105 protein-coding genes, 1 tRNA gene and 2 pseudogenes (2 of these 108 running past the window's edge) are annotated in these 115,343 nt (G+C 69.8%); 59 read left to right on the plus strand and 49 right to left on the minus strand.

From position 1 onward, the window contains the following. Positions 1-308 carry the 5' end (the start) of an HpcH/HpaI aldolase/citrate lyase family protein gene (locus AC3EN4_RS00825; protein ID WP_435204047.1) on the minus strand. Its footprint begins 649 nt before the window's first position, so 308 of the gene's 957 nt are visible here — the first part of the coding sequence; the start codon lies at positions 306-308; the stop codon falls past the left edge of the window. A gap of 125 nt (positions 309-433) precedes the next feature. On the opposite strand from AC3EN4_RS00825, the gene AC3EN4_RS00830 reads away from it, so the two are divergent. Next, positions 434-1,258, plus strand: coding sequence for an SDR family NAD(P)-dependent oxidoreductase (locus AC3EN4_RS00830; RefSeq protein WP_435204379.1), 825 nt, complete (start codon positions 434-436; stop codon positions 1,256-1,258). A 10-nt stretch (positions 1,259-1,268) separates the two neighbouring features. Beyond that, on the plus strand, positions 1,269-1,544 hold the full coding sequence (locus tag AC3EN4_RS00835) for a hypothetical protein (protein WP_435204048.1): 276 nt from the start codon (positions 1,269-1,271) through the stop codon (positions 1,542-1,544). A 17-nt stretch (positions 1,545-1,561) separates the two neighbouring features. Here the strand turns inward: AC3EN4_RS00835 and AC3EN4_RS00840 are convergent, their stop codons facing one another. After that, a complete protein-coding gene (locus AC3EN4_RS00840) occupies positions 1,562-2,518 on the minus strand; it encodes a DMT family transporter (protein WP_435204049.1) in 957 nt (318 codons plus the stop codon). A 103-nt stretch (positions 2,519-2,621) separates the two neighbouring features. On the opposite strand from AC3EN4_RS00840, the gene AC3EN4_RS00845 reads away from it, so the two are divergent. Continuing rightward, positions 2,622-3,332: an HAD family hydrolase gene (locus tag AC3EN4_RS00845; RefSeq protein ID WP_435204380.1), complete on the plus strand. Its 711-nt coding sequence runs from the start codon at positions 2,622-2,624 to the stop codon at positions 3,330-3,332. Between the two features lie 5 nt (positions 3,333-3,337). Here the strand turns inward: AC3EN4_RS00845 and AC3EN4_RS00850 are convergent, their stop codons facing one another. Both AC3EN4_RS00850 and AC3EN4_RS00855 read right to left on the minus strand, forming a co-directional pair. Then, complete coding sequence (locus tag AC3EN4_RS00850; RefSeq protein WP_435204050.1) at positions 3,338-3,868, minus strand: hypothetical protein; 531 nt, start codon at positions 3,866-3,868, stop codon at positions 3,338-3,340. A gap of 12 nt (positions 3,869-3,880) precedes the next feature. After that, positions 3,881-4,756, minus strand: coding sequence for a PhzF family phenazine biosynthesis protein (locus AC3EN4_RS00855; protein ID WP_435204051.1), 876 nt, complete (start codon positions 4,754-4,756; stop codon positions 3,881-3,883). Between the two features lie 33 nt (positions 4,757-4,789). Between AC3EN4_RS00855 and AC3EN4_RS00860 the strand changes: the two genes are divergently transcribed. The 3 genes from AC3EN4_RS00860 to AC3EN4_RS00870 all read left to right on the plus strand — a co-directional run bounded on the left by AC3EN4_RS00860 (position 4,790) and on the right by AC3EN4_RS00870 (position 7,902). Then, entirely contained in the window at positions 4,790-6,076 is a 1,287-nt protein-coding gene (locus AC3EN4_RS00860) for a magnesium transporter MgtE N-terminal domain-containing protein (protein ID WP_433117510.1), read from the plus strand. Then, positions 6,069-6,677 carry a DUF1003 domain-containing protein gene (locus tag AC3EN4_RS00865; protein WP_435204052.1) on the plus strand — a complete coding sequence of 203 codons (609 nt, stop codon included), beginning with the start codon at positions 6,069-6,071 and terminating at the stop codon, positions 6,675-6,677. Before AC3EN4_RS00860 ends, AC3EN4_RS00865 begins: the two co-directional genes overlap by 8 nt. A 76-nt stretch (positions 6,678-6,753) precedes the next feature. Further along, positions 6,754-7,902, plus strand: coding sequence for an Mrp/NBP35 family ATP-binding protein (locus tag AC3EN4_RS00870; RefSeq protein ID WP_435204053.1), 1,149 nt, complete (start codon positions 6,754-6,756; stop codon positions 7,900-7,902). Positions 7,903-7,978: 76 nt separating this feature from the next. Here the strand turns inward: AC3EN4_RS00870 and AC3EN4_RS00875 are convergent, their stop codons facing one another. Further along, complete coding sequence (locus tag AC3EN4_RS00875; RefSeq protein WP_435204054.1) at positions 7,979-8,401, minus strand: twin-arginine translocase TatA/TatE family subunit; 423 nt, start codon at positions 8,399-8,401, stop codon at positions 7,979-7,981. A gap of 76 nt (positions 8,402-8,477) precedes the next feature. Beyond that, a complete protein-coding gene (locus AC3EN4_RS00880; protein WP_435204381.1) occupies positions 8,478-9,887 on the minus strand; it encodes a S1C family serine protease in 1,410 nt (469 codons plus the stop codon). 283 nt (positions 9,888-10,170) lie between these two features. On the opposite strand from AC3EN4_RS00880, the gene AC3EN4_RS00885 reads away from it, so the two are divergent. Further along, entirely contained in the window at positions 10,171-10,758 is a 588-nt protein-coding gene (locus AC3EN4_RS00885) for an O-methyltransferase (RefSeq protein ID WP_435204055.1), read from the plus strand. 57 nt (positions 10,759-10,815) lie between these two features. Here the strand turns inward: AC3EN4_RS00885 and AC3EN4_RS00890 are convergent, their stop codons facing one another. After that, positions 10,816-12,291, minus strand: a complete 1,476-nt coding sequence (locus tag AC3EN4_RS00890) for a leucyl aminopeptidase family protein (protein ID WP_435204056.1) — start codon at positions 12,289-12,291, stop codon at positions 10,816-10,818. 149 nt (positions 12,292-12,440) lie between these two features. Then, the gene (locus tag AC3EN4_RS00895) at positions 12,441-12,608 is read right to left on the minus strand and encodes a DUF3117 domain-containing protein (protein ID WP_007455245.1); all 168 of its coding nucleotides are present in this window, start codon (positions 12,606-12,608) and stop codon (positions 12,441-12,443) included. Positions 12,609-12,798: 190 nt separating this feature from the next. On the opposite strand from AC3EN4_RS00895, the gene AC3EN4_RS00900 reads away from it, so the two are divergent. The 4 genes from AC3EN4_RS00900 to AC3EN4_RS00915 are packed head-to-tail and all read left to right on the plus strand — an operon-like array spanning position 12,799 to position 17,031. Continuing rightward, on the plus strand, positions 12,799-13,617 hold the full coding sequence (locus AC3EN4_RS00900; protein WP_422738157.1) for a PaaX family transcriptional regulator: 819 nt from the start codon (positions 12,799-12,801) through the stop codon (positions 13,615-13,617). Positions 13,618-13,622: 5 nt separating this feature from the next. Then, complete coding sequence (locus AC3EN4_RS00905; RefSeq protein WP_422738156.1) at positions 13,623-14,414, plus strand: enoyl-CoA hydratase-related protein; 792 nt, start codon at positions 13,623-13,625, stop codon at positions 14,412-14,414. Between the two features lie 59 nt (positions 14,415-14,473). Continuing rightward, on the plus strand, positions 14,474-15,772 hold the full coding sequence (locus AC3EN4_RS00910; protein WP_435204057.1) for a DUF1800 domain-containing protein: 1,299 nt from the start codon (positions 14,474-14,476) through the stop codon (positions 15,770-15,772). Between the two features lie 17 nt (positions 15,773-15,789). Next, entirely contained in the window at positions 15,790-17,031 is a 1,242-nt protein-coding gene (locus AC3EN4_RS00915; protein ID WP_435204058.1) for a DUF1501 domain-containing protein, read from the plus strand. A 3-nt stretch (positions 17,032-17,034) separates the two neighbouring features. Here the strand turns inward: AC3EN4_RS00915 and AC3EN4_RS00920 are convergent, their stop codons facing one another. From AC3EN4_RS00920 to AC3EN4_RS00935, 4 genes are read right to left on the minus strand one after another with little or no spacing between them, the layout of a single operon-like run. Beyond that, a complete protein-coding gene (locus tag AC3EN4_RS00920) occupies positions 17,035-17,658 on the minus strand; it encodes a hypothetical protein (RefSeq protein WP_435204059.1) in 624 nt (207 codons plus the stop codon). 13 nt (positions 17,659-17,671) lie between these two features. After that, positions 17,672-18,253, minus strand: a complete 582-nt coding sequence (locus tag AC3EN4_RS00925; protein ID WP_435204060.1) for a DNA-3-methyladenine glycosylase I — start codon at positions 18,251-18,253, stop codon at positions 17,672-17,674. Between the two features lie 56 nt (positions 18,254-18,309). Continuing rightward, positions 18,310-18,807: an SRPBCC family protein gene (locus AC3EN4_RS00930; protein ID WP_422738151.1), complete on the minus strand. Its 498-nt coding sequence runs from the start codon at positions 18,805-18,807 to the stop codon at positions 18,310-18,312. Beyond that, on the minus strand, positions 18,804-19,493 hold the full coding sequence (locus AC3EN4_RS00935) for a DivIVA domain-containing protein (RefSeq protein ID WP_435204061.1): 690 nt from the start codon (positions 19,491-19,493) through the stop codon (positions 18,804-18,806). The genes AC3EN4_RS00930 and AC3EN4_RS00935 overlap by 4 nt, the downstream gene beginning before the upstream one ends. A gap of 153 nt (positions 19,494-19,646) precedes the next feature. Between AC3EN4_RS00935 and folP the strand changes: the two genes are divergently transcribed. Beyond that, the gene (folP, locus tag AC3EN4_RS00940) at positions 19,647-20,516 is read left to right on the plus strand and encodes a dihydropteroate synthase (protein ID WP_435204062.1); all 870 of its coding nucleotides are present in this window, start codon (positions 19,647-19,649) and stop codon (positions 20,514-20,516) included. A 141-nt stretch (positions 20,517-20,657) separates the two neighbouring features. Here folP and ndhC read toward each other — a convergent pair whose 3' ends face one another. Beyond that, the gene (gene ndhC, locus AC3EN4_RS00945; RefSeq protein WP_421474373.1) at positions 20,658-21,035 is read right to left on the minus strand and encodes an NADH-quinone oxidoreductase subunit A; all 378 of its coding nucleotides are present in this window, start codon (positions 21,033-21,035) and stop codon (positions 20,658-20,660) included. 128 nt (positions 21,036-21,163) lie between these two features. On the opposite strand from ndhC, the gene AC3EN4_RS00950 reads away from it, so the two are divergent. From AC3EN4_RS00950 to AC3EN4_RS00960, 3 genes are all read left to right on the plus strand, one after another. Further along, on the plus strand, positions 21,164-22,603 hold the full coding sequence (locus AC3EN4_RS00950; protein WP_435204063.1) for a hypothetical protein: 1,440 nt from the start codon (positions 21,164-21,166) through the stop codon (positions 22,601-22,603). A gap of 224 nt (positions 22,604-22,827) precedes the next feature. After that, positions 22,828-24,675 carry a 2-oxoacid:acceptor oxidoreductase subunit alpha gene (locus AC3EN4_RS00955; RefSeq protein ID WP_435204064.1) on the plus strand — a complete coding sequence of 616 codons (1,848 nt, stop codon included), beginning with the start codon at positions 22,828-22,830 and terminating at the stop codon, positions 24,673-24,675. Continuing rightward, positions 24,668-25,702 (plus strand): 2-oxoacid:ferredoxin oxidoreductase subunit beta, encoded by a 1,035-nt coding sequence (locus tag AC3EN4_RS00960; protein WP_435204065.1) that lies wholly within the window; start codon positions 24,668-24,670, stop codon positions 25,700-25,702. The genes AC3EN4_RS00955 and AC3EN4_RS00960 overlap by 8 nt, the downstream gene beginning before the upstream one ends. A 70-nt stretch (positions 25,703-25,772) precedes the next feature. On the opposite strand, the gene AC3EN4_RS00965 is transcribed toward AC3EN4_RS00960, so the two are convergent. Next, the gene (locus AC3EN4_RS00965) at positions 25,773-26,417 is read right to left on the minus strand and encodes an FMN-dependent NADH-azoreductase (protein WP_435204066.1); all 645 of its coding nucleotides are present in this window, start codon (positions 26,415-26,417) and stop codon (positions 25,773-25,775) included. Between the two features lie 82 nt (positions 26,418-26,499). Between AC3EN4_RS00965 and AC3EN4_RS00970 the strand changes: the two genes are divergently transcribed. Then, entirely contained in the window at positions 26,500-26,982 is a 483-nt protein-coding gene (locus AC3EN4_RS00970) for a MarR family winged helix-turn-helix transcriptional regulator (protein WP_435204067.1), read from the plus strand. A gap of 10 nt (positions 26,983-26,992) precedes the next feature. Here the strand turns inward: AC3EN4_RS00970 and AC3EN4_RS00975 are convergent, their stop codons facing one another. Beyond that, entirely contained in the window at positions 26,993-28,006 is a 1,014-nt protein-coding gene (locus tag AC3EN4_RS00975) for a potassium channel family protein (RefSeq protein ID WP_435204068.1), read from the minus strand. A 177-nt stretch (positions 28,007-28,183) separates the two neighbouring features. On the opposite strand from AC3EN4_RS00975, the gene AC3EN4_RS00980 reads away from it, so the two are divergent. From AC3EN4_RS00980 to AC3EN4_RS01005, 6 genes are all read left to right on the plus strand, one after another. Beyond that, positions 28,184-28,771 (plus strand): helix-turn-helix domain-containing protein, encoded by a 588-nt coding sequence (locus AC3EN4_RS00980; RefSeq protein ID WP_435204069.1) that lies wholly within the window; start codon positions 28,184-28,186, stop codon positions 28,769-28,771. Between the two features lie 135 nt (positions 28,772-28,906). Further along, positions 28,907-29,509 (plus strand): ClpP family protease, encoded by a 603-nt coding sequence (locus AC3EN4_RS00985; protein ID WP_435204070.1) that lies wholly within the window; start codon positions 28,907-28,909, stop codon positions 29,507-29,509. 55 nt (positions 29,510-29,564) lie between these two features. Then, positions 29,565-30,335, plus strand: a complete 771-nt coding sequence (locus AC3EN4_RS00990) for a hypothetical protein (RefSeq protein WP_422738140.1) — start codon at positions 29,565-29,567, stop codon at positions 30,333-30,335. A gap of 92 nt (positions 30,336-30,427) precedes the next feature. Continuing rightward, on the plus strand, positions 30,428-30,778 hold the full coding sequence (locus AC3EN4_RS00995) for a DoxX family protein (RefSeq protein WP_435204071.1): 351 nt from the start codon (positions 30,428-30,430) through the stop codon (positions 30,776-30,778). 101 nt (positions 30,779-30,879) lie between these two features. Further along, positions 30,880-31,260: a VOC family protein gene (locus tag AC3EN4_RS01000; protein ID WP_435204072.1), complete on the plus strand. Its 381-nt coding sequence runs from the start codon at positions 30,880-30,882 to the stop codon at positions 31,258-31,260. A 72-nt stretch (positions 31,261-31,332) separates the two neighbouring features. Next, positions 31,333-32,097: an alpha/beta fold hydrolase gene (locus AC3EN4_RS01005; protein ID WP_435204073.1), complete on the plus strand. Its 765-nt coding sequence runs from the start codon at positions 31,333-31,335 to the stop codon at positions 32,095-32,097. A 67-nt stretch (positions 32,098-32,164) separates the two neighbouring features. Here the strand turns inward: AC3EN4_RS01005 and AC3EN4_RS01010 are convergent, their stop codons facing one another. The 3 genes from AC3EN4_RS01010 to AC3EN4_RS01020 all read right to left on the minus strand — a co-directional run bounded on the left by AC3EN4_RS01010 (position 32,165) and on the right by AC3EN4_RS01020 (position 35,265). Next, positions 32,165-34,267 (minus strand): tetratricopeptide repeat protein, encoded by a 2,103-nt coding sequence (locus tag AC3EN4_RS01010; RefSeq protein ID WP_435204074.1) that lies wholly within the window; start codon positions 34,265-34,267, stop codon positions 32,165-32,167. Between the two features lie 95 nt (positions 34,268-34,362). Beyond that, entirely contained in the window at positions 34,363-34,812 is a 450-nt protein-coding gene (locus AC3EN4_RS01015) for a hypothetical protein (RefSeq protein ID WP_435204075.1), read from the minus strand. Between the two features lie 380 nt (positions 34,813-35,192). Beyond that, a tRNA-Arg gene (locus tag AC3EN4_RS01020) sits at positions 35,193-35,265 on the minus strand. 698 nt (positions 35,266-35,963) lie between these two features. Between AC3EN4_RS01020 and AC3EN4_RS01025 the strand changes: the two genes are divergently transcribed. Next, positions 35,964-36,683, plus strand: a complete 720-nt coding sequence (locus tag AC3EN4_RS01025) for a hypothetical protein (RefSeq protein ID WP_435204076.1) — start codon at positions 35,964-35,966, stop codon at positions 36,681-36,683. Between the two features lie 1,288 nt (positions 36,684-37,971). Here AC3EN4_RS01025 and AC3EN4_RS01030 read toward each other — a convergent pair. From AC3EN4_RS01030 to AC3EN4_RS01065, 8 genes and pseudogenes are all read right to left on the minus strand, one after another. After that, on the minus strand, positions 37,972-38,529 hold the full coding sequence (locus AC3EN4_RS01030; protein WP_435204077.1) for a hypothetical protein: 558 nt from the start codon (positions 38,527-38,529) through the stop codon (positions 37,972-37,974). A 288-nt stretch (positions 38,530-38,817) separates the two neighbouring features. Then, the gene (locus AC3EN4_RS01035) at positions 38,818-39,267 is read right to left on the minus strand and encodes a SitI3 family protein (RefSeq protein ID WP_435204078.1); all 450 of its coding nucleotides are present in this window, start codon (positions 39,265-39,267) and stop codon (positions 38,818-38,820) included. A 13-nt stretch (positions 39,268-39,280) separates the two neighbouring features. Continuing rightward, positions 39,281-39,569: pseudogene (locus AC3EN4_RS01040) on the minus strand (CdiA C-terminal domain-containing protein); the annotation flags it as partial. A gap of 399 nt (positions 39,570-39,968) precedes the next feature. Next, positions 39,969-40,409 (minus strand): SitI3 family protein, encoded by a 441-nt coding sequence (locus AC3EN4_RS01045; RefSeq protein ID WP_435204079.1) that lies wholly within the window; start codon positions 40,407-40,409, stop codon positions 39,969-39,971. 15 nt (positions 40,410-40,424) lie between these two features. Further along, entirely contained in the window at positions 40,425-40,847 is a 423-nt protein-coding gene (locus tag AC3EN4_RS01050) for a CdiA C-terminal domain-containing protein (RefSeq protein ID WP_435204382.1), read from the minus strand. A gap of 170 nt (positions 40,848-41,017) precedes the next feature. Beyond that, positions 41,018-41,545, minus strand: a complete 528-nt coding sequence (locus tag AC3EN4_RS01055; protein ID WP_435204080.1) for a DUF6244 family protein — start codon at positions 41,543-41,545, stop codon at positions 41,018-41,020. A 286-nt stretch (positions 41,546-41,831) separates the two neighbouring features. Then, entirely contained in the window at positions 41,832-42,743 is a 912-nt protein-coding gene (locus tag AC3EN4_RS01060) for a phosphotransferase (protein ID WP_435204081.1), read from the minus strand. Between the two features lie 88 nt (positions 42,744-42,831). Continuing rightward, a complete protein-coding gene (locus tag AC3EN4_RS01065) occupies positions 42,832-43,143 on the minus strand; it encodes a hypothetical protein (RefSeq protein ID WP_435204082.1) in 312 nt (103 codons plus the stop codon). Between the two features lie 61 nt (positions 43,144-43,204). On the opposite strand from AC3EN4_RS01065, the gene AC3EN4_RS01070 reads away from it, so the two are divergent. Continuing rightward, complete coding sequence (locus AC3EN4_RS01070) at positions 43,205-43,348, plus strand: hypothetical protein (protein WP_435204083.1); 144 nt, start codon at positions 43,205-43,207, stop codon at positions 43,346-43,348. 170 nt (positions 43,349-43,518) lie between these two features. Here AC3EN4_RS01070 and AC3EN4_RS01075 read toward each other — a convergent pair whose 3' ends face one another. Both AC3EN4_RS01075 and AC3EN4_RS01080 read right to left on the minus strand, forming a co-directional pair. Further along, the gene (locus AC3EN4_RS01075) at positions 43,519-44,151 is read right to left on the minus strand and encodes a 2'-5' RNA ligase family protein (protein WP_435204084.1); all 633 of its coding nucleotides are present in this window, start codon (positions 44,149-44,151) and stop codon (positions 43,519-43,521) included. Between the two features lie 13 nt (positions 44,152-44,164). Beyond that, positions 44,165-45,634, minus strand: a complete 1,470-nt coding sequence (locus AC3EN4_RS01080; RefSeq protein WP_435204085.1) for a helix-turn-helix domain-containing protein — start codon at positions 45,632-45,634, stop codon at positions 44,165-44,167. 375 nt (positions 45,635-46,009) lie between these two features. Here AC3EN4_RS01080 and AC3EN4_RS01085 point away from each other — a divergent pair, with 375 nt between their 5' ends. The 12 genes from AC3EN4_RS01085 to AC3EN4_RS01140 all read left to right on the plus strand — a co-directional run bounded on the left by AC3EN4_RS01085 (position 46,010) and on the right by AC3EN4_RS01140 (position 57,409). Further along, the gene (locus AC3EN4_RS01085) at positions 46,010-47,416 is read left to right on the plus strand and encodes an APC family permease (protein WP_435204086.1); all 1,407 of its coding nucleotides are present in this window, start codon (positions 46,010-46,012) and stop codon (positions 47,414-47,416) included. A 5-nt stretch (positions 47,417-47,421) separates the two neighbouring features. Continuing rightward, the gene (locus AC3EN4_RS01090; protein WP_435204087.1) at positions 47,422-48,426 is read left to right on the plus strand and encodes an acetamidase/formamidase family protein; all 1,005 of its coding nucleotides are present in this window, start codon (positions 47,422-47,424) and stop codon (positions 48,424-48,426) included. Between the two features lie 9 nt (positions 48,427-48,435). Continuing rightward, the gene (locus tag AC3EN4_RS01095; RefSeq protein ID WP_435204088.1) at positions 48,436-49,116 is read left to right on the plus strand and encodes a GOLPH3/VPS74 family protein; all 681 of its coding nucleotides are present in this window, start codon (positions 48,436-48,438) and stop codon (positions 49,114-49,116) included. Between the two features lie 24 nt (positions 49,117-49,140). Continuing rightward, on the plus strand, positions 49,141-49,794 hold the full coding sequence (locus AC3EN4_RS01100; protein WP_435204089.1) for an N-acetyltransferase: 654 nt from the start codon (positions 49,141-49,143) through the stop codon (positions 49,792-49,794). Between the two features lie 129 nt (positions 49,795-49,923). Continuing rightward, complete coding sequence (locus AC3EN4_RS01105; RefSeq protein WP_435204090.1) at positions 49,924-50,877, plus strand: hypothetical protein; 954 nt, start codon at positions 49,924-49,926, stop codon at positions 50,875-50,877. Between the two features lie 106 nt (positions 50,878-50,983). Then, positions 50,984-51,424, plus strand: a complete 441-nt coding sequence (locus tag AC3EN4_RS01110) for a DUF4254 domain-containing protein (protein ID WP_435204091.1) — start codon at positions 50,984-50,986, stop codon at positions 51,422-51,424. Beyond that, the gene (locus AC3EN4_RS01115) at positions 51,421-53,328 is read left to right on the plus strand and encodes a hypothetical protein (protein ID WP_435204092.1); all 1,908 of its coding nucleotides are present in this window, start codon (positions 51,421-51,423) and stop codon (positions 53,326-53,328) included. Before AC3EN4_RS01110 ends, AC3EN4_RS01115 begins: the two co-directional genes overlap by 4 nt. Continuing rightward, positions 53,325-53,879: a phosphoribosyltransferase gene (locus AC3EN4_RS01120; RefSeq protein ID WP_435204093.1), complete on the plus strand. Its 555-nt coding sequence runs from the start codon at positions 53,325-53,327 to the stop codon at positions 53,877-53,879. Before AC3EN4_RS01115 ends, AC3EN4_RS01120 begins: the two co-directional genes overlap by 4 nt. Next, positions 53,876-54,952: a glycosyltransferase family 9 protein gene (locus AC3EN4_RS01125; protein WP_435204094.1), complete on the plus strand. Its 1,077-nt coding sequence runs from the start codon at positions 53,876-53,878 to the stop codon at positions 54,950-54,952. The genes AC3EN4_RS01120 and AC3EN4_RS01125 overlap by 4 nt, the downstream gene beginning before the upstream one ends. Beyond that, positions 54,949-56,082 carry a hypothetical protein gene (locus AC3EN4_RS01130; protein WP_435204095.1) on the plus strand — a complete coding sequence of 378 codons (1,134 nt, stop codon included), beginning with the start codon at positions 54,949-54,951 and terminating at the stop codon, positions 56,080-56,082. Before AC3EN4_RS01125 ends, AC3EN4_RS01130 begins: the two co-directional genes overlap by 4 nt. Beyond that, positions 56,079-56,825, plus strand: a complete 747-nt coding sequence (locus tag AC3EN4_RS01135; protein ID WP_435204096.1) for an SDR family NAD(P)-dependent oxidoreductase — start codon at positions 56,079-56,081, stop codon at positions 56,823-56,825. Before AC3EN4_RS01130 ends, AC3EN4_RS01135 begins: the two co-directional genes overlap by 4 nt. After that, on the plus strand, positions 56,822-57,409 hold the full coding sequence (locus AC3EN4_RS01140) for a histidine phosphatase family protein (RefSeq protein ID WP_435204097.1): 588 nt from the start codon (positions 56,822-56,824) through the stop codon (positions 57,407-57,409). Before AC3EN4_RS01135 ends, AC3EN4_RS01140 begins: the two co-directional genes overlap by 4 nt. Here the strand turns inward: AC3EN4_RS01140 and AC3EN4_RS01145 are convergent. The 3 genes from AC3EN4_RS01145 to AC3EN4_RS01155 all read right to left on the minus strand — a co-directional run bounded on the left by AC3EN4_RS01145 (position 57,392) and on the right by AC3EN4_RS01155 (position 60,894). Continuing rightward, on the minus strand, positions 57,392-57,838 hold the full coding sequence (locus AC3EN4_RS01145) for an NUDIX hydrolase (protein ID WP_435204098.1): 447 nt from the start codon (positions 57,836-57,838) through the stop codon (positions 57,392-57,394). The two genes, AC3EN4_RS01140 and AC3EN4_RS01145, sit on opposite strands and share 18 nt — an antisense overlap. A 1,064-nt stretch (positions 57,839-58,902) precedes the next feature. Further along, on the minus strand, positions 58,903-60,372 hold the full coding sequence (locus tag AC3EN4_RS01150; protein WP_435204100.1) for a tyrosine-type recombinase/integrase: 1,470 nt from the start codon (positions 60,370-60,372) through the stop codon (positions 58,903-58,905). A gap of 198 nt (positions 60,373-60,570) precedes the next feature. Beyond that, positions 60,571-60,894, minus strand: coding sequence for a helix-turn-helix domain-containing protein (locus AC3EN4_RS01155; protein WP_435204101.1), 324 nt, complete (start codon positions 60,892-60,894; stop codon positions 60,571-60,573). A gap of 1,394 nt (positions 60,895-62,288) precedes the next feature. Between AC3EN4_RS01155 and AC3EN4_RS01160 the strand changes: the two genes are divergently transcribed. From AC3EN4_RS01160 to AC3EN4_RS01170, 3 genes are all read left to right on the plus strand, one after another. Further along, positions 62,289-63,155, plus strand: a complete 867-nt coding sequence (locus tag AC3EN4_RS01160; protein WP_435204102.1) for an RNA polymerase sigma factor — start codon at positions 62,289-62,291, stop codon at positions 63,153-63,155. A gap of 472 nt (positions 63,156-63,627) precedes the next feature. Then, entirely contained in the window at positions 63,628-64,512 is an 885-nt protein-coding gene (locus tag AC3EN4_RS01165) for a replication-relaxation family protein (RefSeq protein WP_435204103.1), read from the plus strand. Between the two features lie 621 nt (positions 64,513-65,133). Beyond that, entirely contained in the window at positions 65,134-66,069 is a 936-nt protein-coding gene (locus AC3EN4_RS01170) for a replication-relaxation family protein (RefSeq protein WP_435204104.1), read from the plus strand. A gap of 302 nt (positions 66,070-66,371) precedes the next feature. Here the strand turns inward: AC3EN4_RS01170 and AC3EN4_RS01175 are convergent, their stop codons facing one another. The 6 genes from AC3EN4_RS01175 to AC3EN4_RS01200 form a co-directional block, all read right to left on the minus strand. After that, positions 66,372-66,668: a hypothetical protein gene (locus AC3EN4_RS01175; RefSeq protein ID WP_435204105.1), complete on the minus strand. Its 297-nt coding sequence runs from the start codon at positions 66,666-66,668 to the stop codon at positions 66,372-66,374. A 300-nt stretch (positions 66,669-66,968) separates the two neighbouring features. Then, positions 66,969-67,379 carry a very short patch repair endonuclease gene (locus AC3EN4_RS01180; protein WP_435204106.1) on the minus strand — a complete coding sequence of 137 codons (411 nt, stop codon included), beginning with the start codon at positions 67,377-67,379 and terminating at the stop codon, positions 66,969-66,971. 83 nt (positions 67,380-67,462) lie between these two features. Next, positions 67,463-72,340: an ATP-binding protein gene (locus AC3EN4_RS01185; RefSeq protein WP_435204107.1), complete on the minus strand. Its 4,878-nt coding sequence runs from the start codon at positions 72,338-72,340 to the stop codon at positions 67,463-67,465. Continuing rightward, positions 72,337-73,887, minus strand: a complete 1,551-nt coding sequence (locus AC3EN4_RS01190; protein ID WP_435204108.1) for a hypothetical protein — start codon at positions 73,885-73,887, stop codon at positions 72,337-72,339. The genes AC3EN4_RS01185 and AC3EN4_RS01190 overlap by 4 nt, the downstream gene beginning before the upstream one ends. Next, positions 73,887-75,743, minus strand: a complete 1,857-nt coding sequence (locus AC3EN4_RS01195; RefSeq protein ID WP_435204109.1) for a P-loop NTPase family protein — start codon at positions 75,741-75,743, stop codon at positions 73,887-73,889. The genes AC3EN4_RS01190 and AC3EN4_RS01195 overlap by 1 nt, the downstream gene beginning before the upstream one ends. A 17-nt stretch (positions 75,744-75,760) precedes the next feature. Further along, entirely contained in the window at positions 75,761-76,912 is a 1,152-nt protein-coding gene (locus tag AC3EN4_RS01200) for a DNA cytosine methyltransferase (protein ID WP_435204110.1), read from the minus strand. A 317-nt stretch (positions 76,913-77,229) separates the two neighbouring features. Between AC3EN4_RS01200 and AC3EN4_RS01205 the strand changes: the two genes are divergently transcribed. The 3 genes from AC3EN4_RS01205 (at position 77,230) to AC3EN4_RS01215 (ending at position 82,484) form a co-directional block, all read left to right on the plus strand. Then, on the plus strand, positions 77,230-77,928 hold the full coding sequence (locus AC3EN4_RS01205) for a hypothetical protein (RefSeq protein WP_435204111.1): 699 nt from the start codon (positions 77,230-77,232) through the stop codon (positions 77,926-77,928). Next, positions 77,925-79,034, plus strand: a complete 1,110-nt coding sequence (locus AC3EN4_RS01210) for an XRE family transcriptional regulator (RefSeq protein ID WP_435204112.1) — start codon at positions 77,925-77,927, stop codon at positions 79,032-79,034. Before AC3EN4_RS01205 ends, AC3EN4_RS01210 begins: the two co-directional genes overlap by 4 nt. 1,002 nt (positions 79,035-80,036) lie before the next feature. After that, positions 80,037-82,484 (plus strand): tetratricopeptide repeat protein, encoded by a 2,448-nt coding sequence (locus tag AC3EN4_RS01215; protein WP_435204113.1) that lies wholly within the window; start codon positions 80,037-80,039, stop codon positions 82,482-82,484. 115 nt (positions 82,485-82,599) lie between these two features. Here AC3EN4_RS01215 and AC3EN4_RS01220 read toward each other — a convergent pair whose 3' ends face one another. After that, the gene (locus tag AC3EN4_RS01220; protein ID WP_435204114.1) at positions 82,600-83,646 is read right to left on the minus strand and encodes a competence protein CoiA family protein; all 1,047 of its coding nucleotides are present in this window, start codon (positions 83,644-83,646) and stop codon (positions 82,600-82,602) included. A 1,207-nt stretch (positions 83,647-84,853) separates the two neighbouring features. Further along, a complete protein-coding gene (locus AC3EN4_RS01225; RefSeq protein WP_435204115.1) occupies positions 84,854-86,668 on the minus strand; it encodes a hypothetical protein in 1,815 nt (604 codons plus the stop codon). A 374-nt stretch (positions 86,669-87,042) separates the two neighbouring features. On the opposite strand from AC3EN4_RS01225, the gene AC3EN4_RS01230 reads away from it, so the two are divergent. After that, positions 87,043-88,758 (plus strand): OLD family protein, encoded by a 1,716-nt coding sequence (locus AC3EN4_RS01230; protein WP_435204116.1) that lies wholly within the window; start codon positions 87,043-87,045, stop codon positions 88,756-88,758. Further along, on the plus strand, positions 88,755-90,404 hold the full coding sequence (locus AC3EN4_RS01235) for a UvrD-helicase domain-containing protein (RefSeq protein WP_435204117.1): 1,650 nt from the start codon (positions 88,755-88,757) through the stop codon (positions 90,402-90,404). The genes AC3EN4_RS01230 and AC3EN4_RS01235 overlap by 4 nt, the downstream gene beginning before the upstream one ends. A 132-nt stretch (positions 90,405-90,536) precedes the next feature. Here AC3EN4_RS01235 and AC3EN4_RS01240 read toward each other — a convergent pair. Together AC3EN4_RS01240 and AC3EN4_RS01245 are read right to left on the minus strand one after the other, a co-directional pair. Further along, positions 90,537-91,116 (minus strand): annotated as a pseudogene (locus AC3EN4_RS01240) (transposase family protein); the annotation flags it as partial. A 268-nt stretch (positions 91,117-91,384) separates the two neighbouring features. After that, positions 91,385-91,708, minus strand: a complete 324-nt coding sequence (locus AC3EN4_RS01245) for a hypothetical protein (RefSeq protein ID WP_435204118.1) — start codon at positions 91,706-91,708, stop codon at positions 91,385-91,387. A gap of 281 nt (positions 91,709-91,989) precedes the next feature. On the opposite strand from AC3EN4_RS01245, the gene AC3EN4_RS01250 reads away from it, so the two are divergent. Continuing rightward, a complete protein-coding gene (locus AC3EN4_RS01250; protein WP_435204119.1) occupies positions 91,990-92,145 on the plus strand; it encodes a hypothetical protein in 156 nt (51 codons plus the stop codon). 191 nt (positions 92,146-92,336) lie between these two features. Here AC3EN4_RS01250 and AC3EN4_RS01255 read toward each other — a convergent pair whose 3' ends face one another. After that, positions 92,337-93,893 (minus strand): hypothetical protein, encoded by a 1,557-nt coding sequence (locus tag AC3EN4_RS01255; RefSeq protein ID WP_435204120.1) that lies wholly within the window; start codon positions 93,891-93,893, stop codon positions 92,337-92,339. Positions 93,894-94,851: 958 nt separating this feature from the next. Between AC3EN4_RS01255 and AC3EN4_RS01260 the strand changes: the two genes are divergently transcribed. Then, positions 94,852-95,682 carry a M23 family metallopeptidase gene (locus AC3EN4_RS01260; protein ID WP_435204121.1) on the plus strand — a complete coding sequence of 277 codons (831 nt, stop codon included), beginning with the start codon at positions 94,852-94,854 and terminating at the stop codon, positions 95,680-95,682. 30 nt (positions 95,683-95,712) lie between these two features. Here the strand turns inward: AC3EN4_RS01260 and AC3EN4_RS01265 are convergent, their stop codons facing one another. Then, entirely contained in the window at positions 95,713-96,366 is a 654-nt protein-coding gene (locus AC3EN4_RS01265; protein ID WP_435204122.1) for a CGNR zinc finger domain-containing protein, read from the minus strand. A 223-nt stretch (positions 96,367-96,589) separates the two neighbouring features. On the opposite strand from AC3EN4_RS01265, the gene AC3EN4_RS01270 reads away from it, so the two are divergent. Next, complete coding sequence (locus tag AC3EN4_RS01270; protein ID WP_435204123.1) at positions 96,590-97,825, plus strand: MFS transporter; 1,236 nt, start codon at positions 96,590-96,592, stop codon at positions 97,823-97,825. Between the two features lie 12 nt (positions 97,826-97,837). On the opposite strand, the gene AC3EN4_RS01275 is transcribed toward AC3EN4_RS01270, so the two are convergent. Both AC3EN4_RS01275 and AC3EN4_RS01280 read right to left on the minus strand, forming a co-directional pair. Next, positions 97,838-99,202 carry a glycoside hydrolase family 6 protein gene (locus AC3EN4_RS01275; RefSeq protein WP_435204124.1) on the minus strand — a complete coding sequence of 455 codons (1,365 nt, stop codon included), beginning with the start codon at positions 99,200-99,202 and terminating at the stop codon, positions 97,838-97,840. 193 nt (positions 99,203-99,395) lie between these two features. Next, entirely contained in the window at positions 99,396-99,788 is a 393-nt protein-coding gene (locus AC3EN4_RS01280; protein WP_435204125.1) for a DUF2568 domain-containing protein, read from the minus strand. A 116-nt stretch (positions 99,789-99,904) separates the two neighbouring features. On the opposite strand from AC3EN4_RS01280, the gene AC3EN4_RS01285 reads away from it, so the two are divergent. Further along, positions 99,905-100,570: an alpha/beta fold hydrolase gene (locus AC3EN4_RS01285; protein WP_435204126.1), complete on the plus strand. Its 666-nt coding sequence runs from the start codon at positions 99,905-99,907 to the stop codon at positions 100,568-100,570. 13 nt (positions 100,571-100,583) lie between these two features. On the opposite strand, the gene AC3EN4_RS01290 is transcribed toward AC3EN4_RS01285, so the two are convergent. Then, positions 100,584-101,177: a TetR/AcrR family transcriptional regulator gene (locus AC3EN4_RS01290; RefSeq protein WP_422738077.1), complete on the minus strand. Its 594-nt coding sequence runs from the start codon at positions 101,175-101,177 to the stop codon at positions 100,584-100,586. Between the two features lie 77 nt (positions 101,178-101,254). On the opposite strand from AC3EN4_RS01290, the gene AC3EN4_RS01295 reads away from it, so the two are divergent. From AC3EN4_RS01295 to AC3EN4_RS01310, 4 genes are all read left to right on the plus strand, one after another. Beyond that, on the plus strand, positions 101,255-102,163 hold the full coding sequence (locus tag AC3EN4_RS01295) for an alpha/beta hydrolase family protein (protein WP_435204127.1): 909 nt from the start codon (positions 101,255-101,257) through the stop codon (positions 102,161-102,163). A gap of 61 nt (positions 102,164-102,224) precedes the next feature. Beyond that, positions 102,225-102,728 (plus strand): MarR family winged helix-turn-helix transcriptional regulator, encoded by a 504-nt coding sequence (locus AC3EN4_RS01300; RefSeq protein ID WP_435204128.1) that lies wholly within the window; start codon positions 102,225-102,227, stop codon positions 102,726-102,728. Between the two features lie 115 nt (positions 102,729-102,843). Next, the gene (locus AC3EN4_RS01305; protein ID WP_435204129.1) at positions 102,844-103,791 is read left to right on the plus strand and encodes an NADP-dependent oxidoreductase; all 948 of its coding nucleotides are present in this window, start codon (positions 102,844-102,846) and stop codon (positions 103,789-103,791) included. 31 nt (positions 103,792-103,822) lie between these two features. Then, positions 103,823-104,323, plus strand: coding sequence for a cupin domain-containing protein (locus tag AC3EN4_RS01310; protein ID WP_422738073.1), 501 nt, complete (start codon positions 103,823-103,825; stop codon positions 104,321-104,323). A 60-nt stretch (positions 104,324-104,383) separates the two neighbouring features. On the opposite strand, the gene AC3EN4_RS01315 is transcribed toward AC3EN4_RS01310, so the two are convergent. Then, on the minus strand, positions 104,384-105,619 hold the full coding sequence (locus AC3EN4_RS01315) for a hypothetical protein (protein WP_435204130.1): 1,236 nt from the start codon (positions 105,617-105,619) through the stop codon (positions 104,384-104,386). Next, positions 105,606-106,139, minus strand: a complete 534-nt coding sequence (locus AC3EN4_RS01320) for a SigE family RNA polymerase sigma factor (RefSeq protein ID WP_435204131.1) — start codon at positions 106,137-106,139, stop codon at positions 105,606-105,608. The genes AC3EN4_RS01315 and AC3EN4_RS01320 overlap by 14 nt, the downstream gene beginning before the upstream one ends. A gap of 140 nt (positions 106,140-106,279) precedes the next feature. Here AC3EN4_RS01320 and AC3EN4_RS01325 point away from each other — a divergent pair, with 140 nt between their 5' ends. Then, positions 106,280-107,521: a PP2C family protein-serine/threonine phosphatase gene (locus tag AC3EN4_RS01325; protein ID WP_435204132.1), complete on the plus strand. Its 1,242-nt coding sequence runs from the start codon at positions 106,280-106,282 to the stop codon at positions 107,519-107,521. 7 nt (positions 107,522-107,528) lie between these two features. Here AC3EN4_RS01325 and AC3EN4_RS01330 read toward each other — a convergent pair whose 3' ends face one another. Further along, positions 107,529-107,879: an STAS domain-containing protein gene (locus AC3EN4_RS01330; protein WP_435204133.1), complete on the minus strand. Its 351-nt coding sequence runs from the start codon at positions 107,877-107,879 to the stop codon at positions 107,529-107,531. 194 nt (positions 107,880-108,073) lie between these two features. Between AC3EN4_RS01330 and AC3EN4_RS01335 the strand changes: the two genes are divergently transcribed. The 6 genes from AC3EN4_RS01335 to AC3EN4_RS01360 form a co-directional block, all read left to right on the plus strand. After that, complete coding sequence (locus tag AC3EN4_RS01335; RefSeq protein WP_435204134.1) at positions 108,074-108,478, plus strand: ATP-binding protein; 405 nt, start codon at positions 108,074-108,076, stop codon at positions 108,476-108,478. A 344-nt stretch (positions 108,479-108,822) separates the two neighbouring features. Beyond that, positions 108,823-110,190: a ricin-type beta-trefoil lectin domain protein gene (locus AC3EN4_RS01340; protein ID WP_435204135.1), complete on the plus strand. Its 1,368-nt coding sequence runs from the start codon at positions 108,823-108,825 to the stop codon at positions 110,188-110,190. A 305-nt stretch (positions 110,191-110,495) separates the two neighbouring features. Then, positions 110,496-112,937 carry a ricin-type beta-trefoil lectin domain protein gene (locus tag AC3EN4_RS01345; RefSeq protein WP_435204136.1) on the plus strand — a complete coding sequence of 814 codons (2,442 nt, stop codon included), beginning with the start codon at positions 110,496-110,498 and terminating at the stop codon, positions 112,935-112,937. A 171-nt stretch (positions 112,938-113,108) separates the two neighbouring features. Then, a complete protein-coding gene (locus AC3EN4_RS01350; RefSeq protein ID WP_435204137.1) occupies positions 113,109-113,537 on the plus strand; it encodes a YbaB/EbfC family nucleoid-associated protein in 429 nt (142 codons plus the stop codon). Continuing rightward, entirely contained in the window at positions 113,527-113,850 is a 324-nt protein-coding gene (locus AC3EN4_RS01355) for a hypothetical protein (RefSeq protein ID WP_422738064.1), read from the plus strand. Before AC3EN4_RS01350 ends, AC3EN4_RS01355 begins: the two co-directional genes overlap by 11 nt. After that, a protein-coding gene (locus AC3EN4_RS01360) for a WXG100-like domain-containing protein (RefSeq protein ID WP_435204138.1) crosses the window boundary here: on the plus strand, positions 113,847-115,343 show its 5' portion. Its footprint extends 366 nt past the window's final position; 1,497 of the gene's 1,863 nt are visible here — the first part of the coding sequence; its start codon is at positions 113,847-113,849; the stop codon falls past the right edge of the window. The genes AC3EN4_RS01355 and AC3EN4_RS01360 overlap by 4 nt, the downstream gene beginning before the upstream one ends.

Below are 115,343 nucleotides of genomic sequence, written 5' to 3' on the forward strand. Positions count from 1 at the left end.
TGCACCTTCGGCAGCATGATGCAGTCGAGGTTCGCGCCGGCGCCCTCGACCACCTCGATGACGTCCCGGTACGTCCACGGGGTGGTCAGGTCGTTGACGCGTACCACCCGGGTCTTGCCGGCCCAGTCCCCGTCGTTGAGGGCGGCCACGATGTTCTTGCGCGCCTCCGGCTTGGCCAGCGGGGCCACCGCGTCCTCCAGGTCGAGGAACACCTGGTCGGCGGGGAGGCCCTGCGCCTTGCCGAGCATCTTGACGCTGGAACCCGGTACGGCCAGGCACGACCGGCGGGGACGACCGACTGCGGCCATGGATGCGCTCCTTCCAGCGACCGGCGGGCACGCCGACGCCACCTGAATGCGAGGAAAACTTAACGATCCCAAAGGGCGTGGTGACGCCACGGTAACCTCGCGCCATGACCGCGGTGAATGGACCTGTGGAAGATCTCACTGAGCGTCGCCTGGTGGTCGTGACGGGTGCCAGCTCCGGCATCGGGCTGGCCGCCGCGGTGGCCTTCGCCTGCCGCGGTGACCAGGTGGTGCTGGTCGGGCGGGACCCGGCCCGACTACAGGCCGCGGCGGAGCGCGTACGGGAGACGGCCGGCGAGCGCCCGGAACTGTTCCGGGCCGACTTCGCGGTGCTCGACGACGTACGCGGCCTGGCACAGCGGCTGCGCGACGCGTACGACCGGATCGACGTGCTGGCCAACAACGCCGGTGCCATCGCGCTGCAACCGCTGACCACCGTCGACGGCTTCGAGATGTCGATCCAGGCCAACCACCTGGCCCCGTTCCTGCTCACCAACCTGCTGGCCGACCGGGTGGCCCGGACGGTGGTGACCGCCTCGGGGGCGCACCGCTTCGGCGCGCTCGATCCGGACGACCTCAACAGGCCGCTGCGCGACTACCGGCCGATGGGCGCGTACGGCACCAGTAAGCAGGCGAACATCCTGTTCGCCGCCGAGGCGGCCCGGCGCTGGCCGGGCATCTCGGCGTACAGCTTCCACCCGGGAGTGGTCCGGACCCGGTTCGCCAACGACAGTCGACTCGTCGCCTTCGGCATGCGGTTCATGCCGTTCCGCAGCCCGGAGAAGGGCGCCGAGACGCTCGTCTGGCTGGCGAACCAGGACCCGGCGCGGCTCGTCGACGGCGGCTACTACTACAACCGCCGGCCACGTCGGCCGTACCGCAAGGCCGCCGACCCGCAGCTCGCGGCCCGACTCTGGGCGGCCAGCGCCACGGCCGTCGGCATCGATGGGTAGCGTGGCGGCCATGCTGACGCTTGTCGCGATCGTCGAGTACGCGGACGGGGCCGAGACCGCCGGGCAACGCTACGAGGACACCGTGCTGGCCCTGCTCGACCGGCACGGCGGCCGGCTGGAACGGCGGCTGCGCGGCACCGACGGGCGCAGCGAGGTACACGTGATCATCTTCGCGGCTCGTACCGGCTACGAGTCGTTCCTCGTCGACCCGGAGCGTGCCGCGCTGCGCGCCGACCTCGGCGACGCCGCCCCGACCACCAGGGTCATCGAGGTGACCGAGGTCTGACGGTCCGTCCCGTCCGCTCAACTGTCCAGTGGGGCGGCGGCGGGCAGCGGGGTCGGGGGCGTGGCGCGGCGGCCCGCGCGGGCACCGCCCAGCACCACCACCGCGACCCCGACCAGCAGCAGTGCCATGCCCAGCAGCGCGTACGGGCGGGGGACCTGGTGCAACCAGGCCCAGCCGAGCAGCGCCGCCCCGGGGGCCTCCAGCAGGACGAGCACGCTCACCGTCGTCGCCGAGATCTTGTGCAGGGCGTAGTTGAACATCGAGTGCCCGAGCAGTTGGGCACCCGCCACCAGGGCCAGGATCGCCAGCCAGGTGCGCTCGTCGAAGCCGACCGTGCGGACCCCGCCCAGTAGGCAGATCACCAGCAGGATCGCCGCACAGATGCCGTAGCAGATGGTCGTGTAGGTGGTGGTGCTGATGCTGGCGCGGGCCCGTTCGCCGAAGGCGGTGTAGACCGCGGCGAACATGCCGCCGGTCACCGCCAGCAGGTCACCGACGACGGCTCGACCGGAGATGCCCACGTCGGCCCCGGTGGCGATCACCGCGCCGCCGACGGCCACCGCGACGCCGACCCAGACCACCGTGGGCAGCCGCCGCCCCTGGGCACGCGCGATCAGCCCCTGCCAGACCGGCTGGGTGGCACCCAGCGCGGTGGCCGCCGCGACCGAGGTGAGCTGGGCGCTCGGGACCCAGGTTGCGAAATGCCCGGCAAGCGCGACTCCGGAAAGTACGCAGAACAACCCCTCGCGCCGGCCGGCGGGCGCCAGGAGCGCACGGAACTCGGCGCGTCGTCGGACCAGCGCGAACGGACTCAGCACCGCCACCGCGAGCAGGTTGCGCCAGAAGGCGATGGCCAGCGCGGGAGCAGCGGCGTACGCGATCAACGGCGCGGACGACGAGATGGCGACGACGGCCAGACCTACCGCGCCGGTGGTCAGCGGGTCCAGGGATGGACGGTCGGAGGATGGAGACACGAGCAGTAATCCTCACACGTATGACGGACAACACGGAGGGTCAGCGCCCCGTTACCATCACGCGGTCATGCCGGCGACCACGACCGCCCGGAGGCGTTCGCCCATGCCCAACTACCAGGCGGTGCTGTTCGACTTCTTCGGCACGCTGACCCGTTCGGTGCAGCGCGGCGCCGCGCACCTCGGCACCGCCGAACTGCTCGGCTGTCCCAGCGAGACGTTGAGCGAGGTGCTGAACCGCACCTACTACGAGCGCGCCACCGGGCGGCTCGGCGACGCGGAGACGACCATGCGATGGGTGTGCGCCCAGGCGGGCGTACACCCGAGTGACGGCGCCCTACGGGCGGCGGTGGCGTCCCGGCACCGCGCGATCCGCGCGGACACCCGGCTGCGCGCCGACGCGGTGCTGGTGCTGGCGGCGCTGCGCGGGCGCGGCGTCCGCACCGGAGTGATCAGCGACTGTACGCACGAACTGCCGGCCTTCCTGCCGCAACTCCCCGTCGCTCCCCTGCTCGACGTGCGGGTCTTCTCGGTGCAGGTCGGACGCTGCAAACCGGACGCCGCGCTCTACCTGACCGCCTGCCGTCGACTCGGGCTCGCGCCGGCCGACTGCCTGTACGTGGGTGACGGCGGCAGCCAGGAGTTGACCGGCGCCGAGCAGGCCGGCATGACCGCGGTCCGGCTGGCCGCGCCCGATCTGACCGAGCACATGGTCTTCAACGCCGACCGTCAGTGGCGCGGCCCGACGCTCGGCACGCTGCGTGAGGTGCTCGACCTCGTGGACGCCGGGGTCACCGCGGCCGTCGGGGCGGGCTGACCCGCTCAGCGTCGACGGACCCGGTGCAGGCGGAACGGCTTGCGGGTGGCACGGACCGCCGAGGTCTCCCGGGGCGGCTCGGCCTGCGCGTCGGAGGGCAGTTCCGTGCCGGCCAGGGGCGTGCCGGCCGGGGCGAGGCGGTTCAGGGCGCAACCGTCGGCGGCCCAGCGGGCCACCAGGTCGGCGGTCGGGCCGGGCGCGTTCAGGCGTTTGCCCGCCACCAGCGGCGCGGCGGTGTCCCACGCCTCGGTGCCCGGCACCAGTCGGGTCACCCGGGCCGGCCAGGTGACGATCCGCCCACCGTGGTCGCCGCGCAGGGTGACCTGCGCCTCGGTCGCGTCGGCGAGGCCCGGCGCCTGCTGCTCGCCCGGCCCGCTCACCACCAGAAGCGCGCCCTCCAGCGGGGCGCACCAGAGCGCGCGCGCCGGCCCACCGGACACGCTGACCCAGGCCACCGCGGCCTTCTTCATCGCCTCGTCGACCAGCGGCGTGCCGCCGGCGGTGTCCTCGTCCGTCACACCCGCATCCTCCCGCATCGACGCCGCCGCTCAGCCCACGAACGGCGGTACGGCGATCTCACCCCGGGCCACCGGCATCACCTGGCCGGCGACGGTCGCGCCGACCGCCACGCCGTTCGCCGCGGTCACCGTGCAGGCCAGCGCGGACGGGCGGCCCATCTCCACACCCTGGCTCACCGAATAGTGCGACAACCCCTGCGCCGGCAGCAGCCCGCTGGCCACCAGCCAGACGCCCAGCCCGAGGGCCGCCGAACCGGTCGCCGGGTCCTCCGGAACGCCGATCCCCGGCACGAAGACCCGGGTGTGCGCGGTTTGCGTGGCGGCGTCCCAGGAGAAGACGCTGACGTGCGCCACCCCCAACCGTTCCGCCGCCGCCGGGTTCACCCGTGCCCGGGCCACCGCGTCCGGGTGGACCGGCAGGTAGGGGAACTCCAACCCGCAGCCGGCCACCCGGGGGGCGGGCCCGCTCCGGTCGTGGTCGTCCGGGCCCAGCCCGGCGATCTCCAGCAGCGGCTCCGGATCCAACTCGGGGCCGAGGGTGGGACTGCCCCCGGTGAGCGTCGCCCCGGACGCCGTCACCTCGATCGGCAGCACACCCGCCCGACACTCCTGGGTGACCTGCCCCACACCGAACATCCCGCGCCGGCTCGCGGTGACCGCCGCGCCGACGCTTGGGTGCCCGGCGAACGGCAGCTCCTCGACCGGTGTGAAGATGCGGGCCCGGTAGGTGGCGCCGACCTGCGTCGGTGGCAGCACGAACACCGTCTCGGAGAGGTTGAACTCCAACGCCAGCGCCTGCATCTGCTCCGTGGCCAGCGCCTCGGCGCCGAATACCACGGCCAGCGGGTTGCCGGCGAACGGGCGGTCGGTGAAGACGTCCACGATCTCGTAGGCCAAGGTCGACATGTTGATAAACACTAGGCGCTTAGGCTGGTGCCCGTGAGCACGCCGACCCGGGTCTACATCGCCCGCCTCGCCGGAGTCGCCGTCTTCGATCCGAACGGTGACCAGGTGGGCCGGGTCCGTGACGCCGTGGCCCGGCTGCGCGCGACCACCCGCCCGCCCGAGGTGGTGGGTCTGGTCGCCGAGATGCCGATGCGTCGGCGGATCTTCCTGTCCATCAACCGCATCACGTCGATCGACGCGGACGCGGTGGTGCTCGGCTCCGGCACGCTCAACCTGCGGCGCTTCGAGAAGCGCCCGAACGAGCTGTTGGTGCTTCAGGAACTGCTGGACCGGCGGGTACAGCTCGACCCGGGCGGCCAGCCCGGCGCGGTGGTGGACGTCGCCATGGAGTGCACCAGGGGTGGCGAGTGGTCGCTGACCCGGGTCGCGGTCCGCGAGCAGACCGGCCGGCTCAGCCGCCGCGGCCACCTGCACCAGGTCGAGTGGGACCGGGTGCGCGGCCTCAGCGGCATCGCCGACAACCGGGGTACGGCGAACCTGCTCGCCGTCCTGGAGGACATGCGCCCCGCCGACCTGGCCAACGCCCTGCAGGACCTGCCCGACGCCCGGCGCAACGAGGTGGCCGCCGCGTTGAACGACGAGCGGCTGGCCGACGTGCTCAGCGAGCTGCCGGAGCACGACCAGGTGGAGATTCTCGCCGCGCTGGACCGGGAACGCGCCGCCGACGTGCTGGAGGAGATGGACCCGGACGACGCCGCCGACCTGCTCAACGAGCTACCCCCACCGGAGCAGGACGTGCTGCTGGACCTGATGGAGCCCGACGAGGCGGACCCGGTCCGCCAGCTGCTGAAGTACACCCCGGGTACGGCGGGCAGCGTGATGACCTCGGAACCGGTCATCCTGCCGCCGGACGCCACCGTGGCCGAGGCGCTGGCCCGGATCAGGGAGCCGCAGCTCTCCCCCGCCGTCGCCGCGCAGGTCTTCGTGACCCGGGCGCCGCAGAACACCCCGACCGGCCGCTACCTGGGCATGGTGCACTTCCAGGCGTTGCTGCGCGAGCCACCGGCCGACCTGCTGGGCAAGGTGGTGGTCAACGACATCGACCCGCTGCGTCCCACCACCCCACTGCCGGAGATCACCCGCCGGATGGCCACCTACGACCTGGTCGCCATGCCGGTGATCGACCGGAACAGCCGGTTGGTCGGCGCGGTCACGGTCGACGACGTCCTGGACCACTCGTTGCCCCGGGACTGGCGTGACCGGGACGCCGTGAACGCCCCGGGCACCCCGGACGCGGTACTGGACGGCGACGGTGGCTGAGCAGCGGCGGACGGAGCGGCTCGACCAGCCCCGCGAGCCTCGGGGCATCACCCTTCCCCGGTTCGACGCCGAGGCGTTCGGCCGCTGGTCGGAGGGGATCGCCCGGGGCATGGGGACCGCGAACTTCATCGTCGTCATGACGGTGGTGATCGCGATCTGGTTCGGCTGGAACACCCTCGCCCCGGCCGAGTTGCGCTTCGACCCGTACACCTTCACGTTCCTGACGCTGGTGCTGTCGTTGCAGGCCAGCTACGCCGCGCCGCTGATCCTGCTGGCCCAGAACCGGCAGGCCGACCGGGACCGGCTGGCGCTGGAGGAGGACCGGCGGCGGGCCACCGCCCAGAAGGCGGACACCGAGTACCTGGCCCGGGAGATCGCCGCGCTGCGGATCGCGCTCGGCGAGGTGGCCACCCGCGACTTCCTCCGCTCCGAACTGGCCCGGCTGGCCGAGGAGCTGGACGAGGCGGGCCAGCGCCGGCAACGCCTGGAGCGCCGGCAGCAGGAGAAGGGCGGTCAACGGTCGAGCGGCGACCCGGGGCTGGACGAGCCACGCGACGAGCTGGACGACGACTACGCCCGCGACGCCCGGCCCGAGCGTTGACGAAGGCCCATCGTTTGGCTCACACCACCCTCGGCCAGCGGCCGGTCGGGATGCCCCGCGACGTAGCATTGCGGGCATGTCAGCACCCGTGAGCACCGTCGAGGACGCGATCCAGGCCGCCCTGGCCACCGTCAACGACCCGGAGATCCGCCGGCCCATCACCGAGCTGGGCATGGTCCGGTCCGCGACCATCGGCACGGACGGCGTCGTCCGGGTCGAGCTGTTGCTCACCGTCGCCGGCTGCCCGCTCAAGGACAAGCTGCGTACCGACATCACCGCCGCGGTGGCGGCGGTGCCCGGGGTGACCGGCGTGGAGATCGACTTCGGCGTGATGAGCCCCGAGCAGCGGCAGTCGCTACAGGCGCAGTTGCGCGGCGGCGGTGCCAGCGAGGAGCCGGTCATCCCGTTCGCCCAGCCCGGCTCGCGCACCCGCGTGTACGCGGTGGCCAGCGGCAAGGGTGGCGTCGGCAAGTCCAGCGTGACGGTCAACCTGGCGGCGGCGCTCGCCGCCCGTGGGCTCTCCGTGGGCGTCGTGGACGCCGACATCTACGGCCACTCGGTGCCCCGCATGCTCGGCGCGGACGGCCGGCCGACCCGGGTCGAAGACATGATCATGCCGCCGCAGTCGCACGGCGTGAAGGTGATCTCGATCGGCATGTTCACCTCGGGCAACGCGGCCGTGGTGTGGCGCGGCCCGATGCTGCACCGGGCGCTCCAGCAGTTCCTCGCCGACGTCTACTGGGGCGACCTGGACGTGCTCCTGCTCGACCTGCCGCCGGGCACCGGCGACGTGGCGATCTCGCTGGCCCAGCTCCTGCCCAACTCGGAGATCCTGATCGTCACCACCCCGCAGACCGCCGCCGCCGAGGTGGCGGAGCGGGCCGGGGCGATCGCCCTGCAGACCCACCAGCGGGTGGTCGGCGTCATCGAGAACATGTCGTGGCTGGAGCTGCCGGACGGTTCCCGGATGGAGGTCTTCGGCGCCGGAGGCGGCACGGCCGTCGCCGAGTCGCTGAGCCGGACGATCGGCGCGCAGGTGCCGCTGCTGGGACAGATCCCGCTGGACACCCGGGTCCGCGAGGCCGGCGACGCCGGTAACCCCATCGTGCTGGCCGAGCCGGAGTCGCCGGCCGCGCAGGCGCTCGGCGGCGTCGCCGACCGGCTCGCGCTGCGCCGTGAGTCGCTGCTCGGCAAGCCGCTCGGCCTCAAGCCCGCCGGGCGCTGAACCGCACCCCACCACGACGACGCCCCGCCGGCCGACCAGGGCCTGCGGGGCGCGCTCGTTCAGGTGCCGGGTCGCCTCAGGTGGCGTCGTCGTAGCTGACCCGGGGCGCCGGCGTGGCGGGCGTACCGGTGGCGGTGCCCGATCGCGTCCCGTTCGACCGCAGGTCCGCGGCGTTGGCCACGTCCTTCAGGTCGTTGTGCACGCCGTTGACGTCCGCGCGCAGGTTGTCGTAGACGCCCTGGAGCGGCTTACGGATCGCCGCCTCGTCCTCCTCGCTGAGGAGGTGCTTGCGGATGAAGGCCTTCGGGTGCAGATCTTCGAGCTGGATGTCGGTGCCCAGCTCACGACTGAGGTCGCCGGTGGCGTTACGGGCCATGTTCCGCAGGTTGCGGACCAGCCGCAGGCCGTCGTTGATCACGGCGGGCAGCCGGTCACCGAAGATCAGCAGCGCCAGGAGCAGCAGCGCACCGATCTCCCACCAGTTCAGGTTGTCGAGCATCCCGCGGGCCTCCTCTCGGCGTCAGCAGCAAGACTACGCACGTCGGGCCGCTTTCCGGCAGGGGGTGACCCGCTGTTCACTTCGCATCCGCGGCGAGGGTCACCGACGTGTTCCGTCGTGCCGTCCCCCGCCGGAACTCGACGGTCACCACCGACCCCGGGGCGAACTTGCGGACCAGGGCGATGAGGTCGATCGGGTCGGTCATCGGCCGGCCGTCGAGCTTCAGGATCACGTCACCCACCTTGAGCCCGGCCCCGGCCGCCGGACCGGACGGCTCCACGGCGGCCAGTCGTACGCCGCCGCCGGCACCCGCGCCCGGGCCACCGACCTGGGCGCCGATGACCGTACGCCGGGCCTTGCCGGTACCGATGATCTCCTGGGTGACCCGCTTGGCCTGGTTGATCGGGATGGCGAAGGCGAGACCGATGTTGCCGGCCTCCTGCCCCTCGGCCACCAGCGACTTGATGGTGGAGTTGACGCCGACCACCCGTCCGGCGCCGTCGACGAGCGGGCCGCCCGAGTTGCCGTGGTTGACGGCGGCGTCGGTCTGGATCGCCGCGTAGTAGCGCACCGGGCCGCCCGGCTCACCGGCCTGCATCGTCCGGTCCAGGGCGCTCACGATGCCGGCGGTGACCGTGTTGGCCAGCGACAGGGGCGAGCCCATGGCGAGGACCGGATCACCGACGGCCAGCGCGTCGGAGTCGCCGAACTCCACCGGCCGCAGGCCCGTCCGGTTGACCTTGATCACCGCGATGTCGGACTCCGGGTCCTGACCGACGACGGTCGCCGCCGCGGAACTGCCGTCGTTGAAGACCACCGAGGCCTTGCCGTTGCTGCCGGCCACCACGTGGTCGTTGGTGATGACGTGCCCGTCGGCGCTGGCGATGAACCCCGAGCCCTCGCTGGTCCCGCCGAGGCTGCTGACGCGGATGGTGACCACGCTGGGCAGGACGCGTTCGGCGACCCCGGCCAGCGACTCCGGTTTGCGCTGGGCCAGCGCCGGTGGGTCCGCGGCCTGGGCACCGAGCACCGTGCCGGCCGCGCCGCCACGCACCGCGAACGCGTAGCCCAGGGCACCGCCGAGGGTGCCCGCCAGCAGCGCGGTGATCACCGGGATGAGCAGCAGGTGCCGCAACGTCGGTCGGCCCGGCGCGTCCGGGTCGGTGACCGGCTCCGGCTCGGTGCCGGCGGGCACCACCGACGGCACCACGACCGCGGCGGGGGCCGCCGGGTCACGCCACGGGTCGTCGAGCGCGTCGGACCACCACGGCGACGGGCCGGGCGCGGTGGCGGGCGGCGGGCCGGCGTACACCGGAGGTCCGGCCACGGACGCGCTGTCGCCCGCCGAGGGCTCGGGCGCGGTGCCGCTCCCCGGCGCGGCCGGCGGCCCCACCGGCGGGACTCCTGCCCCCGCCGCGCGCGCCGGAGCCGGAGTCTCACCGTCCCGGCGCCATTCCCAGCCGTCGGTCACGTCGGTGCCTCCCAGTCCGTCCCCCGGATCCCGTACGGCGTCACCCGGCCACGCTTCAGCGCGGTCGAGGCTGACGGAATACCGCTTCCAGGATTGCACGGATGCGCGCGGTGGAGTCAGCGGTTGCCCCCGGTGATCGTGGAGGGACGGAGGCGCGGCTGCGCCTCGCGCCGGTCGCCTCTACGCTCACAGTGCCCACCCGCCCCTCGCACCACGCACCGCCCGGAGGTGCCCCATCGCCACGGTCGCCGGTCCCGGCAGTTCGACGACCCAGGCTCAGCAGTTCGCCGAGTCGTACGTGACCGAGGATCTCGTGCTGCGTACCGCCCGCAGCCTGGCCCACGAGGTGGGCCTCGAGGCGGTCACGCCCGGAGCGGGGGCGGCGTTGCGGCTGCTGGCCGCCGCCGGGAACGCCCGCGCGGTCGTGGAGATCGGCACCGGTACGGGCGTGAGCGGCGTCTGGCTGCTGCGCGGCATGCGCGCCGACGGTGTGCTCACCACCATCGACGTGGAGGTGGAGCACCAGCGGATCGCCCGACGGATCTTCACCGAGGCGGGCTTTCCCGCCGGCCGTACCCGCATCATCACCGGCCGCGCGTCGGACGTGCTGCCCCGGCTGGCCGACGGGGCGTACGACCTCGTCTTCGTCGATGCCGAGGCGACCGGCTTCCACGCCTTCGTGGAGGCGGCGCTGCGGCTGCTCCGCCCGGGTGGCGTGCTCGCGCTCAACGGGATGCTGGCCGGCGGCCGGATCGGTGACCCGGCCGCCCGGGACGCGGAGACGGTGACCGTACGCGAAACGATCAAGGCGTTGCGGGAGTCGGAGCACTGGATACCCGCGCTGCTCCCGGTCGGGCACGGGGTTCTCGCCGCCGTGAAGTGCTGACGGCTGCTCGCCGCCGTACGCCGCTGACGGGTCCTGGCCGCCGTACGCCGCTGACGGTCAGTCGACGGCCGCCAGCCAGCGCAGCAGCGAGCGGACGCCCCAACCCGTCGCGCCGCGACTCAGTTCCGCGTAGTCGCCGTCCGCCCACGACGGGGCGGACATGTCCAGGTGCAGCCAGCGGTCCCGCAGGTCGCCGGTGAACTCGCGCAGGTAGAGCGCGGCCGTCACCGATCCGGCGCCCTGGACGGGCGCGCTGTACAGGTCGGCGATCTCGCTGCCCAGGTACTCGACGTAGTCGCCGTGCAGCGGCATCCGCCAGGCCGCCTCGCCGGCCGCCTCGATCGCGTTCAGCACGTCGGCGGCCAGGTCGTCGTTCTCGCTGTAGAGGGCGGCGGTCCGCTTGCCCAGCGCCACGGCGTTCGCGCCGGTGAGGGTCGCGAGGTCGACGAGCAGGTCGGGCTTGAGCTGCTGGACGGCGTAGGCGAGTGCGTCGGCGAGGACCAGGCGGCCCTCGGCGTCGGAGTTGGTCGTCTCGCTGGTCGTCCCGCCGTAGTGCCGGATGACGTCGCCCGGACGGAACGCCGAGCCGCTGACCATGTTCTCGGCGAGCGGGGCCAGGGTGGTGACGCGGACCGGCAGGCGCAGCGCCGCCGCGCCGACGGTGGCGGCGACGACCGCCGCCGCGCCGGCCATGTCCTTGCGCATCAGCTTCATCGCGGGCACCGGCTTGATCGAGATGCCGCCGGTGTCGAACGTGATGCCCTTGCCGATCAGCACCACGTGGGTACGCGCGTTCGCGGGATGCCAGTCCATCTCCAGCAGCCGTGGCCCACTGGCCGAGCCGCCGCCCACGGCGAGGATTCCGCCGAAGCCCTCGGCGGCCAGCTCGGCCGGACCCCGGACCGTCAGACGCAGGTCCGGCAGGTCGGCGGCGGCGACGGCCGCCTGGTCGGCGAACCACTGCGGGGTCTTCACCGACGAGGGCATGTTGGTCAGGTCGCGGGCGAGGCGGGTCATCGCCGCGGTGGTGCGCGCGGTGGCGAGGGCGTCCTCGTGGGCTTCCGGGTCGGTGAGCAGCAGGTCGATGCCGTCGAGCGCGGGCGGCTCGTCCGCGTCGGTGAGCCGGAACCGGTACGAGGCGAGCAACAGTCCCTCGACCAGCCCACGCACCATGGCCGGGGTCACCCCGGCGGGCAGCGCGATAGTGATGTGTGTCTCATCTGACGCCGCGCGGACCAGGGCCGCGCCGGCCGTCCGCCACGCGGATTCCTCGCCGTCGCCGATACCGAGGAGCACCAGCCGGCCGGGGTCACGCCCGGGACGAAGCTGGGTGTTGATCTCGCCGGCCCGTCCGCTCAGCCGGGCGGCCGGCACCAGCGCGGCCGCCTCCTCGGCGGTACCGTCCGGTGGCGTCACCGCGGTCGGCGCCAGCTCCGCCGAGACGTCACCTCCCGCCGCCGGATCGGTGGGGCGCACGGGCAGGACGAGGACGTCGAGCCGCTCGGGCTCGGCGAGCGGACGGATGGCGAGCACGCGGAACCGCACCTCCAGGAAGTTTTCCCCCACATGGATCGGGCCACTGCCCGCCCACAGCGATGAAGACCCTGAGCCACCGGCGATCCCGGTGGCTCAGGGTCCAAGAAACGCTCCGACCGGCGTACGCCGTCCGGGTCGTCCCTCACTCAGCCGGCGGCTGCCTTCAACGCGTCACCGAGCGCGTTGGCCTCGTCGGGAGTCATCTCGACGACGAGCCGGCCACCGCCCTCCAGCGGGACCCGCATGACGATGCCCCGACCCTCCTTGGTGACTTCCAGCGGACCGTCGCCCGTCCGCGGCTTCATCGCCGCCATGTTGTCTCCCCTCAGACCTACACCAGGGTCGGTGGGTTGCCCCACAGCCACTTCGTCACGACCACCCGCAACGCTCACGGGGGTGTCGACAGACGATTTTCCCTGATGAACACCGCCGGACCCAAACCGGAGCAGCATTGATGTAACAGCATCTAGCTTATCTTGAGAAGGCCTGTCACAATGTGCGGTCATGCAGGCACGGTCGGCACTCTTCGACCTGTACGGCGACCACCTCCGGCCGAGGGGTGGCCGCGCACCGGTCGCCGCCCTGGTCAAGCTACTGGCGCCGTTGGGAATCGCGCCGCCCGCCGTTCGCACCGCCGTGTCCCGGATGGTGCGTCAAGGCTGGCTCGACCCGCTCCGGATGGCCTCCGGACCGGGATATTCGATCACACCAAAAGCCGCCCGACGACTCGACGAGGCGGCGGCCCGGATCTACCGGACCGGCCGGGTCACCTGGGACGGCCGGTTCGATCTGCTCGTCCTCGACGCGCCGGGCTCCCGGCGGGACCGGCAACGACTCGCCGCCACCCTCAGCTTCCTCGGCTACGGCACCCTCGACGAGCAGACCTGGGTCGCCACCCGCCCCGCGGAGGACGTCGACCTGCTGCTGGCCGAGGCCGGCATCCGGTTCGAGCGGTTCACCGCGTCGCACTTCTCCGGTACCCCCGGCGCGATGGGCGTCGTCCGTCGCGCCTGGGACCTGGCCGAGATCGGCCGCGCGTACGAGCGGTTCGTCGCCGACCAGCGCCCACTGCTGAGCGCGGTCACCGTGCGCAGCAGCGACGAGGAGGCGTACGCGGCCCGGTTCCGGCTCGTGCACGCGTGGCGTACCTTCCTGTTCCGGGACCCGCAGCTGCCCCCGGCGCTGCTGCCCGAGCGCTGGCCCGGCACCGCCGCGGCCAGTTTCTTCGACCGGCACGCGGCCCGCCTGCGTCCGGCCGCCGACCGGTACGTCGAGCAGTGCCTCGACGCCGGCAACCGCATCGTTCGACAGAAGGGTCGTTAGACACAGTGACCGAGCCGTTGCTCGTCGACCGGACCGACGCCGTCGTCACCCTCACGCTCAACCGGCCGCAGGCGATGAACGCGCTCGACGTCGCGTTGAAGGAGGCGCTGCGGGACACCCTGGCGGAGCTGGAGACCGACCGGTCCTGCCGGGCGGTCGTGCTCGCCGGGGCGGGCGGGTCGTTCAGCGCCGGGCAGGACCTGCGCGAGCACGTGTCGACCCTGGAGAACGGCTCGACGGACCCGCTGGGCACCGTCCGGGTGCACTACAACCCGATCGCCGCCCGGCTGGCCAACCTGCCCAAGCCGGTGGTGGCCGCGGTGCGCGGGATGGCCGCCGGGGCGGGCGCGTCGCTGGCCTTCCTGGCCGACATCCGGATCGGCGGGCCGAGCACCAGCTTCCTGATGGCCTTCGCCAAGGTCGGGCTGGCTGCCGACACCGGCGCGTCCTGGACGCTGCCCCGGCTGGTCGGCCACGCCAAGGCGGTGGAGCTGCTGATGCTGGCCGAGCCGGTCCGCGCCGAGGAGGCCTGCCGGCTCGGGCTGCTCACCCGGCTGACCGACGACGACGAGCAGGTGCTGCCGGCCGCGCAGGAACTGGCCGCCCGCCTCGCGGCCGGCCCCACCGTCGCGTACGGGGCGATCAAGCGGCAGCTCTCCATCGCCGATGCCGGCACGCTCGCCGACGCGCTCTCGGCCGAGGCCCAGGCCCAGGCGATCTGCGGCGCCACCGTCGACCACAAGGCGGCCACCCTCGCGTTCGTCGCGAAGCAGAAACCGGTCTTCGAGGGACACTGAACGCGATTCGCACCGCGTCTTTACCGTCCTCGTACGCGGGCCGCCTAGCGTCGGCCCCCATGAGCGATCGTGAAGCCGTGGCGCACCTGCTGCGCCGGGCCACCTTCGGGCCGACCGCCGACGAGGTGGACGCGGCCGAGCGGGCCGGCGCGGCGGCGACCCTGGACAAGCTGCTCACCCCGGGACGGGCCGACAAGGGTGCGGCGGCCACCCCACCGCCGGCCCTGCCCGCCGACCCGTACGCCGCACTGACCAAGGACTCCACCCGCGAGCAACGGCAGCAGGCCAACGCCCAGCGCAAGGAGCAGCTTTCGCAGGTCACCCACTGGTGGCTGGACCGGATGGTCGCCGCCGAGGACGGGCTGACCGAGAAGCTGCTCTTCTTCTGGCACGGGCACTGGGCGACGAGCGCTCAGAAGGTCAAGTCGGCGCGGATGATGCTCGGCCAGTTGGAGACGCTGCGCCGGCACGGGCGCGGACCGCTGGCCCCGCTGGTCGCCTCCATGGTGCGCGACCCGGCACTGATCCTCTGGCTGGACGGGCAGAAGAACACCCGTAAGGCGCCGAACGAGAACCTGGCGCGCGAGCTGATGGAGCTGTTCACCCTCGGCATCGGCGGCTACACCGAGGCCGACGTGAAGGCCGGCGCGCGGGCGCTCACCGGCTGGACGGTCGACCGGCGGACCGGGACCGCCCGCTTCGAGCCCAGACGGCACGACCCCGGGGAGAAGACCATCCTCGGGCAGACCGGCCGCTTCGACGCCGAGGCGTACGCCGGACTGCTGACCGCCCAGCCGGCGGCGGCGACGTTCGTGGCCCGCCGGCTCTGGTTCCGCTACGCCGGCGCCGACGTCCCCGCGCCGGACGGCCTGGCGGGCGCGGACACCGTCGCCACCCTGCGGGCGCTGTTCTCGTCGCCGGCCTTCGCCCAGACCCGCGGCACCCTGGTCAAGCAGCCGGTGGAGTGGCTGGTTGGCGCGCTGCGACAGCTCGGCATCCGCCCCCGGACGATGCCCGAGCAGCAGCGCAAGCAACTGCTGAGCGGGCTCAACGCGCTGGACCAGGTGCCGCTGCGACCGCCCAGCGTGGGTGGTTGGCCGGCCGGCGCGGCGTGGCTCACCACGTCGTCGTTGCAGGCCCGCATCCGGCTGGCCGCGACGCTCGCCACCGCGACCAGCCCGACGGTGCTGGCCCGGCTGACCGCCGCGCCCGTCGCCGGCCGGGCCGACGCCCTGGCCCGGCTGCTGGTCGTCGACGGCTGGGGCGCCCGTACCCGGGCCGCCCTCACCCCGCTGGCCGGCGAACCCCGCAAGCTGCTGGCAGCCGGCCTGGTCAGTCCCGAGTACACCGTCAGCTGAGCGGAGGAGTCGAGAAGATGGACACCCTGACCCGACGCAGGTTCCTGCTCACCAGCGGGGTGGTCGGCGCGGGTGCGCTCGCCGCCGGCGCCGGCGCGTACGGCCTGCGCGACCTGCTGGACACCGCCGGGGACCGGGACCCGCAGTCGCAGACGCTGGTGCTGGTCACCCTCTACGGCGGTAACGACGGCCTGAACACCGTCATCCCGTACGGCGACCCGGCCTACCGGGCGGCCCGCCCCGAGCTGGCGTACCCCGACGGCGAGGTGCGCCGCCTCGACGACGACTTCGCCCTCAACCCGGCGATGGCGGGCCTGCACCAGCGCTGGTCCACCGGCGGGCTGGCGATCGTGCGCGGGGTCGGCTACCCGAAGCCGGACCGCAGCCACTTCCGGTCGATGGACATCTGGCACACGGCGCAACCGGACCGGCCGGGTACCACCGGCTGGCTCGGTCGCTGGCTGGACCGGGCGGGTGGCGACCCCCGGCTGGCGGTCTCTTTCGAGCCGGCGCTGCCGCCGCTGCTGGCCGGCGAGCGGAGCGCGGGCGCGGCCGTACCGGTGACCGACCGCAGGGCCACCAAGGGTCTGCCCGCCCAGGCGTTGGAGGCGTTCGCCGCCGCCGAGGCGGGCGAGTCGCCGGCCCGCGCCCGCGCCGCCGCCTGCTTCGCCGACATGCGCTCGGTGGACGAGATGATCCGCGAGGTCCGCGACTCCGCCGACCCGGACACGGCCGACCCGGACGGCGACCAGACGCCGGCGACCGCCACCGGCGGGGCGCGTACGCCGTTGGACGCGCAACTGGACCTGGTCGCGCAGTGCGTGGAGGCCGGGGTGTCCACCCGGGTCTTCTCGGTCTCGCTGGGCGGCTTCGACACGCACGCCGACGAGAAGCAGTTGCAGGCCGTCCTGCTCAGCCAGCTCGACCGGGCGTTGACCGGGTTCGCCGACCGGATGAGCCGCACCGAGGCGGGCCGCAAGGTGGTGGTGGCCGTCTACTCCGAGTTCGGCCGTCGGGTCCGGGCGAACGCCTCCGACGGCACCGACCATGGCACCGCCTCGGACATGCTGCTGCTCGGCGCGGGGGTGCGTGGCGGCTGGCACGGGGACGCGCCCAGCCTCACCGACCTGGACGACGGGGACCTGAAGTACACCACCGACTTCCGGGACGTCTACGCCACGCTGCTGGAACGGGTGCTGGACACCGACCCGGGCCCGGTGCTCGCCGACTGGCGGGGACGCCTCGACAAACTCTTCTAGACCCTAGTCGTCCTCTTCCGGGTCCTGGTTGGCCTCCGCGCCGAGCACGAACGCCTGCATGGCCAGTTCGTCACCGGACGGCGAGACGAACGCGGGCAGCTCACGCGGCCCCAGCTCCTGCACGTACGACCAGAAGAGGCGTACCGCCTCGGCCGGCGTGCCGGCCTCGATCGGCAGGTCCAGGCTGACCAGCCAGGTGCGCCGCGCCGGGGGCGGACCGAGCTGGTCGGCCAACGCCCGGAAGGTCGCCGGGTCCAACGCGCTGACCGGCCCGTCGAGGGTGAGCAGGTCGGCCGGCACCGGCTCGTCGAAGGCCCGCCGGGTGTACGTCACGACGAGCGTCTCCGGCTCGACCGGGGACTGCGGGTCGTCCGGGTCCTCCCGGTGCCGCTGCGCCGGGGCGCTGACCCGGCCCAGGGCCACCAGGCGCGGCGGGGCGTCGGCCAGCACCGCCACCCGGTCACCGGGCGCCGGCCGGCCGACGTCGGTCAGGCCGGTCAGCCGCAGCGCGTCGTGGTGCACGAGCCGCTCGGCCTCGTAACGCTCGGCGGGCAGCAGCACCGCCCAGGTGCCCGGCCCGTCTGCCTGGCCGGCCCCGTCGGCCCGGTACGCGGTCTCGGTCGTCATGCCTGCCATCCCATCACGCCGGCAGTGCGCTGGTGACGTGACAGCCGACGATGTGATCGTCGACCATCCCGGTGGCCTGCATGAGGGCGTACGCGGTGGTGGGGCCGACGAACCGGAAGCCGCGCTTCTTGAGCGCCTTGGCCATCGCCGTCGACTCGGCGGTGATCGGCGCCAGCTCGGAGAACGAGGCGGGACGGGCCGGCCGCCGCTCCGGCGCGAACGACCAGAGCAGCGCGGACAGCCCGTCGGGCAGTTCGAGGGCGGCGCGGGCGTTGGCGATCGCCGCCTCGATCTTGGCCCGGTTGCGGACGATGCCGGCGTCGGCGAGCAGCCGGGTCACGTCGCTGTCGCCGTAGCCGGCGACGGTGGGGATGTGGAACTCGTCGAAGGCCAGCCGGAACGCCGGCCGCTTGCGCAGGATGGTCAGCCACGACAGACCGGACTGGAACGCCTCCAGGGTCATCCGCTCGTAGAGCGCGTCGTCGCCGTGCAGCGGCCGCCCCCACTCGGTGTCGTGGTAGACGGCGTAGTCGGGGGTGCTCGCCCCCCAGGCGCAACGGGCCAGCCCGTCCGCGCCGATCACCAGGTCACTCACGTCGCACACGCTAGGCCATCGCACCGACAGCCGGGCTCAGCCGGGCGACAGCGCCGTCAGGGCAGTCGGCCCTGCTCGACCAGGCGCGCGAACCTCTTCAATGCCTGGGTGAGGCCCAGCTTGGAACCGGGCCAGAGCACCGGCCACGCCAGCCGTCCGGCCCGGCCGCCGGGCAGGTGGAACCATTCGTGCCAGACGACCTGGGTGCGGGCCTGGCCGAGTTCGGTGCAGCGCAGCACGCCCGGGCCGCGCAGCACCTGGCCGTGGTGCACCACGCCGATCTCGTACGGCTCGTCCACCCGGACCACCAGCATCTCGTCGCGTAGCGTCGCCCGGCCGAGCGCGGTCACCGCCTCGATCCGGCTGCCCTCGCGCCCGTCGCCCTCGACGACCCGGACCTGGGTGAACGGGATCCAGTCCGACTGTCGCTCCCAGGCGAGCAGCGCGGCGAAGACCCGGGCCGCCGGCGCGTTGACGATGACCGTGGCGGTCACCTCACCGGCGCCCGGTTGGGCCGCCTCCCGGAGGGCGTCGGCACCCTCCGGGCCGGTCACGCCGACTCCGACCGGACCACCGCGCCCTGCTGTCCGACACCCCGGGTCGCCTCGGTCGCGGCGTCGTCGGCGGGCGTACCGACGCCCGCGTCGTCGGTGGCCGGCGCGACGCCGTCGGCGTCCGCCGACGAGGAGGTGGCGGCCGGAAGCGAGCCGGCACCGACCGGAGCCGTCTCGTCGTCGGCCGGCGCTCCGTCGTCGGTGGCCGGAGCCACGCCGTCGGCGTCCGCCGACGAGGAGGTGGCGGCCGGGAGCGAGCCGCCGCCGACCGAAGCCGCCTCGTCGTCGGACGGGGTGGTCGCGTCGACGTCGGCGGTGGTCTTCGAGGCGGCAGCCTGCTCCCGCGCCCGGCGCAGCGCCTCCGCGTCGTCGGTCCGGCCCTCGCGCAGTGCGATGACCTCCGCCTCCAACACGCCGATCAGTTCGGACTTGTAGCCGATGTCGTAGGCGGCGCGGCGCATCGCCTGGTCGACCTGGGCCATCCGGTAGCCCCGCAGACCGGTGTCGAAGCGGACCGCGCCCACGTCGGATTCGCGCAGCGGCCGGGTGCCCGGCAGCGGCACGGCCTGCGAATCCGGCTCGGTCGGAGCGAGACCGGGATCGCGCCCGCCGACCAGCACCGTCACGCCGAAAACCACCGCCGCGACGGTCAACGCCACGACCAGGAGGAGCAGAAGCTGACCCATGCACTGATCGTGGCACGACAGCCGGCCGGTAGCGACCCCACCACCCCGATCAGCCATCGACGCCCACGCCCGCCCGGCGGGCACCGCCGCGGACCGGCTAGCGTCGGGAACGGCCGGAGCAGCGGCGACGGCGCGCGAGAGGCGGGAGGCGGCATGGCCGGTGCACTTCGGCTCGGTGCGCGGACGTTCGCGCCGGGTGAGCTGGTGGTGATGGCCATCGTCAACCGCACACCGGACTCGTTCTTCGACCGGGGCGCCACCTTCGCCGCGGACAGCGCGCTGCGGGCGGTCGAGCGGGCGGTCGACGAGGGCGCCGACATCATCGACATCGGCGGGGTCAAGGCCGGCCCGGGCACCGAGGTGGACGTGACCGAGGAGATCCGCCGCACGGTGGACACGATCGCCGCCGTCCGGGCCGCGTTCCCGGAGGTGGTGATCTCCATCGACACCTGGCGCGCCGAGGTGGCGGCCGAGGCCGTGGCGGCCGGCGCGGACCTGCTGAACGACACCTGGTCGGGCGTCGACCCGGCGCTCGCCCGGGTCGCGGCGAGCACGGGCGCCGGGCTGGTCTGCTCGCACGCCGGCGGCCTGGCCCCCCGGACCAGGCCGCACCGCGCCGCCTTCGACGACGTGGTCGCCGACGTGGTCGGGACGGTGACCGGGCTCGCCGAGCGCGCGGTGGCGGCGGGGGTACGCCCCGACGGGATCCTCATCGACCCGGCGCACGACTTCGGCAAGAACACCCGACACTCGTTGGAGATCACCCGTCGGCTGGGTGAGCTGACCGCCACCGGTTGGCCGGTGCTGGTGGCGCTCTCCAACAAGGACTTCGTCGGCGAGACGCTCGACCTACCGGTGGGCGAACGCCTGGAGGGCACGCTCGCCGCGACGGCGGTCTCCGCGTGGCTGGGCGCCCGGGTGTTCCGGGCCCACCAGGTCGGGCCCACCCGTCGGGTGCTGGACATGGTGGCCTCGATCCGCGGCGACCGGCCGCCCACGGCGACGCGGCGCGGCCTGGCCTAACCCGCCCGGCCCCGGCCCCGGCCCCGGCCCCGGCCCCGGCGATCATGAAGTTATTGCCGTGCCGCACGGCGTGTTCGGACAATAACTTCATGATCAACACAGATGGGGGCGCCTGGGGTGGGGCGCCGGGTGGCGGGGCGGTCAGGTCCAGCGGAGGATGTTTCTACGCCAGGCGTAGAGGATGCCGAGGGCCAGCACCGCCACGAAGATCGCCATCTCCACCACCGTGACCAGGCCGAAGCCGGGCCGGTCGAACACCACCGCCCAGGGGAAGAGGAACACCGCCTCGACCGCGAACAGCACGTAGAGGTACGCGTAGACGTAGTAGCGGATCTGCATCTGCGCCCAGTCCGCGCCCACCGGATCGAGCCCGCACTCGTAGCTGGCCCGCTTGCCGAACGGGTCCGCCGGACGGGCGGGACGTAACACCCGGTTGGCCGAGAACGCCGTCACAAAGAACAGGACGCTCACGAGCAGCAAGAGCCCGAGCGTCGCGTACGAGCCCAGGTAACCGGTCACGTCCGGAGCCTACCGCCCGCCCCGGAAGGACCGTCCCCAACACGTTACGGATTTGTTTCCAGGTGGGACTAGTGCACCGAGGCAACTATTAACAATATTGGACTCCCAACCCTGCCACCGGAGGACAGATGGCCCGCGTGAAGGTTTCGCCCGATCGCTGGGCCGCAGGGCGGCATCCCACCCGCCTGCTGGCAACCGCGCTCGCGCTCGGGCTGCTCGCGACGTTCGCCGTAGCACCGGCCCTCGCCGGCGCGACGGCACCGCGCACCCACCCGGTAGCCGCCGTGACGGAGTCGGCACCCGAACCCGATCCGGACCCGGAGACCACGCCGGCGCAGGAGCCCACCCCGACCGCGGAGCCGGGCGGTGACCCCGCGCCGACCGACCCGCCCCCGCCGACCACCGCGCCGCCGCCGGAGACCACGCCGCCGGCCCCACCGCCGACGACCGCGCCGCCGCCACCGGCCAGTACCGCTCCCGCCCCGGGCGGCTCCAGCCGACCGCCGACGCTCGGGCCGCCCGCCCCTGGGATCCCACCGGTCAACCCGCCCGCGCCGGGCGGCACGCAGGCTCCCCCACCGAGTCCTCTCGGCGTCCAGGTGACCACCGAGGACGTCACCCTGTCGGAGTCGTACTGGAACGCGCCCAGCACGACCACCACGCTGCGGGTCACCGTGGCGAACACCGGTACCGCCACGCAGCGGGTCCGGCTGTCGTACACCCTGCCGGCCGGTCTGACCGACGCCGGCACGAACGGCTGCGTCGCCGAGGGCGTCGGCGCGTACCGCTGCGGGGCGTGGACCACCGAGGCGGGCACCCGGTTCAGCAGCCTGATCCGGCTGCGGGTCGCCGGCGCGGCCTGGGAGCGGATGCCGCTCAGCGGGACCGTCCGGGTCGTCGCGGACGTGCCCGGGATGCCCGGCGAGGTGGCCGACGACCAGGGCTTCGCCGTGCTGTTCCCGCCCGGCCCGCCGGTGCCCGGGATCTCGCTGGCCGCCGACGAGGTCGCGTTCGACATCAGTGGCGCGCAGAGCACCCTGGCGGTACGGCTGGGCAACACCGGCACGGTGGACGCCGCCGGCCTGGTGGAGGTGGTCCTGCCGGCCGGGGTGAGCGTGCCCGCGCCACCGGTGGGCTGCGTGGTCCTCGACGCGTCCCGTACCCGGTGTGACGCGGGTCCCTTGTCCGCCGGTGAGACCCGGGAGCTGCGGCTACCGGTGGAGGCGACGCCACAGGCCCAGCGGGAGGCGCCGCTGTCCGGGGCGGTGGTCGGCCAACTCGACCCCCGCAACGGCGCGACCCGGCGGTTGCAGATGAGTTTCCGGATCACCGCGGCGGCGGCGCTGGCCACGCCGGTCGTCTCGCCGCCCGCGCCGACCGGCTCGCAGGGCGTCCTCCCGGCGGGCGCCACCACGGACGACGGCATGACCTCGGTCCAGCGCACCGCGGTCATTCTGATCGCGGTCTCCGCGCTGCTGGTGATCCTGGCTCTCACGCTGGCCACCACCTCGTTGCGTCGCCGGTTCGGCAGCTCGACGGCCGAACCCACGGCCCCGCCCGCGGACTGACCGATCGACGACCCTGACCGCCACCGGCCCGGGTCGTCGCCGGTCGCCGTACGGTGATCTGAATTACGGCGGCCGGTGCGAAACCCCGCAATCCAGAGCAATTTCGGCGTTGAACCAGTCTCAGTCGGCGGACCTCCGGGCAGGGTCGGGGGTCCGTTCGACGTAGGCTCTGGGTGGGGAACGACAGCGCTTGCGAGCCCGCAGTCGCGAACGAAGGTGGCACAGTGACCAAGCAGATCCGTCAACTCGACCGGGTGGTCATCCGGTTCGCCGGTGACTCCGGCGACGGCATGCAGTTGACCGGCGACCGGTTCACCTCCGAGACGGCGCAGCTCGGCAACGACATCTCCACGCTGCCGAACTTCCCCGCCGAGATCCGCGCCCCCGCCGGCACGCTGCCGGGCGTGTCGAGCTTCCAGGTGCACTTCGCCGACTACGACATCCTCACCCCGGGTGACGCGCCAAACGTGCTGGTGGCGATGAACCCGGCGGCGCTCAAGGCCAACCTGGCCGACCTGCCGCGCGGCGCGGACATCATCGTCAACACCGACGAGTTCACCAAGCGCAACCTGGCCAAGGTGGGCTACCAGAGCAGCCCGCTGGACGACGACTCGCTGGCCGGCTACGTCGTGCACCCGGTGGCGCTGACCTCGATGACGGTCGGCGCGCTGGCCGAGCACCAGGTGTCCAAGAAGGACGCCGAGCGGTCCAAGAACATGTTCGCCCTCGGCCTGCTCTCCTGGATGTATTCCCGGCCGTACGAGTCGACCCTGCGCTTCCTGGAGCGTAAGTTCGCGGCCCGCCCGGAGTTGGTCGCCGCGAACGTCGCCGCCTTCAAGGCCGGCTGGAACTTCGGCGAGACCACCGAGGACTTCGCGGTCCGCTACGAGGTCAAGCCGGCGAAGATGCAGCCCGGCACCTACCGCAACATCACCGGCAACGCGGCGCTGTCGCTGGGGCTGGTCGCTGCCGGCGTCCGCTCGGGGCTGCCGGTCTTCCTCGGCGCGTACCCGATCACGCCGGCCTCGGACATCCTGCACGAGCTGAGCAAGCACAAGCGCTTCGGCGTACTGACCATGCAGGCCGAGGACGAGATCGCGGCGGTCGGCGCGGCGCTGGGCGCGTCGTACGGCGGTTCGCTCGGCGTGACCACCACCAGCGGCCCGGGTGTCGCGCTCAAGAGCGAGACGATCTCGCTCGCGGTGGCGCTGGAGCTGCCGCTGGTGATCGTCGACGTGCAGCGGGCCGGCCCGTCGACCGGCATGCCGACCAAGACCGAGCAGGCCGACCTGAACATGGCGCTGTACGGCCGGCACGGCGAGGCACCGGTCGCGGTGATCGCGCCCCGGTCGCCGTCGGACTGCTTCTTCGCCGCGCTGGAGGCGGCCCGGATCGCGCTGACCTACCGCACGCCGGTGATCCTGTTGTCGGACAACTACGTGGCGAACGGCTCCGAGCCGTGGCTGTTGCCCGACGTGGATTCGCTGCCCGACCTGCGCGTCGATTTCGCCACCGCGCCGAACGGCGAGGACGGCACCACCTTCCTGCCCTACCTGCGCGATCCGGAGACCCTGGCCCGCCCGTGGGCCATCCCCGGCACCCCCGGGTTGGAGCACCGGATCGGCGGTCTGGAGAAGGCCGACAAGACCGGTGACATCTCGTACGACCCGGCGAACCACGACTTCATGGTCCGCACCCGGGCGGCCCGGATCGAGACGATCCCGGTGCCGGACATCGAGGTGGAGGACCCGGACGGCGACGCCCGGGTGCTGGTGCTCGGCTGGGGCTCGACGTACGGGCCGATCGGTGCCGCCTGCCGCGGCGTCCGCCAGCGCGGCCTGTCCATCGCCCAGGCGCACCTGCGGCACCTGGCCCCGATGCCGGCGAACCTCGGCGAGGTGCTCCGCTCCTACGACAGGGTGGTCATCCCGGAGATGAACCTGGGCCAGCTCGCCCATGTCATCCGGGCCCGCTACCTGGTCGACGCGATCAGCTACAACCAGGTCCGCGGCCTGCCGTTCACGGCCGCCGAGCTGGAGACGACGCTGGAAGAGGTCCTGAAGAATGTCTGAGCCCGTCGCCCTCAAGCTCACCGCCAAGGACTTCAAGTCCGACCAGGAGGTGCGCTGGTGCCCCGGCTGCGGTGACTACGCCATCCTGGCGGCCATCCAGCAGTTCATGCCGGAGCTGAACATCCCCCGCGAGCGGACCGTGTTCGTCTCCGGGATCGGCTGCTCGTCGCGCTTCCCGTACTACATGAACACGTACGGAATGCACTCGATCCACGGTCGGGCCCCGGCGATCGCGACCGGCCTGTCGGTGTCCCGGCCGGACCTGTCGGTCTGGGTGGTCACCGGCGACGGCGACGCGCTCTCCATCGGTGGCAACCACCTGATCCACGCGCTGCGCCGCAACGTCAACCTCAAGATCCTGCTGTTCAACAACCGGATCTACGGGTTGACCAAGGGGCAGTACTCGCCCACGTCCGAGGTCGGCAAGATCACCAAGTCGACGCCGGCCGGTTCGGCGGACGCGCCGTTCAACCCGCTCTCGCTCGCCCTGGGCGCGGAGGCCAGCTTCGTGGGCCGCACCATCGACTCGGACCGCAAGCACCTCCAGTCGGTGCTGCGGGCCGCCGCCGAGCACCAGGGCTCGGCGTTCGTGGAGATCTACCAGAACTGCAACATCTTCAACGACGGGGCGTTCGAGCAGCTCAAGGACCCGTCCACCCGGGACGACTACCTGATCCGCCTGGAGCACGGCCAGCCGATCACCTTCGGGGCGGACGGTCGGTTCTGCGTGGTGCACCCGCCGGGCGCGTTCGGCCTGGAGGTCCGAGAGACCAGCTCCGTACGCCCCGAGGAGATCGTCGTGCACGACGCGACGGTGACCGACCCGGCGTACGCGTTCGCGCTGTCCCGGCTGCCCGGTCTGGACCTGCGCAACACGCCGATCGGGGTGTTCCGTTCCGTCGAGCGGCCGTCCTACGACAGCGTGGTGCAGGAGCAGTTGACCACGGCGAAGGCGAAGGTCACCGAGACGCCCGAGCAGCAGCTCGCCGGCCTGCTGGGCAGTGGCGACACCTGGACGATCATCTGACCCGTACGACCTGAAACGAGAGCGGCCGTCCCGATCCGGGGCGGCCGCTCTCGTTGTGTCAGGTGCCCTCTCAGCGCTGCGCCGAGGCCGGCGTCCACAGGTTGTCGATCTCCTTCTCGGCCGCCGTGCGGCTGGCCTCGTGCAGCGGGATCAGCTCGGCCATCGCCGGCACCGTGGGCGCCAGGGTCAGTTCCGTGCTGATGAAGCGCGGCTCCAGGCCGGTCATCGACAGACCGTGCGGGAGCCACTGCTCCGCATGGTCCCAGCCGTGCCGTGGGGTGCCCTCGCCGTAGCCACCGCCCCGGGTGGCCACCACCACGAACTCACGACCGTTGAGCAGGCCCTCCTGCGTGTCCGGGTCGTACGTGAGGCCGGCGACGATCAGGTGGTCGACCCAGGACTTGACGCTGCTCGGCACGCCGTAGTTGTAGAGCGGCAGCCCGAGCAGGACCACGTCGGCCTGCTTCACCTCGTCGACGACGCGCAGGCTGAGCTCCCACGACGCGCGCTGGGCGGGGGTGTGCTGGTCCGGCGGTGTCATCCGCGCGAGCCCGCCGGCGGAGTCCAGGTGCGGCAGCGGTTCGGCGCCCAGATCGCGGTAGGTCACGGTGCCGTCGGGGTGCGCGGCACGCCAGGCCGCGGCGGCCCGGGCGGTGAGTTGCCGGCTGACCGACCAGTCACCCCGGATGCTCGAATCGATATGCAGCAGGTTCATGATTCCTCCTCCAAGGATCGTCTGTGTAGCGCCAACTATTTATAGCAGGCAGATGTTCCGCTGCGCCGGTAGACTGGGTCACATGTCCGCCCTGCCGCTGGATCCCTCGGAGCACCGCTCGGGCGCCCTGCTGGACCACCTGGCGCGGCGGATGCGCCTGCGGGCGGAGTCGGTGCTCGCGCCACTGGGGCTACGACCGCGACACCTGGTCGCGCTCACCGTGCTGCGCGCGGGTGGCGGCATCAGCCAGCAGGCGCTCGCGAGCACCCTCGAGATGGACAGCACCAACGTGGTGGGGCTGCTCAACGACCTTGAGGCGAAGGAACTCGTCGAGCGGCGGCGCTCACCCCAGGACCGTCGACGGCACGTCGTCGAACTCACCGAAGACGGGGCAAAACGCCTCAAAGAGGCCGAATGCGCCCTCGCGGGCGCCGAGGACGAGGTGTTGGGAGCGCTCGAGCCGGCCGAGCGGGAGATGCTCTACAACCTGCTGCGGCGGGCGGCCACCACGACACCGATCGCCTGCACCGGAGCCCTCAGCGAGATGGACGCGGACGCCTGCTGACGTGCGGGGGTCAGACCGTGGCCGTGGACTGCGGGCGGTCGTCGCGGACGTGTACCAGCATGTCACCGGTCTCGATCACCGCGCCGGCCTTGTCGGACAGGGTGACCACCTTGCCCCGCCGGACCAGGGCGATCACCAGTGAGTCCAGCTCGCGCGGTGAACGACCCACCTCGTCCCGCTCCGCCGAGCGCATCGCCAATGCCATCCCCTGCCCCGGAGTGAGCAGGTCCTCCACCACGTCGATCAGCGGCGGCGCCGAGGTCGAGAGACCGAGCAGCCGGCCGGCGGTAGCCGAGGAGACGATCACGTGGTGCGCGCCGCTCTGCTTGAGCAGCGGGGCGTTCTCCGCCTCGCGGGCCGCCGCGATGATCCGGACCTGCCCGGCGGTGAGCTGCCGAACGGTCAACGCCACCAGCACCGAGGCATCGTCGCTGTCGGTCGCGATGATCACCGCCTTGGCGTGCTTGACGTGGGCCTCGTTCAACACCGACGAACGGGTCGCGGACCCCTCGATCGCCACCAACCCCGCCGAGGTGGCCTGCCGCAGGGCGGCGCTGCTGCGCTCCACCACCACGATCCTCGACCGGTCGAGGCCGTTCTCCATCAGCGCGTTTACCGCGCTGCGCCCCTTGGTGCCGTACCCGCAGATGATGACGTGGTCCTTCACGGTTCTCCTCCACCGCGACAGGCGACGGCCGGTCCGGTACTGCTCGGTCAGGACTTCCAGGGTGGTGCCGACCAGGATGATCAGGAAGAGCACCCGGGCCGGGGTGACGAACAGGACGTTGACCAGCCGGGCTGACGGTGCGGCCGGGGTGATGTCCCCGTAGCCGGTGGTGGAGAGCGAGACCACCGCGTAGTAGAAGCAGTCGAGCAGGGTGAGGCCGTCCTCGTTGACGTCGCGGTAGCCGTCCCGGTCCAGATAGACCGCCGCCACCACGGCGAAGACCAACCCCAGGGCCGCCGCGAGCCGCAGACTCAGCGCACTCAGCGGGCCCCGACGCTGCGCGGGAAAATGGATCACCGTCGAACCTGCTCCCCCGCCGTCGCCTGCACGCCCACAACATAGCGGGTACCCCGCGGTTCGCACGTCCGGGTCGCTCGGGGACAACCGGTCGCGGTCGCGCACGGGTCGGCCCCGCCGGCCGGGGACAGGCATGATGAGGGTGTTCCCGACGACGACCGCGAAAGTGAGGCCGGCATGTCGTTGCTGCGACGAGTCATCGGCGGAGTGTTGCGCCGACTACGCCAGAGCCAGGGCCGCACGCTACGCGACGTCGCCGCCGCCGCCGGGGTCTCCGTGCCCTACCTGTCCGAGGTTGAGCGCGGGCGCAAGGAGGCCTCGTCGGAGGTCCTGGCGGCCATCTGCCGGGCGCTCGGCATCCAACTCTCCGACCTGCTCGAAGCGGCCCGCGACGATCTGCGCCGGGTCGAGCGGCGCATCCCCGCCGCGCCCCGCGCCGCCCTGGCCCGACTGGAACGGGCACCATCGACCCACACCGGGACCGGCCCCGCGCTCCGGATCGGCTTCCACCCCGACGGGGCTACCCCGCCCGCGGCGGCCACCCCGGCTCCCGTCTGGCAGACGGCCGGGCCGGTGCTGCGGCTGGGCGGGCCGATCCTGCACGTCGGCGGTCCAGCCACGCCCCTCGGGTCGACCGTTCCAGGATCGGGGCTGCGGGTTCGGCTGATCGCCTCCGCGCCGGCCGGGCGCCCCGGTCCGCGTACCTCCAAGATGCTGGCCTGCCGCCGGGCCCGGGCGGGCCGGCGGCGGCTGACCCGGGTGTAGGCCGGCCCGGTTCTGCCCTGGGCCGATCTGCCGCCGGCAGAATCCCTGGGCCGCGACCGGCGCCGCGCGCACGCTGGAAGGGCCGGTCCCCCGGGCGGTCCCGCCGCCCGCCGGCACGGCGGAAGGTGGCGACCGATGATCGGGTACGACGGCGTGCGGATGCTGGACGGCGGCCAGCCGACCTTCGGCGACCAGGTATTCGAACGGCTGCTGCGGGAGCGGATCGTCTTCCTCGGCACCGAGGTGACCGACGAGTCGGCCAACCAGATCTGCGCGCAGATCCTGCTGCTCGCGGCCGAGGACGCCGACCGGGACATCTACCTCTACATCAACTCGCCGGGCGGCTCGGTGAGCGCGGGAATGGCGGTCTACGACACGATGCGCTACGTCCGCAACGACGTCGCCACGTTGGCGCTCGGCTTCGCCGGCTCGATGGGACAGTTCCTGCTCTGCGCCGGCGCCGCCGGCAAGCGGTACGCGCTGCCGCACTCGCGGATCATGATGCACCAGCCGTCCGGCGGGATGGGCGGCACCGCCGCTGACATCACCATCCAGGCGGAGAACATGCTGCACGTCAAGCGGACGATGCAGGAGTTGATCGCCCAGCACAGTGGACGCACGCTCGACGAGATCCAGCGCGACTGGGACCGGGACCGTTGGTTCACCGCCGAGCAGGCCCGGGAGTACGGCCTCGTCGACCGCGTGCTCACCAACGCCGAGCAACTGCCGGCGGACTGACCCAGCGTCACGGCCGGGCCCCCGGGAGTGGACCTTGTTGGTTAGGGTCGCGTCTATGCGTCGACTGATTCCTGTCCTTTCGATTGCCCTCGCCGCCGCCCTGGTGGGCGGCTGCGGCACCACGTCCGGCGACAGCGGAGGGTCGTCCGGCCCGGCCGCAGCCCCCACCACGCCCAAACTCGAACCGGCCGCCGCCGTACGGCAGGCCATGGACCGCAGCCTCGCCGGCACGGTCACCATGGACGCCTCGGTCAAGGCCGGCGGCCAGTCGATCAGCCTCAGCGGCAAGGTCGACCCCGCCGCCAAGGCGATCCACGTCACCGGCACCGCCCCGGAGCCGATCGAGGCCCGGCTGATCGGCGACGCCGCCTACATCAAGTCGGACTCGCTCGACGGCGACAAGCCCTGGATGAAGATCGACCTCAAGAAGCTGCGGCCGACCAGCTCGCTGCGCCAGTCGTTCGACCTGAAGTCACAGACCGGCCTCATCGGCGGCATCGTGACCGCCCAGGAGGTCAGCCCCGGCCGCTACAGCGGCACCGCCGACCTGAACAAGGCCGCCGAGGCCGCCAGCAGCGACGGCGGCATGCGCGAGGGCCTCGAGTCGACCGCCAAGCTGGCGAAGGACCCCAAGGCCATCCCCTTCGAGGCGACCGTCGACGCCGACGGCCGACTCACCGCCCTGTCCTACACGGTCGCCACGAAGAGCCTCGGTGACCTCGTCACCGACATGAAGATGAGTGGCTTCGGCGAGAAGGTCACCGTGACCGCCCCGCCGGCCGCCGACACCGAGGCCGCCTCCGCCGAGATGTACAAGTTCCTCTGACCCTGCGATGACGCGGTGCCCTCCGGGACGACCCGGAGGGCACCCACCCCGCTCGACGCCTCGCGGCGCTGTTCCGTTCGCAGGGAGGATCCATGTTCGCCGCTTACGTGACAGTCACCATCATCGCCTCGGTGTTCACGGCCATCGCCGCGGTCACCTACCTGATCGGCCACGACTATCCCAAGGCCCAGGCGGACATGAAGCGGGTGCCACACTCCTGGCTGCCCGTGCTGGGCACGCTGCTGGCCGCCGGTTCGGTGGGGCTGCTGGCCGGCTTCGCCGTACCGCTGCTGGGCACGCTCGCGGCCGCGGGACTGGTGCTGTACTTCGTCGGGGCGCTGATCGCGCACCTGCGCGTGGGGTCACGCAAACTCGTCGGATGGGCGGTCTTCTTCGTCACCGTGCTGGCCGCGCTGGTGGTCAACCTGGCCTACCACGGGTGACCGCCCAGCCGCTCTCCCGGTACGATCGCGAGCCTGTTCGCACTGCTGGGAGCCCATGGGGGTCGCCCCGGCGGGTCTCCTGCTGGAAGTAGGTTCCGTCAATGGCATGCCGTATCGGTGAGCTCGTGCTCAAGTGCCGCGATCTCGAGGTGCTGGCGCGGTTCTGGTGCGAGGTCCTCGACTTCGTGGAGCTCGACCGCGAAGAGGGGGTCTACATCGAGGTAGGCCCACGCGAAGGGTTCGGCGGCCCACAGCCGACGATCTTCCTCATCCGCGACGACGCGCCGAAGAACGGCCCTGCCCGGCTGCACATCGACGTCAACCCGACCGACCGCGACCAGGCCGCCGAACTCGAGCGCCTGCTGGCCGCCGGGGCGCGGCAGATCGACATCGGCCAGCCTGCGGACGCGTCCTGGCACGTCCTCGCCGATCCGGAAGGCAACGAGTTCTGCCTGCTCCGGCGTCGCCTCGACCCCCTCTGACGGCCGCCCGCCCAGCGCCGTCCGCTCAGCGCTGCCCGACCGGCGACAACGACCGGGCTAGGATCGCCGATCATGCGCGGGTTCTTCGAGGTCAAGGGCCGAAGGCTTTCCTATCTGGACTTCGGTGGATCGGGCGCCCCGCTCCTGGCCCTGCACGGGCACTACAACGAGGCGTCGGCATTCGCACCACTGGCCGAGGCGTTGGCGCCGGCGTGGCGGGTGATCGCGCTCGATCAGCGCGGCCACGGAGCATCGGACCGTACCGGAAGCTATGAGCGTGACGACTACGTTGCCGATGTCGCCGCGTTCCACCAGCATGTGGAGGTCGGCCCGGTGGCGGTGCTGGGCCACTCGCTCGGCGGCGTGAACGCCTACCAGTACGCCGGGCGGTACGCGGACCAGGTCGCCGCGCTGATCGTCGAGGACATCGGCGCGGTCGTGGACGTTGACTGGTCGTTCACGACCAGCCTTCCCCGCCACGCGCCGTCGCGGGACGCGTTGGCCGCGGCCCTGGGTGCGGCGGCGCCCTACCTGGAGTGTTCCTTCCGCCAGTCCGAGGACGGCTGGGGCTTCTCGTTCGACATCGACGACACGGTGGCGTCCCAGAAGGCACTCTGCGGTGACCACTGGACGGACTGGGTTTCGGTGAGCTGCCCGACTCTCCTGATCCGTGGAACGCGCAGCGATGAATTGGCGGCCGGCCACGCTCGCGAGATGATCGCCCGTCGCGCCGGCCAGGCTCGCCTGGTCGAGCTGCCCGCCGGTCACGTGGTGCATCACGACGCTCAAGCACAGTTCGCCGCCACCGTTCGTGCGTTCCTGTCCGGATCCGACTGAGTCAGGGACCTTCTCGTACGGCCTGGTCCTGGCGCGATCCCAATACGAGCGGTGCCTTTCCCTGCCTCTATCGGTCCGCCTGGTTTCGCCAGTAGTCGAAATTGGCGCGGGTGGACAGTGTGTCCGGATGCTTTGCCCCCGACACCCGCTCCCGCACGGGCAGCAGCTCCCCGAACAGGTCCCGCGCCGCCACCGCATCCCCCGCCATCCCCGTCCAGTAGGCGAGGTTGGCCCGGGTCGCCAATGTGTTCGGGTGCTCCGCCCCCAAAACCCGCTCCCGCACCGGCAGCAGCTGCCCGAACAGGTCGCGCGCCGTCACCGCATCCCCCGCCTTCCCCGTCCAGTAGGCAAGGTTGTCCCCGATGGACAGTGTGTCTGGGTGCTCAACCCCCGACACCCGATCCTGCACCGGCAGCAGCTGCGCGAACAAGTCGCGCGCCGCTACCACATCCCCCGCCTTCCCCGTCCAATAGGCGAGGTTCGCTCGGGCGGACAACGTGTCCGGGTGATCTGCCCCCGACACCCGCTGGCGCACCGGCAGCAGCTGCGCGTACAGGTCCCGCGCCGCCACCGCGTCCCCCGCCTTCCCCGTCCAATAGGCGAGGTTGGCTCGGGCGGTCAACGTGTCCGGGTGCTCCACACCCGACACTCGATCCTGCACCGGCAGCAGCTGCGCGTACAGGTCCCGCGCCGCCACCGCATCCCCCGCCTCTCCCGTCCAATAGGCGAGGTTGGCTCGGGCGGACAGGGTATCCGGATGTTCCACACCCGACACCCGCTGGCGCACCGGCAGCAGCTGCGCGTACAGATCCCGCGCCGCCACCGCATCCCCCGCATCCCCCGTCCAGGACGCGAGCTCGTGTCGCGCAGACAGCGTGTCCGGGTGTTCTGGTCCGAGTTGGGTGGTGTGCGCTTCAGCGAGGATGCTCCATACCGCCACCGAGGTGGGGTAGTCACCGGCATGACCGAACGACCTCGCGAGCCGCCAGATCGGGACACCGATCGGGTCAAGCAGTGCCAAGGCGTGCGGCAGCAGCTGAGCGCAGATAGGCCATGCTTCCCGCCTGCTGGTGTCGGCGGGTATTGCTGCTTCGACCAGCGCGGTAGCTGCCGTCTGCCATCCCTGACGCTGGTCGGGGTCGATCTGTTCGAGGGTGATGTGCTGCACGAGGCGGTGCACGGTGACCACCTCGGCGGGCGGCCCGATGAGGCTGTGTCGCCGAAGCCCAGCGACAGCGTCATCGAGGGCGAACTGATCGCTTCGCAACCGATCTGTCGCGTGCGCAACCTCCGGGTGCACGTCAGGAGGTAGCGGTGTTCCGGTGGCCAGTAGTAGTCGATGGGGGATGTCTTCTGGAGCCAGATGCGACAACAACCGCAACAGAGTGATCGAGTCGGGGCTGGTGTCGGCCAACTCGGTCAGGGCGACGGACCACGTTGCGGTCACCGGGGCCTGGTGACTGCTCGGAGCGCCCCGGCGCAGGAGCTGCATTCGATTGGTGTGCAGCAGCGTCAGGTACTCGGCCAGGCTGCGTCCGGTGGTCTGCACGTAGGCGCCGGCTTGCGCCAACGCCAGCGGCAACGACCCCAACTCTGTGGCGATCTTCCGGGCGGACTCCTCGTCGTATTCACCAGCACAGCTGAGGAGGAACCCGGCGGCGGCCTCGACGGACAGCGGTCCGATCGGCACGGTCTGCTCGGCAGGCCAGTGTCCGTCCTGCGTGGTCACCAGGACATGCCCGTTGCCGCGCGGCGGAAGCCACCTCCGGGCCATGGCGTAGTCGCGGATATTGTCCAGCACCAGTAGCCACGGCCGGTCCCGGCCCGCCAACGCCGCGTGCAACCGCGTCACGGGATCAGATTGGTCCAACAGGTCCGCGGGGTCCAGCAGCTGGGTCAGGTCGTGGAACTGCTGCACCAGGGCTGTCGGGTCCTCGGCGTGGAACATCCACACCACCTCGTAACGGTCGAGATGACGATGCGCGAACTCCACGGCCGCTGTCGTCTTTCCCACCCCACCCAGGGCGGACAACGCCACCACCACCGGCTGCGATCCGACTGTCAGCCGGTCGGCGATCTGGTTCAGCAGCTCCTCGCGGCCGGCTATCCGCGCCGGGCGGGGATCCAGCCGTACCGGATGTCCCGCGACCCGCCGCTGCTGGTAGAACACTCCGCCGACCGCAATCCCACCCTCGGTGGCTACCACCGCAGAATGAGCGCCCACCGACACCGGCTGTCGGGGCCCGGGGAGAAGCCCGGGGACAGTCAGGCCCGATCCGTCCCCGGCAGCGAAGGGCCCGGCGGATTCACCGAACCATGAATCGTGCCGGCCGCAACACCACCATGGCTGGCCTCGATCGTCATGTCCCGTCCAGCCGCTACCCCATGTCCGGACGCCGACGCGGAACCTGTCGATGCGTCAACCTCGGCGACCAGCTCCCGAAGCCCGGCTGCCAGGCTCGGATCAGCGCGCAACAGGTCCCGAAGCCGTACCGTCCACGCCGCCGTCACCTCCCGCCGCGTCTCAACCGCCCCTGCCGCCAACAGCACCGCGTCTTCATCCAACGTCTCCAACGCCACCCGCTCGGAACGCGTGTCACCACGTCCCAACAGCTGCGCGATCCGCCCCCGGATGGACTGCCACGCGTCCGTCGCCATCGCGTTGGCAACCGACGTCGCCGCGCTCGCGGCCAGCGCCACCAACTCCGCTTCCAACCGGTCCTCCTCGTGGATCGTCGGCCACCGGACCATAAGCACAGTTCCCACCCGCCCCGGTCCGATGTCGGCAACCCGACGCCCCGGCCGTGCAGCAGTAGCGAACCACTCAGACCAGCATCACACTGTGCGCTGAGTCGCTGACGCTCCGCAGCCTCGCTCCTCTTGAGCGGGCACTGTCAGCTTGGAATCCTTGATCCATGCCGTGGCAGCCGCCCTGCCCGCACGCCTCAGCTGGAGGCTGCGGCGGGTGCAGCTGAACGGTGCCGTTGACCGCCGTGCCGGGCACGGCGGTCAGCGACAACGGCGACTTCCGGTGGCGTACCGCTGACCGGCATGGGTATTGCCAGTTCAGGTGGCGTTTCGGCTGCGTATTGAGGTGCCCCCGGCAGGATTCGAACCTGCGACACACGGTTTAGGAAACCGATGCTCTATCCCCTGAGCTACGAGGGCGCGAGGGGACAGTCTAGCGACCTTGGGGTTCACCTGGGGTGGCAGGGAGTGGCCCACGTTCGCCCGCGTCACCCGGACCGTCGTTCGCCCAGCCCAGGACCACAGCTCGAGCACACGAACCCCGGTTTGCGACCGGGGGTCGGCGGCGGTGACCGCGTTGGCACCGGTTCACCCGGGTTGACATCCGCTGGAGAGCACACACCGCGCACATCAACGAAAATCATGTGCGGCTACCCAGGTCACCCTCGACGGTGCGGGCCCGCCCGCTGTCGGCGCACAGGTCGTACCGTTACGTACACAGATCCACATGACGACAGAGCCCAGGGTGGCCGGGCCGAGTGCCCCCTCGTCACTCAGACGGAGTACTCCGTCCAGCTACGCTCGGTTACCTATCGCAGACGTAAACGCGCGCTAACGTGGCAGATTAGTGCGCCGACCGGGCTGGCCGCCGGCTAGCCGGAGCCTGGATGCCTTGTGGCCATCACGCTAGCTTGCGAGCGGTTGCTCATATACGTTTGCGATAGAGTCGGCGCAACCCAATAGCACTAAGGAGTGATATGGTTCTGCCTCTAGTGTTGACACCTCAGGAGGCGAGCGAGCTAGAGTTCGAAGTCATATCCGACGCTTTAAAAGTGAAGCTTTCGCGTCTACTGCGCAGAGGTCGACTTATCGGCGGCGATGATGAACCAACTCTCTGGATGAACGACATCATCAATCGAGCACGTGCCCTGGCGGGCCTTTACCCATATGTGCTGGAGAGCTTTGACGTAGAGGACGGGATTGCGCTCGCATCCGCATGGCACCATGGCGAGTGGAATGCATGCTTCCGGCGCCTGGGGACCGTTGAGTTCGTTGAACTCCTAGGTGAGTTGATCGAAGATGGTTGGATCAAGCTGGAAGACGCAAACGCACTCCTAATGGAAGGCAACGCGTCTTTCTCGTACGCACATAAAGGCTCCACGGTGGCCGTGCGCATCATACCTTTAACCGACCTGGAAGCGCGGGCAGACTCGGTTAGCCACCCGAACATTCGCGTCTTGCTTGGGCGTATGAACTCGGCGGCAGAGAAGAGGGACTGGTCAGGCGTGCTTCATGCGAGCTCCAATATCTTCGAGACGCTCGCCAAAGAAGTAGTGGGAACGCCGGGCGTTCGTGATAAAACTCTTGGTGCATTCATCGACGGCTACCGAAAGTCTTCCACTCTGCCACCTCCAGTGCTTGACTACATACACGAGATATATAAGCGCCGGAATAAGGAGCCACTGGCTGGGCATGGTCAGTTGGATACCCCTACAGTCACAGAGGCCGAGGCCAAAATGTTGGTAGTTATGACCAAGGCCTTCATTACCTTCGAGAAAGAGATGCTTACTTCGGGTGCAGCGACAAGCGCGAGTCGGTCGAGCGGCACGTCTCAGTAAGGGCGCAGTATTTTCAGCAGGTCAGTGCTCCTAATCATGTGACCTGATGCGATCATGCGGCTTTGTGATGGTGCCTGGAACCCCGGCTGGCGGCATGCGGGTCGGGGCGCGCCGCTCGCAATAAACGGCTACTCGGGCATCGCAGATACCTGAATTTCTCCGGCAGATTCCTCGCACTAGAGAAGATTATGCATCTAGTCCAGTCAGGTGACCGCGAAGGGTTAGCACCTACTCATTGTCTCTCTCCTCAGCGAATAGGCTCTGCCGCTCAATCCCGAGCATGGATACATACAGTCATGGCAAAGCAGCACGCTGTCGGGTGACGGAACAAAGCCGAAACGCCTACTCATCCGTCCATCGTCGCAGCTGATGCTCTCGATTCGTGCAAGGGGATCACGTGGGCGCCGCACGAGGGAGACCTCATGGAGGTCGGCCTCCACAACCGATCGCCCAGCGCGTACGTGGTACACCTGCCCGGCAACGTGCTCGCAGCTACCACTATCCACGAAGCGGCAGATACTACACTCCCCATTCGAAGGGACAGCAACAGCATCATAAGACTGACCAAGTTCGTGGTTGCATTCCGCAGGGTCCTGTCCGCAAACCCAGCAGGAGTACCGGACTGTCATTCCCGGGCTGTTGCCAAGTCGGATATGCATCAACGAAAGGGGGCATCGCTTGATCCATCCCTCGCCGTCATGGACGAGGCGACAGCCAAAAATGCCTCCGACAAGTTCACCAGCAAGGTGTGCTAGCTCGTGAGCCTGATCTAGCAGCGTGCCGCTTGATACCAGGCCCCACCCACGAATACCGGTCGCGTAAGAGAAACTATCGACGTCGATTGGAATTCTCTCGTCAAGGTCTTGCGCGACGTCATCGAGCCAGTTAAAGGCCGCCACGGCAGCTCCTAAAGCGGAGCGCGCTGCACTCTCCGTCCCCGCCCAGGCGAGCCCGAGACGGCGGACTCCGAGAGTCCGAGCAGCATCATCGAGATCATCTAGCTGATTTCGGAGTCTGAACCATGCTCGCACGCGGGTACGCCCGAGCCGACGGGACCATTGCTCGGAGGACTGCTCATGAAGAGGGTAGTTGGGCGGTAGATCAGCGAGGGACCGTGGGAGGTGTGCACCAACGCCGATGAGCGCCTGGCCGTATTTGCGGCGGCCGGCGTTGAGCGCCCGCATCCCCTCAATAATGCAGAATTCGGTTCTCGCCGGTCCGGCCGGAGGCGGGAGTGGCACGTTAGATCGTGCAGCCAGGCCTCGTATCCGCAAGCCTTGCGACGCCGTCACGGCGCGGTTGAATCCTCGCCCTGGTCGTCCACCGGTTGGTCGACGGGCCTGCTGGCAAGGCCCATCGTCGTCGTCACCGGGCCGACGAGAATCTGCCCAAGCAGCGCCGTGGCGCCTTCCGCAGTTCCGTTGATCTCGATTCCCTCGATCTTGATGGCACCTTGCTCGTCGCGTTCAACCTGTGCAATCTTAAGTCGAACTGGAACCTCCGTCTCCGGCCCAGGGTGATGGCCCCTCTTAATCGAGAACCGCACTCGTGCCCAGACATACCCGATCACGGCACCGATGCCATTCGCGGCGAGATTCTGGGCAACCGCGAGCGCCAGCTCAAGTTCCCAGCCGGTAGCGAACTCGTTAAGGTAGCGGCGCTCCGCTTGGTTTACCAGGTACTCGGCTTCGAGACCGGCTGTTCGCGCTGCTCGCAGCGCCTCGACATCGTCGGCTAGGTAGTAGGTCCTGCCGTTCCTCGTCTGAACAGGCAAGATCAGGGCGTATCGACCAAACTCTGGACCTTTTACCCGTAGCCGGTCCTGAACATCCTGCGGCAGCGACACGGACCTGACGCTCGCCAACTCGGAATCCGTCACCACACCAGTATCCAATAGCAGGTCAACGGAATTGCGTAGCGGAATCGTTACCCTGCGGCATGACGCGCACTCTCACCGGCAGACCCGGAAGCCGACGGCGTTTCGTCGGACGGTCATCCTGTTACGCAGCGTTACCTACCGAGATCGGCATTACCAACCCGAGTTGCGTCGCGGTTACGCGCGGTGCTGCCGTCGACGACGCGGTGCCCGGTGGCGAGCCAGAACACATTCGCGCCGCACCGATTCATAGACGCTTCAGAGGTGAAGGATCCTGTCGTAATCCTCGTCGTACCAGCCGTCGGTGTTGTGCTTCTGGATTGTCCCCGCGACGCGCGTGAGCATGAGCACGTCGCCGTTGAGGGTCAGAGCCGCATCCTCGGCCCTGCCGGTGAGGATCCTGCCCACGGTCGCCAGCATGTGGGGTTTGCCCTTGCCGGCCAGGGTGTCCTTGCGCATGTAGAAGCTGATGTCGACGTAGGTCTCTGGCTCCCATTCCCACAGAGCGCCATCGTCGTCCTCGGCGCTGCAGTAGCCGTGCCGGCCGCCGGTAATGTCCACGACGTACCCGTGCTCGTCGTTCAGCTCAGCGCTGAGCCTCCTGCCGCCGGGCGCCGTGGACGCCTCGACAGCTTTGGGAGCAGCCAATTCCGCCACCTGCTCCAGTGGGATGTCGCCCGCCAGCGTCAGCCGGTATTCGACAGCCATCTGTGCCCCTACATTAGTCTCGTCGGGTGATCTGAATAATCGCACCGTCGCGCGTTACGCCGCCAGTTCCTTCAGCCCTGTGATGGGCCAGTCGTGGAACTTCTCGGGCAGGGCGGCGAGGTCTCCGCTCCAGTCGTGGAGGTTCAACATGACGCGTTGGGTCTGCTCCGTTTCGACCTTCCTGGACACCGCGCCCGCGGACGGCGCGGGCCGGCACAGGGGGCAGTGGGCGCATAGCAGACGAAGACGTGCCCCTCGATGAGGAAGTCGGGTGCCTTCTCCGGCCTCCCAGAATCCCCGGTCATCGGAGCGCTGGTACCAGCGGTCGGTCAGTAGTTTCTGAAGATCCGTTCGGTACGTCGCTCTCGCTCGGATCCGCCGCCCGGACCCGGTCGAGGATGTGGGCGGACCGAGGACGACCGACGACGACCGCGGCTCGATCCGCCGGTCGCAGAAAGAAAGACTCAGCGCAGGCGGGCGCGGATCCGCCGGCGTCGCAGCGTGCCGACCGGGACGTCGACCGACACCGTCGGGTACGCGGGCGAACTGGCCACAGCCTAGGCCACCGGCCGGAGGCGGCACCCCACCCTTCCGCGTACACCCGAAATCGTCAGGGCCCGGTGCCCTCGTCGCTGCCTACTGCCAGGGCCGGCAGGAATAGCCGACGGGTGGTGTCCGCCGTGGACCGGCTTAGCGCACAATCATCTCCCAACGCCGTACGTGTCCCACCACGAGGGCCGGTGTTCGCGTAGTTCTCCCGCGACTCGCGTGAGAAGGAGCCAGTTGCCGTTGAGCACGAGTGCGGCATCCTCCTGCCGGCCGGCGAGAACTCGGCCGACCGCCGACACCATGCTGGGGACCACGTCGTCGGGTGGGTCGTTCTTTCGCAGGTCGAAAGCGATGTTGGTGTACGTGTCGGGTTCCCATTCCCATCGGGCGCCGCCGTCGGCTTCGGCGTCGAAGTAGCCGTTGCTGCCTGCGTAGATGGTGACCGTGTAGCCGAGTTCCTCCCGGAGGTCGGCGCTGAGCAGCCGGGGGTAGCCGCGCTGTGTCGACTCCTCGACGCCGTGTGGGGCGACGAGGGGAGCCAGGTCCTCCAGCGGAATGTCGCCGGCCAGGGTCAGTCGGTACTCGATGCCCACGTGCTGCCTGCCTTCTCAGTCTCGTCGGACGATCTGAATGATCGCACCGCTTCGGGTCACCGCTGCCAGTTCCTTGAGCTGCGGGACCGGCCAGTCGTCGAACTGCTTCTGCAGGGCGGCGATGTCACCGCGCCAGTCCTGCAGGTTCAACACCACCCGCTGGGTCTGCTGCCTGGCCACCTTCTGCGACACTTCCGTCCATACCCCGCGTACCGCCTTGCCGGGGGTGGGTGAATAGCAGTCGAAGACGTGGCCCTCGACGAGGTAGTCGGGTTCCTTGTCGGGCTTGCCCACGTCGCCGGTGCTCTGGCGTGCATCGGCGATCTCCCGCCGTGTCGGGTTTTGGTGCACGCGGTAGCCGTCGTGGGCGAGGGTGTCGGCGCACTCGTTCTCCAACTCCAGTGAGCGCCGTACCGCTTCGTCCTCGCGCGGTGGGATCCTGGTTCGTGGTCCGGTTGGTGAGCCGCCGGGAACGCCTGTGGGTGGCCTGCTCCAACGGGTGAAGGCCGATCCGGGGAGATCGGCGGCTTCCTTGGCGGGTGTGGTTGCGGCCGTACTGCCATCGGTGTCGAGGGAAGGGCTGGCCGGCGAGCGACCGCCAGCCCTCGTCAATTTCCCGCTGATCCCAGCTGTCGTGCTTCGGCGGCTGCCGCGTCGACGAACTGCCGGGCGGTGCCGGTACGTTGCACGATGAGCACCATGACCTGCTTGACGCCGTCCAAGGCCTGCAACAGGGGTCCCGGCTGCCCGCCGAGGAGGACGGCCGTGACGAGTTGCTGCGCCGCGCCGGCCTGACTGATCACTGCGGTCGCCGCGTCGCGGGCGCCGTCCACCGCGCTGCGCACCGGCGCGAGCCCGGAGATCGTCTCCTGCGGCGTGCCCTGACGGGGCACCTCCGCAGTGGACTGCGCCGCCTCCTCGATCGACGCGGAAAGGCGGCCCAGACCAGCCTGGATCTCACCGATCGCGCTGTGGACCCGCGCCATGCCGGCAGCCACCGCGGCGAAGCCAGCGCCTGCGGCACGAACCCCGACCTCCTGCGCCTGGGTGCCGGCTGCGGCGGTGAGGCCGCGAGCTCTGTCGACGCCGGCTGTTAGGGCACGCAGCTCGGCGTCTACCTTCTCGATGTTCGACACGTGGAGCGGTCTCCTATCGGCGATGATGTTGCTGGATCACTTACCCGTAGTGCAATCGCGTCGGTGGTCAGCCCGACGTGGTTGACTCCGGTGCAGCTTTACCCGGTTGGCGATGCTGCCGGCATAGTGGCCGAGGTGCAGTTTTCCGGTGGAGCCGTCATCGGTGAGCATCCACGGAGCGGTCAGAAGATGGGGCCACTCCGGTCGGTCAGCTGGCGGGCCAGGGTGCGGTAGAGGGTGCAGATGCCGCTGCGGCTCACTGCGTAGAGGTCCCGGTGGACCAGGGCTACTTGGGCCATGCTGGCCTCGCGGCGGCGATCCGTTGTAGGCGGGTGCTGGCCGAGGTCCAGGCGGCCTCGATGATCGGCAGACACCGCGTCCGGGTCGGGTCGTCCTCGGGCAGTTCGTGGTGCAGGCGCAGCTCGCGGGTCAGGACCACAGCGAGGTTGAGCGCGAATGCGGCCTCGATGCCCGTCTCACTCACGATCGCCTCGATACGCTCGCGGATCACTGGCGTACTGGCGCCAACTTGGGTGTGGAGCATCGCAAGGTCGAAGCCCGGAAGGAACAGCCCGGTGAATTCCCAGTCGACCAGCACCGCCGTGGTTCCGGCCTCGTCATCGCTGTCGGAGAGGCCGGCACCGAGGAGGATGTTGCTGGCCAGCGGGTCGCCGTGATTGAGCTGTGCCGGCGCGCCGCAGCGGGCCAGCAGGCGGTCCAGAGCTTCTCGCTGGCCCTCAGTGAGGTATCCCTTGGCCTGGTACCGAGCCACGCGCTCGGAGTAGTCGAAGGTGGGCGAGAACCGGGCGGCGGGGTAGGTCCACTCGTTCAACGCGGTGATGCTGTCCAGGATGGCATCGACCTGCCGGGTATCGAGCTCTCGCTCGGGGTAGCGTTCGACCGCGACAGGCGATGCGTCGACCCATTCCAGGACCAGCAGCCGGTCGCGGTCGGTATGGAGCAGCCGAGGAACGCGGACAGGGGCGGTGGCGTCACCGAAGACCTCGTACAGGTCCAGCTCGTGCCGCCACCTGGCCGCCCAGAACGGATCCGGGTCGATCAGATATTTCACCGCTGCCGGTTCGCCGCGGAATGAGCCTCGTGCCAGCAGGGTCTTGTCCGTGCGCCGTAGCACCGTGTCGATGCTCAGCCCGATCGTGGCTGCTGAGCCAGGCAGATCAGGCGGCGTGTGCGACATCGGCGGTCTCCTTGATCGAGTCGATGATCCGCTGGCGAAGGCCGGTCTCGGAGCGTTCCCCGTGCCAGACCGCGGCGATTTCTGCGACTCAGCGTTGAAAGTACTGGTCGCTGAGCGCATGACCGGCCGTCATGCGCGCCAACGAGTGCCAATACATGACGGCGATGTACAGCCGGGAGTGCTGCGCCTTGGGCGTGCGGGCGGGCCAGCCACACCACATCTGTTCGGTGAGGGCTGAAGGCGTCGGGTCGAGGAAGATGACGTTGAGGTTCCGAACCAGCGAGGGGTCGAATCCGCAGCCGTAGCGCTCGCTCCAGACCAGGTCCCGCATGGTGCCCGCGCCGATCCAGACGCCCAGCAGTCCGAAGTCCAGGACGATGCCAGCGCGCGCACCAGCCACGGGCCGTGCTCAACGAGATCCCGCACTTCGGTCCCCGAATCCTCTCCCCGGGACGCTGTTGATGGCCCGCTACCTGACCGACCCCGCCGCCGAGACCGAGATCCAAGCTATGGCCGCCGCAGCCGGCCTCCCCACCGTCGACCAAGCCGCCACCCTCGCCCGCCTGCTCCGCTTGCACCAACCCGCACCGCCACGCGCCGCGTGACCTGCGCCCGCTCCCCGTCGGAGCGGGCGCAGGCACCTTCACGGATCGCCGGCCGAGTGAGCAGCCATCGCAGGCGGCGACTCCTGCCGCCCGCCAAGAGGTGCGGAGCCAGGAGACATGGGTTGGAACGATCACCACTACGAGGTGGCCTGGCGGACGTAGAAAATGATTCAGGAACCGAGTTCTACGGTGGCGTACGGTTCCCACACGTACATGCCCTCGTCGCGGTTGAGGACGATGAGCTGGCACGAGGTGATCAGCGCGTCCGCGCTGATCTTCGGGGCAGTGGAGAGTGCCTCGACGAGCGGCGCCGCAGGACCGTCGGTGTTGGTATAGGCCAGACTGAGGTGAGGGTTGTAGGGCTCGGCGGCCTCCGGTACGCGGTCCTGCCCCCAGACGTCGGCGATGGCGGCACGGATGGCGGCGCGTACTTGCCGCACGGGCTCGATCGGGTCGACAGCGATCTGGATGGACTCGGGATCGACGTGGGGGGTGCCGATGGTGAGCTTGAAGGGTGACAGGCGCGAGCACCGGTCGGTGGCGGCGGCCACGATGGCGTCGACGTCGTCGGTGGCGACGTCTTGGACGAAGCCGATGCCCTGCATGGTGAGGTGAAGCCATCGGTTCGGAATGACGTCGAGGCTGGGCTGCGAGGACAGCAGGGACCGGTACTGGTCAGCGAGCTTCTCGACTTCGGGCTGCCCGTCAAAGGTGATGTGCCAGGTGTAGAAGCGGGAGCCGATGCCCCAACCCGGTCGCCAGTACCAGTGATCACGGATATCGGTGGCGTGCGGGACTGCCATGGGTTCTCCAGGTTCAGGGAAGTTGCCGGGCGGCGCCGGTGGCGCAGAACTCGGTGATGGCTGCTTGGACATTGCGGGCCTCGATGCTCGCGCGCAGTGACGGGTTGCCGGCGATGTTGCGCCCGACGCCACGCAGGCGGTGCACCAACGGGTCGAGCCGCTGTTCGGGTGGCAGAGCGAGCACCGGTGACAGGACCGAGACCGCGCCGTCGAGGCTGCCGGATTTGAGATGTGCCGCGGCGGCCCAAATGCGGATCTGGGCGAGCGTGCCGTAGGCGACCGAGGGGTCCGCGGCGGCTTCCGTCAGGGCGTGCTCGGCATGCTCGATGGCGTTGGCGGCCTCGCCGATGCGGAGCAGTACTGAACCAGCGTAGTTGTGTTGGCGCACCGTGCCGCAGGCGAGAAGGCCACCCACCGGGTCGCGGCTTGCCTGTTGGCGGGCCTCTTCGGCGCGTTGCAGTGCTGCCCGCGCTGGCTCGACGGCGCCGATCTCCGCCCACGCGTCCGCTTCCTGGCACGCCAGCATGACCGCCGCGCTGCCCTCGGCGGCATGGCCGTAGCCGCGCCCGGCGGCGTTGGCCGCGTCTTCGAACCGCCGCTCCCACAGGTGGGTCTTGCTGATCGTGGAGAGAACCCAGGCGCGGAGGGTGTTGTCGCGGACGGTCTCGGCGCACATCCAGGCGGTGCGTGCCTGGGACTCGGCTGCGGCCGGGTGTCCAAGATCGCCGGCCATCCAGGCGAGCAGTGTGCATAGGTAGCCCGCCCAGGTGTAGAGCTCCCGAGACTGATCAGGGTTCTGACGCCCGGTCTGCAGAAGGCGGAATACGCGGTCGGCCAGGAGCCCGGCCCGCGCGTAGACGACGACGGGCGGCTCGGTCAGGTAGTCGACGGCGATCCTGCGGGTGGAGGCAGCGACATCGTCGAGGGTGAATGGCCCAACGTTGGAGGCTTGCGCCCATGTGCCGAAGCTCGCCGTGCGTTCTGCCACTGCTATCACCAGTTCCGTCTCGTCCTGCAGAGCGCCGAGGTCCCACCGCAGAGGCTCGGCCATCGCGCCAGGCGGTGCTGAGGATCCGACCGATGGTGCAGGCATCGGGGCGGCGTTCCTGCCGCTCAGCGCCGCTCGGTCTGCTTCCGGCATAGCGGTCAGGTCGTCGAGATCGACCAGACTGCTGGGTTCGGTGCCGAAGACCTGCGCCAGTGCGTTCAAGGCGGCCAAGGTGGGCCGACGACCGCCGAAGGGCCACCGCTCGTAGTCGCTGATCCGCGCCCCGGTGAACGTCGCCGAACCGTTTCCCTTGGCGTTCAGTCTCTCGGCTACCGCGTCCTGGGTCCAACCATGGGCCTGGCGGAAGGCATCCCGGGGGCGCAGCCCGAAGCGGCGCTGCAGCTCGGCGGCGATGGTGGCCGGGGTCACTCCGAAACCGGCCAGTGTCTGGCGTACGTGATCACGCTGCGCCTTGGTGCCCGTCGTTCTTGCCATCGCGGTCACCTCCTACGTGCGGCTTCCTGTCGCACGGTATCGCCCCTCTCGTCGGGATCGGTACGGGGCGCGGCGAGGCCAGCGGCCCCGGAGTGGGTAGCTCGCCGCTAATTGATCAAAGTATCTGCAGGTCGTGAGCGTGCGCGGGTGGGGAAAAATCTCACCACCGCTGGGGATCCATTCATGTGGATGCACTTGGCAAGCTTGCCGAGCCGGATCACCGTCGGTCCGGATGTAGCCACCGCCGGTGACGAATGGAGTGGCTGCCACAGCAACGTCAACCGCGGATGCCCGTCGCCGCCGGGTCGTTGACGACCAACCGGCAGGCGTCTCTCCGCGCCCTGCTCGCGCTTCTCATCCTCGTGAGGATTACCGATGACAACCTCGAACGATCTGGCCCGCTACGGCTATCGGCAGGAACTCAGCCGCCAGCTGCGGTTTCGGGACCTGTTGGCGTACGGCTTGGTGTACATGGTGCCGATCGCGCCGATGGCGATCTTCGGCAGCGTCTATGCGGGCTCCGGCGGCATGGTGGCCCTCGCCTACGCCATCGGTGTGGTGGCCCTGGTCTTCACCGCGTTCTCGTACTCGCAGATGGTAAAGGCGTTCCCGATGTCAGGCAGCGTCTACAACTACGCAGGTCGAGGCATCAGCCCGCCGGTCGGGTTCCTCGCCGGCTGGGTGATCCTCCTCGACTACGTGCTCGTTCCCGGACTGCTGTACCTGGTGGCGTCGGTGGCGATGCACTCCACGGTGCCGGCGGTGCCGGTGTGGCTGTGGCTGCTCGGGTTCGTCGCGGTCAACACCGTCGTCAACTCGGTCGGCATCCGCATGACGGCGGTGGTCACTCGGGTGATGCTCGTCGGTGAGCTGATCGTCTTGGCGGTGTTCCTGGTCGTCGCCGGTTGGGCCCTCGTGACGGGTAGGGGCCGGTTCAGCTGGGATGCGTTCTACAACGCCGACACCTTCACCTGGTCCCTCGTGGCGGGGGCGGTGTCAATCGCGGTGCTGTCGTTCCTGGGCTTCGACGGCATCTCCATGTTGGCGGAGGAGACCCGTGACGGCGCCCGGCAGATCGGCCGGGCGATGGCGGCCGTGCTCGTCCTGGCGGGGGTGCTGTTCATCGCGCAGACATGGCTGGCGGCGATGCTCGTGCCCAACCCCGGCGGGCTGCTGGCCGAGGGCGACGTGAACGGCACCGCCTTCTACGACGCCGCCGCGGTGGCCGGCGGAAGCTGGCTAGCGACGGTGTGCGCAGTGGCGACCGCGATCGCTTGGGGTTTGCCGAACTCGATGGTTGCGCAGGTCGCTACGTCCCGGCTGCTGTACGCGATGGCCCGTGATCGGCAGCTCCCCGCTTTCCTGGCGAAGGTGTCGGTGCGCCGCAGCGTACCGATCAACGCGACCCTGCTCACCGGCGTCGTGTCCCTCGCCCTGGGCCTGTACATGGCGACGCGGGCGGATGGGATCACGCTGTTGTCGTCGCTGATCAACTTTGGGGCGATGGTGGCGTTCCTGGTCCCGCACGTCTCCGTGGTCGTGCACCACCTGATCCGCCGTCGCAGCGGCAACTGGTTCGCGCACCTGCTCATGCCCGCCGCCGGGTTCGTGATCCTCGCCTACGTGGTGGTGAACGCCAACATCGCCGCCCAGCGCCTCGGCCTGGCCTGGCTGGGCCTCGGCGTGCTGGTCCTGGCCGGCCTCTACCTGACCGGCCGCAGGCCGGTGCTGTCCGGCCTGGCCCCCACCCAGGCCGCCCGGCGTGACATGGAGCGGGTGTGATCTCCATGAGTCAATTCACTTACCGGCCTGCTCGTGACGAGTTGGCCTACACCTTCGGCGGCCGTCTCCCGGTGGCCCACGTCCGCTCCGGCGACGTCTTCACGGTGCACACGCAGGACTGCTTCGGCGGTCTCGTGCGAGGACCGGCGGACCTGCCGTCGCAGGTGTGCCAGATGCCGTACCTGAACCCGGTGTCGGGGCCGTTCTTCGTCGAGGACGCCGAGCCCGGCGACACCCTCGCCGTGCACCTCCTGTCGATCGAACCGGCCAGCGACTGGGGAGTATCGGCGACCTTCCCGTACTTCGGGGCACTCACGTCGACCTCGCACACAGCCACGTTGCAGCCGCCGCTGGATGAGCGGGTATGGGTGTACGACATCGACCGGCACGCGGGCGTCGTCCGCTACCGGGCCACCGCCAGCGAGCACACCGTCGAGCTGCCGCTGGATCCCATGATCGGCACCATCGGCGTCGCCCCAGGTGGCATGGAGTCCCGGTCCACGATCGTCCCGGACTACTACGGCGGGAACCTCGACACCCCGGAACTGCGCGCCGGGACCACCCTGTATCTCGGGGTGAACGTGCACGGGGCGATGCTCGCCCTCGGCGACGGACACGCCCGCCAGGGCCACGGCGAAGCCTGCGGCGTCGGCGTGGAGATCGCCACCGTCACCACCCTCGCCGTCGAAGTCGTCAAGGGCGCCGCTACCGCCTGGCCGCGCTTGGAAACTGACACGACCATCATGTCGGTCGGCTGCGCCCGTCCCCTGGAGGACGCCTACCGCATGGCCCACCAGGACCTCACCGCCTGGACCGTCGACTTGTGCGGCCTGCAGACCCTGGACGCCTATCAGCTCATCTCGCAGGCCGGGCGGGCGCCCATCGGCAACGTCTGCGACCCCAACTACACCGTTCTGGCGGCCATCGACAAAGCCCTGCTCCCGCAGCCGCAGGCTGCCTACCGCGACGTGCACGCACGGCTGCGGGACATTGCCGCAGTTCAGGAATAGGGGAATGGGATGACGGCGTCGATACCTCAGCTGTCGCTGCGCGACGAGCTGTTCCTGCTCGGGCACCACGACGACACCGGCCAGCCGCACCTGCACCGCCAAGCCTTGGCCCTCGGCATGGCCGGCGCAGTGCTGATCGACCTGTTCCTCGCCGGACGGATCACCCTCGACTCCTACGGCGACCATCCGGCCGCAGACCGGTGGCTACGCCTGAACTCCGACCAGGCAGTCGGTGACCTGATCGCCGACACCGCCCTCGCCGCGATCCATCACTCCCGGACCGCCCCGACCGTGAAGGCGTTCCTGCGTAGCTTCGCCGACGACCTGTACGAGCGCACCCGCGCCGGACTCGTCGCCGCCGGCATCCTGCGCCACACCGCCCGCCGCCGCCTCGGCGGCCTGGTCCGCGCCGACGCCTACCTCGCCACCGACACCAAATGGGCCGTCATCGCCCGCGCCCGCCTGCGCTACCTCGCCGCCGGCCGTGAACAACCGGACAACCACACCGCCGCGCTCGCCGGACTCGTCGCCGTCCTCGGACTCGCTGACCACCTCTACCTCGACGACGACGCCGCCACCCTCACCGCCCACCTGAAGACCATCGCCGCCCAACACCACCGCCCCATCCGGGAAATCACCGCCGCCGTCGACGCCGCGATCGGTGACCTCGCCACCGCCACCTACCGATAGACCGCAGAGAGAGACGACAACGCTGTGGACTCAAGCGTCCGTATTCGCGCCGCCCGCTGGAAAGACAGACAGGCCGTCGCCGCGTTGATCACCGATGCCCTGCACCCCAGCCCGCTCGGTGCCTGGCTGGTACCGGACGCGGCGCAGCGCCGCCAGGTGATGACCGACGTCGTCGCGGTGTGGGTGGAGCACGCGATGTTCTTCGGCGACGTACACCTCACCGACGACCTCACCGCCGCCATCGTCGGCTTTCACCGCTACCGACCGATCCCGCCACCGGCCAACTACCCGGCCCGCCTCGTGAAGGCCGCCGGAGCACACGCTGAGCGCTTCAGCGCCCTTGAGGGCCTGATCGCACAGCAGCAGCCCACCGAACCGCACTGCCACCTGGCGCTCCTCGCCGTAACCCCAACGCGGCAGAAGGCCGGCTGCGGCAGCGCCCTGCTCAGCCATCACCGCGCCCGCCTCGACCGCATCGGCCTGCCCTCCTGGACCGCCGTTCCCGCAGAACCGGAGCACCTGCTCGCCCGCTATGGGTACACGCTCCGCCCGCCCCTCACTGTGCCGAACGGGCCGAGCCTGCGACCTATGCGCCGCAACCCCCACCACGCCAGCAGCCCAATGCCGATCAATGCAGCGCGCCCGGTCGGTGACCGCTGGCAGGACCAGCACGCCTAACCCGCCCACCCCCCAACGGACAGATCATCGCCTTCCCTGCACTCGCCGGACTCGTCAGCGCCCTCACCTTCACAACGCCAGCACTGCCGTCGCCACCGACTGCTCAGTGCCAGGAAGGAACCCGACACCGTGATTGCCACCCCGACTGCCCCCACCCGCCGCCTGGCCGTCAGCCTGCTCGGCAGCATCCTCCTCACCGGCTGCCACACCACCACCCCGGCCCACCAGAAACCTCCGCCGACGGCGCCCGCAATCACCGACAGCCGGGTCGTCGTCACGCAGCCGGCCGCCGCCGGGCCGGGTCTCACCCCGTCACAGCGGCTCACCGCCCTCGCCGACGCCGTTACCGCCACGCCCGGCGACACCACCACCGCTCGGCCCTACACCTACCTGCACACCCAGTCCTGGACCCGCGCCACCAACGCCATTACCCGCACCGACCTGCGCCAATGGCGCCGCGACACCGACGGCTCGGGCCAGGAAAAGGTTCGACGCCTCCCCGACCTGCCGGGACTGAACCACCAACCCGAGCGCCACGAGCCGGCCCTGTTCACGCAGGCGCCTGAGGCAACGGCCAAGCACCTGTCAGGCGGCCTACATCCGTACCTGTCCGAGCCGCTGCCCAGTAATGCGCACACCCTCGCCGACATGCTCGCCCCCAGGGAACTGGCCAACGAACCGGCCTACCCGCGGCTACTCGCCAACGGCGTCGTCGCACTCGCGAGCACCCAGTACCTCAACCAAGCCCAACGGGCCACAAGCCTGCGCGTCCTCGCGGCCATCCCCGGCATCACCTATCGAGGACCGAGCGCCGACATCGTCGGCCGCACCGGCCTGACCTTCACGATCACCGCCGACGGATCCACGTCCCAGCTGCTGGTCAATCCGCACAGTGGCGAGATCCTCGCCGCGCACGAGCGGCTGAGCGGGCGCCGGCCGGGCTTGTTCTCCGCTGTCCTCATCCTCGAACGCGGCCACACCACCGACACCGCCACCACCCTCCGGCCCTGGCAGGCCGAGCACCGGCCGCCGCCCTACCCAGGATCAAGGAGGCTCACCCATGCCCCTCCGTTCCGTCGGTGACCCACCACTCGCCCCCGACCCGCAGCGTTGTCCACCGCTGCCCACCTCTGACCTGATCACCAGCACGTTTGGCGGCCGTCCGCGGGTTCTGCCAGAGGCTTGGGCGGTGCCCCTCTACACGGCGTCCCGGCTCGCCTCGCACCACCGCGAACAATGGGCGGCGGAGACAATCTCCCGCGACCCGGCCGCTGACGACCACGTGGTGGCTGCTGCCAAGAGATCGATCGATCGTCTCAACGCCACTCGCGTCGCTCTCATCGGGGAGATCGACTCCTGGGTTGAGCGCGTGATCCGGCCTCCGGGCGGGGCACCGTTGCACACCGAGACGATCGGCTCCGTGATCGACCGCCTGGCCATCGCATGGGTTCGGTGGAGGCGATTCTCGGAGACCGCCCAGTTGGACCCGAGCGACGTCGATCCTTCGCTGGCGCTCCAGCAGTTCACCGAACTCACCGAAGCCTTCGACACCCTTGTGCTCGACATCCATGAAGGCCGACGCCGCATTCCTCGCTGGCGCACGCTCAAGAGCTATCGGGAGCCGCGATGAGGATTGCCGTCACCCTCAACGGCGCCGACAACGTCGGCAAGACCACGAACGCCCGCTGGCTGGCGTCGGCGATGCCGGATGTCAAGTTCACCGGGACAGTCGATCGGTGGGACCGGCGATGGGCCGAGGTGTCGCGACGAGACTTCAGTCAATGGTGGTTCGTCGACAGCACCACCGACGAACACATCGACCTCGTCTTCAGCTCCCACGCCGCACGGTGTGCCGGTGGCGGCCCCGTGGCTTTGGAGGACCGCGGTTGGCCGATGCTTGTAGCGACCTGCGCGGCGACAGCGGCGGTCAAGGACGGCACATCCACCGTCGAAGCGCTCGCCCGAGTTGAGGCCAGAGCACGCCGCTACGCCCCCGCGCCGCGCCGTGAGCTGCACCTGCTGCTGCGCCACAGCGACCAGCCGGCGGCCGAGGCGCACCATGCCATGGCGCGTGAGCCCGTGCCGACCACCGAACGCTACGCCGAGTATCAGCGGCGACTGGCCGAGACGATCGACCTTCAAGTCGGCAGCGGGGAGTACCAGGCCATCGTGGTGCGCGGGCACCGCCCACTCCTTGATGTGCAGCGCGAAATCCGCCAGGTCCTGACGCAACTCGACGTGCCCGTCGTTCCGCTGCCACCAGACCGGATCAAGCACCTATGGGTGCTCGCTGGTATGTCCGAGAGCGGCAAGAGCACGGTCGGTGAGTTGCTCCGCACGGAGCACACAGCCACGCGGCTGAAGATCGGCTACCTCATGCAGCTTGCCGCCGATCGGCTCGGTACGGCCGATCCGTATCGCGAATGGGACGAGCTGACCCAGGCGCAGATGCTCACAGAAGAGATCCTTCGGTTCGCCGCGCTGAACCCGGGCTCGCACCGGATCAGCCTGGAGAGCGCGCACCGCTTGGAGGCCACAGCACACCTCCGCAGGATCTGGGGCGAGCGCTGCGAGATTGTGTTCCTCCGCCTCCCGGACAGGCTTCGCGCGCAGCGCGCCACCGAGGCCATGGAGTCGCTCTCCGCCCGCGACGCGATCAAGAGAAGCCGGGGCGCAGACCGCATCGCATCGATCGCCGACACGGTCATCGACAACAGCCACAGCCTCGCCGCGCTGAAGAGGGCCGTCACGGAAGTGGTTGACCGCAGGTCCGGGGCAAGGGTTCCACCGCACGCGGACACGGCCATCCCCGAGGCCCTGCAACCAGTACTCGCCGACTGCGTCGCCAGACTGACCGATTCTGAGACCGCGCTCGTCGCCGCCACCGGGAGTCTCGCCCATCATGGCTGGCAATCGGGATGGAGCGACATCGACCTCCTTGTCGTACGCGACACGCTGCCTCTGCACTGGCTCCAGACCAGGCGTGTACCCCAGAGCGGACCGGCGGGGGAGAAGATTGCACTGTCGTCGTTCACCACCCGGGAGATGCTCACCGGGTTGGTCCCACCCCGAGTACTGCACGCGGTGCGGCAGATAGCCCACGAAGGCCGCGGCCTGCTCTACCGCCGAAGCGACCTCGTACTGAACGCCTTCGACGCACCAACCGACGACCGCGCCTCACGCAGCGAGCTGCCGCTCGTGACGATGGTGTTGCGGCGACTCGCCGCAAACCCTGAGCCCGATGTCCGCGCTGTCTACAAGCACGTCGTGCTGATCATGAAGATCATCCTGCGCGCCGACGGGGTGGACCTCGACGCCAGCGAGGAAGTCCGCCTCGCCTTCACCACCAGTCATCCGGACGCCGACGTCGACCTCCCGGCGGTGGCCGAGGTCAGCGGCGACCGGTGGCGGCAGGACGAGATTCTCTCCCATCGGGTTCGCAGAGCCGCCACCAAAATCCTCGCCTACCACGACGCGCTCGGCTGCTCGGTCGCGTCCAACACGCCCCAGACGGAAGGATCAGATCCTCGATGACCACCGCCTTTGACGATGTTCTTCACGCCGATCGGGTGACCCGGCTCGGGGTGGGAGACACCACTCGTCCGATCCGCGTCGTCCACGGCCTCGATGGCATCAGCACCGACGCGGCCGCGGAACAGGTGCTTGCGACGGGAAGCAGCTTGTGGAAGCGATGGTGCGAGCACCCGGCGTACCGGCCGCACGACCTTCTCCTGGGCCTGGACGCCGGCGGCATCATTCCGACGATCGCGGTGGCCTGGGCCAGTGGTAGCCAGTATCGGCTCGCCTGGAAAGTCAACCTCGACCTACCCGGGAAGCTCGTGTTCCACGAGCCGCATGCCCGGCGTCTTGAGGTCTTCGCCTACGGCGACTTCGAAGGACTGCGCGTCCTCATCGTGGACGACGAGATCACCACCGGACTCACTCTGGCCAATCTCGTCGAGGCGCTCCGCGCGGCCGGCGCCGACATCACCGGCGCGCTCTGCCTCGTCGAAGACACCGCTGGCGAGGGCCGACAGCTACTCGAACGCAACGGGGTCCCGCTGTGCGTACTGACAACGCTGTGACCCTCGTCGAGGAACCGGTGTGCCACCGCGGCGGACGGTACGTCGTCCGACGTGAACAGGCGCCGCTCGGCCAGCTCCTGCCGTATCGCCGGGCCAACGGAGAGACCCCACCCCGGCGGGCACGCCTCGACGCGGTTCGTGAGACCGGGTGGCGCGTCGACTTCCGCCCTAGCGGACTCGGCGACCTGCTGCTCGGCCTCGCCATGGCACAGGCGCTTCACGACGCCACCCACGATCAGTTCGGAACCCTGGAGTACGCCGGCAGCCGGGCGGACCTGATCGCCCGGTGCACCCTTCCAGTCACGGTCACGGGCGGCGACGGGCACCAACTGGGCACGCTTCGCAGCGAAGACGCCCCAAAATTCGACGCGGCACCGGAATCGCCTCCAACGCTGCTCGACCTCATCGACATCGACACTGTCGAGGTCCATGCGGCACTGCCGATGCGCTACTACCTCGACGTCGAGCAAGCCCTCGGCGTCAGGCTCCCTGCATCCGATGACCCGTCCCCCAGGTTCCGGTCGTCGGTTGCAGTGCCAGGCCCATTCCACGTGATCTTCGTGGCCACGACGAGTCGCCCCGACCGCAAGGACTACGGCATCGACAACTTCGGCGCCCTCGCCGAACACCTGTCGGCCCGCCACTCGGGCGCCTGGCGCTTCAGCCTGGTGACACCACCGGGCCACCAACCTCCGGCATCCGTAGGGCAGATTGAGGTACTCCACGGACCAACGGCGGTCGAGTGCATTGACCTGTTCGCCGCCGCCGAGCTGGTCATCGGCAACGACACCGGCCTGACCCATCTCGCCGCACTCACCATCCGAGCGGACGGCACCCAGCCGCAGGTGGTCGGCCTCTACGGACGGCACGGCTACGCCAAGTGGATCACCGGATCAGCAGGCCACCACGCGGTGGCCACCCCGTTCTCGCACCTGATGTCGGTCGCCGACGCGTGTCCCGTACGGGACCGCTACGACGACACTCTCTGGTCCACAGCGAGCGACCTCCGCGCCATCCCCGCCAAGGTCATAGCCGACTTCGCGGGGCAATGCGCCGGCTGGTGGCCCCGATGATCCGCGTCGGCCGCTACCGCCGCTTCACCATGAACCGCACCTTCCACCTCGACATCGGCGCACACCACCTCTTCGCCAAGGTGAATCCGAACCCCGTGGAGGCTGCGGCCGAAGTCGCCGGGCACCACCGAATCCGCCACTACTACCGGCTACCGAGGCTGCACTCCCAGCACCGCGTCGGGCACTGGACCCTCACCCTCTACGACCGCCACCAACCTGATCTTCCGGACACCGGCCTGCTCCTCGACGCTCTCACATCCACCGGCCCCGGCAGCGCGGCCAACCTCGACCGCGGGCTCGATGCGATCCTCGAGCACTACCGCCGAACCATCGACGCGACCACCTGCCGAGTCCCCGCCTCACGCGCCAACAGCAAGCTCTACCGCGACAGGGCCCAGCCCGGCGGCAGGCTGGACCACTACTACGGCCACAACCCGATCGTGCTCAAACTTGCCGGCGCCGACGGTCTCCGGCCCTCCGAGCTGCGGGAGACCACCCTCATGGTCAACGGACAGCCCCGACGGCTCGACCTTCCTGCCCTCCTCGGTGAGCTACGCGACGCCTTCCACCCGGACGAGCAGGTCTGGGCCGCGATGACCCAGGGCGACCCCACCGACTTCAACATCGGCCTCGACGCCGAAAACCAGCCCGTCTGGTTCGACTACGACACCGCAGGCCTCAACGCCCTCCCCGGCGAGATCGCCTGCTTCCTGTGGTACCAGAGATTGCACGGCGCCTGGCTCGTCCCGCACTACAACACCGACGCCTACGCCGACCACAGGAAGGCACTCGCCGAAGCTGTCGAACCCACCGTACGGCTCAAGAGACTTTCCCACCGAGCCGTCGGCATCGACTACCAGCACCAACCATCGCCGGCACGGCAGCAAGCCATCACTCGATACCTCACGACGCTCGCCCGGCCGCTCGCACTCTCCGCCGCCACGGATCTGCTCACCTGGATACGCCCGTACCTCGCCATGCGGATCCTCGCGGTATACCCACTACAGCTGCTGGAACCCCGCGACGCCGCTCTGTCGCTGGGCCTACTCGCCGACCTCTACGCACCCGACGCCGACCTGGAGCAGATCCTCGGACTCACCACTCAGACGCCAGCGGAGCCGCCCTTATGAGCCGCCCCATCGCCGTCATTACCGGCGCAGGCACAGGCATCGGAGCGGCCATCGCCGTCCGGCTGTCAGCCGCCTTCGACCTCGTCCTGACCCACCAATACGACGACACCAACCTCGCCGCGGTCGTCGAGGCCGCCCGCCGCCACGGCGCACAGACCCACACCGTCACCGGCGACCTGACCGCCGCTGACACCCAGACCGCACTCCGCGCCACCATCGAGCAACACGCCACCCAACTCGTCGTCCTGATCAGCAACGCCGGCGCGTACCCACGCATCCCGTGGAGTCGGACAGACCTCAACGTCCTTCGCGACCAGCTCGAACTCAACCTCGTCACGCACGCCGCCGCGATCCGCGCCGCCACACCAGCCTTCATCGCCAACGACTATGGCCGAATCATCGTCGTCTCCTCAGTCATGACCCAGCTCGGACGCGTCGACCTCGCCGGCTACATCGCCGCGAAAAGCGGCCTGGAAGGACTCGTCCGCGCGCTCGCCCGCGAACTCGGCCCTCACAACATCACCGTCAACACCGTGCGGCCCGGCTCGATCGAGGTCCCCGCAGAGCACAGCGTCGTACCTGATCACGAGGCCATGGTCCGACGCCAGCTCGACCGACAATGCATCAAACGACGGGGTCAACCCGCAGATGTCGCCGCCGCAATCGCCTTCCTGGCCACCTCGGAAGCGGGATTCATCACCGGCCAAGCGATCAACGTCGACGGCGGCTGGCACCTCTCATGACGACCCTCTGGATCCGCCACGGAACCAGCCGCGACGGAATCACCCGCCCCCACGCCCATGCCCGCCCCGACTCACCCCTCAGCGCGCGCGGCGCGGCACAGATTGCCGCCACAGCCCACGCACTTCGTGACCGAGGTGTCCAGCCTGCAATCGTGTTGACCAGCCCGCATCCGCGCGCCGCCACAAGCGCAAAGATCCTGGCCGCGCTGCTCGGCGTGCCGCGCGCCACCCCAAACCCGCTCTACGCCGAGTGGCGCGCCCCCGACTGTGTCCTCGGTAAAGGACCTGATGAGTACCCATCTGAGTACCAGACCTGGCGTACGGACCGGCTCCGCGACCCGGACTCCGCCCTGGCCGGGGGCGAGAGCCTCACAGCGCTCTACGGACGGGCGATGGCCGCCGCAGTGATCCTCGGACACCTCGCCGGACGAAACACCGCCTTGATCGTCTCGCACCGAGTGTTCATCGGCGCGGTCGCAGCCATCACCGCCGGAGCGAATCGCCCTCAGGACGTGTTCGAAGCTGCGCGCCGATTCACGCTCGCACCGGCAGGGACCTGGCCCGCCTTAGCTGAAGTCCGATAGCAACGCGTCAGTGTTCGCAAGGATGAAAGTTTTCAGAGCCTCAGGTTTCAGATCCACCTCAGAAAGGCGGTCGACGGCCACTCGGTCCAGGGCATAGCCACCGCGGCCCGGATCAGTGAATTCCGCACCCGTGCGAGCGCTCTCGTCTACCTGGGTGAGCCGGCAGGAGACGAAGTGCTGTACGGACACCCCCTCGCCGGACGGCGAGCTGAACAAGAAGACCTGGCTAAGCTGCTCTGCCTCCGCGCCCAACTCCTCCCGCAGCTCGCGGCGCAGGGCTGCATCGAGGGATGCGTCAGTCGGTTCAAGGCCGCCACCGGGCGCGGTCCAGTAAGGGGCTTGGCCTGGCTTCGTCCTTTTGATCAACACGAGCTGATTGCGTTCGTCCCACAGGATCGCCCGCACCGACCGACGTAGAACCTCACGCATGTAGACCCCTATCGACAGCTGGCAGGGTGCAGGCGAATCGACGCTACACCGCGTGACCTACCAAGGACCCAAACCCTAACCTGACGGCGCTCTTCGAACTCCGCCTTACCCCGCCCCGCCAGCCACTAGCGACTGGCCTTCCCACGCGGAGACTGAGACCCTTTCTTCGTGACGAACCCCCACCGCCCACACGAGCTCGACACCTAGATCGAGCGAACCACAGGCGAGATGGCGAGCGAGTACGAGCGCATCCGGCAACGCGCCGCCGAGGATCCAGGGACTGCCGGTGACGAGAGAGAGGAGAACTGCTCGGTTACTGCGCGAATGGCTGCCGAGCAGCTACCAGGTGCGCACGAAGGGTCGCATCCTCGCTCATGATGGAGCGGCGACCAGGCAGGTGGACGTGGTCGGCTCTACGTCCGAGCGCCTTGTCCCTGCCCCCGGATCACCCCACAAATTGCCTCCGCCCGATGGCTCTCCCGAGGCAGCGGCCGGCGACCATGCGGAGCGGTTCGAGATCCTCGACGGGCTGCTCAGCGCGCGCCGGCCCACCGAACCGCACTACCACCTGGCGTTCCTCGCCGTCGCGCCCGCCGTCAGCGGCAAGGTATCGGCGCGGCGATGCTCTCCCACCACCGCGACAGGCTCGACCGCGTCGAACTGTCCTCGTGGACCGACGCCACCGGCGAGCGCCAGGACATCTACGTCCGCTACGGCTACACCCCGCAGCAAGCCATCCGGCTGCCCGGCCGTCACCCCGATGCGCCGCACCCCTACCGCGGGATCGCATCCCCTGGACACCATCAGCGCGGCCGGTGGCTCGCAGGCCAGAGGTCGGGGCGTCTGATCCGCGCCATGGTCTCGCGAACCGAACCGTGGCCGATCCTGCGCCATGTAACCGGTGGTCTCGGACGGGATTGTCCCGGTGCCTGGCGCGACGAGCGTCGCCCGCCGCGATGCCCGCGCCCCGCTGATCCCAGAAATCAAGTCCAGGACCTACAGCGCCCCGCGTGTTCGCTCGCCTGACCGGGAGTCCGGCCGCTACCGCGTCGGTGACGGTGGGTTCACCCCGCCGTGCGGGGACCGCGGCGCCTTTTGTTCATCTTCTCGGCGACGGCGTCGGCGGCGTCCTGGTGCAGCTGCTTGGTGACGCTCTGGTAGGTGTCGCGGGTCAGGGTCGTGGTGGAGTGGCCGAGTTGGTCGGAGAGGACCTTGATATCGACGCCGGCGTCGAGGGCGATGGTGGCGGCGCTGTGGCGCAGGTCGTGCAGCCGGATCGGCGGTAGGCCAGCCTTGCGGATGAGCCGGCGAAAGCGTTGGGTGACGGCGTTGGGGTGCCAGGGCCGCCCGTCGGGGCGGACGAAGAACAGGCCGGTGTCGGGCCACGCCGGGCCGGCGGCGAGTTGCCATTCTGCGCGGCGGGCCTTGTAGGCGGTGAGGACCTTCGCGGTGTCGGTGTCGAGGGCGACGTCACGGTTTCCGGCCCTGCTCTTGGGGGGTTTCTGCACGGGGGTGTAGCCGTGGGTGGCGATCTGGTTGTTGATGGTGGTCTCCCGGCGGTGCAGGCGGACCTCGCTGTCGCGCAGTCCGCAGGCCTCGCCGCGGCGGGGTCCGCGGTAGGCCATGTAATGCCACATGGGATGCAGGTCCGGGGCGAGCCGTGCGGCGTGGTCGAGGAAGTCCACGACCTGTACGTCGGTCCACACCATCACCGGTCCGGGCACCTGGCCGGTGTCCTTCCAACGCTGCACGCGTTCGTCCTCCCACACGATCGGCAGCGGCCGGTCACCCGGGGTCTTGACCAGCGCGGCCGGGTTGGAGCCGACGATCAGTTCGTCGGCGAGGGCATCGTTGATGGCCTTGCGCAGGCAGGCGCGGATGCGCTGGCGGGTCGTGGGGCCGGTGGGCCGCACCCCGGCGACGGACCTGCGCATCGCCGGGTCGGGGCTGGTCTTCGCGGCGCGGATGTCGTCGCTGCGACGTTCGATAGCGGCGAACATGGCACGGACGTGGCTGGTGCGCAGTTTGTCCAGCGGAACCTCGCCGAGGTGCGGAACCAAATGCACCCGCACGATGGACTCGTAGCCGCCCAGGGTGTTGTCGTCCACGCTGAGGTGAGTCAGCCAGCCGGTGAGGTAGTCCGCGACGGTGGGCGCGTCAGCGAGGGGGCCGTCGCCGCGCAGCCGCTGGCGGATCCGGTCGACCTCGGGCAGGGGCCGTTTGGTGCGTGCGGTGTTCTGGAGCAGGTCGCCGATCTCGGTCCTGCGGCGCCGGTCGCCCTTGGCGAGGGCGAGCAGTTCGCGGGCGTGATCGAGTTCGTCGGCGGCGGCCCGGCGGGTGGGGAGACCGGAGCGGCGTAGTTGCCGGCGCCCGCCGTCGGCGGTGGGTGGAAGTTCGAGTTGGTAGGTCCAGTGGCCGTGCTCGAAACTCCAGGAGCGGTTCGGGCGGCGCAGTTTCGGGCAGTCGTTGCCGAGCGGCTTGCCGGTGTCAGGGTGGCGGCAGCCGCAGCGCTTGAAAATGCTTCCGTCAGGCATGGCAGGTGGTGCTCCTCGATCAGGTTGGGTGCATCGGTTTCCGCTGATCGACATCCACGCGTCATCCGCGGGCACGATCAAGTCGCCGGACCCCGTCACGACAGGGTCCGGCTGAAGAGTGGGAGGGCTGGAGCAGAAGGCCCGCGTGGCTGCGGCCCGAAGGCTGCACGGGTGGTGTCCGTCGGCACGGGAGGACGCCTATGGCGGTGAGTCCAGGGCGTCGGGGTTCCGCTGCGGCGCGGACGTGTCGCGGTCGTCCAGGTGCAGGGTGGCCAGCAGCGGGGCCGTGGGTATCCGGTAGTGGGCGCCGACGCGGAAGTGCGGCACGGGGAACGCGTCGCGGCGGATCAGCTTGTATGCGGCGGAGCGGGACATGCCGAGCATCGCCGCGGCGGTGGCCAGGTCGGTGCTGGCGCCCAGGGCGCGGACCCGTTCGGCCGTCCACGTCGGCTCCCGCTCACCGCCGGCCGGCCCTTCAACGGGCTGAGGTGACAGGGTTCGAGTGCGTCTGGACGATCTCATCGTCATCTCCTCGGCGGTGAGTACGGGCGGTACAGGCTCAGGCGCGGGGCGCACCGCGGTGAGGCCGGATGCGCTTCACGTCGCGCCGGTGAGGCGCTGACATCTGTAAACCCGCGCTTGTGTGCTCTGGCGAACGCCTATGTGACTCACCACCCACTCACAGAGGCTCACAGGGCTGCCCGTCCGGCCATGCGTCCCGGGCCGGCGCCGATCCGACGCGGATGGGCCACCGCCTCGGCGCCCACCACCCAGACAGTGACAGGTGTTGATGACACGGTGGGTGGCGCGACGGTTCACGAATGCCGCGACACCGTGTCCACCGACGGCTCGGCCAGGGTGCCTACGTGTCAAACGCCCAGCGGCAGCGACCGGTCAGGCACACATGAGGTTCGATGGACACGATGTCCGCAGACATGTCCTTAACCGGCAGGCGCGGACACGGCTTGCGGACGGTTGACACGCTCGTCCATACGGCGCAGGTATGTCATGCCGCTTTGACCACCGCCACCACGGGACGGACTGTCGCGGTCGGCGCCAGTGTCACTCCGGGCCAGGGACACGCGCGTGGCCAAAATGTCCCCGCCCTGCTCGGCAACCACGCCGGACACGTTGTCAACGACGAACATCGATGGCATGCGCGACGCCGCGGACACTCTGGCCGGCCGTTGAGGACCCCTTCCTCCCGCCTTGCGGCCATGGCCGCGCGCACGGAAACGGTCAACAGATCTCGACGTCATATGACCGGCCGACGATTGCCTGGCCGGACAAGGTGACACAGCTCCTCCGCCGACGTTCCTGTCCCCTCGGACACGGTCACCGCCGGATGCAGGGACAAGATGTCCATCGATCATCACCGTTGACACCGGGTCGCCCGTTCCCGGACAAGGCAGCCGGTACCGGTGGAGCCCTCATCACTGGTGCCTGCACCGGCGACCGACACGGGTACGGCGCCAGGCACGACGGCCCGCCCCCAGGGCCGCAGGAGGTGGTCGCGGCTCGCGCCACCGCCGGCGTCGCCGTCGGCGTTCGGGCGCCGGCAGCGCTGCAACGCCGCTGTGAGTCGCTGTGAGTCTTTGTGAGCGGCTGTGAGTCGCTGTGAGTGGTGGGGCGGCCCGACGATCGCAGCTTCGTCGCTGAGCCGTCTGAGTGCCGCGCTTGGCGTGCCTCAGTGGCTCACAGCACTGCTCAGGCGTACCGCGACCCGTCCCGTATCGCCCGCCTGGTGCCGCCTCGCGTCCGTTCGCGCGAGACAGCGCAGCGGCCGGCTGGGCGCGAAAGCCGGCTTGACCTGCGCTGTGAGTGCCTGTGAGTCAGTCGTGGCGTAATCGGCATTCCAACGTCGCCAGAACACGGCGGCGACGCCCGATGGCCTCACTGGCCTAGGAGTACTAATCATGAGTGTGTCCGACACGATCTTCCCTGCCGCACCCCTGGACGCCGTCGATGTCGCGTTCGCCGCGCTGACCAGCGACCCGGCGCCCCTGTCCCTCGACCTCGACGAGTTCGGTCCGGATGACGGCCTGCCAAGGGGTGTCGTGGCGCTGCCGACGCTGCGGGACTGGCTACTGGCCAACCCGCGCGCCTACACCGCTCGCGACGCGGTGTGGCGGGAGCTGATCCGTCGCGCCCGCCTGGACGGGCCGCAGTGTGTCATCGCCGCAGTCGGCATGGCGATGCCGGCGCTACGCCGCTACGCGAGACGGTTGTCCGCCGGCTACCGCGGTGACCCCGACGACATCAGCGCGGAGATCCTCGCGGGATTCCTGGTGGCGCTGCGGGACCACGTGGATGTGACCCGCCGGGCACCGTACGCGTCGTTGTGCCGGGCCGGGTGGCGCGCCGGGCACGCGCTACGCCAGCAGGCCAACGAGTTCGTTCCGGTCGAGGACGTAGAGCATGTCACGGGACCGCGGACCCCGCAGGTGCCCTACGGACATCCGGACGTGCTGGTACGCCGCGCGGCGCGCCTGGGGATCCTCGACGCCGACGACGAGCAGCCCTACATCGACGTACGGCTGGGACGGCGAGCCATGGAACCCATCGCGGCCCGGATGGGCATCAGCACCGACGCCCTGCGCATGCGGCTGGGTCGCATCGACACCCGCCTCGCCGAAGCCCTCGCCAACGGCATGCTGACCGGCGTGGCGTCGCCGCAGGCCGCCGAGGCATTGGCGGCGCGAGCCGAACGCCGGGCCAGTCTGCGCGCCGCCAGCCGCCGCCTCCTCGCCAGCACTGCCGCCACCTCGACAGCAGTCGCATAGGTCGGCTGTCCCGGGAGCCCTCTTTCTCGCAGCGCCGTCACCTTCCCCTGAGAAACCCCTCGTTGTGAGTGGCTGTGAGTGGCTGTGAGTGAGGCAGGCGTTCGCCAGAGCACACAAGCGGCGGTTTCTTAATGACAGCACCAGAGGCCGCGCTCGGAATCTCGCCGTACCACCGGCCGGTGATCCGGCCGCGCAGACCAGCCGTTGCCGCGCCCGGGCGGCCGTCCGGGCACGAAACCGGCGAGCCGTCGCCCTGTCACCCACCGCGACGCACGACCGCGGTGTCGTGATCCGCCCGAGTCGTGCCGCACCGACGCGGTCACACGGGCATTCATCCACCCCTGCCATCCCCTATCCACGGGACGGCGCCACCTTGGAGGTACCTGTCATGGTGACCACCTACCATCCCCAGTTCACTGTCCCGTCCACCCGACCGATCCCAGCGGATCAGCTTTTGGCCGAGAGCGGCCGCATGCGACCGCCCGACTGGTGGGCCGTCGAGATGCTCGCCGAGCACCGCGTCCTGACCACCGCGCAACTCACCGCACTCGGCTTCGCCACCACCACGGCGCCGGCAACCCGACGTCTGAGGATCCTCGCCCGCCGCGGCTGGATCGACCGCCTCTGGAACACCAGCACCGCGGCCACCACCGACACCTCGTGGTGCCTCGGCCCGATCGGCGCCCAACTCACCCCGATCGGCGAAGACCGCGATGTCACACCGGCGCAGGTGTACCGGGCCCGCGACCGGCTCCGCGAACATCCGAACCCGCCCGGCCTGCTGCAGGCCAACGACTTCTTCGTCAACCTCGCGACCCGCGCGCTTACCGAACCCGGGAGTGACCTCCGCACCTGGTGGTCACCGCGCACCTGCCGATACGTCACCGCAGCACGGCATACCGCCTGGCACGGCGAGTACATCCACCACCGCGACCGCCACGCCTTCTGGTACCAGCCCGACCCTGGGGAGATCCGTCCCGCCGACCTCGCCGACCGCGTCCACGGCTACCGACACCTGGCCGAACAGACCGGCCTGGCGACCCTGATGTTCCACGCCGCCGACCCGCAGCGAGAGCAGGAACTACGCCGCTACCTCGAGCGCCGCAACACGCGGCACCTCACCGTCGTCACCAGCAACCCCGAGCACGGCCATCCGGCCGACCCGGTCTGGCAGCCGATCGGCGAGACACACCGCCTCGCCCTGACCGACCTTCCCCACACCCCCGAGCAGTGGCCGCCCGACACCGTGACCTTCAAGGAGGTACGGCCCCGAGCCCCACACCCCATCTACGACCCCGAACGCCCCTACGACGAATCCGTCGCCAACGGCGAGTACCACTACCCGCCGCGCCCCTGACCAACCTTGCGCTGCTCCTCGACCGGCCCGTGGGCCGGTCGGGGAGCAGACCGGGGCGACCCAGCGAAGCGCTTACCCGGTCACTGTCAGGGACTGTCGGAGGTTGCCGTTCGCTTCGAACCCGAACGACAACGCCTACGGCTCTCACACCGCAGGTCGCAGCCGCTGTGGCCAACTTCGGTCGGACAGGCAACTGACTGCCCGTGTCACCGGAAGTTCGCCACACGGGCGAGACCAGTGAGATTGGCATGTCCAACCAGACTGCGGGACAGCGACTACCGAACTCCGGTTGCTCCGGCCCGCTGTGCCGGGGGCACACCAATCTCACACCCACTCGCACCTGCGACCTTGGAGCAACACCGATGATCACCGCGCACCCCGAACCCCACCCGCGTCACCGGCCCAACTCACACCCACCCCCACCGCACCGTCACGCCGAACCCGTTGTGCCCGGCACTTCAGCGGTCAGTGCTGGTCTCCGTTCTACCGTCCGTCTTGATCCTGACCCCCAGCCTGACCCCTCGCGGCCGCTCACAGCCCAGGTCAGCCCCGCTATCAGCAGTCCGGGACCGCTCCAGACAGACCCTCGAGTCTCGGGTCTCTCCCCCACGGCTTGTGCCCATGGGTAAACACCTACCCGCTGCGGACCCACTGCTGCGTCTGCAGGCCAGCATCACCGCCCGCGACGACCGGCTCCTGGGCTGGCTCTACGACCACGGCGTGCTCACCACCGACCAGATCGCCACCGCCCTGTTCCCATCCCTGGACTTCACCCAACGCCGCCTCCGCCGCCTCACCGCCCTGCGGGCGGTCGACCGCTTCCGACCCAACAAAGCCGACGGCGGCACCTACCCCTACCACTACGTCCTGGACCAACTCGGCTACGACCACGTCCACGCCCAACGCGGACTCCCACGAGGCCGCCGCGACCAAGCCCGCCGCCGCAAACACTCCCTCACCCGCCGACCGGACCTGCCGCACCTGCTCGGCGGCAACCAGGTCTTCATCGACCTCGCCGCCCACGCCCGCACCCACCCCGACAGCGACCTCGTCCGCTGGCAGCCCGCGTCGGCCTACCACGAACCCGGCACCCTCTACCGCAAAGGCGGCGACCCGCAGATCATCATCGGCGGATCGACCGGCTTTCCCCGCCCGGACGGCGCCGGGGTGTGGACCGAGCGGGGACGGTCCGTGCCCTTCTTCCTCGAGTACGACACCAGCGGCGAGAACCTGCAGGTCCTCATCAACAAGGTCATCAAGTACGAGCGGCTGCACAGGATGAGCACCTGGGCATGGCCGGTGCTGTTGCACCTACCCTCCGCACGACGCGAGGCGAACCTGCACCACCGCCTCGCTGGCACCAGCCTGGAGGCGGCCATTGCCACCACCACCGCCGAACTGCGCACCGCCCTCGCCGCCAGCCCTGCCCACCAGATCTGGCAACTACTCGGCCGTACCGGCCGTCTCCGCCTCATCGACCTGCCCTACACCGACACCCACCACGACGACCAATACCGCACCCACGACCAGCCCACCCCGGACGAGCGGGCCGCCTGATGAGGGGAGCGGAACACACGGCGCGTGGGGCGGCCTGCAGGCCGCCGCACGCCGCCGGACCCACCCCCACCGCCAGCTCGCCGGGCCGGTAACCGTCACCCGCCGTACGGGCGCGCACCGAGCGACCGGAGCGGACTGCGCCTCGATCGAAAGCGTTGAGTCGGCCCCCTGAGTCGCGGTGTCAGGATTGCTCCTGGTCCGCTTCCTCAGGCCGCTCGGGCCACGCCCCGCCGCCAAACAAACCCACCGCCCACCCTCGGCCGGCAGCCGCAGCACATCGCACTGCGCCTGCTCCTCGCACCTCAAAGCCACGAGCAGACGAACGACTTGACCTCCAGTTGAAGGTGAGCGTCGATCGTATTTGCCGCCTGCCACTCGTCCCGGCGGACGGCGAACACGACCGACAGAAGGAAACCCATGTGTCCAGTGAGCGCCTCAGCCTGCTTGCCGCGATACCCGACGACGCGACCGACCCGCTCTTGTGGCGGCTCGCCCTCGACGTCACCGCCGCCCACCAACCCGACCAGAACGGCAACTGCCGCAACCTGCAGTGCACCAAGCACCGCGGGATGTGTCCCGCCGCGCGCATCGCCCAGCACGCCATGAACCTCGCCCGGTGCGTACGCCCAACTGCTACTCCGCCCGCGGTCGCCTACGGGCAGGGACGGACCGCTGCGGCTACGCGCCCACCCGGAACATTTCACGGCTGGTTCGTTTCCGCACAAGCACCGTCACAACTGAGGGCTGATCAACCGCCGCGAGAGGCAACCTTGCGATCCATGCCCGCCGGCGCCGCGTAGGAGCACGGCTGTCGCTGCGTGACAGGTGCACCCTGTCCGCCTTGGCGACGCTTGAAGCGGTGCTGTACCAACCTATCCGCCTCAATATGAGGGCCAGCTTCAGGCGTGTGACTGCTTGAAGCATCGCCGCTCGTAAACACTGCCGGCGATTCGCTCGGCGGCTTCCTGAGGGTCCTCGTGCTCCCAGATGCGGATGACATGCCAGCCGTTATTCGTGAGGACACGGTCGGTGCTGGCATCCCGGGTTTGATTACGTGCGACTTTTTCCGACCAGTAGGTGGTGTTGGCCTTGGTCTTGCGGCTTCCGTGCTGCGGGCATCCGTGCCAGAAGCATCCGTCAACGAAGACGGCCACACGGGCTGGGCCGAAGACGATGTCAGCGCGTCGACGGAGCGATTGTGTGGGTGCTACGTCGACGCGGTAGCGCAGTCCGGCAGCGTGTAGCAGGCGTCGTATCGCGAGCTCGGGCTGAGTGTCGCGGGTCCGCTGGCGCTGCATGCGGTCACGCACCCCTGGGCTGCTTGCCCAGGAACGTGCGGCCGTTTCGTGTCGGGGCGTCCGCTTTGCGGTGGCAGGCCGCCCTTGCTCTATCTTCATTGTCCGGTTGCGGCCTCCTCGGTAGGGAGTCCGAGTTGGCGACGGTCACGGTATGCCTGCGTCATGCGCAGCAGCCGGGGCTTGGTGCCGCCGAAGCTAACCAGTGCTTCGCCCTTGCCAAGGGTCCGGATCTGCTCGGCCAGGCGCGAGTCGTTTGGGTTGAGCTTGCGGGCGGCTGCCGCGGCGACGGTGGCGTCAGGCAGCCGGAAGCACACCTTGGTCTGGGCGTTGGTAGCGACGACGTCAGGCAGGTCTCCGGGCTGCTGGGTGGCAAGCAAGACGCCGAGACCCTTTGAGCGCCCTTCCCGGATCATGGTGTCGACGGCCTTGAAGGCAGCGACGCGGTGGGCTTCGTCCACTACAGCGACGTACCGGACGGAGTTCGGCACGGGTGGCAGCGACTGCACCCGCAGGAGCAGCGCCGAGAGGATGAAGCCGGCAGCCAGGACGGTCGTCTGGCCATTGCCAGGAATTCGGCTCAGCCCGAAGACGACGTTTTGATCGATTACTTCGCCAAGGGGTGGACCTTCTCGGAACAGTTCGTTGCGGGTTAGGTCGCCGATCACCCCCTTCAGGTCGTCGTCGAGCTCGTCGTCGAGCAGTCGGAGTGTCGGCCAGCGACCCTCCCTTCGGCCGACCGCATAGGCGCTACGCAGCGCTTTTTCCAGCTTGCCGCGCTGCCTGACACCGATCCGGGTGAAGGACTTGGTGGCGACTTCGACGGTGTCGCGCAGTTCAATGACAGCGGTGTCGACGGAGCGGTCGGTGAAGTCCTCCAGGGCGAGGGGGTTGTACGGAGCGCCGCCGTTCCAGAGGTCGAGGAACTTCGCCCCGGCGAGCTGGGGGAAGCCGGTTTCGTCGCTGTAGTCGTTCTTGAAGTCGGCGATGCCGAACTTGCTCCCGCTGTGGTGGGCGAGCTGCGCGAGCAGGCTCATTGTGAACTGCGTCTTGCCCATACCCGAGCTGCCCCACACCTCCACGTGGCCGTTCTGGAGCACCCCCTGCTCGGGGCCGGCCGGGTGCCAGCGCACCTCCTCGCCCGTGATGGCGTCCCAGCCCAAGACCGGGGCGCGGAACGGGACCGGTTCCGTGGCGGACGTAGTCGGCTCCGTGTGCCTGCGCGGCTCCTCGGTCGCGCTCGGCTCGGAGGTGTGCGCCTGCTGCTGCGGCTCAGTAGCCTGAGGGTTCGACGGCGCGGCCTCGCTTGGCGAGGGCCGGGCAGGCTCGGGGACGTCAGCGTCCCGGGTTGTGTCGGCCGGCGGCTGCGCCTGCTCTGCGGGCTTGGCCTCGGGCCTGCGCCGCGTCCGTCCGCCCTTGAGAGGCGGGCGCTCGGCTTCGACAGTCCTCAGGTCCGTGATGCGCACCTGCGCGGCTTCGAGCAGCAGGTCCTCGGTGAGTTTGATGCTGTGCAGCACCACGGGGACGATGTCGCTGGCCACCTCCCTCGGGTAGTACCTGTCGAACTCTTCGACGTTGGGGCCGAACACCAGGCCGACGCCCGCCCACTCCAGGGTCCCCGTGCCGGTTCGGAACGCCTCAAGCGCCGCCAGTTCATCGGCGTCGAGCTTGAAGCGCGACTCCCGTGCCACCGAGTAGGCGGCCTCCGCGATGCGGTTAAGCCACAGGCGGCTGTGGATGGACCCGGGCTCGGGGTAGGCGGCCCACCTAGTGGCCGCGAGCGTCTGGTTGAGCTGGTCGAGAGCACCGGCAGCAGCGTCGGTTTCGTCGCTGCGCCTGGCCTTCACCTCGATGGCCGCGACGTGGACCCCTTCCTCGGAGGGGTCGAGTGCGATTGCGAGAAGGTCCGCGCGGCGACTGGGGAACCAGTGCCGGTACTCGTCGAGGCTGACGAGCAGGACGCGGCACCCCGGCGGCAAAGGCCAGGGGGTGGTCGTGCGGGCAAGCAGCGAGAATGCCACGACGTGGCCGACGAGTTCATTAATGCCCGTGCCGCTGGTGGCGGCCTCGAGGGCCAGGATGCCGTAGCCCTGGCTCGCAACCTTGCGGAGGTCAGTCCCTACGCTGAAGGCGACGTCCCGGTCGGCGACGATGTTGGCTGCACGCAGGCTGCGGCCGATGGCGCGGTCTGCCGGGCCGCCCGACTTCTGGCTTAGCACCAGCGACAGCGGGCTGTCGCCACCGAGTCGGCGCTCCTGGTGCAGGATGGCGATGCGGTGGGCGCCGAGGGCCTGCTCGAGGCTGTCGCGGGTGGCGTAGCGGTCGAGGGTGGCCACCCAGAGCGCGAGGTCGTGGACCTCCCGAAGCTGCTCGGCGATGTCCATAGCTCCGGTGCGGACCTCCGGCACCGGGATCTTCTCGCCTTCCTCCGGCCAGGATTCGTCCACAGCCGCCTGCAGCTTCAACCACGTGATGCCGGCACGCGTCGTAGCGGGCGGCATCAGCAGCATGCGCCGCTCCTTCCCAGGCCGCTGCGAGGTCCGGGGAGCGAAGAGCACTTCGGAGTCCTCCCGCGGTGCGGGCACTTCGGGGAACTCGATCTGCAGCCGGTTCCCGCCGTCACTGATTCCGGTCACCAGCGCGAGGTGTACCGCCGAGTTCGGCGAACCCGGCTGCTGCAGGACCTCGCGGGCCCGGGCGAGGCTGTCGAGGTAACGCAGCTCCAGCACGTCGCGGCTGTCGCGCAGCTCTTCGTCCGCACGTGCGAGGGTCTGCCAGTGCGGCCTGTCGGTCGGCTCCTCCCCGACGCAGAACACCTCGACCTTGGCGACGGTGCCGCGGCCGGTCTTGCGGCCGATCAGCTTGACTGCCTGCGAGACGAGCAGGTCGGCGGCGCCGGGCCCGTAGGCGAGGCAGCGCAGGTGCCCGGCGGCCTCAGGCTGCAGCGAAAGCAGCCGGACCACGACCGAGGTCAACGCCGCGCCGGCGTAGCCGCTTTCGTCGCGGGTGTTGGCCCCGCCGTAGAGGCTCCAGAGCCGCCCCTCGCTGGTGGGCAGCATGGCTTTGTCCCGCAGGCGCGCGCGAACGTGGGCGGGGTGGTGCGAGGCTGTCGTGCGGGCGATTCCAGCGGCCGTCGCGGCGACAGGCTTGTCGTCGCTTGCGTCGGCCGCGTCGAGCAGGGACCACAGCGCGTCGAGGTACTGGGCGAGCCACTCGGCCTTCAGTGGCGCGAAGCCGGTGAGAGCCACGCAGTGGGCCGGGCCCTCGACCGCCCCCGCTAGCGAGAGTGCCTCTGCCACCTCGGCCTCCGCGCCGGGTGCCTTGTCGTTGCTGGCAGCAGCCCAGCTGGTAGCCCACCTGCGCAAGGGCTGAGGGCTGAGCCCTTCCTGCAGCGACAGCTGCGCAAGCTCGCGTAGCTCGTGCGCGAGCGGCTTCAGTTCATTCGAAACGGGCTGCGGGCTCGGTACCTCGTTGCTGCAGAACGACGAGAGGGTCGGCTCGTCGGCCGCCGTCAGGGTGAGGGCGGTCTCCTCAGCGAACAGCAGCGCGGCGCGCAGCAGTGCGGCGTCGTCGAGGTCGGGCCGCCAGTCGACTTGGACCGTGCTGCCGTCGGCGGCGTGGAGCCGCAACTGCAACAGCGCGAGTTCCCCCGAGGCGAGGTCAGCGTCGTGGAAGGATGCCTCGACGGTCTTGTCGGTGTCGGCCGGCTGGAGGAGGAGGCCGTCAACTTCGACCCCCCGGCTTTCGAGCCGGCGCATCAACCCGCCCAGCCGCAGCCGCGCGCAGCCGAGGGTGATGCACCGCACCGCGCCGCTGCGGTTCGGCTTCGCGTTTTCTGCCGACGGCTTCGGGCTGAGGAGGCTGATGCGCTTCAGCGGACCGCCGAGCTGCTGCACCGCCTTGATCAGGGCATTTTCGGGGCAAGACGGATTGCTGCCGCTGATGGCCTTGTCGCGCAGCAGCTTCTCAAGCTTGATCCTGGTCGGCCTGTCGAAGATGCCGTGGGCTTGGGCTTCGTCGAGGTCGAGCAAGTCCCGCGCGGCGTCTCGCTGCTGAGCGGAGCGGCGAAGTTCCTCTGCGCGCGAGTGGTACCTAGGCCAGGGCAGCAGCGCAACCCTCTCGTCCTCGTGTCGCCGCTGGTAGTCGGCCAGCGCCTGTAGCGCGACGTCGGCGAGGTCCTTGGTGCGCTGTTCGAGGATCTCGCGTGCCTCGTCGAACTCCAGCTCCTGAAGCAACTGTTCGCTGCCGGACTGCAGCATTGTCATCACGGCCGCTGCGGCGGCGGACGCCTCCGCCGGCTCGTTGCGCAGCCTGGGCCGCCGGCCGAGGACCATCTCGGCGCGCCGGCGAATTTCGGTGTAGGCGCTGGGCCGCAGGACGTCGTCGCTGGTGCGGCGGGCGGCGAGGGCGAGGTTGTCGCCGATGCGGTCGGCGTCGACCCTTTCGCCGGTGGCGGTGTCGGCGAAGGCGCCCAGGGCGGGCAGGCTCTTCAGGGGGTCTTCACCGGCAGCGACCAGGTCGAAGTATGCCGCTACCTGCGCCGCGCTCGGCTTGTGGGCGATGCCTACCCGGGCGACGGCCTCCCGCACCGCTCGCACCGGGCCGTCGAGGCTGGCGGCCGGTTCTTGACGGGCAATCGTGAGCAAGCCTTCGGGGGAGTCCAGGAGCACGCCGGGCGACACGTTCTCGAACAAGTTGAGGCCGCTGCGGTCCGGGACCTGCAGACCTTCGCACAGGACCAGCACGATGCCCTGCGGGTAGCGGTTGCGCAGTCCCGTCCCCGAGCCCGACAGCGCGTTGGCGCCGAAGCGGCGGGGGCAGTCGGACACTACGGCCAACGGCGGAAGCGCCTCACTCCACGCCGCCACCATGCCCAGAGCGAGGCTGGTCGGGACACCCTCGACTAGGACGAACTTGGAGCTTCCGCCCATGTTTCTGATGTGTGCGGCCAGTGCGCCGCCGAGCCGCTGACTCACATCGACCGCCTCTGCGCACGCTCGCCGACCACGGTGGTTCGGTCGGACAAGCTCAGCGCCAGTCCCGCCTCGCTCATGAGCCTCTCGGCCCGGCGGGCGTTGCGCTCGAGGCCGGCCCCGTCGACCTGGCCGCGTAGGCTCGTCGACGCCGCCGACTCTTGGTTGATCACCAGTCCCCACTCCTGCCGCACTGCTGCGAAGAACTCGTTGCTGGGCATCGGCATCCGGCTCGACAGAGCGCCCACGAGGGCAGCCAGCAAGTCCGGCGTAGCTGTCAGGTAGCGGTAGCGGGTCCCAGCAACGAGCCCCACCGACTCCAGCAGAACTCGGAACCCGTCCTCAGCCCGGCCGTAGTTCGCGCTCTCCACCGACGTGCGCGCCAGCCGCAGGTACTCGTCGTCCGCGCTGCGGGTGGTCAGCTTGGTGAGCTGGTGCAGCAGCCCGTCGGGGCCCTTCTCACCGTCGAGCTTGTTGCGCCGGTTCTCGAACTCGTCGGCCCACACGACGGTCTTTCTCTCCACCAGCTGGCGCATGATGCGGGCGACCGTGGAGATCGTCGCCTCGTTGAGCCGGATCCGGGCCCGCCGGTACGACTCTTCCGACCGCTGCCGGACCCGGTCCTGCGCCCGCGGCCCCCCGCCGAAGCTCAGCAGGAGGAAGCGGTCTTCCTCGGGTGTCGACGTGGCGTCCCAGGCGACCCTCAGGGCGTGTACCGCCAGGTCCAGCGCGAGGATGGTGCGCAGCTGCCACAGCTTGGCCGGCCCGCTGGCGCTGCCCTGGCACATCACCCCCTCGGCGTGACGACACAAGCTAGCCGCGAGCGGCTGCAGCAGCTCGTCCTCGCCCCGTTCCCAAGCTTCCTTCTCGTCCTCTTCGGTGTCCGGCGTCTTGGTGGTGAACGGCACGTCGGTCTGCAGTGCCGATTCCAGGCGGCGGCTGATGTCCGCCAGCGGACTCGGCCCCGTCAGGGCCTCGCGGATGGCGGAGACAGCATGCGCCCCCTGCTCGGCCGCCTTCGGGTCGGTCGGCGCGAGCAGCAGGCGGGCGAGGGTGATCCCGCTGCCGCGCATGTACACCTTGCGCACTGTCCAGTCGGGTCGGCTCGGTGCCTTGCGCGCGTCGTACCACAGCAGCGACTCGTGGAACGGCCTCAGCAGCCACGCCCCCGGCTGGCCTCGCTGCGTGTCCGGGTCGACGAGCCCCTGCAGGGCGCTCTGGGCCAGCGCCAGGTTGGCGCTGTTGCGGACATCGGAACCCGACGCGAGCAGCTTGCCGTACAGGTTCGGCGTCATGTTGTCCTCGCCCGCGCGCCCCTCCCGGCCTGCCAGGAAGTTGGTGGCGAGCGCCAAGCTTCGCAGGGCGAACCGCTGCCGCTTGGGGCTGCGCAGCTCGTCCCTGCTGGCCGGGGCGCGGTAGCGGTTCTGGGCGAGGGTGAGCAGAGTCTCCGCGCACAGCTGCGGAGCCCGCTCGTCGCGGTCGGGGTCCAAGCCGAACAGCACCTGTGCGACCCGGCCGGGGGTGAGGTTCCGGTTCTCGTCGAGGTGCACTACGCCCTCCGGGAGGTCGCGAAGTACGGAAGGTTGACCTTCACCAGTGCCGGCGGGTCGGAGTCGGGATCGGCGACACGGATGGCGTCGCCAGCCGCCTCCGCCGAGGCAAGCCGGCTGTAGAAGCCGCGCAGGTCGTTCATCTCGGCGACTCCCTGGCCGACGGGCCCCTGGAAGTCAGCCGCCTCGCGGATGGCCTCGTACATCTTCGGGCGGATCCGCAGCGACAAGTCGTCGCGGCCGTCCACGACCAGCTCCACGTCGACGTGGTCGACATCCAGCAGCCGCTCCACAAGCCCGCGGTCCGGCACCCGCACAGACAGCCGCTCCAGCGGGACCAGTCCGTACACCAGCGAAGGCCTCGCCGGTCGGAAAGAACCGGGATCGCGGGCGAACAGGCACGCGGGGTCCGGCACGACGAGCCCCTCGTGAGGGCTGGAAAACCCGGTGACGAGGAAGTTCAGGCCGCGCACCACTTCCGAGACTTCGATGACCACGTCCTCGCTGCGGGCGGCCTTCTGCGCCAAGCGCACGAGGTCGGCGACGTAGCGGTATCCCAGCAGCCGCCTCGACGCGACGTCGGCGCCGCCCAGCGCTTGGCTGGCCTCGAAATAGAGGCGCTGGCGCCACAGCACCTGGGCGGGCGCGTTGCTGTCCCGGTCGCCGGACACGAGCGCGTCCAACCCGTCGTCTACCTTCGTCGGGTCTTCGCTGGTGCTGACGAGCTCACCCAGGTGGTGGAACGTCATGGTCCCCTGCTTCGTGCGCACCCGGTCCTGAGGCGAGCGGCTCCCAGCCAGGGCGAGGCTGCCGTCGGGCCCGTCCTCGACCAGCGACGGATCGCCGGCGAGCAGCCGAACCACGTCAGGCGCTCCGGTGGTGTCCCGCAGCCAGCCGTCGATCTCCAGGTCGCTGACGTGCCCCAGCTGGGCAGTGCGCATCCCCGCCATCAGCGGCGAGCGCTCGATGGCATCGAGGGTCAGGCCCCCGCCCACGACGCGGGTGAAGTACCCGTCAGTGGCGGTGAAGGCGGCCCTTTCCATGTCCCGCGTCGCGGTCTTGACGTGCTTGCACGTCCGGTCGCCGACGACGGCCCAGGCGAGCACCGAGAGGACTTCCCGAATTGTCGGCACTGCTTCGCCGGCGCCGAGGCGGACCAGGGTCCGCAGCTGCTCGCGCACCTGCGGGTCCCGCAGCGCTTCGGCGTTGCTGCGCATGGGGCAGCTGCCGAGGTCAAACGGGCAGCCGGCGCAGCCGGACCACAGATCTTCGCGCACGAGGAAGTCGAGCAAGGCGTCCCACAGCCCAGGCGCGGTCGGGCGCTGGCGGTTGACGTTGACCACCACCAGCTTGCCGACCTCAGCTGCCCCGCTGCGTAGCGCCTGGTCGAGGGCTGAGGCGAGGTCTTCGTGGTCGAGGATGTCGAGCGCGTCGCGCAGGACGCCCTCGTTCGCGCACACCAGATACTGGCCGGACCCTGTCGCCAGGCCCGTGAGGACGGCCTGCAGCGTCGAACGCCGCGCCGCGTCGTCCGGAACCCCCGAGAGGTCCTTGACCACCCAGCGGCCCGAAGCGACCTCGCACAGGTCGTCGCCTTCGGGAAGGTCGCCACCGACAGCGCGGGAGTATGTCTCCGCTACTGCCGTCTTGCCCGTACCGGCGTTGCCGGTCAACACCACGGTCCCAGCCTGCCCGGACTCGGCCCACGTGGTGACGTACTGAGCCAAGCGGGTGGGAACATCTGCGCCGAGCGCCTCGCCCAGGCGCTGGAAGTGTTCGCGGTAGGCGCCGGCCTGGTCGGCGCTGAACACCGACAGCGACCGCAAGGCGGCGACAGCGGGCAGTTCGTCCGACACTTCTCGGGGGTCTGTCACTAGCCGGCTGCCTTCCTCTCGGCTCGGCGCTCAGGTTGGGTGGTGCGTCCTGCCAGCCGGCGTAGAGCGTTCAGCTCGGCTGCCCTGCGGGTCGGCACGCCTGCTGACAGCAGCACCTGAGTCAGCGCATCGACGATCTCCTTCGCTGCCGGAGGCGGGACAGCGTTGCCGATCTGCCGACGGACGCGAGCGTACGCCGATGCTTGGTTGCGCACCGTCCCGTACTCGAAGACGAAGTCGTCGGGAAAGCCCTGCAGCCGCGCCTTTTCGCGGTTGCTCAGTCGCCGCGGCTCGACGTGGTGGTAGCCGTGCGTGCCGCCGCCGCCCCCCGCGATCATCGTGTAGGCCGGCTTATCCGGGTCCAGCCGCCGGTAGACGTGGCTGATGAGCCCCTTGACCGCCGACGGGTGCCCCTCGGGGATCACACCGTAGTTCGCCCCCGGCGGGATGAGCTCGAGGCGCTTGACTACCTCAGGTCCGTCGAGCCCGCGCTCGTGGTTCGGCGCGTCGTCCGGGATGGGACTTGTGTCGAGCGCGTCGGCGACTGTCACGTGCCGCCCGGCGTAGGGCTCCGGGATGATCGGCGGCCGAACCTTCAGGTCTCGGCGCACCCCGACGACGATCAGGCGCTCGCGGTGCTGCGGGACGCCCAGGTCTGCCATGTCGATGACCTGGGCCGACAGGTCGTACCGCACACCCGGTCCATTCCTCGGGCCGCTCACGAAGCTCGACGGCGACCGCAGAGCGTGCCGGACGAGGGTCCACGCAGCCCCGTGGTTGGCGGAGAGGAGGCCCGGCACATTCTCGAGCACGAAGGCCGCCGGACGCAGCCCGTCCAAGAACCGCGCGACATGGCGGAACAGGTTGCCTCGCGCGGTTTTCAGGCCGTCGTGATTCCAAAGGGTGGAGTAGTCCTGGCACGGCGGTCCAGCGAGCAGGATGTCGCAGGGCACGTCTGGCACGTCGAGCTCGGCGATATCTTCGGCAACGATGTGCCGCCCGAGGTTGCGCCGATACGTCTCGACGGCCCACGGCTCAATGTCGTTCGCCCAGACGACGCCCACACGCTTGGTCTGCTCCGCGCCGAGGTCCATACCACCGCAGCCGGAGAACATGGAAACCGCGGCGTAGCGACCAGCTGGCCGCGCCATCAGAGCCCGCCGCCCGACCCGACGGAACGCTTGTGGCCTGCAGTAATCCGTCGGTGTTCGCCGACCGGTGTCGAGGTCGCGTGTCGCGGGGTCGTCCTGAGCATGGGTTGCACCCTATCGGCAGCCTCCGACAGGAGGCAGGCGACCCGCAGGCATCATCGCGCCTCGCAGCCGGTCGGGCGTTGATCAGGGACAAGACCGCGAAGGCTCTCGCCGCTGCGGAGCTCGCAGGCGTGGGTGGCGTCCCGCAGCGACCGACTCGCGACCCGGACTTGACTTTCACAACATCAACTGAAGTACCTGCTATGTTTCCGTTTGTGGATCACCTGAGCGAAGCCGTCGCAACCCTCGACAAGAACGGCGTGCTCACCCCCCTCGCGGACCTAATCCGGCAGGTGTACCGGAGGGCAGCTGACCGACACGAGCCAGACCTGGGCGACGACGCTATGAGCTTCGGTACCACGGTCTGGCGCAACCTGACGAACCTGGGAGCGGCGCAGTTCGGCGGTCTGGCAGGCGTCAACGCCCGGATCGAGGACAACTCGTTGGAGATCCTCTGCGCGGGCTACATAGTGCGGCTCTACTCCCTCCAGGGCGGCACCGGCGCGAGCGTCGAGTCGATCCGCTGGGAAGGCAGCGAAGCCCGGCTCGGCGGAGCCGTCGAGAACAGTCGAGGCGGCCAACTCGCACTGGACGACGACGAGCAGTTCCCCGAGGCGTTCACCGGTGTGGTTCCACGCCGGCGCCACGTTCGTGTCGCGCACGCGGGCGACCTCGACACCGGCGAAGCGGTCGCCTACCTCGGACTGCCGCGGGACAACCGCGACGGGGGGTCCCCCTGGTTCGAGGTGCAACTCTGGATCGGCCAACCGGCTCACCCGGTGCTGGTGGCCACCGGCGGCAGCTCTGCAATCCCAGGTTCCGCGCTGCCCGGCGAGGTGCCGATCCCGGAGCTCGAGGTCAAGGTCCGGCCGAAGCGGCGCGGTGACGGCGTGCGGCTGTCAGCGCTCGCGTGACGGCCACCCGCGAACGGGGAGACGCACCGGCGCTGGCAGCGGCAGCGTTTCAACCTCACGCGCTGACGCTCGCCCGCCGGTGGCGACGGATCCGCAAGAAGGAGCTGGCCCGCCAGGTAGGGGTAACTGCTGCCGCAGTGAGCCAGTACGAGCTGGCGCAGTCCCGCCCGTCGCCCGCGACGCTGGCCCGCCTCGCGCTCGCTCTTGCCGTCCCGGTCCGGTTCTTTGCCGCTGGCATTCCTGCTCCGGTGACGGCGGGTCACCCGCACTTCCGGAGCTTGCGCACCACGACGCAAGCCGAACGGGACCAGGCCCTCGCATTCGGCGAGATCGCATGGCGTGTCGTTGACGCTGTCGAACAGCACCTACAGCTGCCGGTGCTGCGGCTGCCGTCGATCGACTTGCCAGAGGAAGCGTCCAGCCGCGACCTCGAAGTGGCGGCGGTAGCCGCCCGCCACGCCCTCGGTCTGGGCGACGAACCCGTGCCTCACATAGTTCGACTGCTGGAGGCAGCCGGAGTTGTCGTGCTCACGTTGCCGGACGTCTCCGAGCGGGTTGACGCCTTCTCCCACTGGTACGGGTCGCGGCCGTTCGTGTTCCTCAGCCCGAGCAAGAACGACAAGGCGCGGTCACGGATGGACGTGGCCCACGAACTCGCTCACCTGCTGCTGCACCACGACGCCGAGCCCGGCAGCCAAATACTCGAGCGAGAAGCGACTGCCTTTGGGTCGCAGTTTCTCGCACCGAGCCGCCAGCTCCGCGACGAGTTGCCCGCCCGACTTGACTTCGAGCAGCTTCAGCGAACCAAACGCCGTTGGGGCCTCTCACTCAAGGCGCTCGTCTACCGAGGCCACGCCATGGGCATCTATAGCGACTATACATACCGGCGGGCCATGAACATGCTCGCCGAGTGGGGCTACCCCGAGCCAGCAGACCTGGGACACCGCGAACAGCCCTCACTGCTCGGCAAAGCCGCCGCTCTCCTCGCCGAGCAGGAGCAAACGGTGACTTCTGTAGCAGAGCAGGCAGGCATGTCCTCCGACATGCTTCAAGTGGTGGTGTCGGCAGGATCGGAAATCACCCTGGGGCTCGACGTCGAGGCATAGTCGGTGCTCCGCCTGAAGTCCTGACGTGTACGGCTGACGTCGTGCCAACTCTTCCTCCTCAGTAAACTCGTACGGAACCGAGCACTTAGCTGTGCTCCTACCGATGGCGCGGCGAGTAACGGAGGAGCCGGGCAAACGACCGGTGAGCGGGTGTCATGCCCATGATCCCGCCGCCGAGGGCCGGTCGTGCACAGGCCGCGGGCCGGACGTGTCCCTCCCGAATGCCGGAGTAGGACGTTCGACGCCACTGGCCAGCTCGCGACCGTCGAATCCACCACGGCGATGGCAAGAAGGACCGCGGTCGCTGCGGCCAGGATTCCCAGGACGGTCCATTCGAAGCCGTCACGAAGGGGTTCTCCGCGAATTTAGTTGTCGAAGGGGAGGCGTAGTAGCGTTCGCACTGCGATTGAGCGATCGCCATCCGTAAATGAGGCCGTAGACTGGGTCCATTCGCTAGGAGGTGGCCGCGGTGCCTCATCGGAGCCAGCAGTGGGTGTGGGCGGGACGGGTTGTCTTTGGTGTGCTCGTTGCCGGTGTGGTGGTGTACCTGGTGGTGGTTGGATTGGACAAGGCCGACAAGACGGCCAGCTGCATCGGCGCGGTCGTGGCGTTGGTTGCTCTGGCAGTTCCGTACCTACTACCACCACGGCAGAGTGGAGGCGTGTCGGTGCCCGATACGGACCGGGTAGAAGAGAGTGGTAAGGCCATCGCCAAGGCTGGTGGACGAGCCAACACCGGAGCAGAGACCGACGCCAGGGACCGGTCGGCACAGGTGGTCCGTTCAGGGGACGCGACCGCTGAGGGGCCAGGTTCAGTTGCCAACACCGGCATCCAGCGTGGCTCACAGTAATGGCCACCAGCGGAGCCGCAGCGGACGCGGAGCCTACTAGGGCCAGCGTTACCGATTCCGGCAGTGCGCGAGCGAACAGGGGTGGTGTAGCCAACTCCGGCATCATTCTCGGTGGTGTCAAGACCGAGTACCACCAGCACCAGGCTCCTGCAGTGCCGCTGTGGCCGGTGGTGGTGGGGCAGCCTCCGGCATTGGCATCGGCGTTCCAGCCAAGGGAGGGCCTACGGGAGAAGATCCTCAACACCCGCCGCTGCGGTGATGACGTGGTCTTGACTCATCAGGCTCGAGACCATGAGGGCAACGCGCGGGTATTGGCTGGTGGCGGAGGGGTAGGTAAATCGCAGCTGGCGGCGTGGTTTGCTTGGGATGCCATCAACGGGCGCGCGACAGACCTGGTGGTATGGGTCAATGCCGCCAGCCCTGATCAGGTCATCACTACCTACGCCCGCGCCGCAGCGAAGGCCGGTGTTCCCGGAGCCGACGGTGCTGACCCGGCCGCTGACGCGACGGCGCTACTCGAGTGGCTGAACAGCACCGAGCGGACCTGGCTGTTCGTCCTCGACAACATCACTGACCCGGCCCTACTCGGCTGCTGGTGGCCACCGCAGCGGCCCACCGGCTGGACCCTGGCCACGACCCGCCTGCAGGATGCCACCCTGGTCAGTTCCGGCCGGAGGAAGACTGACGTCGACGTGTACAGCCCGAGTGAGTCGCTGATGTACCTGACCGACCGGCTTGCCGGTGTCGGGTGCGCCCACCTGCTCGACGACCAAGCCCCGAACCTTGCCGCCGCGGTGGGGCATCTACCGCTGGCATTGTCCCACGCTGCCGCTTACATGATCGCTCAGGAGGAGGGGTGTGCGAATTACCTGGACCGATACAAGAGTGGTGGTGAACGGCTGCCAGACCTCATGCCAGCCAGCGCAGACCCCGACGCCTACGGGCGGCCCGTGGCCGTCACCCTGCTGCTCGCTCTAGATGCCGCCGATGCTTCCGCACCTGTCGGGCTGGCCCGCCCCGCCCTAGCGCTGGCCGCCATGGCCGACCCGGCAGGGCATCCCGACGCACTATGGTCCACCCTTGCGGTCACCGAATACCTGTCCACCCACGGTCGGGATGACACCAGCGAGCCCGTCACCGCCGACGAGGCGTGGAAAGCGATGCGGCTGCTACACCGCTACGGGCTGCTCATCCACACCCCCAGCGACACCACTCGCGCCGTGCGCATCCATGCTTTGACCGCCCGCGCCACCCGGGAAACCACCACCGATTCCGTATCGGTCGCCCACGCTACCGCCGACGCGCTGCTGCAACTGTGGCCAGACGCCGACCACGCCACCACCGATCTCATCAACGCGCTGCGCGCCAACACCAACACCCTGGCCGACATCGCCGGCGATCTACTCTGGCAACCCCACGGGCACCCGCTGTTGTCCAGGGCTGGCATCAGCCTGCTACGCGCCGGCCTGCACACGCCCGCCGTCGCTTATTGGAAGCACATGACCGAACAGGCGGTCCGGCTGCTCGGCCACGAGCATCCGAACACATTGACCGCCCGTGCCAACCTCGCCGCCTCTTATGGGCAGGCGGGGCGCATAACCGAGGCGATCACCATTGAGGAGAAGGTGGCCACCGACAGCGCACGCCTACTCGGTGACGAGCACCCGGACACGCTGGCCGCGCATGCCAACCTGGCGACTTCCTATCGACGGGCGGGGCGCACTACCGAGGCGATCATCCTCATCAAGGGGGTAGTCGCCGAGTACGTGCGGCTACTCGGCGATGAGCACCCTCACACATTGAGTGCCCGTGCCAACCTCGCCGCCTCTTATGGGCAGGCGGGGCGCACTACCGAGGCGATCACCATTGAGGAGAAGGTGGCCACCGACAGCGCACGCCTACTCGGTGACGAGCACCCGGACACGCTGGGCGCCCGTGCCAACCTCGCTGTCTCCTATCGGCAGGCGGGGCGCACTGCCGAAGCGATTGAGCTCCTCACGAATGTGGTCGACGACTTCGTGGGCCTTCTCGGCGATGAGCACCCCGATACGTTGGCCGCCCGCGCCAACCTCGCTAGCTCCTACCGGCAGGCGGGGCGCACTGCCGACGCGATCACCATTGAGGAGAAGGTGACCGCCGGCCGGACGCGCCTTCTCGGTGAGGAGCACCCGGACACGCTGGCCGCCCGCACGAATCTCGCTGTCTCCTATCGGCGGGCGGGGCGCCTGGCCGAGGCGATTGACCTCCTAACGAAGGTGGTCGACGACTTCGTGCGACTCCTCGGTGAGGAGCACCCAAGCACCCTGATCGCCCGCACGAATCTCGCTGTCTCCTATCGGCGGGCGGGGCGCCTGGCCGAGGCGATTGACCTCCTAACGAAGGTGGTCGACGACTTCGTGCGACTCCTCGGTGAGGAGCACCCGAGCACATTGACCGCCCGGGCAAACCTGGCGGCCTCCTATTGGCAGGCGGGGCGCACTGCCGAGGCGATTGATCTCCTCACCAGAGTGACTGCCGACAGTACTCGGCTGCTGGGCGATGACCACCCCAACACGGTGGCGGCGGCTGGCGCTCTGCGGGAATGGAGAGGCGAGGCCTGACGCCTGCTGTTCATTCAAAGGATACGGGCTCCTCAGCCGGAGGCCGTTGTGCGCATTGATTGTGCTCGACTGGCACTAATCTCTACGCTGCCACGGTTCGTTCAGAGGCAGATAGCTAATCGGATGTCGACGACCGTTGCAGCACAGCGGGTACAAAAACAGCAGGCCGGGCGGATCGTTTCCAGCCGCTCGATCCTCGGTCGAGATCCGGCCCGCCGGTGAGGGCAGCCGCCTGCTCAGGACCAACGCACTGGCCCTGCCCGGCATCGCGGCACCAGTGTGGTTGCTCGATCCGGTCGTCGCCGCCTGGAAACGTGACGAGGAGGAACGCGTCCTCGGCTCGGGCTTCTATCACGTACTCCCGCAGGTACCAGTCTCCAAACAAGGCGTTGCAGGAAGGGCAACTAAAGGCGGTGTAGGAACCTCTGGCGGTCGCGCTGTAGCGGGAACCGAGGTTAGCCAGCGGCACGCCCACACGATCCGCCTCCATCGCCACGCGACGACGCACGTCGGGCCGGGCTTCCGGGCGGTCCTGTGCCCAGATCAACGCATGGCGTGTCTCGGCTCTCGTTCCGCACGGCCCGTCGATGACCTCCCGTTCCACCTCCCAGAACAGCGAGACACCACTGCACCGATAGCAGGGATACTCGAAACAGGACACCTGCGTGATGGCCGGCTGGCCGGTCGCCACGTGGGTACGAAAATCGATCCGGCCGGTGAGCAGACCGATGACGGCGTCGGCCAACGGCATCGCGGTGCCGTTGACGACTGTGGTGACGCTGTCGGCAGCGAAGGCGGTGTGGAACACGGGCAGGCCGCGTCGTGGAAGCGGAACGCGGCGCTCGTACCGGGTAAACCACACGCCGTGGACGCCGTCGGCGGCATACCGTTCCTGACGGTGTTCGAACTGGTCCCCGGTCTGCGCGCTCCACTGGACTTCGAAGGCGAACTTGCTGGTTCCCCTGCTGGCCAGAACGTCGGCGACCCAACCGTTCCCGCGCGCCTCCGGTTCGGCGTCCCACTCGGCTGTTCGAGCGGCCTGCACGATGATGTTCTTGGCGCAAAGGTGCTGACCGGTTTCGACTGGATGGCTCGCGCAGTCGCTCGCTGCCCTGTGCGCAAAATGCCGCACACCGAGCTTGCTCGTGCGCAGGTACGCCACAGCGCCACAGTGCGGCAGCCGCACGGAACACCGGCCCGCTCGAACGTCCGATCGTAGCGACTGCCATTGCTCGTCGGACAGCAACGTGCTGACTGTCCGTACGCCATCGACCATCGCGAGAAGAGGCACACGTACATGCTCAGTGCCGGGTACGACAGTTCGGTAATGCTGTGCCCAGCGGTTGTGGTAGCCCTCACCGGCAACCATTGGCAGGGCACGGGCGGCGTCTGGAGCCCCGCTCGCCGCGACCACGTCCTGTCACGACGACCCAACGGCAACCCTCGGGCTGGCCGATCCCTCGGCTCGTCAGCGTTGGTTGATGAGCAGGGACGGACCGAGGGCGTGGGCAACTTGAAGCGCTTGACACAGCTCTCTCGCGACTCCCCAAGCACCTATGGAAGCGGCGACGACCGCGGAGTGCCACACCGCAACGCATCGGACGCCAATAGCGGCGCGACAGGCTCGCCGCTGTCGACGCTCTTCTGGGCATCGCCGTGATGTCACTGGCCGCGGGTCGCTTCCGGCGCGGGCACAGTGTCGGCGACCGGCATCGGTCGAGCACGCCCTCCACACCCCTGCCTTGCGTGTCACCGCCACCAGGTTTCGGTCCTGGAGCGCACGCGCCGACCGGCGGTATTCGACGCCGTCCGGGCCGCTGAGGTCATCGCCGCCGTGGATCCGGCGAAGCAGGTCGAGCTGCCGCTCATTGAGCGAATCCCATCGCTGCACCACTCGACAGTAAGGGGCACGGCGTACTCGATCGAGCTGGACACGGCCTTATATGGCAGCCCGGTCCGGAAGAACGAATCGAGCTGTTGTCGGCTCCGCTTGAAACTGACCCGTGGTTTCGGAACCCGCCCGAACAGAGGGGTCAAGGTTGAACCAGCGTTGACACCGAACAGAATCGGGCTGCCTGCGAACTACGAGGCTGTAGGCGGGTGGCCCCTCGACTCTTTTGGCCGGGAGAAACAGCCGGACTCGTCGGGCGCGATCGGGCTGTGCGGTGTGACGAGCGGTGCAACGCTGGTTGCGAGTGCAGCGCTGACTTCTGCGGTGGAGGTGGTCCGAAGTGGAGCACGAGCGCCTTGGTGCCGCGCGGGTTCTGGACATTCCGACAGTCGGTCGAGTTGGGCTGCTGCGTCGCTGCTCAACGCTTGCTGCCGCCGGGAACTGGCGACGGAGCCCGACCGGCCGGCCGGAGCTGCTGTCAGTCATCGGGTTCGAGGAACCCGAACCCGGACGCCAGGTACCGCAGTGTGTGCTCGACGAGGTCGTCGACCTCGGCGACGGTGAGGTCCAACGGCGTGGTCACCGTCGCCGACATCCACGGACCGAGTTGCTCGGGTGGGCTGCCCCAGTCGGCGAGATCAAGCATGTCGAGCAGCCCGACGACCCGTCCGCCAGGCGGCGATGCCCACGGCCGTTCAGTGCCCAGGTGCACTTCGACACGGCTCGGTCCGGCGGGTGTGGCGGTGTCGGGATGCGGGGTGGCGGCGGGCGGCAGCGACTGGGTCGCGGCCAGCCACGCAGCGGTCAGGTAGCGGTGCAGGTCGGCCGGGTTTAGCCGGTGAGACAGGTCGACCGTCGGGGCGTCCGGGCCGGTGACGTGCTTGGGCAGGGCGGTGAAGTCGATGCGCAGGTCGACGATGCTCACGACGGTGTCACGCAGCCCGTCGGGCAGCTGAAAGCGCGCCCACACTCCGAGCGCTGGACGGTCCTCGGTGCCAGGGACGAGCCGTCGGTAGCTGGCGAAGCGCCGGTTGTTGTAGCCCTCGGCCTCGGGAGTCCGGTGCCAGTCACCGCCGGCGTCGAGCCCGAACCGGGCGGCGAGCGCGGCGATGACCTCGTCGAGCGGTCCTTCGCGCAGCGCGGCGCGCAGCCGCCGCCGTCCGTCGCCGTCGATCGCGCACGCTGCGATGTCGGCCCAGCGCATGGTGGCGGCACACCGGAGCCGCAGGTCCATCGTGTCGCCGCCAGCGGTGTGCCAATCGCGGGTCATGCCGACGTCGAAACTGAACGCAAGTTGCGGTTTCCACCGCCAGCCACCGTCGGGGTCACGGACCAGGCGGCCAGCCTTCCAGTCGCCACCGTCGAGGAGCACCTCGTCGGCGTCGGTGGACAGCAGCGGCGGGGTATGTGCGGTGACGACTGGGTAGCCGACCGAGGACAGCTGCCCGGCACCAGCAGCGGCGCGGATGGTGTCCCACAGTGCGGCGGTGACCGCGACCGCCGGTCGGCCGTGCCCGGCGCAGATCACCGCCTCGCCACCGACCGGTACGTCAGATGTCGTGCTGGATGGGGCGTTGAAATGCTGTACCCAGCCGGGTCCGTCGTCGTACACCTCGCTGCTCGGCTCGCCGAGCACGGCCGCGCCACCGGCGGCCCGGTACGCCGCCTCGAACGCGCGTCGGCAGCCGGGCTCGCCTTGGCCGACCGTTATCCGGGCGCCGGCCAGGGCGGCGTGGACGTCATCGAGCGTGCCGATCGCCTTGACCAGCACCTGACCCGGCGAAATGTACTCGGCGAAGCGTGCCGCGACATCGGGATAGGCGTCGAGGAACGCGGAGAGTTTGTTGGCGTCCCACAGGTCCCAGCCCTTCAGGCCGAGCTGGCCGGCGTAGCCGGCCAGCAGGGTCCGGACCCGGTCGATGCCGCCGCGCCGCGCGACGCTGGTCAGCCGTACGTTCGTCGTGACGATCAGGTACTGCGGGACGCGGCCGTCGCTGACCCGTTTGCGGGCGGGATCGACCCACAGGTCCAGCTCGCGCATGATCGTGCGGCTCAGCCAGTCGGCGTCGTTGCGTCCGACGTCGTGCTGGCGGCACTTGGCCTGCAGTATGCCGTAGCCGTCCCAGCCGTTGCTGCTGGTCGGGTACGGCACCGGGCCGTCGAACGCGGCTTCCCGGCCGCCGTCCGGTCCGGGACCGAAGACCTGCAGACCAGGCCCAAGCACATGAACCGCCAACGCGCGGCACAGGTCCTCGAACCGCCGTTCGTCAATCCGGGTCAGGTCGTATGCCACCGCACCATCATCCGGCACAGATGCGTGGGCGACGTGGGTAGCACCGCGCCGCAGGCAAGGGCGCCACTGACAGCCGCCGCACCGGATTGGGTGAACACCGGCCCGGGCCGACGGCGTCCGCACGTTGCTGCCGATGCCCGGGCGGCGGCGCTCATGCCGGTGCCCTGCGGGAATCCCGGTGGCGTCGGCGACGGGTTGGATGCGTCCGAGCCAGAAAGTCAGCGGCGGCACCCGCAGTTAGTGCGGCAAGATGGAGCGGCTCCAGGCGGTCCATGGACACGTCCTGTTGAGCGAGGCAATAATCCGGCGAGCTGCGATCGGAACGGCTCGACCGACCCGACAGAGAGCATCAGTTTCGAAAGGTGGACGGCGTCGTGCGCGCACTCAGGGTTCGCTTGCAGCGCTTCCGCGGCTTCGTCGACCTGGAGCTGTTCCCGGCCGAGCACACCGTGGTGGTAGGGGAACCGAGGGCAGGTCGCACCGATTTGATCACTGCTTTGCGGCGGGTGCTCGACCCGCGCAGCACCAACGCCCGCCCCAACCTGCTCGACGTGCACCGACCGGTCCCGACGCCGGGCGCGGAGGATGAGCTGACCGAAGTCGAGGTCACGCTGGTCGAGCTCGACGATGCGGTCGCCCAGGAACTCGACGACCGGCTGGAGCTGATCGATCCGGACACCGGTCTGCCGGCAGAGGAGGCCCGTGCCGACGAGGCGGTCATGGGGCTGCGGTTGTGCTACCGGATGCGCGTCGACCAGGTCAGCGAGACCGCCGAGCACTGGGTGGAGTATCCGAAGAGCGGCCTGCGGGCGCCTCGCGCCGAGCGGGACCTCGTCGCGGCGATCGTGCTGGACCGGCGTGCTCCGCTGCAGCTGCGCCCGGACGGGACGTTCCGGCGCCTGGTCTCCGACGCCGACGAGCCGGACCTGCTCGCGGCGCTGGCGGCGCTGAACACGGATGTGGCCGCCGCGACCGAACGGCTGACCGGCAGCAACAGCATCCGAAAGACGATCGAGGAGGTCCTCGGCGCCGGCGCGGCGCAGCTGCTGCAGATGACCGGCACCGCCCCGGCCGACGACATCGGCTTCGCCGCCGATGACGGCTCCGTCTCGGCGATTCTGCGGGCTCTACAACCCACGCTGGCCCTCGACGCCGCCGGCCCACTGCCGCTTACGGCGCACAGCTCCACCACAACTGGGGTGCTGGCCGCTGCCGAGGCGGTGGTGTCCGCGTCGGCACCTGGCGCGATTGTGCTCGCAGACGACTTCGGCGATGACCTCGACGCGGCGTCAGCGGAGTACCTGGCCTGCTTGCTGCGGCGCAAGGCCGGGCAGGTGTGGCTGTCCACCCGCCGCCCGGACGTGGTCCGGGCGTTCACACCTGAGGAAATGATCCGGCTAACCCGCAGCCACGGTCACCGTCAGGTCCATCAGTTGGCGCCCACCACTGACCGCAAGGACCGCTCGGCCCGCCGCCAACTGCACCTGCTGTTGCTGCCGGCGATGACCGCCCGCACCGTGGCGCTGCTGGAAGGCGCGCACGACTCGGACGGCTACACCGCCGTCGCCGACCGCAGGCTGCGCCGGAGTGGCGTGGCGCCGCCGGCCGCGTCCGGTGTGCGGATGGTCGCCCCGGCCAACGGCGACGGCGGCAAGGATGAACTGCCCAAGCTGGCCCGCCTCGCGAGCGAACTCGGCTTCCACGTGCGCGTGGTGCTCGACAACGACAAGCCCGGCGCCGACGCCGCCCTCATCGCCGAACTCACCGGGGTGGCCGAGCAGGTGATCCAACTGCCCGAACGCACCTCGGTCGAACGGGCATTGACCCACGGCGTCGAACCGGCCCGGCTGCGGACAGCGCTGCGCCAGCTCGTTGATGACCACGACTTGACCAGCATCGACGTTGACACGATCGACGACGAGGATCTCGAAGGCAAGATCATCAAGCAGTTGAAGGCGAAGGGTGGGCTGCACCAGCCGTATGTGGAGGCGCTGCCGCCAGGTCAGGCACCGCCACTGGCCAGGAAGGTCCTCAACACGCTGTGCAAGCCGGTCGGCGCGGTCAACCTGGTGGAGCTGAAGCTGCCGTGACCTATCAGCCTGACCCGACGCAGCGGCAGGTCGTCGATGCCGACGATCCTGTCCTGCTGGTGTGCGGCGGTGCCGGCACGGGCAAGACCACAACGGCCGCGGCAGCTGTCCGAGCACACCTGCAACGCGTCGACGACCATCACGCCACCACGGCCGTCCCGCGCCAGCGCACCCGCCGGCCGGCGGCTCGGGCGCTGTTCCTGTCGTTTTCCCGCTCGTCGGTGGCACAAATACTCGACCGCACCGCTGACGTCCTCGGCCCGTACCAGCCGCGAGTTGAGACCACCACCTTCCATGCTTTCGCCTGGCGGATGCTCGTCCGCTGGGGTGGGACGATCGGGCTGGCCGAACCGAGGATGCTCAGCGAGACCGAAGCCAAGCTGTTCCGCGTCCGCGACACGGTCCGCTACCGGGACATGCTGCCCCGCGCCCTAGAGCTGTGCGCCGTTCCTGCCGTCCGCGAACACCTTCAGGCCCGCTGGTCGATCATCGTCTGCGACGAGTTCCAGGACACCGACGACCGGCAGTTCGAATTGCTGACCAGCATCCGCGGCGACGCCCGGCTGTTGCTGCTGGGCGACCCCAACCAGTGCATCTACAGCGAACTGCCCGACGCCGTCGGCGTCGGGCCGGAACGGCTCGACACTACCCTCGAGCTGCCCGGTGCCCGGCGCATCGACCTGCCCGACGTGTCCCACCGCGACCCCAGCAACATCCTGCCGGCCGCGGCAGCCGCGATCCGTCGCCGCGAGTTCGACCATGACGCCGTCACCGCCGCCCTGGATACCGGACGACTACACATCCGGGCGGGCCTGCCGACCGATCGGGAGGCGGAGGTGGTCGCCGGCGTCGTCGAGCAGCTGCGGGCCGAAGGGCACACCGTCGGGGTGTTCAGCCATCACGTCGACGCCACCACCGGCCTGTCCGACCAGCTCACCGGACTCGACATCGCCCACGAGGCCATCGGCCTGCCGGAATGCCTGGGCTCGGCCCTCGACGCGCAGCACGCGATGGTCCAGTTCGCAGGCGATGTCGCCTCCTGGACGCGGGTGCTGCAACGTCTCGCGGTCTTCGTGACCAGCTCGGTACGTGGCAAACAGGTTCCGGACCTGGCTCGGATACTCCTTGGCCAAGTCCCTGCGCCCGCGACCCTTGAGCGGCGTCTGAACAACCTCCGCCAACACCTGGACGGTGCCGGACCATCCGCCGCTGTGGTCCTCGCCGCCGAGGCGCACGACACTCTTGGACTGCCCCGCGGCGGCCGTCACTGGCAACGCGCCGCTCAGCTGCTGCAGCCGCAAGTCGTACGTCACCTGCGTCGGCACAGCGAGCCGGCCGAGGCGTTGGGAGCCCTCGACACCGCCATCGCCGCGTACCGCACCGACCTGCTCACTCACGTCACCGGTGAGCCGGCCGCACCGGTGCAGCTTATGGGGCTGTACCAGACGAAGGGACGCGAAGCCGACGCCACCGTCGTCGTCCTGCGCAGCAACGACTTCTACGGACCGGAGCGCCACGAGCCCTTCGAAACCGGCTCTCGCCTGCTGTACGTGGTGCTAACCCGCGCCCGCCACAAGACCATCGTTCTGCTCTTCGGTGACGACCCAAAGCCGCTCGTGGCACCACTGGTCAAGCTGGCCCGCTGAGCCGCGTCCGCGCCCAACCGATCGAGTGATGCCGGTCCGGGGACCAGACCGGCCCGACGAGTGGGCTGACCTCATTCGTAGCGCCCACCCGGACTGCACCGGATCAACAAGCCGGCTATGGGGCTGGCCTAGGTATCGGCTCGACCTGTCTGGCCGGTTCTTTATCCCCCGAGCGCCCTGGTATCCCTTGTCCGCGAAGGTAATCACGTCCGCGTTGGTCAGCGCGTCGATGATGCCATGAATGCGGGCGGCGGTGAGGTCGTGTGCCGAGCCGGGTAGCGCCGCTGAGGCCCACACGAGCCGACCGGCGGCGTCGGTGAGGACCTGGACGTTGACGCCATGGCTTGTGTTTGCCTGAGGAGTACGGCTTCTGGTCCGCCACGCGGCCGATCGGAATCAGCGTGCCGTCCGATCACGTACGCCAGGCGGCGGATGCGCCTCATCGCAATGGCCAGGTCCTCGGCGCCTGCGGCGAGCAGCATGATCGCCTCCCGGACGTAGCACCAGGCGGTGGCGACATCTCGGCCATCCCGGCGGTGAGCCGGGCGTAGGTGTCGCCGTTGCGCAGGTGCGCCAGGGCGAGCAGCGCCTGCCGGCCCGGGCCGAGGCGCCGCCACCGGCTTCGGTGCTGGGTGCGGTGCGCTCGGATGCGTTCGGCGAGGTGGTTCAGGGTGCGGCTGGACAGCGGGATCGTGGAGAGGTAAGACAGCACAGGCGAGGCTCTCAGTCGGGGCATCTAATCTTGGTCGACTGCTGTCTTACCTAGCGCCTCACCCTCATCGATCTCCGAGCTCGCCGCACCCGCCCTGAGCTGCAAGATCAGCTTGGAAAGGCTCCAATGGTTGATCATTCCGGCCTGGTGTGAGTCGCTGGGCGTGCGGTAGCCGCCGATCGGTGGTCGGCTTGCTCCCGTAGCGGCGACGGGGACACTACGGATCAGATGGTTAGGGGTTCCAGCCCCTTTGGGCCGCCCCACTCGATCAAAGCCGTGACGAGCGGAGACGCGGGCGGGTCACTGTCTGCACGTGGGCGATGCCACCCTGGTTCAAGCAGTCAAGCACCAGGTCGTACACCTGCTGGTAAAAGTCTGCCGACTCCGCGTCTGCTCGTACCGTCACCTCGATGGGCGTGTACTGGGCGAGGAGAATGGTGCTGCCCGCGTACGAGAAGTTCATCCCGTCGGTGGTCCAGATCTGGAGCCGCTCGGTCTTGTTCCACTCAAACTGGACCCTGACCTCGTACTCACCGAGTCCCAGACGGTCGCTTGCCTCACGGATCAGGCCCATAAAGTCTGCGATCGCCACCTCGACGTCTCGCGACTCGACGACATGGTCATCGTTGTACTCCGTGCTCTAACGCCGGTGACCGCCGACCGCTGCCGCGAGGCTCGCTGAGCCGTTGTCGTGGATGCTGATCCAGGCTTCCTTCCAGCGTTGGCTGTCGCCGTCGATCATGGGTCTAGCCGTCCATCGGCGGAGCCCGGGGCGGGGGTTGTTTCGGTCGACGTTCTCAATCGGGTGCAGGCTGCCTGGCAAGCGCGAAGCCGCCGGTCGAGCAAGACGGACATTGGAAGGAGGTGAGAGACATGGCGAAGAACACCGGACGCGGACACCGCGTCGGCGCGGTCAAGAAGCGTAGTGAGTTCAAGGTCGGCACGACCTGGTTCAAACACGACACCACCACCGGCCGCATCCTCAACGGCAGCGCGAAGCAGCACAAGGGCGTCCGCAACGAGAAGTGACAGGCCGCCGGCGGCGCTTCCGGGTGCCGTCGGCTGCCTATCCGCCGACGGCACCGCGCCGCCACCTGCACCGATCGACTCTCTCTACAGATCGGGGGACGGGCGAGTCCGGCGATGAGCCCGAGCACGAGGCCCAGCACCAGTAACGAAGACCACTTCAGCTCGAGACCCGGTTATCCCAGGTGCAGGCGTTATGCCACGCCAGCGCAGCAGAACTTGTACTTGCGACCGCTGGCACATGCGCACGGCCGGTACGGTCCCTCCTGGTACGTCGAGGCGTTCCCGTCCACCGATGGCCCGCTGGGGACGAAGTCGACCAGCATCGAGCCGGAACTGACGACAACGTTCATGCCGGCCTCCGCCGGGATGCCCCAGTTCCGGTCACCCGGTTGGTCCGGCCCGGGGATGGCCGGCTGGTCACGGGCGGGCAGTTCGCGCGCTGCCCGGCGACCGTGCCGCGCCAGTGTCGTCCAAACGGTGGCGGAGGTCTGGTTCTGGCCGGCTTCGAGTTTCCGCTTGACCATTTCGATGATCGTGGTGGTGGCGACGGCAGCCGCGCCGCCGGTGGGAAACATCGTCTCCGCGACGATGCCGGCACCGAGGGCGAAGGCGTCTCCGCCGTACCGGACGCCGATGCGCGACAGCGCTCCCCGGTCGGCGTCCCGGCGGGCGGCGTCGACCAGTGGCCGCAACGTCGCATCCTCGCGGTCGCGCAGGTACGTCGTGCGTTCCTGCGGCGGGGCGGCGGGCAGCTCGCCGTACGTCTCGTAAAGCTGGCGGCGGAACTCGCCGAAGTTGTCGTCGTCGTGGACGGCGGCAACCACCTTCGCGTTCAGACCGTGGAAGATCGGGACGTCCGAGGCGATCAGCAACTGGGCCACCCGTGCTTCAGCGGGGGCGAGGCCGGCACCCACCCGATCGCACAGGAACTCCTCGAACGGGAATGGGGCACAGTACGTCGCACCGGTCTGCGACGCGAACATAAACTCCCGTGCGAAGTAACGCACGCCGTGCTCGATGGCGGCACGCAGCTGCGTCTCCCGGTCACCTCCGGCGAAGACGAACGTTCCTCGCAGGTTGTCCGCCGTCGCCACGTCAGCTGGGGAGAAGCGGCTCGTTACGGCGTAGGGATCGGTGATCTGCTCCATGATCGCGGCGATCAGATCGCGCACCTGCGCGTCCTCGCGTCGGTGCAGCGCAGCGGCCGGGACGATGCTGACGATGCCGCGCTCGACCAGCGGCTTGAGAGCGAGCAATCCCGGTACGGCATTGCCGAGGAAGGCCCGCGTCTCCGCGACGTTCGCCCGGCCGTCCTCGCTCAGGTATCCCGGCCGCCCGGCCATCGGACGCTCCAGGTAGTACTGGTCGGCCGAGAACCAGTCCGAGATCGGATCACGGACGACGACGTGCCGGGCGTAGAGCAGAGACGTCAGGATCAGATCGCTGGACTCGACGTAGAACGGGTTAGCCGACGGCCATCCGCCAAGGTAGGTGGCCTCACGCGCCGGTGCGGCGACGGCCGCGTCGCAGTAGCGGCGGACCTCCTCGCCGAACGCCATCAGCTCGGTGCCGGGTACCCGGGAGAAGTCCACGCGGCCGTCGCGGCCCGCGTAGTTCTCCACCACATCGATGATCGAGACCACGATGACGAACATACGTTTGATCACGGGGTTCAGCCAATACCAGGTACGGCATCGCATACTCACGGGTGATCGCCAACCGGAACGGCGACGCGCACCGGCGACCACGAGCAGCGTCGAGAATCGGCGGCCGCGCCGACGCTGCTCTCCGGTGCCCTCGGGCGGCTCACGGCGTATGCCGCCACCATCTGGTCGGCCGTCACGGCGGGCACGGGCCGGGCGACGACGCCAGGCGAAGTCGCAGAAGGGTCGACCCGAGTAACTCGCAACGGCAGTTACCCAGCGCGATGGTGCTCCGATGGTGCTCGGATGTTCAGCACCTGACTGGTACGGAGCGAGAAGAATCAGCACGCCCCCAACCAGGCGCTCGTGCTCGGGACACGCTTCAACACGCGTCACATCCGCATGCCGCTGACCAGGCATAACTCTACGGCCCTCATCAGCACGAACAACCGCCAAACAACACCCACGACCGGACGAGTCACGGAAAGTAAGAGCATCTGATCCGTGCGGACTACGGATCAGAATGCTCGAGTCAGAGTTCCATCGCATGGTCAGGGGCAACGAGGCACTGTCCACCGTGGTCCTCCGCTCGCGGTTAGACCATGGCGAACGACGCCTTACTGATCTTTAGCAAGCGATTACAGCAAGGCCCCGCTGCGGCCGGCAAACGCAGGCAGAAAACGGAAAGCCGCAGGTCATCACCCTGCGGCCACAAGCGAAGCCTCGGGTTAGGAAACCGATGCTCTATCCCCTGAGCTACGAGGGCGCGAGGGCCAAGTCTAGCGACCTTGGGGTTCACCTGGGGTGGCAGGGAGTGGCCCGGGTTCACCCACGTTCCCCGTACCGCCGTTGTCCCAGTCCAGGACCACAGCCCGAGCAGGGAGCGGCACCCCGTCACGGGTGAGCAGCCGGCCGGACAGGACGACACATTGCTCGGCCTCGGGTGAGCCAGGACACCGCCGAAGACTGAGGGGTGCGGCCGGCCCGGTCCGCGCGAGGCGGACCGAGCGGTGATCACCAAGAGACCTTGCCCGTCAAGGTGGGTGAGCCTTAAATTGCATCGATGATCCTCGACGAGGAGCCTCGACCTGACCTTCCCACGGGCTTGAACCGTGACGGTCCGCGACCCGAGGATCTTGACGGCCTTGCCTACCTGCGTGGACTGTCGAGGCGCGGGTTCCTCACGAGCGCCGCGTTGGCGGCGTCCGGCTTGTCGGCCGCCTTCGGCCTGCTGCCTGACTCCGCGCGTGCGGGCGGCAGTTATCAGCGGCCGTGCGGGAATGTGCGTATCTCAAGCTCCTGGCAGGATCACCGGAACCGGACGCCGCCCTCGGGTGAGCCGGGCACCGACTATGCGGTCGCGAAGGGCACTCCCGTCATGGCCGCGACGAGCGGCACGATCCGTCTCGTGAAGACCGACACCTCCACCGCGACCGGACGCGTCGTGGGGATGGCCCACGACGACGGCAATTACAGCCGACACCTGCACCTTTCCTCGATCACCGTCTCCACCGGTCAGCGTGTGTCACGGGGCCAGACCATCGCGTACACCGGCGCCTCGGCGAACGGCAGTGACTCCGGGGTCGGACCGCACGTGCACACGAGCCTCTGGCTGAACACCGGTAGTCCGACAGATTTCCGGGCGACGGTGGATTTCGAGAACTACGTCGGGGACGTCACCGCCCCGAACCCGCCCGACCAGGAGGTAGACGACGTGTTCATCGCGAATGTGAAGGGCAGCTGGTACCTGGTGATTCCGCAGGGCACCGGTAGGCCACGGGCGGTGGTCCTCGGCGGCGACAGCAACGCGGCAGCTTCCGGCCTCCCCGTCCTGAACTTCAGCTGGGACCCGTCGATCAATGCGCTCAGGGCCGCGGTCGACGGCATCGGCTGATTCAGCAGTCGCCGAGCGGACACCGGAGGTCTACGGGCGCGGGGATCGGCCGGCGCGGCGGCGCTCGGTGAGCCGTCGCGCCTTGACCGCATTGCCGCAGTCCGCCATGCGGCACCAGCGACGGGAGCCGTTGCGGCTCTGATCCAGGAACAGCCAGCCACAGCCGCCTTCGCCCACCGGGCAGCGGCGCACCCGGGTCAGATCGGCCGTCACCATGACGTCCCGGGCCGCCTCGGCGAGCCGGTCGGGCACCAACATGGCCGGAACCGTGCCGTACGCCAGCCGTACCCGCGACCAGTCGAGCACGAAACGTGCCCGAGCAGCCGCACCGGACCAGCGTTCGTGCAGGGCGACCAGCGCGGCACCGGCCGCGACCGGATCGCCTGCCGGGTCACCGTCCGCGTCGGTGATCAGGGCGAGCAGGACGACATGCAGCCCTTCGCGGATGTCCCGTACCGCGGCGAGCCCCGCGTGCGCCACCGCCGGCTCGTCGCGCCAGACCCGGCTTACCTGGCGGAACTCCGCGTCGCTGAGCACGCCCACCCGGCCCGACCAGCGCAGCAGGGCGGAGCTGTCGGACAGGAAGTCGTGCGGCGGTGAGCTGCCCCCTCGCTCGAGGGTGTTGACCAGATCGAGCACCGGGTGCCCGCCGACCAGCGGCAGCTCGGACACATCGAGCGGCATACGTTGATGCTACCACCTAAAGCATTCATGGTGGTTGACCTCATCCCGGGTTCGTTCTCCGAGCGATGCGGTGAGGCGCGCTGATTAGACCGCAAAACCTCGCCGACCAGATCGCTATTCCGCGAGGGAGACCGGCGTCGATTGATCAATGCTACCGTCTAATCTGGATTAGCTGGAATCAGCTTGGCGGAGGCCGGGCGTCCACGGAATTGGGAGGTAGCCCATGGCCCACCCTCGACGGGCGGCCTACGCCCTCGCCGCGTTGTCCGCAGCCACCTTCTGTTACGTCACCACGGAGGTGCTGCCGATCGGGTTGCTCACGCTGATCGCGTCCGACCTGGGACGGTCCAGGTCCGAGGCCGGCCTGTTGGTGACCGGGTACGCCGTGGTGGTCATGATCGTGGCGGTCCCGCTGACCCGGATCACTCAGCGATCGCCACGGCGGCCGCTACTCGTCGGCACCCTGGGGGTGTTCGTCGCAGCGACGACGGTGTCGGCCTTCGCGAACTCCTACGAGGTGCTGCTCGCCGCACGGCTGGTGTCCGCCACCACCAACGGCGTCTTCTGGGCGGTGGTGTTTCCCGTGGCGATCTCGATGTTCCCCGCGAACATCCGGGGCCGCATCGTGGCGCGACTGTCGATCGGCAACGCGCTCGGGCCGGTCCTGGGCGTACCGCTGGGCACCTGGTTGGCCGGGCAGTCCGGTTGGCGGTCCGCCTTCGCCGCGATGGCCCTCCTCGGCTTCGCCATCTGCGTTGCGGTCGCCCTGCTCCTGCCGAGCGGCGGCACGCCGCGACAGAGCCCCGGGAACCTCGGGTCGATGCCGGACCGGCACCGCTTCGTCGTGCTCCTCGCCGCCACCGTTCTCGCGGTCACCGGCGCCATGGGCGCGTTCACGTACATGACCGTCTTCCTTCTCGACGTGAGCGGCTTCGCCGCAGCCTCGCTCGGCGCGTTGCTCTTCGTCCAGGGCTCGTTCGGCGTCGTCGGCACCTGGGCGGTCGGCCGTGTCCTGGACCGGTTTCCGCTCGGTGTCGTGCTGGGTCTGCTCGGGCTGATCACCGCCGCGCTGCTCGGCCTCTGGGCGATCGGCGCGAGCAAGGTGGCGACGATCCCGTTGCTCGCCGTGGCCGGGATGTCGTTCAGCTCGCTGATCGCGGGCATCCAGCACCGCATCATGCAGGTCGCCCCGTCGGGCACCGACATGGCGTCGGCCAGCCTCAGCGTCGCCTTCAACGTCGGCCTCGCGGCCGGATCGCTCATCGGGGCGGGTCTGCTCGCGACGGCCGGGGTACGCGTCGTCCCGCTGTTCGGTGGACTGCTGACGGCCACGGCATTGGCGCTGCTCGCGGGTCACGAACTGTCCCGTGCGAGAAGGAGCGGAAAAGCGTCACTGGAACGCGTACCCCGGGATGCGGCACGGCCCGGCGCGGAGGTGGCCCTCCGCCCCGGGCCGTGACACGGGCTGTGTTCAGGCGGCCGCGCAGCTGGCCGTCGCGCCGGGACCGGTGCCGGTGCCCTGGAAGCCGAAGTTGGTCGACTGCCCGGCGCCCACGTGTCCGTTGTAGCCCACGTTGGTGTACCGGACGGTTCCGCTGGTGCCGCTGGCCTGCGCGTTCCAGACCCCGGTGACCGCGGCGCCGCTGGGCAGCGTGATGGTCACGGTCCAGCCGTTGATGTCCGCGGAGCCGGCGGTGACCGTCACGCTCGCGGTGAAGCCGCCGGACCACTGGTTGAGCGCCACCGACGCGGAGCAGCCGTTACCGGTCGGCGGCGGCGTGGTGGTCGGGGGCGGCGTGGTCGGGGGCGGCGTGGTCGGGGGCGGCGTGGTGGGCGGCGGCGTGGTCGGCGGGGCGGTCGTCGGCGGCGGGGTCGTCGGCGGGGCCGTGGTGGGCGGGTTCGGTACGCCGTTGGCCAGGCTGAAGGCCAGGTCGGGCTGGAAGGAACCGGCCGTGTAGCGGCAGCCGTCGGCCTCACCCGGAGGCTTCACCCAGAGGTACGCGTCGATGTTGCTGTCGCCGGTGTTCGTCGTCGGGTACATGCCGATGCGCCGGTCGGTGTTGTCGTCACCGCACCAGTCTCCGCTGGCACCACCGTTGCGGCTGGTGTCGATCACCTGGCGCTTGCCCGAGATGCCCATGCCGTTGAGGGAGGAGATCACCGCCCGGCCGAAGTTCGCCTCACTCGAGGTCGGGTTGTAGTTCGACACGTTGCTGAAGAAGCCGTCGGCGTACTGCACCCCGGCGGCCCGGAGCCGGTTGGCCGTCTCACCCGCGCTGTTCCAGGTGGAGTGGCCGGCGTCGAGGTAGACCTTGGCGTTAGGGTTGGCCGACTTGATGGTGCGGGTGGCCGTCGAGATGGCCTGGTTGCGGGCGTTGATCTCGTTGCTGTTCAGGCAGGTCAGCAGGGCGAGCGAGTCGGTCTCCAGGATGATGATGACCGTCCGGTTGCCCAGCCCGCGGGAGAAGTTGGACACCCAGCTCTGGTACTGGTTGAGGTCCGGCGCCCCACCGGCGCTGGCCCCGCCGCAGTCCCGGTTGGTGATCTGGTAGACCGAGAGCACCGGGATCTGCTGGGCCGCGTTGGCGGCGTCGACGTACGCGGCGGCCTCGGACTGCGCGGTCGAGATGTTGAAGTTGGCGAACCAGCGGGCCTGCGGCTGGCTAGCGATCTTGTCGCGGATGACTGCGGCGCGCGAGTCGCCGGGGTTGGCGGCGACCCAGCGGACGACCGCCGACGTCGGGTCGCGGTAGAGCGGCCCGGAGATCGTGCCGGCGGACGCGCTGCCGACGGCGAGGCAGACGCCGGCAGCGGTGGCGCCCGCGACCGCAGCCACGCTGAGGGCCGTGGATCTGCGCCGCCGGAGGGAGAGGATAGCCACGTCGTGTTTCCTCCTGATCACATTGATGTATCTAAGTTCATGGGAGCGTTCCCATGAAGGTAGCGGAGGCGCGCGCCGCTGCCAAGGTGCGCGAAACTTTCGGTCCGGGCCCGCCGGCGGGCGCTCCTCGGCGGACGCGGACGCCGTCTCATGCCGCTCGACGCAGCAGGACGATGACGGCCACCCAGACGACGACCAGCCCGACACCGAGCCACACCTGCCCGAGCAGCGCGAGCATCAGGCCGCCGAGCACGAACCACCCGGCCTGGAACGCCCGCTTGGCCGGCGGGCGGAGCGACACCAGGGCACGCGGCGAACCGAGCGCGCCCCAGAGCCCGGCGAGCAGCGACGGCACCGCGACCGCAGCGAGGAGGCGGGCGGGGAGAGGCGCCCCCAGCGCCCACCCCCAGCGGACGCCGACGGCCAGCACCGCCAACTCCAGGAGGAAGAGCAGGCACAGCGCGAGCCCACGAATCGGGCCCACCGATCCCGGCCGGGCAACCCATCCGGCCTTCTCGACCACACCTTGGCTATCAGTCATAGCTTTAAAGCTAATGTCATTAGCTAGAGTCGTCAAGCGCCCGAGGGACCTCCCGCGTATCGACCCACGTCCGATGGAGCGCCATGCTGCGTCGGAGGCCGAAAGAGGAGGAAGACATGACGACGTTCGTGCTCGTGCCCGGCGGCTGGAAGGGCGGCTGGGCGTTCGAGGCGGTGGTCCCGCTCCTGGTGGACGCCGGCCACCGTGTGCACGCCCTGACCCTGACCGGCCTACGACCGGGTGACGACAACGCGACGGTGGCGACCGCCAACCTCGACACCCATGCCGACGACGTGCTGCGGCACCTCGATCGACACCGGATCACCGACGCGACGCTTGTCGGCCACAGCTACGCCGGCATGGTGATCGCCGCCGCCGCCGACCGCGCGGAGGGCCGCGTCGCACGCCTGGTACACCTCGACGCCTACGTTCCGCGCGATGGCGAGTCGTGCTGGTCGGCGACGAGTGACCGGTTCCGGGAGATGTTCGCCGCCGGCGCGGCGGCCACCGGCTACGCCGTCCGGCCGCCGGCCGGTGGCGACCCCCGCCGTCGGCCGCACCCGCTCGCCTCGTTCCTACAGGCGATCCGACTCAGCGGCGCTGTCGCCCAGGTCCCGCGCCGCGAGTTCGTCTACTGCTCCGGCTGGGACGGCACCCCCTTCCGCGAACTCCGGGCACGACTCGACGGCGACCCCGACTGGCAGGTCCACGACCTGCCCACCGGGCACGACGCGATGCGTGAAGCGCCGGAGGCGGTCGCCGCCCTGTTGCTGGACGAGTGACCCAAGCGACGTTCTAGGGCCGGCGACGGCAGCCGACGAGCAGCCGGGCCACCATGTCCTGCGCGTCGGCACGTTCGTAGCCGGGGCCGAGGATGCACAGATTCCCCACTGCGCGCATGAGGGTGTGCGCGGTCACCGCTGGATCGATGTCGCCCGCCGCCACGCCCGCGTCGATCAACGACGCGCAGGCGGGGACGAGGCTGTCGAGCATGAGGGTGTGCAGGGTGAGCAGGCTCGGGTCCTCGGACTGCAGGGCGACGCCCAGACCGTGCTTGGTGACCAGGAACTCCACGAAAGCGCCGATCCACCGGGTCAGCGCCTCGCCGGCGGGAATGGCGTCGTCCCGCAACGCGGCGGCGAGGGCGACGCACTCGTCGATCTGGTGGCGGTAGACCGCGACGACCAACTCCGCCCGGCTCGGGAAGTGGCGGTAGACGGTGCCGAGACCCACCCCCGCGCGTCCGGCGATGTCCCGGATGGGCGCCTGTACGCCCTGCTCCACGAAGACGGCGGCGGCTGCGGCGAGGAGAGCCTCGCGGTTACGCCGGACGCCTTCGTGACGCGCGCCGCGCGAGTCGGTCACAGCCCCTCCTTGTTGGCGGAACATTGTTCCGCTACGGTTGACGGAACACGGTTCCGCCAAAGTATGGCAGACCGACTTACCCGTAGAGGAAACAGCGCACCATGCACACCGAACAGGCAACCCAGCGGCTCGTAGCGGTCAAGCCCATCCCCGTGCCGACCGTGGGACGCGGCATCGACCTCGCCGTCAAAGTCACCGCACCCACCTTTGGCCGGAACCTTCCGGTGATCGTGTTCTCGCACGGCAACGCCTGGTCGATGGACGGCTACGAGCCGCTCGTCGACAGGTGGGCGGCGGCCGGGTTCGTCGTCGTCCAGCCCACCCACCTCGACTCCCGGCGCAACGGCATCGGGTTCGACGATCCGCGGTTCGGCACCATCTGGCGGGTACGGATCGCCGACCTGCACGCGATCCTGGACAACCTCGGGGGCATCCTCGACGAGGCGGGCGTGCGCGGCCGCGCCGACGAGGGACGGGTGGCCGCCGTGGGGCACTCCTGGGGTGGTCAGACGGTCGGCACCCTGCTGGGCGCTCGCGTGCTCGACGCCGACGGCACACCGGGCGAGGACTTCTCCCACCACGCGGTCACGGCCGGGGTCCTCATCGCCGCGACCGGCACCGGCGACACCCTCACCCCGTTCGCGGCCGAGCACCTGCCGTTCATGCGTCCCGACTACTCCACCATGACCACGCAGGCCCTGGTCGTCACCGGTGGCGAGGACCGGTCGGCGATGTCCACCCGCGGTCCGGACTGGTTCACCGACGCCTATCACCTCAGCCCCGCGCCCAAGAGCATGCTCACCATCACCGAGGGCCACCACACCCTCGGCGGCATCGCCGGCGAGAGCGTCGCCGAGACCACCGACGAGGACCCGGCGCGGGTGGCACTCGTCGCCGACGCCGTCTCCGCGTACCTCCTGAAGGTTCTCGGGCTCGACGGCACCGCGTGGCAGGACCTCGGCGCACGCGCCGCGACCAGCGGCGGCGCCTTCGCCATCGAGCAGAAGTAGACCGCCGGGCCGGACGTCGGTCGACGGCACACGTCGAATCCGACGCACGTATCGTCGCAGGATGAGCGACCCGACGCCCGGTCTCGACGCGGAACAACTCGGTGCGTACTTCGCCCTGATGGAGGTCAGCAGCCTCCTTCAGTACGCGGTGGACGAGCACCTACGCGCCGACGGTGACCTCAGCTACGTGCAGTTCCAGCTCCTGGCCCGGCTGGTGGACGCACCCGAGGGCAGGTTGCGGATGACGGATCTGGCCGACAGCGTCGTCTACAGCCGTAGCGGGCTCACGTACCAGGCGGGTCTGCTCGACAAACGGGGCCTGATCACCCGTTCGCCGTCGCCGGACGACGAACGCAGCGTCATGGTGACCGTCACCGACGCCGGTCGGGAACTGGTCGCCCACGTGCTGCCCGGCCACGTCGACCGCGTCCGGCAGTTGCTCTTCGCGCCGATCAGCAAGCGGGACCTCGCCGCGATCAGCGCGGTTCTCGGCCGCGTCCGGGACCACATGCGCGCCAACCCGCCGCGATCCGCCAAGCCCCGCTCGGGCCGCGCCAAGCGCTGACGGCCCCTGTCGGCCGGCTCACAACGACCGCACTTGCTTCGAACATGAAGCATGCTATGGTCAAGAAGTGCTTCGAATACGAAGCACAGTGACGAGAGAAGACGAGGGTCCTGTGATGAAGGCAGTGCGTTTCCACGAGTACGGCGAGCCGTCGGTCCTGCGCTTCGAGGACGTCGAACAGCCGGCCCCCGGCGCCGGACAGATCCGGGTCCGGGTCGCCGCCACCTCGTTCAACCCGGTGGACGGCAACATCCGGGCCGGCTTCATGCAGGGCCCCATCCCGGTCACGCTGCCGCACACTCCCGGTTTCGACGTGGCCGGCACGGTCGACGCCCTCGGCGCGGGTGTCACCGGTTTCCAGGCCGGCGACCGGGTCATCGGGTTCCTGCCGATGACGGAGGCCGGGGCGTCCGCCGAGTACGTCCTCGCACCGGCCGAGGTCCTGACGCCGGCACCGGCGAGCATCCCGCTGGCCGACGCCGCCGCCCTGCCCGCGGTCGGCCTCACCGCCTGGCAGGCGCTCTTCGACCACGCGAAGCTGACCACCGGGCAGCGCGTGCTGGTCAACGGCGCGGGTGGCGCGGTCGGCAGGTACGCCGTCCAACTCGCCCACCACGCCGGCGCCCACGTCATCGCCACCGCCGGTCCGGGCAGCAGCGAGGCCGTCGCCTCGGCGGGCGCCGACGAGGTCGTCGACCACACCACCACCGACGTGGCCGCCGCGGTCACCGAACCGGTCGACGTGGTGCTCAACCTCGCGCCCATCGACCCGGCGCGGCTGGCCGGGCTGCTCACCCTGATCCGTCCTTCCGGGGTACTGGTCAACACCACCGTCTGGATGCCCGCACCCAGCGACGAGGCCCGAGACGTACGCGGCGTCGACCTCTTCGTACGCAGCGACGCCGGCCAACTCGCGCACCTGGTGAGCCTGGTCGATTCCGGGGAACTACACGTCGACATCGCCCGGCGGGTGCCGCTGGCCGAACTGCCGGCCCTGCACGCCGACGCGGCGACGGGGGCGCTCCCCAGCGGCAAGGTCGTCGTCGACGTGCTCGACGCCTGATCCCATCCCATCATCGACCGAGAGGACCACGATGATTCCCGACGACGACCCGTCGCGCTCGCTGACCGTGGCGAGCCCCGACGATCCCGGCACGACATACGTCTCGCTGGTGGGCAACACGTACGCCATGCTGATCACCGGTGCGCAGACAAACGGGGCGTACTGCCTGATCGAGATGCGCGTGCCGGACGGTGGTGGCCCACCACCGCACCGGCACGACTTCGAGGAGATGTTCACCGTCCTCGAAGGCGAGATCGAGTTCACCTTCCGGGGCGAGAAGCACGTCGTACCGGCCGGGTCCACCGTCAACATCCCGGCCAACGCCCCGCACAACTTCCGCAACGTCTCCGGTGCGCCCGCCCGCATGCTGTGCATGTGCACGCCCGCCGGCCAGGAGGAGTACTTCACGCGGATCGGCGACATCGTCGACGGCTGGGACGCGCCGCCGCCGCGACTGTCGCAGGACCAGCTCGCGGAGCGCCGTCAGCGCGCCGTGGACCTGGCACCGACCTACCGCAGCGAATTTCTGTAGCCGGCCACGGCGGTGACCGCACCCGTACGTGCGATCACCGCCGTGGCGCAGGCACCCCCACTACGGCCGTAGCGCCCGCGCGGCCGGAGTCCAGGTCGACTCGTTCCGCACGTCGGCCACCGTGATCCCCCGGGCGACCCTCTCCAACTCGACCTGCGACAGGCGACCGCCGAGACCAGCGGAGCTGACCTGGAGAACGAATGCGCCGTCGGCACCCCAGATATTGCAGAAGCCGCCGGCGTTCCGGCCGCTCTCGTCGGACGCCTTGTGACACCTGGTGGCACCGGGCTCGGGGGACTGGTTCGAGCTGGTGTTCGGGGTGACGAAGATGTGGAACCCGTCCGCGATGCCGTCCTCGGCCGAGTCGTAGGGCGCGGTCAGACCCGAGGTGGGCGCGGCCGGCCTCGTGTACGTCGCGCCACCGTAGTCACCGGCGCGGGCCGCCGCGATACCGCTGAGGCCGGGCATGGCGTGCGTGCCGATCTGCAACGGCGCGTAGCCGGCCGGCACGTAGCCCACCGTGAACGGCACCAGGGCCGGCTTCGGCGTGCTGGGCTTCAGCCCTTCGACGAGGCCGCCCAGGTCCTCGAAGGTCGGCGTCGCCGCGTCGGTGGAGATCGACGTGACCGCCGCCCAGGCGTTGTCGGCGTACTCCCAGGCGAACAGCTTGTTGCGCGTGTCCAGCTCGTTGCGCGGGTCGAGGCCGACCGGCAGGGTCGCCCGCACGGCCTTGCGCCCCGCCACGGTGACGTTCGTGCCGCCCCTGATTCCGGTGGGGTCGAACGCGCCCGGCCGGTAGACGGTCAGGTACGCCCACAGGTTCGGCTTGCCACCGGCCGCCGCCTGCCGCTTCTGTTGCTCGATGCTGAGGCCCGGGTCCGGGGCCGTGGCCTCCTCCTCGGTCACCGGCCGGTCGTTCGAGTCGTGACCGTCGGAGTAGACGGAGGCGATCTGGTACGCGGTGGACGCGACGATCGGGTCCTGCACGTGCAGCGTGCCGGCGTCGTACCCGGTGAAGGTGAAGGTGAACGGCGCGGCGTCGGACCACGCGGCCCGGTCGGGCTTGGACATCGTCGCGCCGGCCGGGGCCGGCGTGCCGTTCTGCTCGCCGCCCACCGTGGGCAGGACGAGCACCCCGGCGACCGCGACCGCGACGAGGCCGGCCGCGCCGGCCGACGCGAACCCGGCGCGGCGACGCCGCTCGGCCCGCCGCCCCAACGCGACGATGTCGTCGACGGTACGGGCCATCGGCGGCTCGTCTCCGGTCACCGTGTCCACGAGGTCACGCAACTGCATTGGTCCACTCCTCCATCGGATTCCCGGTGAGATTGATGCGTTCGCCGGCGAGTGACTCGCGCAGCTTCGCCAGGCCACGGGAGGCCTGACTCTTGGCCGCGCCGACCGTGCAGTTCAGGACGCCCGCCGTATCCTCCAGGCTCAGACCCAGGTAGTGCCGGAGCACGACTGCGGCCCGCTGCCGGGCCGGTACGGCGTCGAGCGCCACCCGCAGACGCATCCGCTCGTCGGTCGCCGCGGCCGGGTCCCGCACCACCACGTCCGGCATGGCATCACCGGCCGGTCGCTCCCGCCGCCAGGGCCGACGGGTCTCGTCGATCGCGGCCCGGTAGACCATGGTCTTGACGTACAGATCGGGTCGATCCAGCTTGCGCCAGCGCGGGTAGAGCTTGACCAGCGCGTTGGCGACGGCATCCTCTGCCGTGTGCCAGTCGCCGCAGGTCACGTACGCCAGCTTGCGCAGGGATGCCATCTCTGCCGTCACAAACTCGCGGAATGCCTGCTCGTCTTCGGCTTTCACGTCGACTGCCTCCTTGTGCCGGAGGTAGAACGGAGCCGCCGTACCGGGAAGTTGCACCGGCCGGACAAGTAGTTGCACGACTACGCAGCGTCGGGTGCCGACGGTGCGGTGCCCGGATGCCGGGCGCTTATGCTCGACGGGTGGCGGAAAGCGAGCAGTCGGTGCTGACCGGGATGTTGCAGGCGGCCGAGGACGCCGCCCCGGTGGAGGCGGTCGAGGCCGTCACCGGCACCATCGCCGCAGCCCTGCGCGCGTCCCGTGTCGCGCTGTTGATCGCCGACCTCAGCGGCCGTGCGCTGGTCCGGCTGACCCACCAACCGACCCCCGATGGTCCGGGCCGTCGCCAGGACGAGGAGGCCGCCGAGGTCCTGCCGTTCGACAGCGGTCCCCGCGAGCAGGTCCTCCGGCAGCAGAGCACCCAGGTGGTCCGGGGCGATGGCCGGTGGACGGTGCTGGCACCGGTCACCGAACGCGGTGAGGCGATCGGCCTGCTGGAGATCGACCTTCCCGAGCAGCCGGACGACCAGGTGGTGGCGCAGATCGCCCGCACCGCACACGCCCTGGCGTTCGTGGTCATCGCCAACCGCCGGCACACTGACCTGTTCGAGTGGGGTCAGCGCAGCACCCCCTTCACCCTCTCGGCGGAGATCCAGCGCCGGCTGCTGCCCGCCGCGTTCACCTGCGAGGCCGGCGCCTTCGCACTGTCCGGATGGCTGGAACCGGCGGCAAGTGTCGGTGGGGACACCTTCGACTACAGCCTGGCCCGGGACCTGCTGCACGTCAGCGTCACCGACGCGATGGGGCACGGCGTGGCCAGCGCGCTGACCGCCACCCTCGGGGTGGGTAGCCTGCGCAACAGCCGCCGTCGTGGCGACAGCCTCGTCGCGCAGGCCGACCACGCCAACCGGGCCCTCGCGGAGCACGCCAACGTGCCCGGCGCGTACGTGACCGCCATCCTCGGCCGGCTGGACCTGCGTACCGGTCGCTGCGAACTGCTCAACGCCGGGCACATCCCGCCGCTGCTGGTCCGTGGCGACCGGGTCGTACCGGTGGAACTCCCCCGCAACTTCCCGCTGGGCATGTTCCCCGAGGAGCGCTACCGCAGCGCGGAGATCTCGCTGGCCCCCGGCGACCGGCTGGTGATCGTCACCGACGGGATGCGGGAACGCAACGCCGCCGGCCTGGACCTGGGTGCGGCGCTGCTCGAGATCGCCCATCTGCACCCGCGCGAGGCGGTCCGGGCCCTCTCGGACCGGGTGCTGGCGATCGCCGGCCCGGTGCTGGCCGACGACGCGACCCTGCTCGTCATCGACTGGTACGACGGCCACGGGCCACGCCGTAGCGCCGGCGGCGCCGACATCGCCCGCGCCAGCAGCCACTGACCGACACTCAGGGCGTCGCCGGGCACGCCTCCTCGGCGTCCTGCACGGTGTCGAACGATTCGATGACTCGGTCCACCGACGTGACCGAGAGCACCTTACGGACCGGCGGCTGGACGCCGGCCAGGCCGAGCCAGCCGTCCCGCGCCCGCAACTCCTTGTAGGCCACCACGAGTGCGCCCAGGCCGCTGGAGTCCATGAACCTCACGGCGGTGAGGTCGACCACCACCACCCGGGCTCCGCTCGCGACCACCTCGAGCAGCCCGTCCCGCAGCCGCGACGTGGTGCTCATGTCCAGCTCGCCGGCGACCTCCACCACCGTGCCGACCCGTCCTCGCCGGGTTGCCAACGCGAAATCCACCACTCCCCCTCGCCTGCCGTCGCTCGGCCGCTGTTCGTCTCCTACCGTGCCAGAACCCGACGCCGACCGCCTTCGGAAGAGATCCTGACCCGTCGTGGCGTACCGGGTATCGAGGTGCCCGGCCGTGGGTATGACAGGGTGGTCCGCGCTGGCGACGCACGGGCCTGGAAAGGAGCGACGCGATGCGGGTGGGCATGACACTGTCACTCCCCCGCGAGCCGTCGACGGTGGCCCGGGCCCGGCACGTCCTCGCCACCCTGCTGAGCCTGACCGACGTCGCCGACGACGTCCGCGCCAACCTGGCCGTGGTGATCAGCGAAGCGTGCTCCAACGCGGTGATCCACGCCGATCCCGGTAGCACCGTCGACATCACCATCAGCATCTACGACGACGTGTGCCTGCTCGAAATCGGCAACCGGGGCGGCACCCCGGACGCCGCGAAGCTCACCGCCGACCTTCCCGCGCCGCTCACCATCGGCGGCCGTGGACTGCCGCTGATCGCCGCGCTCTCCGACACGGCCACCTTCGTCGACGGACCACCCGACCGGGTGCTGCTGCGCATCACCAAACACCTCAGCAAGGTACGAACGGCGTCGTAGTGCCGGCCACTGGGACCGAGTCGCAACCCACTCGACACAGCATTGACATATTTCACTGCCAGATCTAGCGTCGGGGCCGAATCGATTCGGCCGTAGCGACGGTCGGTCGCGTGGCGTTCGGGCGTACGACATGGGCCACCGACGATTCGACGACCCTCTGGCCCCGCCTGGGCAGCGAGACCAGCGGTGCACACCCGTGGCGACGAGCCGACCGGTCGCCGTGGGCACACCGCGTCGGGGTTTCGTCCGCGCCGAGCGGCGTCGGCAGCGGTGAGCGGTGGCGTGTCGTGGCCGCCGTGGATCCCCTCACCTGTTTCCTTCGTGCCGATTGGCGGGAGCCCATCATGACAGGACGTAGACCCATCCTCGGTTCTCTTGCGACGGCGGCGCTCGTCGTCGCGACCGTGGGTGCGGCGATAGTGACCGGTGGCGCGAGCACCACCGCGTCGGCCGCTAACGCCGCAGCGGCCGCAACCGCCGGGTGCGGCAAGGCACCCACGCTGACCAGCGGTCAACGGTCCATCCAGAGCAGCGGCCAGAACCGTAGCTTCATCCTGCGGATCCCTGACAACTACGACCGGAACCACCCGTACCGGCTGATCTTCGGATTCCACTGGAACGGCGGCACCATGAACGACGTCGACGGCGGCGGGTCGGACGGTGCGGCCTGGTCCTACTACGGCCTGCGTCAGCAGGCCAACAACAGCACGATCTTCGTCGCCCCCCAGGGCAACGGGAACGGCTGGGCCAACCCCGGCGGTCAGGACATCACCTTCGTCGACAACATGATCAACCTGATCGAGGCCGACCTCTGTGTCGACACGACGCAGCTCTTCGCGCTCGGCTTCAGCTACGGCGGAGGCATGAGCTACTCGCTGGCCTGCTCCCGCGCCAACGTCTTCCGCGCCGTCGCGGTCTACTCCGGCGGGCAGCTCAGCGGGTGCAGCGGCGGCACCCAGCCGATCGCGTACATGGGCATCCACGGCATCGGGGACCCGGTGCTCAACGTCTCCGCCGGACGGTCCCTGCGCGACACGTTCGTCCGCAACAACGGGTGCACCGCGCAGAGCCCGCCCGAGCCGCGAGCGGGCAGCCTGACCCACATCACCACCACGTACTCCGGTTGCCGGTCCGGCTATCCCGTGGTGTGGGCCGCCTTCGACGGCGGACACACCCCCGGCCCGGTGGACGGCGGCGGGGACAGCGGCGCGCGGACCTGGACCAAGGGTGAGGTGTGGCGGTTCTTCACGCAGTTCAGCAGCACCGACCCGACGCCGAGCCCGACCGTGTCGCCCACCGGCAATCCGACCACCCCGCCTCCGAGCAGCACGTCGGCGCTGCGCAACACGGCCTCCGGACGCTGCCTGGACGTCAACGGCGCCTCGCAGACCAACGGTGCGGCGGCGATCATCTGGGACTGCCACGGCCAGAGCAACCAGAGCTGGAGCTCGACCGCCGCCCAGGAGCTGCGGGTGTTCGGCGGCAAGTGTCTCGACGTCAACGCCGCCGCCACGGCGAACGGCAGCTCGGTGATCATCTGGGACTGCAACGGCCAGTCCAACCAGAAGTGGCGGTTCAACTCGGACGGCTCGATCACCGGGGTCGGGTCCGGTCGGTGCCTCGCCCTGGTCAACAACGGGACCGCGAACGGCACGCGCGCCGAGATCCGGGACTGCAACGGCGCCGCCAACCAGCGGTGGAGCCGAAGCTGAGCCCGGCGCTCACGCGACGGTAGGGACCCGTGGCGCTGCCGCGCCACGGGTCCGGTTCGGCGGCGGACCCCTCAGGGTTCGCCGCTGGCCCACACCGGGCACATTCATCAAACCTTTAGCGACGTCCGTCCACACATCTGGTGGCAATTTAGGTTGCCTGAGGCATTGACCGCCAATCTATGCGGTGCTTAACATATGACGTCTGCTCATCAACGATCTTCGATCATCGGCCCCTGTGCCATGCGACAGCTCGACAACCTGCCGTACGGCTCCGGGTGTCGGGAACGGTCCAGGAGGCGAATCAGATGTTCGGTAGAGAGAGTGCCGGCGGGGTGGCACGACGCTGGTCATGGCGACACACGCGCCGTCCACGTCGGTTAACGGCCGCGCTGGCGGGGGCGCTCGTGGGGGCGGCAGCCGTGCTGACCGCCGTCGCCTCCCCGGCGCAGGCGGCGACCGCCATCACCATCAACGGCGGGTCCGGTGGACGGGCGCTCGACGGGATCGGAGCGGTCAGCGGGGGCGGTGGCAACAGCAGACTGCTGATCGACTACCCGGAGCCGCAGCGCAGCGACATCCTGGACTACCTGTTCAAGCCGGGCCGTGGCGCGGCGATGCAGCTGCTGAAGACGGAGATCGGCGGCGACACCAACTCCACCTCCGGCGCGGAGCCCAGCCACGAGCACACCCGGGGCGCCATCAACTGCAACCGGGGCTACGAGTGGTGGCTGATGGAGCAGGCGCGGGCGCGCAACGCCAACATCGCCCTGGCGGGCCTGGCCTGGGGCGCACCCGGCTGGATCGGCAACGGCAACTTCTGGTCCAACGACTCGATCGAGTACCTGGTCGCCTGGCTCGACTGCGCGGCCACCCACGGGCTGACCATCAACTACCTGGGCGGGTGGAACGAGAAGGGCTACAACGCCACCTGGTACAAGAACCTGCGCTCCACCCTCAACTCGCGCGGCTACAGCAGCGTCAAGATCGTGGCCTCGGACGACTTCGGCTGGGGCGCCGCCGACGAGTCGCTGCGCGACCCGGCGTTCGCCAACGCCGTGCAGGTCTTCGGCAGCCACTACGTCTGCGGCTACCGCAGCGCCCAGTCCAGCTGCCCCAGCTCGAACAACGCGATCTCCACCGGCAAGGCGCTCTGGGCCAGCGAGAACGGCTCCGACGACTACAACGCCGGCGCGCAGGCCCTGGCCCGGGGCATCAACCGTGGCTACATCGACGGCAAGATGACCGGCTACATCAACTGGCCCGCCATCGCCGCCATCACCCCCAACATCCCGTGGGCCACCACCGGCGTGGCGGTGGCCCAGCAGCCCTGGTCCGGCGCCTACTCGATCGGCAAGAGCGCCTGGGTGATGGCACAGACCACGCAGTTCACCGCACCGGGCTGGCGCTACCTCGACGGATCGAGCGGCTATCTCGGCGGCAACCGCAACAACGGCAGCTACGTGTCGCTCAAGTCCACAAACAACAGCGACTACAGCACCATCATCGAGACGATGGACGCCGGATCGGCGCAGACCCTCGACTTCACCGTCACCGGCGGGCTGTCCACCGGCACCGTCCGCGTCTGGTCGACGAACGTCAGGTCGAACAACACCGCCGACCACTTCGTCCGGGGCAGCGACATCACGCCGAGCGGCGGGCGTTTCTCGCTCACCGTCCAGCCCGGCTACGTCTACAGCATCACGACGACCAGCGGGCAGGGCAAGGGCACGGCGACCAGCCCGGCGCAGGGCACCCTGAAGCTGCCGTACAGCGACACCTTCGACAGCTACGACGTCGGCCGTGAGGCCAGGTACCTGATGGACCAGCAGGGCTCGTTCGAGATCGCCGCCTGCGCGGCCGGCCGCTCCGGCCGGTGCGTACGGCAGATGTCGGAGCAGACGCCGATCTTCTGGACCTCCGGCCAGGCCGAGCCGTACACGCTGCTGGGTGACCTGAGCTGGCGCAACTACACGGTCTCCTCGGACGTGCTGCTGGAGAAGTCCGGCTACGCGCAGCTCATCGGGCGGGCGAACACCTACAACCACCAGGGGCCGCAGAACCTGAACGGCTACTACTTCCGGGTGACCGACGGTGGCGCCTGGTCGATCCGGAGCAACAACACCAGCGGCAACTGGCGCACGCTGGCCAGCGGGAACACCTCGGCGCTGGGCACCGGACGCTGGCACACGCTGGCGTTGACGCTCAACGGCAGCACCCTCACCGCGAGCATCGACGGCGCCACCGTCGGCACGGCCTCCGACTCGACGTGGGTCGCCGGCCAGATCGGTTACGGCACGGGTCAGGGAGTCACCGCCCAGTTCGACAACCTCTCCATCACGCCGGTCGGCAACTCCGGTGAGCCCGGCCCGACCGGGACGATCCGCGGCGCGGGCTCCAACCGATGCCTGGACGTCAACGGCCAGAGCCAGGCCGACGGGGCGGTCGTGCAGATCTGGGACTGCAACAGCGGGGCCAACCAGCAGTGGACGCTCACCAGCAGCAACCAGCTCACCGTCTACGGCAACAAGTGCCTCGACGTGGCGAGCACCGCGACGGGCAGCCGCGCGCGGATCATGACCTGCAACGGTGGCGGCGGCCAGCAGTGGCGCGTCAACGGCGACGGCACGATCACCGGGGTCGCCTCGGGGCTCTGCCTGGACGTCAACGGCGCGGGCACCGCGAACGGCACCGCCGTGCAGATCTGGACCTGCACCGGCGGCAGCAACCAGCAATGGATCCGCGGCTGACCGACAAACCAGTACCCGATTGACGGCTCCCGGCCGCTCACCCGAGCGGCCGGGAGTCGCCGTTCCGGCGCGGGCTCCACGTCGGAGGGTCGGGGCGTATCGTGTGGTGGCCGCGCCGCTGCCGGCGACATTCACTCGGGCGGCCGGCAGCCGTCACACGGGGGAGGTCTGATGGCGCAGTTCCCGAGCGCCGATTTCGGGGCGGCGACCGAACGGTTCGTCGCCTCCTGGGCCGCGGACATCTCCGCGCGGGCCGCCCGGGCGCACGAGCTGTCCGAGCGCGTCGCGGCGATGTCGGCCACCGCCGAGGGCGCGGACGGCGCGGTCCAGGTCACCGTCGCCGCGTCCGGCGCCATGACCGACCTGCGGCTCGACGATCGGGTGCTGCGCTGGCGGGCGGACGAGATCGCCGCCGAGGTGCTGGCCGTGATGCGCCGGGCGCAGGGACGGTTGGCGCCGCAGGTCGCCGAGGCCGCCGCGGAGACCGTGGGCGCCGACTCCGAGACCGCCCGCGCCGTCGTGGGCAGCTACGAGTCGCGCTTCCCGGAGGTGCCCGACGACGAAGAGGGGTACGGGAGCTGGGGTGGCCGTGGGCGCTGAGGCAGCCGGGTTCGAGGTCACCACGGCGGCGCTGACCACCCACGCCCGTTCCGTCGACCGGATCTCCGCCGGGGTCGGCGTCGCACACGACGCGGCGGCGTACGTGCGGATGGGCGCCGACGCGTACGGGCACCTGCCGGTCTGCCAGGCCCTCCCGTTCCTGCTGGACTTCCTCCAGGGCCCGGCCACCGAGGCCCTCGCGGCGGCCCAGGAGGCGTTGCACAGCGCGGCCGGGGCGCTCGACGAGACGGTCGACGCCTACCACGACACCGACGCGACGATCTCCTCCTCCCTCGGGCGGATGCACCGGTGAGCACCGACGTGGCGAACCCGCTGATCGCCGCTCGGCAGGACACCACCACCTCGTACAGCGGCCTCGGTCTCGTCGAGAGCCTGGTGGACCTGCGCAACGGCATCGAGAGCGGCTCCTGGGTCGACCTGACCATCGGCGGCTTCGGCACCTCGATGGAGGTGCTGGCGACCTGCGTCGACCCGATCGGGTCGATCGTCTCCTGGGGGGTGGCCTGGCTCATCGAGCACGTCAAGCCGCTCTCCGACGCCCTGGACTGGCTGGCCGGTGACCCGGACCAGATCACCGCGTACGCGCAGACGTGGCACAACGTCTCACGGCAGGTCAGCGACCAGGCCACCGCGCTGTCCGAGGCGGTACGCACCGAGATCGCCACTTGGACGGGCCCCGCGTCCGAGGCGTACCGCCGCTACAGCGACCAGCACCTGCGCCACCTCGCCGGCCTGGCGGACGCCACCGACCTGATCGGGACCGTCGTCGAGGGCGCGGGCCTGCTGGTGGCGCTGGTCCGGGAACTCGTCCGGGACCTGATCGCCGATTTCGTCTCGGTCCTCGCCGTCCGGCTGTGGGTCTGGCTCGCCGAGGCCGGCCTGACCCTGGGCGCGGCCACCCCCCTGGTCGCGGCGCAGGTCTCGTCGCTGGTCGCCAAGTGGGCCGCCAAGGTCTCCGGGCTCCTCACGGCGCTGGCCCGCAGCGTCAGCCGCCTGCGGCCGATCCTGTCCAAGCTCGGCGAACTGCTCGACACCCTCCGCACGGCGTTGCGCGGCCTGCGGCGTACCCCGGGTGGGTCGCGCTCCACCGACATGCCGGCCCCCGGCCCGGGCGCGCGCGGCTACACGGATCCGGCCGGCGGGGGGCATCCGCCGCCGAGGGCCCGGCAGGACGACTGGCCTCCCGACGTCGACCGCGAGCCGGGACCGACCGGCGGCGGCCCGGCGCACGGCGGACCCCCTGGAGCCGGCGGACCCCCCGCAGACGGCGGACCCGGCGGACCGCCGCACGACGGCGGTGCAGGTTCCAACGGCGGTGCAGGTTCCGACGGCGGCGCAGGGCACGACGGCGGTACGTCGCACGACGGCGGAGAGCCGACGGACCCCGACGGGAGCGCCACGCCGGAGGCCGGTGCCGACGCCGATCCGCGGCTGCCCGATCATGCGAGCGAGGCCGAGTTGCGGCTGCTCGGCAGGGAGGTGCACAGCATGACCGAACTCGACCCCGGCGGACACGTCAACGACGCGTACGACGTCACGTTCACCGACGGCACGCACGGCGTCTACAAGCCGAACGTGCCGGAGAACGAGTTCGTGCAGGTGCGCTCCACCATTCCGGAGAACCAGTTGGCCGCGCGTGAGGTCGCCGCCTCGCGCCTGGACGAGGATCTGGGCTTCGGTCTGGTGCCGACGACGGCGCGCTGGGACGGTCCACACGGGGCCGGGTCGATGCAGGAGTTCGTGGAGAACGCGAGCCCGGGCCGCCCCGCCAACGCGTATCCGGCC

The sequence above is a fragment of the Micromonospora sp. bgisy143 genome, assembly GCF_057708145.1.

Bases quoted from the DNA above. Each gene is read 5' to 3' on its own strand.
- AC3EN4_RS00835 (WP_435204048.1), top strand. From the start codon at position 1,269: ATGCTGACGCTTGTCGCGATCGTCGAGTACGCGGACGGGGCCGAGACC.
- AC3EN4_RS00845 (WP_435204380.1), top strand. From the start codon at position 2,622: ATGCCCAACTACCAGGCGGTGCTGTTCGACTTCTTCGGCACGCTGACC.
- AC3EN4_RS00850 (WP_435204050.1), bottom strand. From the start codon at position 3,868: ATGCGGGAGGATGCGGGTGTGACGGACGAGGACACCGCCGGCGGCACG.
- AC3EN4_RS00855 (WP_435204051.1), bottom strand. From the start codon at position 4,756: ATGTCGACCTTGGCCTACGAGATCGTGGACGTCTTCACCGACCGCCCG.
- AC3EN4_RS00870 (WP_435204053.1), top strand. From the start codon at position 6,754: ATGTCAGCACCCGTGAGCACCGTCGAGGACGCGATCCAGGCCGCCCTG.
- AC3EN4_RS00875 (WP_435204054.1), bottom strand. From the start codon at position 8,401: ATGCTCGACAACCTGAACTGGTGGGAGATCGGTGCGCTGCTGCTCCTG.
- AC3EN4_RS00895 (WP_007455245.1), bottom strand. From the start codon at position 12,608: ATGGCGGCGATGAAGCCGCGGACGGGCGACGGTCCGCTGGAAGTCACC.
- AC3EN4_RS00900 (WP_422738157.1), top strand. From the start codon at position 12,799: ATGCAGGCACGGTCGGCACTCTTCGACCTGTACGGCGACCACCTCCGG.
- AC3EN4_RS00910 (WP_435204057.1), top strand. From the start codon at position 14,474: ATGAGCGATCGTGAAGCCGTGGCGCACCTGCTGCGCCGGGCCACCTTC.
- AC3EN4_RS00915 (WP_435204058.1), top strand. From the start codon at position 15,790: ATGGACACCCTGACCCGACGCAGGTTCCTGCTCACCAGCGGGGTGGTC.
- AC3EN4_RS00920 (WP_435204059.1), bottom strand. From the start codon at position 17,658: ATGACGACCGAGACCGCGTACCGGGCCGACGGGGCCGGCCAGGCAGAC.
- AC3EN4_RS00935 (WP_435204061.1), bottom strand. From the start codon at position 19,493: ATGGGTCAGCTTCTGCTCCTCCTGGTCGTGGCGTTGACCGTCGCGGCG.
- folP (WP_435204062.1), top strand. From the start codon at position 19,647: ATGGCCGGTGCACTTCGGCTCGGTGCGCGGACGTTCGCGCCGGGTGAG.
- AC3EN4_RS00950 (WP_435204063.1), top strand. From the start codon at position 21,164: ATGGCCCGCGTGAAGGTTTCGCCCGATCGCTGGGCCGCAGGGCGGCAT.
- AC3EN4_RS00960 (WP_435204065.1), top strand. From the start codon at position 24,668: ATGTCTGAGCCCGTCGCCCTCAAGCTCACCGCCAAGGACTTCAAGTCC.
- AC3EN4_RS00965 (WP_435204066.1), bottom strand. From the start codon at position 26,417: ATGAACCTGCTGCATATCGATTCGAGCATCCGGGGTGACTGGTCGGTC.
- AC3EN4_RS00970 (WP_435204067.1), top strand. From the start codon at position 26,500: ATGTCCGCCCTGCCGCTGGATCCCTCGGAGCACCGCTCGGGCGCCCTG.
- AC3EN4_RS00980 (WP_435204069.1), top strand. From the start codon at position 28,184: ATGTCGTTGCTGCGACGAGTCATCGGCGGAGTGTTGCGCCGACTACGC.
- AC3EN4_RS00985 (WP_435204070.1), top strand. From the start codon at position 28,907: ATGATCGGGTACGACGGCGTGCGGATGCTGGACGGCGGCCAGCCGACC.
- AC3EN4_RS00990 (WP_422738140.1), top strand. From the start codon at position 29,565: ATGCGTCGACTGATTCCTGTCCTTTCGATTGCCCTCGCCGCCGCCCTG.
- AC3EN4_RS00995 (WP_435204071.1), top strand. From the start codon at position 30,428: ATGTTCGCCGCTTACGTGACAGTCACCATCATCGCCTCGGTGTTCACG.
- AC3EN4_RS01000 (WP_435204072.1), top strand. From the start codon at position 30,880: ATGGCATGCCGTATCGGTGAGCTCGTGCTCAAGTGCCGCGATCTCGAG.
- AC3EN4_RS01005 (WP_435204073.1), top strand. From the start codon at position 31,333: ATGCGCGGGTTCTTCGAGGTCAAGGGCCGAAGGCTTTCCTATCTGGAC.
- AC3EN4_RS01025 (WP_435204076.1), top strand. From the start codon at position 35,964: ATGAACGACATCATCAATCGAGCACGTGCCCTGGCGGGCCTTTACCCA.
- AC3EN4_RS01035 (WP_435204078.1), bottom strand. From the start codon at position 39,267: ATGGCTGTCGAATACCGGCTGACGCTGGCGGGCGACATCCCACTGGAG.
- AC3EN4_RS01060 (WP_435204081.1), bottom strand. From the start codon at position 42,743: ATGTCGCACACGCCGCCTGATCTGCCTGGCTCAGCAGCCACGATCGGG.
- AC3EN4_RS01070 (WP_435204083.1), top strand. From the start codon at position 43,205: ATGGCCCGCTACCTGACCGACCCCGCCGCCGAGACCGAGATCCAAGCT.
- AC3EN4_RS01075 (WP_435204084.1), bottom strand. From the start codon at position 44,151: ATGGCAGTCCCGCACGCCACCGATATCCGTGATCACTGGTACTGGCGA.
- AC3EN4_RS01080 (WP_435204085.1), bottom strand. From the start codon at position 45,634: ATGGCAAGAACGACGGGCACCAAGGCGCAGCGTGATCACGTACGCCAG.
- AC3EN4_RS01085 (WP_435204086.1), top strand. From the start codon at position 46,010: ATGACAACCTCGAACGATCTGGCCCGCTACGGCTATCGGCAGGAACTC.
- AC3EN4_RS01090 (WP_435204087.1), top strand. From the start codon at position 47,422: ATGAGTCAATTCACTTACCGGCCTGCTCGTGACGAGTTGGCCTACACC.
- AC3EN4_RS01095 (WP_435204088.1), top strand. From the start codon at position 48,436: ATGACGGCGTCGATACCTCAGCTGTCGCTGCGCGACGAGCTGTTCCTG.
- AC3EN4_RS01115 (WP_435204092.1), top strand. From the start codon at position 51,421: ATGAGGATTGCCGTCACCCTCAACGGCGCCGACAACGTCGGCAAGACC.
- AC3EN4_RS01120 (WP_435204093.1), top strand. From the start codon at position 53,325: ATGACCACCGCCTTTGACGATGTTCTTCACGCCGATCGGGTGACCCGG.
- AC3EN4_RS01130 (WP_435204095.1), top strand. From the start codon at position 54,949: ATGATCCGCGTCGGCCGCTACCGCCGCTTCACCATGAACCGCACCTTC.
- AC3EN4_RS01135 (WP_435204096.1), top strand. From the start codon at position 56,079: ATGAGCCGCCCCATCGCCGTCATTACCGGCGCAGGCACAGGCATCGGA.
- AC3EN4_RS01140 (WP_435204097.1), top strand. From the start codon at position 56,822: ATGACGACCCTCTGGATCCGCCACGGAACCAGCCGCGACGGAATCACC.
- AC3EN4_RS01145 (WP_435204098.1), bottom strand. From the start codon at position 57,838: ATGCGTGAGGTTCTACGTCGGTCGGTGCGGGCGATCCTGTGGGACGAA.
- AC3EN4_RS01150 (WP_435204100.1), bottom strand. From the start codon at position 60,372: ATGCCTGACGGAAGCATTTTCAAGCGCTGCGGCTGCCGCCACCCTGAC.
- AC3EN4_RS01155 (WP_435204101.1), bottom strand. From the start codon at position 60,894: ATGAGATCGTCCAGACGCACTCGAACCCTGTCACCTCAGCCCGTTGAA.
- AC3EN4_RS01160 (WP_435204102.1), top strand. From the start codon at position 62,289: ATGAGTGTGTCCGACACGATCTTCCCTGCCGCACCCCTGGACGCCGTC.
- AC3EN4_RS01165 (WP_435204103.1), top strand. From the start codon at position 63,628: ATGCGACCGCCCGACTGGTGGGCCGTCGAGATGCTCGCCGAGCACCGC.
- AC3EN4_RS01170 (WP_435204104.1), top strand. From the start codon at position 65,134: ATGGGTAAACACCTACCCGCTGCGGACCCACTGCTGCGTCTGCAGGCC.
- AC3EN4_RS01200 (WP_435204110.1), bottom strand. From the start codon at position 76,912: ATGGCGCGGCCAGCTGGTCGCTACGCCGCGGTTTCCATGTTCTCCGGC.
- AC3EN4_RS01250 (WP_435204119.1), top strand. From the start codon at position 91,990: ATGGCGAAGAACACCGGACGCGGACACCGCGTCGGCGCGGTCAAGAAG.
- AC3EN4_RS01260 (WP_435204121.1), top strand. From the start codon at position 94,852: ATGATCCTCGACGAGGAGCCTCGACCTGACCTTCCCACGGGCTTGAAC.
- AC3EN4_RS01265 (WP_435204122.1), bottom strand. From the start codon at position 96,366: ATGCCGCTCGATGTGTCCGAGCTGCCGCTGGTCGGCGGGCACCCGGTG.
- AC3EN4_RS01270 (WP_435204123.1), top strand. From the start codon at position 96,590: ATGGCCCACCCTCGACGGGCGGCCTACGCCCTCGCCGCGTTGTCCGCA.
- AC3EN4_RS01280 (WP_435204125.1), bottom strand. From the start codon at position 99,788: ATGACTGATAGCCAAGGTGTGGTCGAGAAGGCCGGATGGGTTGCCCGG.
- AC3EN4_RS01285 (WP_435204126.1), top strand. From the start codon at position 99,905: ATGACGACGTTCGTGCTCGTGCCCGGCGGCTGGAAGGGCGGCTGGGCG.
- AC3EN4_RS01290 (WP_422738077.1), bottom strand. From the start codon at position 101,177: ATGTTCCGCCAACAAGGAGGGGCTGTGACCGACTCGCGCGGCGCGCGT.
- AC3EN4_RS01295 (WP_435204127.1), top strand. From the start codon at position 101,255: ATGCACACCGAACAGGCAACCCAGCGGCTCGTAGCGGTCAAGCCCATC.
- AC3EN4_RS01300 (WP_435204128.1), top strand. From the start codon at position 102,225: ATGAGCGACCCGACGCCCGGTCTCGACGCGGAACAACTCGGTGCGTAC.
- AC3EN4_RS01305 (WP_435204129.1), top strand. From the start codon at position 102,844: ATGAAGGCAGTGCGTTTCCACGAGTACGGCGAGCCGTCGGTCCTGCGC.
- AC3EN4_RS01310 (WP_422738073.1), top strand. From the start codon at position 103,823: ATGATTCCCGACGACGACCCGTCGCGCTCGCTGACCGTGGCGAGCCCC.
- AC3EN4_RS01315 (WP_435204130.1), bottom strand. From the start codon at position 105,619: ATGCAGTTGCGTGACCTCGTGGACACGGTGACCGGAGACGAGCCGCCG.
- AC3EN4_RS01335 (WP_435204134.1), top strand. From the start codon at position 108,074: ATGACACTGTCACTCCCCCGCGAGCCGTCGACGGTGGCCCGGGCCCGG.
- AC3EN4_RS01340 (WP_435204135.1), top strand. From the start codon at position 108,823: ATGACAGGACGTAGACCCATCCTCGGTTCTCTTGCGACGGCGGCGCTC.
- AC3EN4_RS01345 (WP_435204136.1), top strand. From the start codon at position 110,496: ATGTTCGGTAGAGAGAGTGCCGGCGGGGTGGCACGACGCTGGTCATGG.
- AC3EN4_RS01350 (WP_435204137.1), top strand. From the start codon at position 113,109: ATGGCGCAGTTCCCGAGCGCCGATTTCGGGGCGGCGACCGAACGGTTC.